This is a genomic window from Agriterribacter humi (assembly GCF_009192765.1).
GTDB classification, from domain to species: Bacteria; Bacteroidota; Bacteroidia; order Chitinophagales; family Chitinophagaceae; genus Agriterribacter; species Agriterribacter humi.
Genome location: NZ_VOHQ01000014.1, coordinates 1 through 115343 on the forward strand (window position 1 = coordinate 1; position 115343 = coordinate 115343).

82 protein-coding genes and 1 pseudogene (1 of these 83 running past the window's edge) are annotated in these 115343 nt (G+C 43.2%); 41 read left to right on the forward strand and 42 right to left on the reverse strand.

The window, feature by feature from the left end:
• Both FRX45_RS23645 and FRX45_RS19280 read left to right on the forward strand, forming a co-directional pair.
• Nucleotides 1-193, forward strand: a pseudogene (locus tag FRX45_RS23645) (hypothetical protein); the annotation flags it as partial.
• 192 nt (nucleotides 194-385) lie between these two features.
• Entirely contained in the window at nucleotides 386-982 is a 597-nt protein-coding gene (locus FRX45_RS19280; RefSeq protein WP_152270118.1) for a 3-keto-disaccharide hydrolase, read from the forward strand.
• An 88-nt stretch (nucleotides 983-1070) separates the two neighbouring features.
• Here the strand turns inward: FRX45_RS19280 and FRX45_RS19285 are convergent, their stop codons facing one another.
• Entirely contained in the window at nucleotides 1071-2096 is a 1026-nt protein-coding gene (locus FRX45_RS19285) for a mandelate racemase/muconate lactonizing enzyme family protein (protein WP_193311778.1), read from the reverse strand.
• A gap of 110 nt (nucleotides 2097-2206) precedes the next feature.
• Nucleotides 2207-4927: a 4-alpha-glucanotransferase gene (locus FRX45_RS19290; RefSeq protein ID WP_152270119.1), complete on the reverse strand. Its 2721-nt coding sequence runs from the start codon at nucleotides 4925-4927 to the stop codon at nucleotides 2207-2209.
• A 325-nt stretch (nucleotides 4928-5252) separates the two neighbouring features.
• Between FRX45_RS19290 and FRX45_RS19295 the strand changes: the two genes are divergently transcribed.
• From FRX45_RS19295 to FRX45_RS19310, 4 genes are all read left to right on the forward strand, one after another.
• The gene (locus FRX45_RS19295) at nucleotides 5253-7040 is read left to right on the forward strand and encodes a MutS-related protein (protein WP_152270120.1); all 1788 of its coding nucleotides are present in this window, start codon (nucleotides 5253-5255) and stop codon (nucleotides 7038-7040) included.
• A gap of 108 nt (nucleotides 7041-7148) precedes the next feature.
• Entirely contained in the window at nucleotides 7149-8003 is an 855-nt protein-coding gene (locus tag FRX45_RS19300) for an MBL fold metallo-hydrolase (RefSeq protein WP_152270121.1), read from the forward strand.
• A 121-nt stretch (nucleotides 8004-8124) separates the two neighbouring features.
• Nucleotides 8125-9696: an N-acyl-D-amino-acid deacylase family protein gene (locus FRX45_RS19305; RefSeq protein WP_152270122.1), complete on the forward strand. Its 1572-nt coding sequence runs from the start codon at nucleotides 8125-8127 to the stop codon at nucleotides 9694-9696.
• Between the two features lie 154 nt (nucleotides 9697-9850).
• Nucleotides 9851-10717 carry a 3-keto-disaccharide hydrolase gene (locus tag FRX45_RS19310; RefSeq protein ID WP_152270123.1) on the forward strand — a complete coding sequence of 289 codons (867 nt, stop codon included), beginning with the start codon at nucleotides 9851-9853 and terminating at the stop codon, nucleotides 10715-10717.
• Between the two features lie 119 nt (nucleotides 10718-10836).
• On the opposite strand, the gene FRX45_RS19315 is transcribed toward FRX45_RS19310, so the two are convergent.
• Entirely contained in the window at nucleotides 10837-11631 is a 795-nt protein-coding gene (locus tag FRX45_RS19315) for a DUF3108 domain-containing protein (RefSeq protein ID WP_152270124.1), read from the reverse strand.
• Nucleotides 11628-12596 carry a lysylphosphatidylglycerol synthase domain-containing protein gene (locus tag FRX45_RS19320; protein ID WP_193311779.1) on the reverse strand — a complete coding sequence of 323 codons (969 nt, stop codon included), beginning with the start codon at nucleotides 12594-12596 and terminating at the stop codon, nucleotides 11628-11630. The genes FRX45_RS19315 and FRX45_RS19320 overlap by 4 nt, the downstream gene beginning before the upstream one ends.
• 19 nt (nucleotides 12597-12615) lie before the next feature.
• Between FRX45_RS19320 and ruvC the strand changes: the two genes are divergently transcribed.
• A complete protein-coding gene (gene ruvC / locus FRX45_RS19325; RefSeq protein ID WP_226805463.1) occupies nucleotides 12616-13191 on the forward strand; it encodes a crossover junction endodeoxyribonuclease RuvC in 576 nt (191 codons plus the stop codon).
• A gap of 34 nt (nucleotides 13192-13225) precedes the next feature.
• Here the strand turns inward: ruvC and FRX45_RS19330 are convergent, their stop codons facing one another.
• The gene (locus FRX45_RS19330; RefSeq protein WP_152270127.1) at nucleotides 13226-13960 is read right to left on the reverse strand and encodes a GNAT family N-acetyltransferase; all 735 of its coding nucleotides are present in this window, start codon (nucleotides 13958-13960) and stop codon (nucleotides 13226-13228) included.
• A gap of 124 nt (nucleotides 13961-14084) precedes the next feature.
• Between FRX45_RS19330 and glpK the strand changes: the two genes are divergently transcribed.
• The 4 genes from glpK (at nucleotide 14085) to FRX45_RS19350 (ending at nucleotide 19824) form a co-directional block, all read left to right on the forward strand.
• Complete coding sequence (glpK, locus tag FRX45_RS19335) at nucleotides 14085-15581, forward strand: glycerol kinase GlpK (RefSeq protein ID WP_152270128.1); 1497 nt, start codon at nucleotides 14085-14087, stop codon at nucleotides 15579-15581.
• Between the two features lie 196 nt (nucleotides 15582-15777).
• On the forward strand, nucleotides 15778-17337 hold the full coding sequence (locus FRX45_RS19340; RefSeq protein ID WP_152270199.1) for a glycerol-3-phosphate dehydrogenase/oxidase: 1560 nt from the start codon (nucleotides 15778-15780) through the stop codon (nucleotides 17335-17337).
• Nucleotides 17338-17699: 362 nt separating this feature from the next.
• Nucleotides 17700-18410, forward strand: coding sequence for an MIP/aquaporin family protein (locus tag FRX45_RS19345; protein ID WP_152270129.1), 711 nt, complete (start codon nucleotides 17700-17702; stop codon nucleotides 18408-18410).
• A 148-nt stretch (nucleotides 18411-18558) separates the two neighbouring features.
• Nucleotides 18559-19824, forward strand: a complete 1266-nt coding sequence (locus tag FRX45_RS19350) for an MBL fold metallo-hydrolase (protein ID WP_152270130.1) — start codon at nucleotides 18559-18561, stop codon at nucleotides 19822-19824.
• On the opposite strand, the gene FRX45_RS19355 is transcribed toward FRX45_RS19350, so the two are convergent.
• The 3 genes from FRX45_RS19355 to FRX45_RS19365 form a co-directional block, all read right to left on the reverse strand.
• Nucleotides 19821-20048: a hypothetical protein gene (locus FRX45_RS19355; protein ID WP_152270131.1), complete on the reverse strand. Its 228-nt coding sequence runs from the start codon at nucleotides 20046-20048 to the stop codon at nucleotides 19821-19823. The genes FRX45_RS19350 and FRX45_RS19355 overlap by 4 nt on opposite strands.
• 438 nt (nucleotides 20049-20486) lie before the next feature.
• On the reverse strand, nucleotides 20487-21353 hold the full coding sequence (locus FRX45_RS19360) for an RnfABCDGE type electron transport complex subunit D (protein ID WP_152270132.1): 867 nt from the start codon (nucleotides 21351-21353) through the stop codon (nucleotides 20487-20489).
• On the reverse strand, nucleotides 21353-23164 hold the full coding sequence (locus FRX45_RS19365) for a CRTAC1 family protein (protein WP_152270133.1): 1812 nt from the start codon (nucleotides 23162-23164) through the stop codon (nucleotides 21353-21355). Before FRX45_RS19365 ends, FRX45_RS19360 begins: the two co-directional genes overlap by 1 nt.
• 203 nt (nucleotides 23165-23367) lie before the next feature.
• On the opposite strand from FRX45_RS19365, the gene FRX45_RS19370 reads away from it, so the two are divergent.
• The 4 genes from FRX45_RS19370 to FRX45_RS19380 all read left to right on the forward strand — a co-directional run bounded on the left by FRX45_RS19370 (nucleotide 23368) and on the right by FRX45_RS19380 (nucleotide 27857).
• Nucleotides 23368-26931 (forward strand): CRTAC1 family protein, encoded by a 3564-nt coding sequence (locus FRX45_RS19370; RefSeq protein WP_193311780.1) that lies wholly within the window; start codon nucleotides 23368-23370, stop codon nucleotides 26929-26931.
• A 46-nt stretch (nucleotides 26932-26977) separates the two neighbouring features.
• Nucleotides 26978-27166, forward strand: a complete 189-nt coding sequence (locus tag FRX45_RS23895; RefSeq protein ID WP_394350041.1) for a transposase — start codon at nucleotides 26978-26980, stop codon at nucleotides 27164-27166.
• A complete protein-coding gene (locus tag FRX45_RS23745; RefSeq protein WP_262884218.1) occupies nucleotides 27150-27440 on the forward strand; it encodes a transposase in 291 nt (96 codons plus the stop codon). Before FRX45_RS23895 ends, FRX45_RS23745 begins: the two co-directional genes overlap by 17 nt.
• Nucleotides 27441-27677: 237 nt before the next feature.
• Entirely contained in the window at nucleotides 27678-27857 is a 180-nt protein-coding gene (locus tag FRX45_RS19380) for a hypothetical protein (RefSeq protein WP_152270135.1), read from the forward strand.
• Nucleotides 27858-27944: 87 nt separating this feature from the next.
• Here FRX45_RS19380 and FRX45_RS19385 read toward each other — a convergent pair whose 3' ends face one another.
• The 3 genes from FRX45_RS19385 to FRX45_RS19395 are packed head-to-tail and all read right to left on the reverse strand — an operon-like array spanning nucleotide 27945 to nucleotide 31711.
• Nucleotides 27945-29459, reverse strand: a complete 1515-nt coding sequence (locus FRX45_RS19385) for an NAD(P)/FAD-dependent oxidoreductase (protein ID WP_152270136.1) — start codon at nucleotides 29457-29459, stop codon at nucleotides 27945-27947.
• A complete protein-coding gene (locus FRX45_RS19390; RefSeq protein ID WP_193311781.1) occupies nucleotides 29434-30435 on the reverse strand; it encodes a radical SAM protein in 1002 nt (333 codons plus the stop codon). Before FRX45_RS19390 ends, FRX45_RS19385 begins: the two co-directional genes overlap by 26 nt.
• Nucleotides 30392-31711 carry an asparagine synthase-related protein gene (locus tag FRX45_RS19395; RefSeq protein ID WP_152270137.1) on the reverse strand — a complete coding sequence of 440 codons (1320 nt, stop codon included), beginning with the start codon at nucleotides 31709-31711 and terminating at the stop codon, nucleotides 30392-30394. The genes FRX45_RS19390 and FRX45_RS19395 overlap by 44 nt, the downstream gene beginning before the upstream one ends.
• 146 nt (nucleotides 31712-31857) lie before the next feature.
• On the opposite strand from FRX45_RS19395, the gene atpD reads away from it, so the two are divergent.
• The 6 genes from atpD (at nucleotide 31858) to FRX45_RS19425 (ending at nucleotide 37129) form a co-directional block, all read left to right on the forward strand.
• Nucleotides 31858-33357, forward strand: a complete 1500-nt coding sequence (gene atpD, locus FRX45_RS19400; protein ID WP_152270138.1) for a F0F1 ATP synthase subunit beta — start codon at nucleotides 31858-31860, stop codon at nucleotides 33355-33357.
• A 17-nt stretch (nucleotides 33358-33374) separates the two neighbouring features.
• On the forward strand, nucleotides 33375-33629 hold the full coding sequence (gene atpC, locus FRX45_RS19405; RefSeq protein WP_152270139.1) for an ATP synthase F1 subunit epsilon: 255 nt from the start codon (nucleotides 33375-33377) through the stop codon (nucleotides 33627-33629).
• Nucleotides 33630-33727: 98 nt separating this feature from the next.
• The gene (locus FRX45_RS19410; protein WP_152270140.1) at nucleotides 33728-34255 is read left to right on the forward strand and encodes an OsmC family protein; all 528 of its coding nucleotides are present in this window, start codon (nucleotides 33728-33730) and stop codon (nucleotides 34253-34255) included.
• A gap of 339 nt (nucleotides 34256-34594) precedes the next feature.
• Nucleotides 34595-34843, forward strand: coding sequence for a DUF3098 domain-containing protein (locus FRX45_RS19415; RefSeq protein WP_152270141.1), 249 nt, complete (start codon nucleotides 34595-34597; stop codon nucleotides 34841-34843).
• A 126-nt stretch (nucleotides 34844-34969) separates the two neighbouring features.
• Nucleotides 34970-35791: an undecaprenyl-diphosphate phosphatase gene (locus tag FRX45_RS19420; RefSeq protein WP_152270142.1), complete on the forward strand. Its 822-nt coding sequence runs from the start codon at nucleotides 34970-34972 to the stop codon at nucleotides 35789-35791.
• 27 nt (nucleotides 35792-35818) lie between these two features.
• Complete coding sequence (locus FRX45_RS19425) at nucleotides 35819-37129, forward strand: MFS transporter (protein ID WP_152270143.1); 1311 nt, start codon at nucleotides 35819-35821, stop codon at nucleotides 37127-37129.
• A gap of 12 nt (nucleotides 37130-37141) precedes the next feature.
• Here the strand turns inward: FRX45_RS19425 and FRX45_RS19430 are convergent, their stop codons facing one another.
• The 7 genes from FRX45_RS19430 to nhaA all read right to left on the reverse strand — a co-directional run bounded on the left by FRX45_RS19430 (nucleotide 37142) and on the right by nhaA (nucleotide 44185).
• Nucleotides 37142-38281, reverse strand: a complete 1140-nt coding sequence (locus FRX45_RS19430; RefSeq protein ID WP_152270144.1) for an NAD(P)/FAD-dependent oxidoreductase — start codon at nucleotides 38279-38281, stop codon at nucleotides 37142-37144.
• A complete protein-coding gene (locus FRX45_RS19435) occupies nucleotides 38278-38973 on the reverse strand; it encodes a methyltransferase domain-containing protein (RefSeq protein ID WP_226805464.1) in 696 nt (231 codons plus the stop codon). Before FRX45_RS19435 ends, FRX45_RS19430 begins: the two co-directional genes overlap by 4 nt.
• Before the next feature lie 17 nt (nucleotides 38974-38990).
• Nucleotides 38991-40079 carry a type III polyketide synthase gene (locus FRX45_RS19440; protein WP_152270146.1) on the reverse strand — a complete coding sequence of 363 codons (1089 nt, stop codon included), beginning with the start codon at nucleotides 40077-40079 and terminating at the stop codon, nucleotides 38991-38993.
• Complete coding sequence (locus FRX45_RS19445) at nucleotides 40072-40956, reverse strand: UbiA family prenyltransferase (RefSeq protein WP_226805465.1); 885 nt, start codon at nucleotides 40954-40956, stop codon at nucleotides 40072-40074. Before FRX45_RS19445 ends, FRX45_RS19440 begins: the two co-directional genes overlap by 8 nt.
• Before the next feature lie 217 nt (nucleotides 40957-41173).
• On the reverse strand, nucleotides 41174-41692 hold the full coding sequence (locus FRX45_RS19450) for a DinB family protein (RefSeq protein ID WP_152270147.1): 519 nt from the start codon (nucleotides 41690-41692) through the stop codon (nucleotides 41174-41176).
• 144 nt (nucleotides 41693-41836) lie between these two features.
• On the reverse strand, nucleotides 41837-42793 hold the full coding sequence (locus FRX45_RS19455) for a hypothetical protein (protein ID WP_152270148.1): 957 nt from the start codon (nucleotides 42791-42793) through the stop codon (nucleotides 41837-41839).
• A 222-nt stretch (nucleotides 42794-43015) separates the two neighbouring features.
• Nucleotides 43016-44185: a Na+/H+ antiporter NhaA gene (nhaA, locus tag FRX45_RS19460; RefSeq protein ID WP_152270149.1), complete on the reverse strand. Its 1170-nt coding sequence runs from the start codon at nucleotides 44183-44185 to the stop codon at nucleotides 43016-43018.
• Between the two features lie 201 nt (nucleotides 44186-44386).
• Between nhaA and FRX45_RS19465 the strand changes: the two genes are divergently transcribed.
• The 5 genes from FRX45_RS19465 to FRX45_RS19485 all read left to right on the forward strand — a co-directional run bounded on the left by FRX45_RS19465 (nucleotide 44387) and on the right by FRX45_RS19485 (nucleotide 53335).
• On the forward strand, nucleotides 44387-46084 hold the full coding sequence (locus tag FRX45_RS19465; protein WP_152270150.1) for an AsmA family protein: 1698 nt from the start codon (nucleotides 44387-44389) through the stop codon (nucleotides 46082-46084).
• A 166-nt stretch (nucleotides 46085-46250) separates the two neighbouring features.
• Nucleotides 46251-46811: an RNA polymerase sigma factor gene (locus FRX45_RS19470; protein ID WP_152270151.1), complete on the forward strand. Its 561-nt coding sequence runs from the start codon at nucleotides 46251-46253 to the stop codon at nucleotides 46809-46811.
• 74 nt (nucleotides 46812-46885) lie between these two features.
• Entirely contained in the window at nucleotides 46886-47983 is a 1098-nt protein-coding gene (locus FRX45_RS19475) for a FecR family protein (RefSeq protein WP_152270152.1), read from the forward strand.
• Nucleotides 47984-48284: 301 nt separating this feature from the next.
• A complete protein-coding gene (locus FRX45_RS19480; protein WP_193311782.1) occupies nucleotides 48285-51779 on the forward strand; it encodes a SusC/RagA family TonB-linked outer membrane protein in 3495 nt (1164 codons plus the stop codon).
• A gap of 20 nt (nucleotides 51780-51799) precedes the next feature.
• Complete coding sequence (locus tag FRX45_RS19485) at nucleotides 51800-53335, forward strand: SusD/RagB family nutrient-binding outer membrane lipoprotein (RefSeq protein WP_152270154.1); 1536 nt, start codon at nucleotides 51800-51802, stop codon at nucleotides 53333-53335.
• Between the two features lie 233 nt (nucleotides 53336-53568).
• Here the strand turns inward: FRX45_RS19485 and FRX45_RS23370 are convergent, their stop codons facing one another.
• From FRX45_RS23370 to FRX45_RS19495, 3 genes are all read right to left on the reverse strand, one after another.
• Nucleotides 53569-53718, reverse strand: coding sequence for a hypothetical protein (locus FRX45_RS23370; protein WP_193311783.1), 150 nt, complete (start codon nucleotides 53716-53718; stop codon nucleotides 53569-53571).
• 332 nt (nucleotides 53719-54050) lie between these two features.
• Nucleotides 54051-54728: a lysoplasmalogenase gene (locus tag FRX45_RS19490; protein ID WP_152270155.1), complete on the reverse strand. Its 678-nt coding sequence runs from the start codon at nucleotides 54726-54728 to the stop codon at nucleotides 54051-54053.
• A gap of 4 nt (nucleotides 54729-54732) precedes the next feature.
• Nucleotides 54733-55665: a hypothetical protein gene (locus FRX45_RS19495; RefSeq protein ID WP_152270156.1), complete on the reverse strand. Its 933-nt coding sequence runs from the start codon at nucleotides 55663-55665 to the stop codon at nucleotides 54733-54735.
• A 178-nt stretch (nucleotides 55666-55843) separates the two neighbouring features.
• Between FRX45_RS19495 and FRX45_RS19500 the strand changes: the two genes are divergently transcribed.
• The 3 genes from FRX45_RS19500 to FRX45_RS19510 all read left to right on the forward strand — a co-directional run bounded on the left by FRX45_RS19500 (nucleotide 55844) and on the right by FRX45_RS19510 (nucleotide 58226).
• The gene (locus FRX45_RS19500) at nucleotides 55844-56167 is read left to right on the forward strand and encodes a hypothetical protein (RefSeq protein WP_152270157.1); all 324 of its coding nucleotides are present in this window, start codon (nucleotides 55844-55846) and stop codon (nucleotides 56165-56167) included.
• A gap of 52 nt (nucleotides 56168-56219) precedes the next feature.
• The gene (locus FRX45_RS19505; RefSeq protein ID WP_152270158.1) at nucleotides 56220-56723 is read left to right on the forward strand and encodes an FKBP-type peptidyl-prolyl cis-trans isomerase; all 504 of its coding nucleotides are present in this window, start codon (nucleotides 56220-56222) and stop codon (nucleotides 56721-56723) included.
• Nucleotides 56724-56801: 78 nt separating this feature from the next.
• Complete coding sequence (locus FRX45_RS19510; protein WP_152270159.1) at nucleotides 56802-58226, forward strand: L-serine ammonia-lyase; 1425 nt, start codon at nucleotides 56802-56804, stop codon at nucleotides 58224-58226.
• A gap of 200 nt (nucleotides 58227-58426) precedes the next feature.
• On the opposite strand, the gene FRX45_RS19515 is transcribed toward FRX45_RS19510, so the two are convergent.
• The 3 genes from FRX45_RS19515 to FRX45_RS19525 all read right to left on the reverse strand — a co-directional run bounded on the left by FRX45_RS19515 (nucleotide 58427) and on the right by FRX45_RS19525 (nucleotide 64306).
• Nucleotides 58427-59836, reverse strand: coding sequence for a tetratricopeptide repeat protein (locus FRX45_RS19515; protein ID WP_152270160.1), 1410 nt, complete (start codon nucleotides 59834-59836; stop codon nucleotides 58427-58429).
• A 361-nt stretch (nucleotides 59837-60197) separates the two neighbouring features.
• Nucleotides 60198-61004 carry a glycerophosphodiester phosphodiesterase gene (locus FRX45_RS19520; RefSeq protein WP_152270161.1) on the reverse strand — a complete coding sequence of 269 codons (807 nt, stop codon included), beginning with the start codon at nucleotides 61002-61004 and terminating at the stop codon, nucleotides 60198-60200.
• Nucleotides 61005-61045: 41 nt separating this feature from the next.
• Entirely contained in the window at nucleotides 61046-64306 is a 3261-nt protein-coding gene (locus FRX45_RS19525; RefSeq protein WP_193311784.1) for a VCBS repeat-containing protein, read from the reverse strand.
• A 614-nt stretch (nucleotides 64307-64920) separates the two neighbouring features.
• Here FRX45_RS19525 and FRX45_RS19530 point away from each other — a divergent pair.
• Both FRX45_RS19530 and FRX45_RS19535 read left to right on the forward strand, forming a co-directional pair.
• Nucleotides 64921-68103, forward strand: a complete 3183-nt coding sequence (locus tag FRX45_RS19530) for a SusC/RagA family TonB-linked outer membrane protein (RefSeq protein ID WP_152270163.1) — start codon at nucleotides 64921-64923, stop codon at nucleotides 68101-68103.
• A gap of 11 nt (nucleotides 68104-68114) precedes the next feature.
• Nucleotides 68115-69596, forward strand: a complete 1482-nt coding sequence (locus tag FRX45_RS19535) for a RagB/SusD family nutrient uptake outer membrane protein (RefSeq protein ID WP_152270164.1) — start codon at nucleotides 68115-68117, stop codon at nucleotides 69594-69596.
• A 142-nt stretch (nucleotides 69597-69738) separates the two neighbouring features.
• On the opposite strand, the gene FRX45_RS19540 is transcribed toward FRX45_RS19535, so the two are convergent.
• The 12 genes from FRX45_RS19540 to FRX45_RS19595 form a co-directional block, all read right to left on the reverse strand.
• Entirely contained in the window at nucleotides 69739-71298 is a 1560-nt protein-coding gene (locus FRX45_RS19540; protein ID WP_152270165.1) for a RagB/SusD family nutrient uptake outer membrane protein, read from the reverse strand.
• A gap of 30 nt (nucleotides 71299-71328) precedes the next feature.
• Complete coding sequence (locus FRX45_RS19545) at nucleotides 71329-74484, reverse strand: SusC/RagA family TonB-linked outer membrane protein (protein ID WP_152270166.1); 3156 nt, start codon at nucleotides 74482-74484, stop codon at nucleotides 71329-71331.
• A gap of 541 nt (nucleotides 74485-75025) precedes the next feature.
• Entirely contained in the window at nucleotides 75026-75883 is an 858-nt protein-coding gene (locus tag FRX45_RS19550) for a fumarylacetoacetate hydrolase family protein (protein WP_152270167.1), read from the reverse strand.
• Between the two features lie 29 nt (nucleotides 75884-75912).
• Nucleotides 75913-77139, reverse strand: coding sequence for a DUF6786 family protein (locus FRX45_RS19555; protein ID WP_152270168.1), 1227 nt, complete (start codon nucleotides 77137-77139; stop codon nucleotides 75913-75915).
• Nucleotides 77140-77262: 123 nt separating this feature from the next.
• A complete protein-coding gene (locus tag FRX45_RS19560; protein ID WP_152270169.1) occupies nucleotides 77263-78021 on the reverse strand; it encodes a hypothetical protein in 759 nt (252 codons plus the stop codon).
• A gap of 91 nt (nucleotides 78022-78112) precedes the next feature.
• On the reverse strand, nucleotides 78113-79876 hold the full coding sequence (locus FRX45_RS19565; RefSeq protein WP_152270170.1) for a glycoside hydrolase family 9 protein: 1764 nt from the start codon (nucleotides 79874-79876) through the stop codon (nucleotides 78113-78115).
• Between the two features lie 8 nt (nucleotides 79877-79884).
• Complete coding sequence (locus FRX45_RS19570) at nucleotides 79885-81630, reverse strand: alpha-L-arabinofuranosidase (protein WP_152270171.1); 1746 nt, start codon at nucleotides 81628-81630, stop codon at nucleotides 79885-79887.
• A 101-nt stretch (nucleotides 81631-81731) separates the two neighbouring features.
• Nucleotides 81732-82793, reverse strand: a complete 1062-nt coding sequence (locus FRX45_RS19575; protein WP_152270172.1) for an IPT/TIG domain-containing protein — start codon at nucleotides 82791-82793, stop codon at nucleotides 81732-81734.
• Nucleotides 82794-82812: 19 nt separating this feature from the next.
• A complete protein-coding gene (locus FRX45_RS19580) occupies nucleotides 82813-84387 on the reverse strand; it encodes a RagB/SusD family nutrient uptake outer membrane protein (protein WP_152270173.1) in 1575 nt (524 codons plus the stop codon).
• 28 nt (nucleotides 84388-84415) lie between these two features.
• The gene (locus tag FRX45_RS19585) at nucleotides 84416-87589 is read right to left on the reverse strand and encodes a SusC/RagA family TonB-linked outer membrane protein (RefSeq protein ID WP_226805466.1); all 3174 of its coding nucleotides are present in this window, start codon (nucleotides 87587-87589) and stop codon (nucleotides 84416-84418) included.
• A gap of 30 nt (nucleotides 87590-87619) precedes the next feature.
• Nucleotides 87620-90508 carry a TIM-barrel domain-containing protein gene (locus FRX45_RS19590; protein ID WP_226805467.1) on the reverse strand — a complete coding sequence of 963 codons (2889 nt, stop codon included), beginning with the start codon at nucleotides 90506-90508 and terminating at the stop codon, nucleotides 87620-87622.
• Nucleotides 90509-90787: 279 nt separating this feature from the next.
• Nucleotides 90788-91600: a polysaccharide deacetylase family protein gene (locus FRX45_RS19595; protein WP_152270174.1), complete on the reverse strand. Its 813-nt coding sequence runs from the start codon at nucleotides 91598-91600 to the stop codon at nucleotides 90788-90790.
• A 228-nt stretch (nucleotides 91601-91828) separates the two neighbouring features.
• Here FRX45_RS19595 and FRX45_RS19600 point away from each other — a divergent pair, with 228 nt between their 5' ends.
• The 9 genes from FRX45_RS19600 (at nucleotide 91829) to FRX45_RS19640 (ending at nucleotide 106300) form a co-directional block, all read left to right on the forward strand.
• Entirely contained in the window at nucleotides 91829-93802 is a 1974-nt protein-coding gene (locus tag FRX45_RS19600) for a sialate O-acetylesterase (RefSeq protein WP_152270175.1), read from the forward strand.
• A gap of 184 nt (nucleotides 93803-93986) precedes the next feature.
• On the forward strand, nucleotides 93987-95471 hold the full coding sequence (locus tag FRX45_RS19605) for a hypothetical protein (protein WP_152270176.1): 1485 nt from the start codon (nucleotides 93987-93989) through the stop codon (nucleotides 95469-95471).
• 5 nt (nucleotides 95472-95476) lie between these two features.
• Nucleotides 95477-96949 (forward strand): neutral/alkaline non-lysosomal ceramidase N-terminal domain-containing protein, encoded by a 1473-nt coding sequence (locus tag FRX45_RS19610; protein WP_226805468.1) that lies wholly within the window; start codon nucleotides 95477-95479, stop codon nucleotides 96947-96949.
• A gap of 13 nt (nucleotides 96950-96962) precedes the next feature.
• Nucleotides 96963-100010, forward strand: a complete 3048-nt coding sequence (locus tag FRX45_RS19615) for a PVC-type heme-binding CxxCH protein (protein WP_152270177.1) — start codon at nucleotides 96963-96965, stop codon at nucleotides 100008-100010.
• Between the two features lie 76 nt (nucleotides 100011-100086).
• Nucleotides 100087-103368: a PVC-type heme-binding CxxCH protein gene (locus FRX45_RS19620; protein WP_152270178.1), complete on the forward strand. Its 3282-nt coding sequence runs from the start codon at nucleotides 100087-100089 to the stop codon at nucleotides 103366-103368.
• 65 nt (nucleotides 103369-103433) lie between these two features.
• The gene (locus FRX45_RS19625) at nucleotides 103434-104357 is read left to right on the forward strand and encodes a hydroxypyruvate isomerase family protein (protein WP_152270179.1); all 924 of its coding nucleotides are present in this window, start codon (nucleotides 103434-103436) and stop codon (nucleotides 104355-104357) included.
• Nucleotides 104358-104411: 54 nt separating this feature from the next.
• The gene (locus FRX45_RS19630; protein WP_152270180.1) at nucleotides 104412-104942 is read left to right on the forward strand and encodes a hypothetical protein; all 531 of its coding nucleotides are present in this window, start codon (nucleotides 104412-104414) and stop codon (nucleotides 104940-104942) included.
• A gap of 14 nt (nucleotides 104943-104956) precedes the next feature.
• Complete coding sequence (locus FRX45_RS19635; RefSeq protein ID WP_152270181.1) at nucleotides 104957-105226, forward strand: helix-turn-helix domain-containing protein; 270 nt, start codon at nucleotides 104957-104959, stop codon at nucleotides 105224-105226.
• A 288-nt stretch (nucleotides 105227-105514) separates the two neighbouring features.
• On the forward strand, nucleotides 105515-106300 hold the full coding sequence (locus FRX45_RS19640) for a M90 family metallopeptidase (protein WP_152270182.1): 786 nt from the start codon (nucleotides 105515-105517) through the stop codon (nucleotides 106298-106300).
• Between the two features lie 419 nt (nucleotides 106301-106719).
• Here the strand turns inward: FRX45_RS19640 and FRX45_RS19645 are convergent, their stop codons facing one another.
• From FRX45_RS19645 to FRX45_RS19670, 6 genes are all read right to left on the reverse strand, one after another.
• Nucleotides 106720-107028 (reverse strand): hypothetical protein, encoded by a 309-nt coding sequence (locus FRX45_RS19645; RefSeq protein ID WP_152270183.1) that lies wholly within the window; start codon nucleotides 107026-107028, stop codon nucleotides 106720-106722.
• 81 nt (nucleotides 107029-107109) lie between these two features.
• Nucleotides 107110-107805 carry a hypothetical protein gene (locus tag FRX45_RS19650; RefSeq protein ID WP_152270184.1) on the reverse strand — a complete coding sequence of 232 codons (696 nt, stop codon included), beginning with the start codon at nucleotides 107803-107805 and terminating at the stop codon, nucleotides 107110-107112.
• 342 nt (nucleotides 107806-108147) lie between these two features.
• Nucleotides 108148-111183: a PVC-type heme-binding CxxCH protein gene (locus tag FRX45_RS19655; RefSeq protein WP_226805469.1), complete on the reverse strand. Its 3036-nt coding sequence runs from the start codon at nucleotides 111181-111183 to the stop codon at nucleotides 108148-108150.
• A 280-nt stretch (nucleotides 111184-111463) separates the two neighbouring features.
• Nucleotides 111464-112300, reverse strand: a complete 837-nt coding sequence (locus FRX45_RS19660) for a zinc-dependent peptidase (protein WP_152270185.1) — start codon at nucleotides 112298-112300, stop codon at nucleotides 111464-111466.
• A gap of 72 nt (nucleotides 112301-112372) precedes the next feature.
• Nucleotides 112373-113716, reverse strand: a complete 1344-nt coding sequence (locus tag FRX45_RS19665) for an FAD-binding protein (protein WP_152270186.1) — start codon at nucleotides 113714-113716, stop codon at nucleotides 112373-112375.
• A 57-nt stretch (nucleotides 113717-113773) separates the two neighbouring features.
• The gene (locus tag FRX45_RS19670) at nucleotides 113774-115093 is read right to left on the reverse strand and encodes a glycerate kinase type-2 family protein (RefSeq protein ID WP_193311785.1); all 1320 of its coding nucleotides are present in this window, start codon (nucleotides 115091-115093) and stop codon (nucleotides 113774-113776) included.
• A 129-nt stretch (nucleotides 115094-115222) separates the two neighbouring features.
• Between FRX45_RS19670 and FRX45_RS19675 the strand changes: the two genes are divergently transcribed.
• On the forward strand, nucleotides 115223-115343 hold the start of the coding sequence (locus FRX45_RS19675) for a 3-hydroxyacyl-CoA dehydrogenase/enoyl-CoA hydratase family protein (RefSeq protein WP_152270188.1). Its footprint extends 2291 nt past the window's final position; 121 of the gene's 2412 nt are visible here — the first part of the coding sequence; its start codon is at nucleotides 115223-115225; its stop codon lies beyond the right edge, outside the window.

Sequence of the window (115343 nt, forward strand, 5' to 3'; positions counted from 1 at the left end):
AACAGCCAAAGCTATTACGGCAACAGCAAGAAAAATCGCTGTAATATTTTATATGATGCTGAAGAATAGAACCGAATTCAATCCTATACCAATTGAAAAATATACTGATAGCTTCAAAGAACAACAGCTTAAGAAAATAAGAAAGCAAGTAAAGCGGATGGGATTTAAGCTGGTTCCTGAATCTGTTACTTAAGAGAGAAAAAGTAAAAAGAATATTTTATTAAAGAGATAAAAAGTAAAGGGTACGCTCTTTTTTATAAGGATTTGCGATTTACGTATTTAATCCTAATTTCAGATTTGAGATGATCGGTAGTAACAGAATGGGATAAAAGAAGTATTGATTTATTTTTGGCATTATATTCATCATTATAAATTATAAATTAATTTGAAAAAGATTTTTTTATTGCTGACTGCGGGTATATTCAGCACTGCATTATTTGCACAAAAAGCCGTATCTATTTTTAATGGCAAAGATCTTACGGGATGGACAATCAATGGTACCGAAAAATGGTATGTAGAAAAAGGAGAGCTGATCTGTGAAAGCGGCCCGGATAAGGCCTATGGTTACTTGTCTACCGATAAAAATTACAAGGATTTTGATCTTACCCTGCAATTCAAACAGGATGCCGAAGGAAACAGCGGTATATTCTTTCGCTCAACTATTGATGGTGTGAAGATCAGCGGCTGGCAGGCGGAAGTAGCGCCTCCGGGCAGCAATACAGGCGGTATTTATGAATCGTACGGACGCGGCTGGCTGATTAAGCCTGAGGCAGAAAAGGATAAATTCCTTAAGTATGGCAAATGGAATACCTACCGTTTAAAAGTGGTGGGTGATGAAGTAACCACCTGGGTGAACGGCCATGAAATGATCCATCTGAAAGATGAAAAGATTGGTAAAGGCGTGGGCTTTATTGCCCTGCAGATACATGATGGCGGCGGAATAAAAGTAAGGTGGAAGAATATAAAGATTAAAGAACTGTAAAGTTAGTGAGTGGTGAGTAGTGAATGCCCGCCCGGCTGAACACCGTTCGGACGGGGTCAATGGTGAGAGGTGAGAAGTGAAACGTTTCCTATTCCCTATTCACCACATTTATTCCCAGTCCCGGGTTTTCTGTTGGCGTTATTTTTCCAAAATCATAATGCAAACCTTCGGCTATATCTTCTTCGAGGAGTAAAGGTCCATCGGCATCCACGTAATCTGCCTGTGGTGACAAATGAACAATAGCCGCGGCGCCAACCGTACTTTCATTCATGCATCCCAGCATGATCTTCATATCCAGTTGCCTGGCTTCCTCAATCATTCGCAATGCAGGCGTAATGCCACTGCATTTGGTGAGCTTGATATTGATACCATGAAAATACCCGTTGCATTTTTTTACATCGGCCTCGGCTACACAACTCTCATCGGCAAACAGGGGCAGCGGCGATTGCTCGTATAATATCTTCATGCCTTCCCAATTTTCTTTAGCAAGCGGTTGCTCTACCAGCTCCACATTCAGTTGCTGCAAAACAGGTAATATTTCCAAAGCTTCTTCTACAGTCCATCCCGCATTGGCATCTACCCTGAACACCGCGCTGGAATGTTTGCGCAGGGCTTCCATGATAGCGATATCTTCTTTTGTACCCAATTTTATTTTGTATACCGGCCAGGGCCTTTCCTGCATTTTTTCAATCATCTTTTCAATAGCATCAATGCCAATGGTATAATCCGTTAATGGAGCATTGGCAATAACGGTATGCCACAACTGGTAAAGGGGCTGCTTCTTTAATTTACCATATATATCCCATGCGGCTATATCCAATGCCGCCACCAGAAAAGGGTTGCCCGGAAAAAGATGGTGCAGGTAATGCCAGTATCGTTCAGGATGCGTAAAAGAAAACTTTTCAATGAAAGGTTTTTTCCGCTCAATATCTTCTATCATTTTTTCAACCGGTATATTATAATAGGCTATAGCCGGCGCCTCGCCGTAACCTTTAATGCCGTTGAAATCTAGTTCAACCAGTAAAGAAGGCTGATGTGTTTTTGTTCCTTTGGAAATGGTAAAAGGATACCTGAATTTTAAATTACTCTGCCAGTATTTTATTTTGATGGCCATAGAAGGGAAGTTTGGAAGTTTGTGGTTTATGAGTTTATCGTTCCAAATGCAAAATATATCCAACACAGAACCACGGAGACACAGCGGCACAAAGACACACATAGAAAGCTTTATACTTTATCATTAATGGCCCTGCCGCTTGAATGGATATAACTGATCAGCTCATTATTGAAATCCTTCTCCTTTAAAAGTTGTTCCAGGGTAATATGCATGCGGTAGCGCCAGTAGTACCGAGGTATGGCAGGAATATTAATCCTTTCTTTTGCCGGGTCTTCCCTCCGTATCTTTCCATCTATACCCATCAGGTCCTGCAATAAAAAAACGCTCCACATGGCTGGCGAATATAGGTGCTGGATAACAATGGCTTTGTTTATCCATGGTTCGCAATAATACGGAGCCAGCCCGGGATGCAGCATTTCATTATTGAAAAAATGCTGTGTTTTCTCCCGGTTCTCTTCCCACCAGGCGCGGATGGTGCTCATATCGTGCGTAGATGGCGTGATAACAGACATATATGGAGCGTTGGCCGGATTAAAAAATTCCGCCCCCGCCTGTTTGGGCATTCTTTGAATTTCGAGACTTAATATGCCCAACTGCCGCATAATTTCAGGTACGCAATGTGGTACCATACCCAGGTCTTCGCCGCAGATCAGCATATTGGTTGATCTCTTAAGGGCTGGTAGTTTATACATGGCATGCGTTGCCCAAACCTCGTCCTGCCTGCGGAAAAAATAATCTATATACAATGCTCTTAATTGCTGCTGCAGGTGACCGTCGAGATACCTGAAGGAACTTGTATTTTCAATGGCTATCCTGAAATGAAATTGCTGCCGCTGCGATCCTTCTTCCTCAAAAAGAATAACATTGGAAATCAGATCATACAATACGGATTGAAGCAATATATTTTCTTCATTTATCTCTAACGCCGCAAAATAGGTTTCTACCTTACGCTGTGTTGAAAATGATGCTTTAAGATTATAGGAGCCATCCTCGTTTAGTTCCAAAAAATCTTTAACCAGGTTCCTGTTCTCTCCCAGCAACTCATACAATACCGCATCGGTAATATAGGGTTCACAAAAACGCCTGTAATCAAAATGTATCCCTCTCTTTAAAAAAACTTCTGTGTCAACCGGAATAGCAGGCACAAAATGTCCCATTACCCCTTCTACCGCATGCGCGGGAATACTCCATATCCTGAAAAAGCCGAGTATATGATCTACACGAAAAGCATCAAAGTAATTGCTCATCTGTTTAAAGCGCCTGTGCCACCATTCGAATCCGTCCTGCTTCATGCGCTCCCAGTTGTAGGTAGGGAATCCCCAGTTCTGGCCTTTTACAGCAAAGTCATCGGGTGGAGCGCCTGCCTGCATATCCATATGAAACAGTTCCGGCTCCATCCAGGCATCGCAACTATAACGGTTTACTCCAATGGGTATATCTCCCTTTACAATTATACCGTTCGCATGTGCGTAATCGGTAGCGGCCTTTAACTGGGCATGCAGGTGGAATTGTATAAAATAATATATACCAACTTCATCAAAATGTTTTTGACCTACGCCGGTCAATTTTTCTATTGCCTCCTTATTGTAGGTGCTGTATTGCTTCCATGCCGTGTATTTCGATGTACTGTATTTATCCCGCAGGTAACTGTATGCGGCATAAGGAACCAGCCAGTGCTGATTGGCTTCCTGGAACTGCCGGTACGTTTCATCCTGTAAAAAAATATCCTTCTGCGCGTGGTACAGTTGTTTAATGATCTTCCATTTATAGCGCATCACCTCTTCATAATCTATTTCTACCAGGTCATTCAGTTGTTTCCTTTTTCTGCCCAGCGATTTTATGATCTGGTCATCTTCTTTCCGCGCTATGCTTTCCACATTCAGGTATAAAGGATGTAATGCAAATGCAGAAATGGCGTTGTATGGATATGAGTCCTTCCAGGTATGCGTATCCGTTGTATCATTTACCGGCAACAACTGTATGAGCCGGATGCCTGTTTTTTTGCTCCAGTCAACCAGCAGCATAATATCGGTAAATTCTCCCGTACCCAGGCTTTTAGTGCTGCGTAAACCAAATACCGGGATAGTTACACCGGCGCCCCGCCAGGTGGTATCAACAAAATGCACAAAGCCATCATGCAGTATGATAAGCTTTTTTTCACCCGCGCTGTCATGCAGCAGGCGGTTGTCGCCATCTTCATACCGGATAAATTGTTTATGCTTATTGTTATAAACAGCATACTTATAAGCAACAGGAAATGTGTCTGTAAGGAGATTGATCTTTGTTGTCCACCAGTTGTTTTCCATGCTCATGCATACCGGCCGGGCAGTATTCCATTCTCCCAGGAGCGCACTGCCGCCTAACAAACAAATCACCTCGTCTTTTTGAAGCAGGGGCGCTTTTACTTTAAAAATATGTGTATTACCTTGGTAAGGCAGGGGTTTCACCGGCGATTTGGCACGGGGTAATAAAACTTCCCTGAATGGTGCAGTAAAAAAAACATTGTCGTATTGCCCGGCAAAATTCCAGGTGTCCTGCAGGTGAATTTCAGTGGCGTCAATCTTTTTAATATCTATTAGCTTGCCATCATTCCATTCTTCGGTAATCCTGCCGCTTTTATCTTTAAAAAGGTATTTATATTGAATTTTATCAGGCAAATCTGCAGGGGCCGTATATAGTTCCAGGTCATAGCTCCAGTATTCTTCATTAAGGTAGTTCATGGTAACAGCAGCATCGGAAACCATATCGCCTAACTGCGGAATATTGCCCGAAAGCAGCAATGACTCCCCGAATTGAGTATTAAAACGTATATAAAAATGAATCTTTACCATATGTATGTATTTGCCCCGAGTGGCAATTCTTTTGTTTTAAGCAACATTGTAAATGTAATAAGACAAAAATACAGACAGGGTATAAATTTTCCCATTCTTCCGCTAAACAAAGCAAATCCTCGTTATATTTGCCACAAATTAATGATCAGATATGGATACTGTTAACAAGAAATCCCGTGTCGTGTACTGGCTCCTTTTCTTACTTTCCGTGGTTGTTTTTTTCTTGGTATACGCATTCGCCGGCAACTTTATTACGGTTACACTCCCTTTTGTTGTTTACTTTTTTGCCAAGTCACTTGATATCATATAACCTGCAGTCTTCAAAATGACTGCGCATTCACTTTACCAGGAGAAGATTGGATCGTATACCGGAGCCGTTCAATCTTTTAAAAGAAAAATAGCGGTGTCGGCCCTGTTGCGGCTCATGACTTTCACAGCTTTCGCTGTAGCGGTATATTTCTTCTTTAAACACTGGTCAACCGGTTTACTGCTTCTTTCCCTGTTATTATTTGCAATATTCCTGCTGCTGGTACTGTACGCTTTAAGATTAAAGGAAAAGAAAGCGCTTCTTGAAAAATTATTATTGATCAATACCAATGAGCTGGGCATCCTCAGCAATGAACCTAACCGGCTGGATGATGGAAGCTCCTTTTCAAACAGCAAAGGATATGCGGAAGATCTTGATATTTTCGGACCCCGCTCGCTGTTTCATTTGCTTAACCGCTGTACTACAGCGCATGGCAAGGAATATTTAGCAACGCTGTTACAGCAACCTTTATTAGATCCTGCGAACATTACTGCAAGACAACAAGCCGTTCAGTTCCTTTCAAACCAGACCGATAAAAGGCAACTTATTACTGCCCATGGCTTGTTACATGCCGAAGCGGAAGGCAACCTGCACAGCATTGCGGAATGGCTGCAACCGGCAACGGACCTGCACAAAAAAAAATGGCTGCAGATAGTGCGGTGGATACTGCCTTTATATACTATTCCCTGTTTTTTGTACTATATCGCCACCGGCAATATATTGTATGTAGCGATAGGTGTAATAGCCACATGGCTTATAACAGCCCGTTATGCAAAATATATACACGGGCAGCACCAGCTCATCAGCAAAAAGCAATCCATCCTGGAACAGTATGCCGGTATTTTAAAAACATTTGTAACAATTGAAACCGGCTCATCGGCTGTATTGAAACAATTACAGCAAACAGCAGGCAATGCCCACAGTGCCATGGGCAAACTGGCAAAACTTTCTTCCTTTTTTGACCAGCGCCTGAACCTGCTGGTGAATATTTTCCTGAACAGTCTTGCAATGTATGATATGCAATGCATTCTGGCACTGGAGCAGTGGAAAGACCGGCACAAAAACGATTTTAATCACTGGCTTCATGCGGTTGGCGATATAGAATGTTTGAATGCGCTGGCGTGCTTTGCATTTAATAACCCTCATTTTGCTTATCCGCAGGTTAATCAAAACGAAACATTGTATGTTAAGGCTGAGCAAATGGCTCATCCTCTTATTCCTGCCACTGAATGTGTGGCCAATGATTTTGAAGCAGGGAAAAACAACAGGCTTTTATTGGTTACCGGTTCCAACATGTCGGGCAAAACCACTTTTTTGAGAACCCTGGGAGCTAACCTTATTCTTGCGCAATGTGGCGCACCTGTTTGTGCCACGGCTTTTATATTTACACCTATGGAAATACTTACTTCCATAAGGGTGAATGATTCCCTGCAGGAACATACTTCCTATTTTATGGCGGAGCTGAAACGCCTGCAGCAGATCATACTGCAGCTGCAACAAAACAAACCCGCATTAGTGCTGATTGATGAAATATTGCGCGGAACCAATTCCGAAGACAAAACCCATGGATCGGAACAATTTATTAAACAACTGCTTGAATACAATTGTATTACCCTCTTTGCCACACACGACCTTACATTGGCCTCGCTTGAAAACGAATATAAAAGCGTGATCAGCAATTACTGCTTTGAAAGTATTATACAAAATAGCACATTGTATTTCGATTACAAATTACAACCCGGTGTGGCCAAGAATAAGAATGCTTCTTTTTTAATGAAGAAGATGGGGATTATTGGTGAGAAGTGAGAAGTCAGGGGTGAGAAGTGAGAGTCTGTCCTGATAGCCGATAGCTCATAGCTTCTGATCAGAAAAAGCATATACTTTTGCATTTCAAAAATTAACTATCGTTGCGGTATGAAACTTTACTCCATCAACACAGGTTATTTTAAATTAGATGGTGGCGCTATGTTTGGCGTGGTGCCCAAAAGTATATGGAATAAACTTAACCCTGCCGATGATAACAATCTATGTACCTGGGCCATGCGCTCCCTGCTCATTGAAGATGGCAACCGCCTTATCCTGGTAGATACAGGTATAGGAAATAAGCAGGACGCTAAATTTTTCAGTCATTATTATTTACACGGCGAGGACACGCTGGATAAGTCGCTTGCCAAACACGGCTTTCATCGCAATGATATTACGGATGTGCTGCTCACCCATTTGCATTTTGATCATGTGGGTGGCGCTATTGTAATCGAAAAAAACAAAATGGTGCCTGCATTTAAAAACGCTACTTACTGGAGCAATGAACAGCACTGGCAATGGGCCACCAAACCCAACGACAGGGAAAAAGCATCTTTTCTGAAAGAAAATATACAACCCATACAGGACAGCGGCAAACTGAAATTCATAGAAGTAAAAGAAGACATCGCATTCTCCGGCAATGTCACTATCCGCTTTGTTAATGGCCATACCCACGCCATGATGCTGCCGCAGATCAATAATTACATGGGCAGAACCCTGGTGTATATGGCCGACCTGCTGCCTTCGGTGGGACATATACCCATACCTTACGTGATGGCTTATGATATGTTTCCATTAACCACCCTCCAGGAAAAAAAAGCATTTCTGCAGGAAGCGCTGCAAAATAACTTCATCCTGTTTTTTGAGCACGACCATTTAAACGAGTGTTGTACGCTAAGCATGACGGAAAAAGGAATTAGAACAAAGGATACGTTTAAGCTGGAGGAAGCGGGGAGCGGGAAGTAAGTGGTAGGCAGTGAATGGTGAATAGTGAAAAGTGAGGAGTGAGTGGTGAGGTGAGACGTGAGGTGAGAGTGCGATTCCTTAACCGTATCTTTCTTATCTTCAGCTATCTAACGTTAAGCCCATGTATAAGTGGTTTTTACTCCTTCTGCCATTATCAGCATTTTCGCAACAACCGGCATATGATATACTTATCCGCAATGGTAAAATTATTGATGGCGCTGGCAATAACTGGTACTACGGAAACGTGGCGGTTAAAGACGGAAAGATCGTTAAAGCCGGAAGGGCTATTTTGGACAGCGCGGCTTCCGTTATTATTGACGCCACGGGATTGATTGTGGCGCCGGGCTTTATTGACGTGCATACCCATATTGAAGGTGATGAAACCAAAGATCCCACCGCCGCCAGTTTTATTTACGATGGTGTAACTACTGTTGTTGCCGGTAACTGCGGCGCATCTCATACCGATATAGGAAAATATTTAAGCTGGCTCGATTCGCTGCACCTGTCCGTTAACGTGGCCACGCTTATCGGCCATAACGATGTGCGTAAAGCCGTAATGGGGCGTGCTAACCGCGATGCAACGCCACCGGAAATGTTGCAGATGGAAGCAATGGTGGACAAAGCCATGCAGGATGGCGCGGTGGGTTTATCAACCGGGCTTATTTATATACCCGGTACGTATACCAAAACACCTGAAATTATTGCGTTGGCAAAAATAGCTTCAAAATACAGGGGCGTATATGCCACACATATGCGCGATGAGGGCGACAGCGTAGTTAGCGCCATTAACGAAGCCATCACGATCGGCAGGGAAGCCGGTATACCTGTAGAAATATCGCACTTTAAACTGAGCGGACAACAAAATTGGGGGCGCAGTAAAGAAACGGTGCAAATGGTAAAAGCCGCGAGAGAAAAAGGGGTGGATGTAACCATTGACCAGTATCCCTACACCGCCAGTAGTACTTCTATCAGTACGCTGCTGCCCGATGAAATATTGGCCGATGGACAGGACTCCATCAAAGCCAGGCTGCAAAATGAGGCTATAAAAAAAGATGTTATTTCTTATATGCTGAAACGGCTGAAGAAAAGAAAGCTCAAACATTTTAGTTACGCAGTGGTTACCAGCCATAAGGCAGACAGCAGCTATAACGGCAAAAGCATTGAAGCCATCAACCTTATGAAAGGAAGAAAGCACAAAGCGAAATATGAAGCGGAAACCGTAATTGACATCATGCTCAATGGCGGCGCAGGAGCGGTATTTCATGGTATGGGAGAGGAGGATGTGCAGCGTATTATGCAATACCCTTTCGGTATGTTCGCCAGTGATGCTTCTATCCGCATTTGGGGTGAAGGCATGCCGCATCCCCGCGGTTATGGTACTAACGCAAGGGTATTGGCGAAATACGTGCGGGAAGAAAAAATTATTTCTCTGGAGGAAGCCATACGCCGGATGACATCATTACCCGCTCAAAAATTTCAACTGCAGGGGAGAGGGCTGATTAAAGAAGGTATGTTTGCCGATATTGTTATTTTTGATGAGCAGGCGGTGCAGGATATGGCCACGTTTGAGAAGCCGCATGCCTATTCTAAAGGATTTAAGTATGTATTGGTAAATGGTAAGATAACGGTTGACCAGGAAAAACATACGGGCATAAGAAACGGCAAAGCATTGTATGGGCCGGGAAAGAGATAGGATTTATGTATATGGATTGTCATTGTATAAAACCAAAGATGCCATTTGCACAGCAGATGAAGTGATTGCGACGCAACGAAGTTAGTATAAGAATATATAGCTGGTATCCACATAAATCGTTTTAAAACAACTTCTGATCTTCATAAAAATCAATATGAAAAAAATTATTTACGGGCTGATCTTAGCAACCATCTTATTGTATAGTTCCTGTGCCGTTCAAAAAAATACAGGCAATGCGGCTAAAGAAGAATGGATATCGCTGTTCAATGGCAAAGACCTTAATGACTGGATCGTAAAGATCCATCACCATGAAACGGGTGATAATTATGGCAATACTTTTCGCGTGGAAGAGGGTTTGATTAAAGTGCGTTACGACCAGTACGACAGCTTTAATAACCGCTACGGTCATTTGTATTTTAAACAACCTTTCTCCTACTATCACCTGGTAGTGGAATACCGGTTTACGGGTATATGGCGTAAAGATGCGCCGGAATATACTTTAAAAAACAGTGGTGTAATGCTTCACTCGCAGGATCCGCGAACCATGCCGCGCGAACAGGACTGGCCCATATCGGTTGAAATGCAGTTCCTGGCGGGGCTGGGCGATGGGAAGCCGCGTCCTACGGGTAACATGTGTTCGCCGGGAACAGATGTTGTGTACAATGGCAAAATAGATCCGAGGCATTGCATCAATTCTTCATCCCAAACCTATGAAGGGGAGCAATGGATTAGGGCGGAGGCGATTGTATTGGGCGATTCACTGATCACGCATATTATTAATGGCGATACCGTTTTGCAATATACCCAACCACAGATTGGTGGCGGGGTTGCCAATAACTATGATCCCAAAATTAAAATAGACGGGAAATTATTATCATCCGGATTTATAGCGCTGCAAAGTGAAGGACAGGAAATTGATTTCCGTAAAGTGGAATTACTGAACCTGGAAGGGTGCATGGATCCCAGATCGAAGCATTATAAAAGCTATTTTGTTAAGGATGATCCATCTGCGTGTGAATGAGTAAACGGAGGGAAAGTTTATAGTTTGGAAGCTTATGGTGTGTAGTTAAGGGTGTTGCAGGTTTCAGGTTACAAGGTGCAGGGGTGTTCCCTCTCACCTTTCCCTATTCACCTTTCACCCTATCTAAACTTAATCATTGAGGTTAAAGGATAACGCAAATTGCGGTAGCCCATCATGTCGGCCTTTACATTACCTACAACAATCGGGCTTTCAATCCGCAGGGGAAGATGGTTGGCATCATCGCTTACCCACACCGTCATTTTTTCGCCACCTTCAAATACAGTTCCTTTAATCAAAAAAGGTTTGAATTTAATAGCCCTGAACTTTCCGTAACGGGTCTTGATGGTTTCCTTCCCAATATACCGTATGTAAATATCATGCATTTCATCATCAAGGAATACGCTCAGGTTAATTTTATCGTTTGGCTTGTATTTTGAGAAGTCAATATTACGGGCATAGTACACCGCGCTGATGATGTCCTGAATGCAATCGGGCGCCTTAAAAACACCTCTTGTGGTAACCACACTTTTTGCTTCGTGATTAAAACTGGCGTTCTCATATTTTTTATAGTTTCCTTCCTGTACGTTTCGTATAAAACGGTAAGGTTTGAGCGTTGCCGTATCCATATAGGTTTCGTACCGGTCGCGCACTTTAAATATCCAGTCGTAAGAGGAGTTAGATCTCCCTTCGCCCACGGCATGATAAACGGTTTTACCGTTATAATTTTCCAGTTTTGCATTAAAAGTAGCCGTGCCTGCATCAACATATAAGCCTACCACATTATAAAACACTTTAAGCGTTATACTTTCGCCGGAAGAAAAACTCGTGTTCCTTATCCCGCAAAAATCACTATCAGCGTTAAGCTGTACGCTGATCAATACCGATAAAAAGGTACCAATGACTTTTCGCCTCATTGCTTAATATTAAAAAATTTATGTCTTATGGCAAGCAAACCACCTGCCAAAGCCGGTAATACCAGGTTGACAAGCCAAATACCAGTAGACGCTGCATAGATTCCCACTGTGTTTGCACTGAAAGTTTGAAAGAGCAAAATGCCTGCTTTACCTCTTATACCCAGTTCAAGTAATGCCATAGTAGGAACAAACGCTAATATAAGATATAATACACTTATTAACCAGAAAGCGTTCCACCATCCCGCATGCACATGCATCACCTCCAGCAGTAATATATACTGGCAAAGGAATACAAGATAACGCAATGCGGACAGGGATAACACTCTTAACAAAATTGTAACACTCACCGTATGTAAAATCACAAAATGCTGCGACCATTTCTCGGGCAATTTTATTTTCTGTGCCGCACTCACTATCCAGCCTAACCGAAAATACAGGCAGGCGCAAAGCAGGGTTATCGCACACATGCCGGCCTGCGCTGCTCCATACCAGCCGGCAACATCCTGCTCAATGAATAAAAGACCCAGGCTGCCAAAAAACAAAGTAACGAGCAACTGGCTAAAACTGCAAACAACAGCCAGGGATACCGAACGCATCCGCTTTCCTTCGCTAACATACAGTGCCCGTCCGCTATACTCACCTATGCGGTTGGGTGTGTTGATGCCAATAGCCAGTCCGCCCAAAACAGATTTTAAAGCATGCTTTAGTGAAACCGCTTCCAAAGGGCGCAAAAGCAGTTTCCATTTGCCCGCTTCAATGAGCCAGTTAAAGAACATCAGCGCAACAGCCAGCCAGCATTTCCATGCCTGCGAACCATATATGGCTTCTTTAATATGTTGCAAAGACCGGTGAAGATCGGGCTGCTGTAACAATTGCAGGTAAATGCTATAGCTTAGTACTATAAACAATAGCGGTCCTATTACCCGGTTGAAGAATATTTTGATACTTTTGTTTGGTACAATCATTTTTTTAAAGCGGTTCATTTTGCAAAACAACAGCCAGATCATTTTAGGCATTGACCCCGGCACCCTTGTAATGGGGTACGGGGTTATTGCTGTAAACGGCAGAGCCATTCAATTATTGGAAATGGATGCCATAAAACTATCGGCTAAAAAAGATCATTACGAAAGATTGCACATTATACAACAAAGAATAGTAACCATCATCAGTACTTTTCAACCCCATCACTTTGCTATTGAAGCTCCTTTTTTCGGTAAAAATGTGCAAAGCATGCTTAAGCTGGGAAGGGCGCAGGGCGTTGCCATTGCTGTGGCTATGCAGGCGGGCATTCCCGTAACAGAGTATTCTCCCAGGAAGATAAAGCAAGCTATTACCGGAAATGGCAATGCAGATAAAGAGCAGGTATGGAAAATGCTGCAACGGATCGCCAACCTGCCATCCGCTTCACCTGCTTTTGATGCTTCGGATGCATTGGCCGTAGCGGTTTGCCACCAGTTTCAAATGACTTCTCCGCTCCAGGATAAACAGTCCAAAGCAGAACGGAAAACGAAAAGCAGTTGGGAAAATTTTGTAATCAATAATCCGGGTCGTGTAAAATAACCAGGAGTTAAAAATAACACCCTCAACGCCCCACTTATTGAATGGCTCCTTTTAATATGCAGCCGCAAACGGTAAAGCCGGTCTTTAATAAAGTATATTTTGATATGATATTCCTGGTATTACAACGGGCTGCGGGCACTCTGCCCATTTCATAAGCCGCTTTCTTCAATTCCTGCACCATCAATGTTCCCAATCCTTTTTGCCGGTAACTTTCGTTCACTTCATAATATATATCCGCATAAGGCATATTGTAATTCAGCATGAGTCCGCCGGTGGCGGCCACTTCATTATGGTATTGCAAAACATATGCGCAATCATCGGACCGGTCATGCGCTTCCGTTTCTTTCTTCTGAAAAATTACACCGGGGATACTAAAATCAGTCCGGAAATGATCTTCAAAGAGTATGGCCTCCGCATTTATATTTTGTGCATATTGGTATAACATGGAAGAGAGCAGTGGTTCATTGCTCTGGCATTCAATATAAACAGCGCCCGATACTGTATGCAATTGTTTAAAAAAAGCATCGGCTAATTTTCTGTATGGTTGAATGATATAAAATTCAAAAATGGCATCCCTGTCTTCTCTTTTACTTTGTCCCCATACCGCCCCGTAACCCACCAGTATATCATCCACTTTACAGGCGTAGCAATCTGCCCATCCATACAAATGACATTTGTTGTGCACAAACTGAAAATGATTTTCCTGCAGAAATAAAATGCGCAGGGCTTCGATATCCTTTAAACCGGTTGGTATCACTTTTGTTTCCATAACCTTTTTTAATTGATGCAAAAAAGTGAGTGGTCAGTAGTGAGTAACGCATTACAAACTATAAACAACAAACAACAAATCCAAATGTCTATTTTTCTTTACCTTCAAACCAAAAGTTTGCTTTATGTCAAAATATGTTCTTGCATTAGACCAGGGCACTACCAGTTCCCGCGCTATTATTTTCGACCATAATGGTTCTGTAGTTTCAGTAGCGCAAAAAGAATTCAAACAAATATTTCCCCAGCCAGGCTGGGTAGAGCACGACCCTAATGAAATATGGAGCACCCAGTTGGGCGTAGCAGCAGAAGCCATCAGCAAAGCCGGGTTAACAACGGAAAGTATAGCCGCAATAGGCATCACCAATCAAAGAGAAACAACGGTAGTTTGGGAAAGGGCTACCGGCAAACCGGTATACAATGCGATAGTATGGCAGGACAGGCGCACCGCGGCCTTTTGTGATGAACTGAAAGCCAAAGGAACCGATAAGCTGATTAAGGAAAAAACCGGGCTCATATTGGATGCCTACTTTTCGGCTACCAAAGTAAAATGGATATTGGATCATGTGGAAGGTGCAAGGGAAAAAGCCAGTAAAGGGGAACTTTGTTTTGGTACCATTGATACCTGGCTCATTTGGAATCTCACCAAAGGACAGGTACATGCAACCGATGTATCCAACGCATCACGTACCATGCTCCTTAATATACATACCCTGCAATGGGATGGTGAATTGGAAAAAATATTTGATGTGCCCGGCAACATGCTCCCCCAGGTAAGAAGCAGCAGCGAAATATATGGAGAAACACAAAATATTTTAACAGCGCATAAAATACCCATAGCAGGAATAGCGGGAGATCAGCAATCGGCATTGTTCGGACAAATGTGCACGCAACCCGGCATGGTTAAAAATACATATGGTACGGGTTGTTTTATGCTGATGAACACTGGTGAAAAAGCCGTTCCTTCGCAAAACAATTTACTCACCACCGTAGCATGGAAAGTAAATGGTGTTACCCAATATGCATTGGAAGGAAGTGTGTTTATTGCGGGCGCCGTAGTACAATGGCTGCGCGATGGATTGGGTATTATTAAATCTTCCGCGGAAGTGGAACCACTGGCACTGAAAGTGGATAACAACGATGGGGTGTTCGTGGTTCCGGCATTTGCAGGACTGGGCGCTCCGCACTGGAACCAGCATGCAAGAGGAACAATAGTGGGCATGACAAGAGGAACCACCTCCGCACATTTAGCCCGTGCGGCTATAGAAAGCATCGCCTATCAAACCATGGATGTATTGAAAGCCATGGAGGCCGATTCGGGCATTGCCATTAAAGAATTGCGTGTGGATGGCGGCGCCACCGCCAATGATTTATTGATGCAATTTCAAAGCGATATGCTCAACACCAAAGTTATTCGTCCTGAAATTATTGAAACAACCGCATTGGGTGCTGCATATCTGGCGGGGCTGGCAGTGGGGTACTGGAAAGACATGGATGAAATACAAAAGCAATGGCAGGTAGACAGGGTTTTTGAACCCGATATGAAAGAAGACGACAGAAGCAAATTATCAAAAGGGTGGCAAAGAGCAGTAAGGGCTGCGAAGGTATGGGCGGAGGGGGAGTAAATTTGAAAATGTGAGTAGTGAATAGTGAGTTGTGATTGTCTTCTGCAGGGGTTGAAATAACTTCGAAATCAACTTTTTTATTTTTCATCATAATATTTGATTTTGCGATCTTTTAAAACACTAACAGGAATGATTAATCGTACTTCCTGATGCTCACCATGGATCATTGACTATTGACCACTCACTACTCACTACTATGCAAAGAGGCGAAATGCTTAACAGGCTGGATACGGAAACCGAATGGGACATCATCATCATTGGCGGGGGCGCCACGGGTTTAGGCACTGCAGCAGATGCCGCATCACGGGGATATAAAACATTATTGCTGGAACGTTTTGATTTTGCCAAAGGTACTTCCAGCAGGGCCACCAAATTGGTGCACGGCGGTGTGCGTTACCTGGCGCAGGGTAATATTAAATTGGTAATGGAAGCCCTGCGCGAAAGAGGCATCTTATTAAGGAACGCCCCGCATCTTACCCGCATCCAGCCTTTTATATTGCCTTCTTATTCGTGGTGGCAAAAATGGTTTTACGGCATTGGTTTAAAGATATACGACCTGATGTCGGGCAAATTAAGTATTGGCAAAACCCGTGTCTTGTCTTCAAAAACGATCTTGCAATATTCGCCTGCGGTAGCGCACACAAAATTAAGCGGTGGTATATTGTATTACGATGGGCAGTTTGATGATGCCCGCCTGGCGCTTAACCTGGCACAAACGGTAGTGGAACAGGGTGGTGTGGTATTGAATTATATGGAAGTATTTGATGTGCGCAAAGAAAATGGAAAGAGTAAAGGCATATATGCAGAAGATATGCTTACAGGAAAAGAATACGAATTAAAAAGTAAAGTGGTAATAAATGCAACCGGTGTATTTACAGATGATGTTTTGCAGATGGATGACGATATGCAGCACAGCATCATTTCTCCGTCGCAGGGTATACACCTGGTGGTAGATAAGAAATTCTTCCCCGGCGATTATGCTATGATGATACCCAAAACAGATGACGGCCGTGTATTATTTGCCGTGCCCTGGCACGGTAAAGTAATTATAGGTACTACAGATACACCCGTTGCGGAAGCTTTATTTGAACCGCGTGCTTTGGAGGAGGAGATTGAGTTTGTTTTCAGAAACGTGAACCGTTATCTTAATTCCGGCATTACAAGAGCCGATGTAAAAGCAGTATTTGCGGGCCTGCGTCCGCTGGTAAAAGCGCCGGGACAAAAAAAAACGGCGCTTATGCCCAGGGATCATACCATTATTGTGTCGAAGAGCGGGCTGGTTACCATTACGGGCGGCAAATGGACCACCTACCGCAAGATGGCCAAGGAGGCAGTAGATAATGCACTGTTTGTAGGCAAACTGGAGCGCAGACTTTCTGTAACAGAATCCTTGCACATACATGGTTGGTGCGAGCAGGTGAACAGTGCTGATCCTTTGCATTATTATGGCGCCGATGCAGCGGCGGTAAAAAAACTGGCGGAGGAAAATGAAGCATGGAAGGAGCAGTTGCATCCCGGGTTTCCGTACATTAAAGCACAGGTAATATGGGCGGTGCGCAATGAAATGGCAATGACGGTTGAAGATGTGCTGTCAAGAAGAATACGCATGCTTTTTTTGGATGCCCGCGCAGCAATGCAGGCAGCCCCGGAAGTGGCCAGGCTGATGGCGGAGGAGATGGGCAAAGATGAAAACTGGCTGCAGGATCAGTTACAAAATTTTACTGCGCTGGCGGAAGGGTATTTGCTGGGAATGTGAGAATGTGGGAATTTGAAAATTTGAAAATGAAGAAGGCTTCAGAATTTCTAATTTGTGGTTTATCATTGCATCCGAAGGGGTTTGAGATTTGAGATTGATTCCGCTTCGGATTTCGGGTTTTGGTCTTCGGATTTAGCATTTGAAATTTATTTGGCTTTTGTTATTTGATTTTTGGTACTTTATATTCCCTTCGGATTTCTAAATTTAGCATTCGTGCTTTGTCTCCGCCACGGCAGACAGGTTTTATTTGGTCCTTCTTATTTGTTTTTTAGTGCTTTTTTTCAGATTTCGTATTTCTACGCCGGGACTTTATTAAAATTTATTTATTTTCCCTGAATTATTATTAATAAAATTGCTTGCATATGTCTCCCTTTTTGGCTGAAATTACCGGAACGGCTTTACTCATGATTTTAGGCGGTGGCGTGGTTGCAAACGTGGTATTAGATAAAACAAAAGGCAATAACGGCGGGTTGATCGCCATCACCTTTGGATGGGCAGTGGGGGTGTTTACTGGTGTATATGCAGCGGCGGCGGCCAGTGGCGGGCATTTAAACCCGGCCGTAACGATTGGACTTGCAGTGGAAGGCAGCTTCGACTGGGCGCTGGTGCCTTCCTATATACTGGCACAATTCATAGGTGCTATGCTTGGAGCGGTAATCGTATGGGCATCCTATCGCCAGCATTTTAATGCTACGCAGGACGCCAATGCCAAGCTGGCTGTATTTTGTACAGCTCCGGCTATCAGGAGTGCAGAACACAATTTTATTACAGAACTGGTTGGCACTTTCATACTGGTATTAGGAGCCTTGTTGCTGTCCAAACCGGAGATGAAGCTGGGTGCGCTGGATGCTTTGCCTATCGCATTACTGGTATTGGGTATCGGATTAAGCTTAGGCGGACCTACAGGCTATGCCATTAACCCGGCCCGCGATTTGGGTCCCCGCATTATTCATGCTTTACTGCCTATCAAAAATAAACGCGATAGCGACTGGAACTATGCCTGGATACCGGTAGTGGCACCTATTGCGGGGGGGGTGCTGGCAGCTTTGTTTTTTAGATTCATACTAAAGTAGTCAGGAAAAAGCGAAATTGAAAGAGTTACTGACAGATAACACGGATATTCACAGGCAAATAAAATTGTTTTAAAGCAGTTATTATTTACATAGATCATAAAATATCGCTAACACCTTAATCTGTTAAAGCCTGTGAACCAAAAATACCATGCTTCCCCCATTCCTTTATGCTACTGCCAATGAAGCGCCTGTTTATGAAAGCATCCTCAATAACAGGGCTTCAAAACTCATCAACAAAATCCAATCGGGTACTTACGTAACCATTACAGCCGAAGAAGGCGACTTTTATAAAGTAATAACTGCAGGTCCAAACGGGTGGATGCGCAAGACCGACCTGGCCGATACCATGGGCATTAAAATATTTTACTTAGATGTAGGCCAGGGAGATGGCGTTCTAATAGAAGTGGGCAATCTTCGAATATTAGTTGACAGCGGACCTTCGGTTAATATGCACAACTATCTTACCAAATGGCAGTATACCTACCTGCTCAACAAGGGGCAGCAGGTCCATATTGATTATGTATTTGTGAGCCATTTTGATGCGGATCATTATAAAGGGCTCATTGCCGTATTGAACGACAAACGGTTTACATTCGGCACTGTTTATCATGCAGGCATATTAAAATTCGCGGAGAAGAACAATCCGTATAACACGGGTTTGGGAGATACCATACAGCACGATGGCGTTGAGTACTTAACCAAAATATTCGATAACCTGCTACGAACCAATGAAGCGGCCGCTTTTAACAGGGATATTGCCAACTTTATGGATGTGGTTAAAAAAGCCGCTGTGGAAAACAGGCTCGGTAAAACGAAGCGATTGGCTGCCGGTGATACAGCTATCAGCAAAACCATCGAAAATAAAAAATTTACAATAGATATACTGGGACCGTTTACAGAAAAGATCGGCGGCAGGCATAGGTTTATATACTGGCACGATGAAGGCAAAACCATCAACGGGCATAGCTTAGTGCTCAAAATTACTTTTGGTGCAAGAACTTTTTTATTTGGGGGTGATTTGAATACCGCTTCGGAGCTTTACCTGCTGCAGCAATATGGAAATGCCAATCCTTTTATGGTGGATGTGGCAAAATCCTGCCATCATGGTTCTTCCGATTTTACGGAAGTATTCATGCAGCAGGTTAACCCGTTTGCCACTGTTATATCTTCGGGCGATAATGAAAGCTTTTCGCATCCCCGTGCCGATGCTATAGGATGTGCAGGCAAATACGCCAGGGGCAACCGGCCTTTGGTATATTCCACCGAGCTTGCCCGTTCGGTAAGTAAAAGTAAAATTTTGTTTGGCATGATCAACCTGCGCTGCAACGGGAACGATATTTATATGAACCAGATGAAGGAAACCAACCGGCCGGCCGATATGTGGGATGCGTATACTTTGCCACGTACGGTTTAATAATTATCGCTGATTATTTTATGTGCAGTTCTCATAGAAATGATTCCGCTTTTACGGCTGTCTTCGATTAGCTGCTTTAATTGTTTAGGGGTGAGCGGTTTACCGGGAAGATGATTATTATGCTCACTTTCATCCACCAGAGATAACTTTAGATTGTTTTCTTTGGTAAATGTTAATAGGCTGTTTAAGCCTTCACGGTTTGTTTCATCTAATTGTAATAGCATAACTAAAATTACAAAAAAAGTAACAATTTGAAATTGTTTAAAAAGTTAGCCGCCAATTTATACCAACTGTGCTTTTGAATAGTTGAATTGCTCTATCCCTTTTTGGTTAATCGAAGTTATTGTTCCAAAAATCGAAGCATATCCGCCTGCCGGCGAATAAACTTTCACCGCCGTATGATGTTTACCATCTTTGTATTGTCAAAGTGATGCTAACCCTTTGAAAACCCAATCATCCATCATCCGCTGAAAAATCAGCCACCCTTTAGAAAAGCCCAACCCCGGGAGAGTACATTCCAATTCCTGTAAAACCAAACAAATCCAATAGCCTAAAGAAGCCATAACCAATTTCCTCATCCTTTGAAAATCCTGAGCCTCTGAAAATGCCACGAAACCATGTCAGTATCTTTCTAAAAACCTAACCATTCCTCTCACAAAATTTCAAATGACTGAACCAGGCCCCGGGCCTGGTTTTTCCTGTTTCCTTTTGTGGAGTGCATTCCATCTTAAATCGAGAAACTTGGCTAACGGACCTACAAGGAAAAGCGCAAAGAAAGGCGCATATATAAGATTGTTAAGGCGCAAAACAAACTCTGCAATGGCCACCAGGATGGCAACGATAATTCTTCCCTTCCTGGAGGATACAGAGGTGGGAGGATCTGTGATCATAAAGAAGATAAAAAGCTGGTACATTGGCCCGGTCAGGGGAGACAGTTCCGCAAGAAAAGCATCACCCGTAATCAAACAACGAACATAAGCAAGGATAATAAAACTTATTACATATGTAACGGTTACGTGTAACCGTTTTGCCCTGTTCACAATGAGCAGCCCCAAAATCCATATTACGGACATGGCAAGAAGATTACTTCCCCACTGAATACTAAGACCTGCTACATTCGCGCTATACAAAGCAAGCATCCACGAAATACCAAAGTTTGAAGGATTCCATAAGTGCCTGTCTTTATAGCGAAATACATATTTGGAGAGAATGGAAAGTAAAGACGTAACAACATAAGGCCAAATTACATTTGAGCGGATGAGTATGCCTACGCTTATACCGGTTATATATGCGCTGGCAAGATTTTTCCATGTACCCAATACTATTCTGGCCAATATGATCTCGGCTATCATGGCCGTGGCTATTGCAGCTACCAGGGTTGTATAGCTGTCTAATATGCCAAACGTAAACTGTCCAACCAGCAGGATAAGCGTGATAAAGGCCGGGGGGATGTACTGAAAGTTATCTTTTAGCCACTGAGAGCGGGAAGTTGTTGCGGGTATGTTTTCAAGCTTATATTCCTGCTGCATTAGTTATTGGGTTTGCTTTCTTTTATAATATGCAGTTTATTGATTTCCGGGTTTTCAATTTTGTCTGCATGCCCGGACGGCCAATAAATAACTACCCTGTCAATTTTATCGCTTTTGCCTATTCCAAAATGGAGCCTGTGCTGGTTTTGGGACGAAAACCCCATACCCCCGGTAACGATCTGCGCCTGTTTCTTTCCATCCCATTCCACCTCCACTCTTGCCCCAATGGCATCGGCATTGGAAATCGTTCCCTGCAGGTCAAAAGCTATCCAGTGATTATCATTTCCTGCATAATTTTTATAAACTAAAGGGATGTTGTTTTGATTGGCAACAACAACATCCAGTACGCCTCTGTTCCACAGATCCGCAATGGCAACAGCGCGCCCATCGTACGTTATTGCAGGACAAACCTTGTCTGATACATCTTCAAATAAGCCATCGCTGTTATTCAACCATATTTTGTCCTGCTCATATCCCGACTGGCTTTTGCCTTCCATGTCAGGCCAGTTTTTGGCATCGCCGATAATGGCGCTGTTGCCGCCTGTAACTTTAGAATAATCGTACCAGTAGGAAGTATTTTCTTTTGCAGAAATAAAACCATTTGCTACGTATAAATCCATGAAACCGTCATTATTCAGATCGCCGAATTGCGCACCATAGCTCCAGCCTGCATTTTCAATTCCTGAAATTTGTGCAAGATCTACAAACGAAGGCTGTTCTGCAGAGCGGTCACTCCTGGGTTGCCAATAATTATTTCCCTGGATCAATATTCCCTTTTCCGTAATATTTGTAGTATAAACACCTATATTTCCGTCATTGGCAATATCGCCGAAAGATGCGTTCATGCCACTTTTGGGGATATGTCCAACGCCTGCCTCTCTGCCTTTTTCTTCAAATCTTTGTCCGTTTTTATTCAAATAAAACTCGTCTACATTATAATCGTTGGCAATGTATAATTCAGGGTAACCGTCCCCGTTAAAGTCTGCTGCCGCTGCGGCAAGCGTCCATTTGGTTGAAGTTAATCCATACTCATTGGTTACATCTTCAAATTTGCCATTACCTTTATTCTTTAAAAGAAAGTTCCTGCCGCCATTGTTGGCATACCGGAAGCTTTCAGGCATTATTTTAGTTGTATTCAGACTGTCTAAGTGAAAAATTTCTTTATAATAGCCTCCTATAAAAATATCAGGCAACCCGTCATTATTAAAGTCGAACCAGATGGCGGAATTGGCGTTTACCCATGCGGGAAGTCCGCTGCCTTCTGTAACCCGTTCAAATCTTTTTCCCTCTATGTTTTTAAACAACTCCGGTTTCCCCCACTTATACAGGAGCAGGTCTTTAAAACCATCGTTATCATAATCGCACCAAACGGCGCCCATTGAAACACCGGAGCCTTTCCTGTTTACGTGTGCCAGTTGCATTTTACCGGCCACGTCTTCAAATTCGCCATTGTGCAAATTGCGGTATAAGGCATTCTTACTTCCAATTGCGCTGTTGGTAAAATAAATATCATTCCAGCCGTCATTATCAAAATCGCAAATGGAGACAGCCGCTCCCATAGAGGCAATTTGCATTTTAATATTATTGAGCTTAGGATCAACTTCAGGAGCAATATGCCTGAATGATATTTTCGCTTCTTTATTTACCGGCTCAAGATAAAATCCAAATGCTTTTTCTGCTGCTGCTTTCTGCCTGCTGTTGCGCTTAATCGAAAAAAAATCATTATTGCGGGAGGCAACAAATGTTATTGCAAGCAGGCAGATAAATATTGCGGTAATAATTATTTTGGTATATTTTTTTGAAGGACTCATTGAACAGCTATCATTTGTGCGGACTAAAGATAGTAATAATGATACTTGGTATTTCAAATCTTAGCATCATTTCTCCTCCTTACCACGAAAATTCAATGAAGTGAAAGATACCGGCCATAGAAAGGTTTGGGATGCATTCTTCTGAATATAAGGGGATAATAATAATTGTTATCTTCGGTATATATAAAATACTCTCACCGGTAATGACACATGCATTTCCCCACTTTACAATACGCTTATTGATCAGCGCTGTTTTATTTTTGATAATCACCCTGTTTACCCAATGTAAAACAAAAGATGAGGAGGCAAAAAATTACTATAATGACCCCCGCATACTGGCCATTTCTTTTCTCCAGAAAAATAAATTTGATGAAGCGGAAGCTGCGTTTAAAAAAGCAATAAAAACCGATCCGGGAAATTTCCTGAACTATGCCGATTTAGCCCTGCTTTACCTGGCAAAAAAGGATTATGATGAAGCGGAGAAACAGGTACAGGCGGGCTTAAAAATTCAACCCAACCATACCGGCCTAAAACTCACTTTAGCGGAAGTGTATATACGGGAAGGAAATAAAGAAAATGCAGTAAAAGAGTTAAAAAGCGTATTGGCTATTGACTCCGGAAATGCTCCTGCCTGGTATAAACTGGCTTTGCTGTCGGCTGCAGAAAAAAATTATCCGGATCAAAAATCCAGCTTATTGCAATTGCTGGATATTACCCCGTCCAATATTGTGCCCCGGCTTCAGCTATCCGAATTGCTTGCACAGGAAGGAAAATCAGACTCCGCTTTGTTCTTTATGCAAAGCATAAAAAAAATAGTTCCGGAATTTAACCTGGCAACAGACAGCATTTACCGGAAGGCTGTAGCGTTGATCACCGCTAACAATCAAACCGCTGATGTTATTCAGTATATACAGAAGTTTCAAAATTTAATGCAGCTTACCAAAGCCTATGCAAGCGGGCTTGATGAAATAGATCAGCCGAGATTGCTAACAGGCTATGCAGCCTTTAACGACAGCAGGTTTAGCCGGGTTTACGACAAAAACAGAATAGTTTCTTTAAACGATATAAAGTTTGAAGATGCTTCACCGATTGCCGGACTAATGATTCCAGGCATTTCCAATATAAAGTCTTCAACATTAGCGCTTGCAGACGATGACGGGAAGGGTACCGCATATGTTTTTGCAAGTTTTTTACCTGAAGGCGCTTCGCTCTCAAAGCGTTATTTGTTTGAAGCAGAAATGTCGAACTTTAAAGACATTACGTCTTCCGTTGATCTTAATTATGAGGCTATTGATTTAGACGCCACGTTTGCAGATTATGATAACGATGGTTACCGGGATCTTTTTATTTCTACCAGTAAAGGAGTCTTTATTTATAAAAATAATGGCGATGGCACATTTTCCAGAATAAAACAAAAAACGGGCTTAGACGATATTACCAATGGCAATAAAATACTGGTTGCGGATTTTGACCAGGATGGAGATCTTGACTTATATATCGCCTGTAAAAGCGACAATAAATTCTTTCGCAATAACAATGATGGAACGTTCACCGAAAACGCCAGGATGATGAACCTCTCTGCAGGCACATCAGGAACTATGGATATGGATTATGGAGATTGGGATGCTGATGGAGATTTGGATATAGCGGCTTTAACCGGAGAAGGACGGATACAATTATTTAATAATGAGCGGCATTCTAAATTTAAAGATTTTACCGAGGCCTTGCAGCTTCAAAATCCTTCATATAAAGGTAGCGCCATTGCTTTTGGTGATTACAATAATGACGGTATGCCGGATTTGTTTATTGCCGGGAGTAAAAATGAAAATTCATTTTTACTAAAAAATACCGGAGATCATGGGTTTAAGGTTGACACAGCATCGCGTGAGTTTACTACCTCATTAAAAGGCACAAAAGCCCATGCTGCCATTTTTTTTGATTTTGATAACGATGGTTACCAGGATATCCTCGTAACAGGAGTAAATGACGATACATCCAAAAGCGGGGTGCAGCTATTCCATAATAATCTTGCAAAAGGATTTGCCAATGTTTCGTACCTGCTTCCGCAAACATTAACCCAGGGCAATAAGATAGATATTGCCGACTTTAACTTAGATGGAGATGATGATGTTTTTATATCAGGGTCTTCAGGGATATCTTTAATGAGGAATGATGGAGGTCATCTCAATCATTATATGCAGGTACAGTTAACAGGACTTTCCTATGGCAATAATAAAAACAACAGGTTTGGTATCGGCGCGCAGGTAGAGCTAAAGGCTGGTGACCTGTATCAAACTAAAACGATTAAACGCACACTTGTCAATTTTGGTGTGGGTATGCAGGATTCACTTGATGTTGTTCGTATCATTTGGCCCAATGGAACACCGCAACTGATCAATGACCCATCCCGCTGGCAAAGAACACTTGAACAAGAGAAACTCAAAGGATCCTGCCCGTTTTTATTTACCTGGGATGGGGAGAAATATACTTTTTTAAAGGATATGATGTGGAGAAGCGCCCTGGGGATGCCTTTGGCGGTAAACGGAAAAGATACGACCTACGCCTTCAGCGATGCTTCGAAAGAATATTTGCTTATTCCGGGCGAAAAGCTGAAGCCAAAAAACAATACCTATTCTATCAAAATAACCGAAGAGCTGTGGGAAGCGGTTTATTTTGATAAGGCTGCCCTGGTGGCGGTAGATCATCCCGATTCGGTTGATGTGTTTGCGGATGAACGTTTTGTTGCGCCGCCTTTCCCCGGTAAGCAATTGTATGGGGTAGGGAAGAAGCATTTACCGGTTACGGCCTTCGATGGAAATGGCAATGACCTGCTGCCCAAAATTAAATCATACGATTTCGAACACATCTCCAACTTTGGTATGGGTAAATACCAGGGGCTTGCTGAAGATCATGATTTGATCCTTGATCTTGGAGACAAAGCGGTGAGTGACAGTCTTTACCTGTTTTTGCGGGGATGGACCTTCCCTGCAGACGCCAGCATCAACACAGCAATGACCCAGTCGGCATCCTACAAAAGCAAGCCTCCGGCCCTGCAGGTGATGAACAAAAAAGGAGAATGGCAAACCATTATAGCAAATATTGGTTTCCCGATGGGAAAAGACAAAATGGTTATCGTTAACCTTTCGGGTAAATTTCTTATCCCGGGCAACAGGAAAGTAAGAATACGCACCAATATGCAGATTTACTGGGACGAGATATTCTTTTCAAACCGTTTATCGAAAGCCCCGGTAAATATGCATGATCTTACCATGACAGGCGCGCATCTTGCTTACAGGGGTTATTCGGCTTCCTATAGAAAGGGCGGGCCTTTTGGTCCGCACTGGTTCGACTATTATAATACCACCGGCGGGCAGAAATGGAGAGACCTTACAGGATATTATACCCGTTACGGAGATGTGTTGCCGCTGTTGCAGCAGGCAGATGACGCGTATGTTATTGCCAACTCAGGCGATGAAATAACGATTGATTTTGATGCGGCCCGTTTACCTGTATTGCCGCGGGGGTGGAAGCGCGACTTCCTCATTTACAGTGAAGGATGGGTAAAGGATGGTGATTTGAATACCGCCCATGGGCAAACGGTTGAACCGCTGCCTTTTCATAATATGCCTGCCTATCCTTATCGCGGTAATGTAAAATATCCTGCAGATGCGAAGCACAACCAGTACCGGCAGCAATACAATACCCGGTTAATAAACACCGATGATTTTAAGAATGCGCTAAAGCCGAAGGGAGGGATAAAACATTGATAACAACTTAAAACGTAAAAAAGGAAATCCTGCAGGGATGTAACATATGGCTAACACTTACACACAAGTTCATCTTCAATTTGTATTTGCCCCCAAATACAGAGCATCTCTCATAAGTAGTAGTTGGGAGAACGACCTGCATAAATACATTACGGGTATCGTGCAAACCAATAAACATAAGCTGGTTGTTATAAAATGGAATGCCCGACCATGTACACATGCTTGTTGGTTTTAGAGCTACTCAATCTATGGCTGATTTTATGCAGGACGTAAAAGCAGGCTCATCCAAATGGATAAATGATAACAAGTACTGCAAAGAGCGGTTTGAGTGGCAAGCCGGATATGGAGCATTTTCATATTCAAAATCCCAACTGCCTGATGTGATAAGCTATATCAAAAATCAAAAAGAGCATCACCGTAAGAAAACCTTTTTGGAAGAATATAAGTTGTTTTTGGAAAAATTTGAAGTGGAGTATGATGAAAGGTATGTTTTTCAAGAGCCGGAATAAGTATCATGCCTACGGCATTGGTGGGGGTGTGGGTTTGGTGAGTTACCGATGTGATATGCCTATCGGCATATAGGTGAGGTGTAAACGTGTGGTGCAAAAATCTTGTTATGGTAATATCCAAAAATCCCGTAGGGATATAATATAGGTAAGATGTAAATAAGAAAGTCTGATAATCCCGTAGGGATGTAACAGATAAGAATCTGCTTTCACGGCAAATACGAATAGACAAAGTATCGAATGAATTGTTTAACACGGCTCACCATTATATTAAAGAGTATTATTAATGACCAATCCACCAAGTCAGGCACATTTGCAGGGCATATAGCCGACACACAAAAGCTAACCCTGGAAAAGAGCCTGCCTTGTTCTATACTTCCGGAACACACCCTGCTTCATTGGACACGGTATGAAGTTTGACCGAGCAAGATGAAGGGTGAACGTGCAACATGGGATCGAAGGGAATTCTATTGGCCCACTTCGGAAAGCCCTGTCCGGTAAGCTATATCACAATGCGGCCACGGTATGATAATACATGTTTTTCGACAGCGGGTCTAACAACCCTGCTGTATTAAAAGGTTTTATCCTTTCTCTTACCATGCTGGTAAACTGATCTGCATCTTTTGCTGAGATGGTTCTTTGTGCGGTTAATTTCAGCAGATCCTTATATGTTGTTTGTACTATCTTTTGTACTTCCTGGTTATCAGCTTCAAGAAAATATTTAACTGGCTGATTCTTCAAGCGGCGTTGCTCATACAAAATGGTAAAAGTGAAATACAACATGGACCAGGCATTGAAAAGTTGAAAATGCTGCATGGTTGCGTAACATCCGGCAACAAGTATATCAATAAGCTTAAGCTCTTCAAAAGTAATATGCTCATATTCCTTCAACTGTTCAAATAAGCGTTCATCAAAGTTGCTGTTCTCAGAAAGCATCTGTACGATCCGTTCAATGCCGGCCAGGGAATAGGCTATGCCTGTGCTGAAAAGCGGATCTACAAACCCAATGGTATGCGGCATTGCGAGCCATCCATCGCCAAAACATTTTTCCAGCTTTCGCTGAAGTCTTCCCGTTTGTATAATGCGCCCCGGTTGTGGTGATAAAGAACCACTTTTGAGTATATGATCTATATCAGGATACGTGGCCCTCATTCTATCCCATATCTCCGTTGTCTTCATTTTTTGAAATGAAGCATCATTGCCATTCAAAGCAAATCCCCAGCTTGTCCGGTTATTGTTAAAACGAAGCGCCCAAACCCATCCTTCATCCAGCACGTGATGTAATGCGGAATCATCAGGATCATAAGGATAATCCTGCGTTGGAATATTGTTTTGTTCCAGGAGCGTTGTCCATCGTGGAAGATGATCAAAATGAGAGAACAGTGCAAAGGAGTTGGTAAGAAAACCGGCTGCGGATGACTTCGCAGCAAACAGTTTATCAGCCAGTATACCGCTACCCGTTGCATCTATAAAAAAAGAGGAATGAATGGATGGTATATTCCCCGGCCCATTTATATTGAACAGCCATTGCCTGTTGCTTCTTCTTGCAGAAGTGATCTCAGTACAATCGAAATACTCTATATTGTATGCTTTAACCTTGCTGACTAAAAAAGCATCAAAATCTGCACGCAGCCAGTTGGTGTCGGACATGATATCATCTGCGCTTGCCGCAACAAGCAGCTCATTGGTATGCCCGGCATCCGTTGAAAATTGCTTCCCGGGATGATGCTTAAAATAACTAAACCCTCTTTTAATACCGCAAACAATTTCGGGATGGGATTGTTGCCAGCTACCATATCTCGAAAAATCATATAACCAGGGCAAGTCATATTGTACGGAAAGAGAACGTAATATAATATCCGCGACAGGAGTTGAAGATTCGCCAATTGCAAAACGCGGATGCTTTCCCTTTTCAATTAAACAAACGGTAAGCCCGCAGTTGTGTAAGGCAAGAGCGGTGATAGCGCCCGTAAAACCGGAGCCGGCAATTACAATATCATATTGGTTGGAATGGGTACTCATATTTGATTTTGCAGGTGCACGGTATGGTATCTTCAATCTGCTGGCTGAGGTTCATGGTTTCTAAGCGTCTTTTTCTCTCATCAAAACAATGAGGGCATTTTGATAAAAAGCCGATATCCCATGTATCTGCAAACACCTGTCCCTGTTGCAACAACAGCGCTTTTTCAAGAACCTCTTCCAGCATAGCCAGGGAAGGTGGTGTGTATTCATTGTTTTTCCACAACAGCTCCATTACACCGTTCCCGGGCCGTACAGGAATAACGGCACAGCGTATTGCTCCGCAGTCAAAGGCAAATTGTATGGTTTTAAGCGCCCATGCTACATTTTCACCGGCATCAGTGATATAAGGAGGATTTAAAAGTACAAAGGACCTTACATCTATACCATGGTGGTTTAAAAATGCAGTTGCTTTTTTAAAATCCTCCGGCGTGATTTGTTTATTGAGTTTCGGCAGCGACTTGGGATGAATCGTTTCCAGCCCCATTGCTATTTCCAGCTTTCCGTTAAGCAGGTTGTTAAATTCAATACAGGAATGATTGCAGAGTTTGGGGTGATTTTCTACAATCACCTTTTTATAATCCCTGAGTCGTTTGGATATTGCCGGGTAGTCCTCAGGAGAAATAGCTTTCGTGTCAAAAAAGTTTCCGTTGTTGTACAGCTTGATAACATCAGCCTTCGGTAATCTTTCCAAAGCATGATCAATCTGCTGCACAATGGTGCCTGCCGGTGCAGGTTCATCCAGCGTATTCTTCCACAAATCACACATCAGGCATTTAAAAGCACATTCTTTGCCGGTAAGAAAGATGGTGTTTACGGTTTCGATGTTACCCGGTAAACCGGGTTCCCGCTCATGCAAAAAATGATAAGGGACAAACGGGTTTAACCTGTTTTTGGGAGGGCGAAGTTCAGCTATAGTGCGACTGTCGTAACCATCATGCATACAGCGAATGGAAATAGGTTCTGTATTCTTTTTCATTGTTGGCAAAAATCCCCGAAAAGGCGTCCGGTGGTACCGCGCCGGCCTGGAATCTTCGCTTTTCAAAAACGGGCATATCAAAACCGGTTACCGCTTTTATACCGCGGCTTACCACTTCGCCCTTTAATGCGTATAGCACTTCTTCATTCCAGTTGGTGAGCGCTATAAAAGGAATACCTTCAGCTACCTCAATTACATTGGGTAAAGCATAAGGACTAAATCCTTTAAATCCATATTTTCTGGCGGGGGCGTAGGTGCGCACATGTCCGCGGCTCTGCCCGCCGGAATAGGTAAGGGAATGTTTTATTTTATCCACGCCCCATCCCTCCTGGTAAAGCATTGTATTACTCAGTACGCTGCGAATAGTTAGCTCGGGGTTTGCCTCTATGGGGTAATCCTTCAGGTTTTCGTCACCGCCCTCTCCATCTGCCAGGTGTTCCCAGTCGGGGTACAATTGCCGTATCTGCCTGCAAAGTGCCAGCGCCATAGTTGCAGATTCAAGGTCAAGCGTTTTATAATCTTCAATAACCCCGATGGCGTCTTTATAGTTAACGGCCGACAAAGGCACATCAATAACCTCAAGAAAAAGAGACAAGCCCAGTTGATCCATAAATGTATGCGCCTGGTCGGCATCCGCGCCGCCGTTTGCGGAAAGCGTAAAGGCTTTTAACCGCTGTGGCGACATCCCCAGCTTTAGCATTAAATGATACAGCACTAAAAAAACCGAACCGCTGTCAATCCCCCCGGAGAATAAAACGCCTACAGGCGCTTCTTCCGGAAGAGACAAAAGCCATTTCTGACATTCGTTGGATAATGTTTCAATGTATTTTTTGCCGATGGCATCAATATCTGCCGGAAGCGTATTTCTTTTGGGTTCAAAAAACCGGGTGTAAACAGGATTGGGATCGGGGCAACCGATAACCTCAAGCCTTACTACAAAATGCGCAGGAACCATCCTGGTGTAGGAAGGATGAAATTGTTTGTGAAGCCCTTTTTGCCTAAGGTATTCATAAATCTCATCCATGCGTTCGGCTACAATAAGCAATGGTCCTGAAGTTTGCTTGGCAAGGAAATAACGCATAGGGCGGCCTATTGAACGGGCCATAAATACCTGCTGCCCTACTTTTTCCACTATAGCAAACTGTCCGTCAATTTTACGTACGGCTGCGGGATCACCTGAAATAATTGCCGCAGACGCTTCTTCGGGGGTCATGTTAAGAATGATATTGCTGCTGTGGTCGAGAAGGCTTATAAAATCGGTTACATACTGGTTCATGACATCATATATTTTCTTCCGGAACAAATGTAGTGATCGCTGCTGAATTCTTTTTTAAAATACTCACTTTTCAAATTGGACAATAATAAGCAGCACCTTACCTTTGCCGCACATTTGACCTAACATACCTTAAAATAATTTAATATATGCCTATCAAAGGTAAAATCAAACAGATCATTGGCGCCGTAATTGACGTGCAATTTAACGGTCAACTGCCCGAAATTTATCATGCCCTGGAACTGAAACGCGAAAATGGAGAAATACTGGTATTGGAAGTGCAGCAGCATCTCGGGGAAGACAGTGTGCGTACGATTGCTATGGATGGTACAGACGGACTTGTTCGGGGAATGGAAGTAGTGGATACCGGGAAGGCGATTGCAATGCCTGTAGGGGAGGATATTAAAGGCCGCTTGTTTAATGTAACAGGCGATGCTATTGACGGGTTACCCCAGGTTGATAAAACCAACGGCCGCCCGATCCATGCCAAACCACCGGCATTTGAAAACCTGAGCGTGGCTACCGAGGTATTGTTTACGGGAATTAAAGTAATTGACCTTATTGAACCTTATGCCAAAGGGGGCAAGATTGGTTTGTTTGGTGGCGCCGGTGTGGGTAAAACCGTATTGATCCAGGAATTGATTAATAATATTGCTAAAGGATATGGCGGTATTTCGGTATTTGCAGGCGTGGGTGAACGTACCCGTGAAGGAAATGACCTGTTGCGCGAAATGATCGAAGCCGGCATCATGAACTACGGCGAGGAGTTTAAACACAGCATGGAAAATGGCGGATGGGATTTGAGTAAAGTGGATATGGAAGCCTTAAAGGAATCTAAGGCCACTTTCGTATTCGGACAAATGAATGAGCCTCCCGGAGCGCGTGCACGTGTGGCCTTAAGTGGATTAACCGTTGCCGAATACTACCGTGATGGTGACGGCAAGGGGCAGGGAAGAGATATTTTGTTCTTTGTAGATAATATCTTCCGTTTTACACAGGCAGGTTCCGAGGTATCCGCCCTGTTGGGTCGTATGCCTTCCGCCGCTGGTTACCAGCCTACGCTGGCTACCGAAATGGGTATTATGCAGGAACGTATTACTTCTACCAAAAATGGTTCCATCACTTCCGTACAGGCGGTATATGTACCCGCGGATGACCTTACCGATCCGGCGCCTGCTACTACCTTCGCGCACTTAGACGCTACCACGGTATTGAGCCGTAAAATAGCTGATCTTGGTATTTATCCCGCTGTGGATCCGTTAGACTCCAGTTCAAGGATTTTGTCTGCGCAAATCGTAGGCAATGCGCACTATGATTGCGCCAACAGGGTAAAGCTTATTTTGCAACGTTATAAAGAACTGCAGGATATCATTAATATCCTGGGTATGGATGAATTGAGTGAAGAAGATAAGATGACGGTATTCCGTGCACGTAAGGTGCAACGTTTCCTGTCGCAGCCATTCCATGTGGCAGAACAGTTTACAGGGTTAAAGGGTGTGTTTGTGAGCATTGAAGATACCATCCGCGGCTTTAATATGATCATGGATGGTGAAGTGGATGAATATCCGGAAGCAGCATTTAACCTGGTAGGTACTATAGAAGATGCGATAGAAAAAGGTAAGAAATTAATAGCTGCCGCTAAAGGATAACATCAAAATACAATTCAATGGAATTAGAAATATTAACCCCCGAGCGTAAATTGTTTAGCGGAGAAGTGTATGGGGTGCAACTGCCCGGTATTACCGGGTCGTTTGAAATTTTAGATAAGCACGCCCCCTTGGTAAGCGCTTTGGGAAGTGGTAAAATAAAAGTGCTCAAAGATAAAACCGGCACAACCATACTGTACAATATCAATGGCGGGTTTGCAGAAGTGCTGAACAATAAAGTAGCCGTACTGGTGGAAGGCGCTGTTGAAATTTGATTTAGATGAATTCATCATATTTAACCCGGTAAGCGCATTTCGTTTACCGGGTTTTTAATTTTGGGGTGTACATTTATTCATCGTTTAGCAAATTCTATATGTCAAAAGCACACCAATATAATACCCAACTGGCATGGACAGGCAATACCGGCGAAGGAACCCGTGCCTACAGTTCCTATGAACGCAGCCATATCATTTCCGTAGAGAACAAACCCGCTATACCCGGCTCGTCTGATCCTCATTTCCGCGGCGACAGTTCAAGATATAACCCCGAAGAATTATTGGTAGCATCCTTATCGTCATGCCATATGCTGTGGTTTTTGCATATGTGTTCTGCACAGGGTATTGTAGTAACAGCTTATGAGGATGCGGCCACAGGTTCAATGCTGGAAGATGCGGATGGCGGCGGGCGGTTTACAGCAGTAGTGCTGCATCCAAAGGTGTGGGTAAAAAATTATGACGGCAATGCTGAAAACATAAATGCATTGCATGCAGCAGCGCATAAAAAATGTTTTATTGCCAACTCCTGCAACTTTCCGGTAAAATGTGAACCGGTTTGTTATGAAGCAGGAGAAAGCATCAAGAACCAAATCACAAAAAACAAACCTGTCCGCCGGGGCGGATAAAACTCAAACCTTTCCGCTGCGGCGGGTATTAAATCCGAAGGCAGAAATCCGAAATCCAAAGAGAATACAAAGCACCAAAAAGCAAATGACAAGAACCAAATAAATACAGATGCTTCCTTAGTTATGACAGTAGGTAACGGTATTGAGCATTTACAATAAAAGCCAAACCGGAAGCCCACTGTTTGAAATGTGTTGGGCAGATGCTTCCGAAGCCGGATCCAACCATAAACATCAACCGATAAACAACATATTAAAAACTCCGAAGCCTGCTTCATTTTCAAACTTCCATATTTCCACATTTCTCACATTTCCCTTATCTTGCAAACTCAATTATGGTATATGTCTGAAAGAAAAGCAACCGGACTGGTATTCAATAAACAAAATTATATGTGGATGGCCATTGGCGCAGTGGTAATGATAATCGCGCTATTGCTGATGGCCGGCGGAAAAAATCCGGATCCCAAAGTCTTTGATTATAAAGAAGTATACAGTACCCGCAGAATTACTGTGGCTCCTATATTGCTTATGGTGGGGCTGATCATTGAAATGTATGCCATCATGCGTAAACCCAAAACAACAGATAAATAATTCCCGGAACAAATTAGTGAGGATACAATGCGATGGAAAACCATCGCATTTTTTTAAAGAACCATGCACACTTATTTAGAGATCAATTCGTTATTACTGCTGCTATTTCCCAAATTATTGTAGTCCATGAGCATTATACAAGCCATTATTATTGCCATTGTTGAAGGCATTACTGAGTTTCTTCCTGTTTCTTCTACAGGGCATATGATCATTGCCAGCTCACTGATGGGGATTTCGGGTAATGACTTTACGAAAATATTTGAAATAGCGGTTCAGTTAGGCGCTATACTTTCCGTAGTGGTACTGTACTGGAAGAAGTTTTTAGACTTTGGCAAGTGGCAGTTTTATGTAAAATTGTTTATCGCTGTTATTCCCGCCCTGCTATTGGGTTTATTATTTTCTGATGCTATAGATGAACTACTCGAAAGCCCCACTACCGTTGCTGTTGCTTTACTGGTGGGCGGCATCCTGTTATTGTATATTGACAGGTTGTTTAAAATGCCTGTTATTGCTGAAGATAAGGATATCAGCTATGGAAAAGCTTTTATTATTGGTATATGGCAATGCGTGGCAATGATACCCGGTGTAAGTCGCAGTGCTTCCAGTATTATTGGCGGAATGCAGCAAAAGCTTACGCGTACACTGGCAGCCGAATTTTCTTTTTACCTCGCCGTGCCCACCATGCTTGCTGCAACGGTGTACAAACTTTTTCTCAAAGATTATCCTGCTGCCGGTGGCAATATAAAAGGGTATGAAATTGTATTCAGCAATTCAGCCAATACTACTGCTTTTGTAGTGGGCAACATTGTTGCTTTTATCGTTGCCGTTTTGGCCATTAAATTCTTTATTGTTTATTTACAAAAGCATGGATTTAAATTGTTCGGCATTTACCGTATTATTGTAGGCGTAATACTGCTGGCAATGATCTATGCAGGTTACCTGAAATAGCTGTTCCAAAAAATCATTTCCATCTTCATGCAAACCGCCCCCCAAAAAGTAATTAACGGATGGGCTATGTACGACTGGGCCAACAGTGTGTACAGCCTTGTTATTACAACAACCATTTTTCCGGCCTATTATGTAGGCATTACCAGTATGGGCAACAGCAATGGCAGGCATTATGTGAACTTTTTCGGAAAGCAATTTATAAATACCTCGTTATTGGATTATGCATTGGCGGTAGTGTTTTTGATTGTGGCACTGTCTTCACCCATTTTATCATCTATAGCCGATTACCGGCGCAATAAAAAAGTATACCTGCGCTGGTTTTGCTTTTTGGGATCGGCCGCCTGCTGCGGATTGTTCTTTTTTACGCCGCAACGTATTGAATATGGTGTTATTTTGTTTTCATTAGCCGCTCTGGGTTACTGGGGAAGCCTTGTATTTTACAATTCTTATTTACCCGATATAGCGGCACCCGAAGACCAGGACCGTATCAGCGCCAAAGGCTATGCATTGGGGTATACCGGAAGTGTGGTGCTGCAAATCATTTGCTTTGCCATCATTGTAATGCCGGGATGGTTTGGACTGGATGGCAGCGATACAACCCTGGGTGTTCGTATATCGTTTTTGCTCACGGGCTTATGGTGGTTTGGCTTTGCCCAGTTTACCCTTCGTGTGCTGCCCCTGCCCAGCCTTAAGGAGCGGCAGGCAAAAAAAAATGTTTTGACCAATGGCTTTCATGAGTTATCCATAGTGTTCAAACAGTTAAAGCAGTTAAGGGTATTGCGCCGGTTTCTGTTGTCATTTTTTTTATACAGCATGGGTGTACAAACCGTGATGCTGGTAGCCGCAGGTTTCAGCAAAAAGGAAATTTTTCCCCGTCCGGAAGATGAGCCCAAATTATTATTTACACTCATCCTGATACAATTGGTGGCAATTATCGGAGCCATTGTTATGAGCAGGCTTTCAAAGCGCATGGGTAACCTCAAAGTGCTCATCATTTCTGTTTGTATCTGGATCGCTATATGCGTATGGGCGTATTTTATACAAACCCAAATGCAGTTCTATGCATTGGCAGCATCGGTAGGATTGGTGATGGGCGGTATACAGTCCCTGAGCCGCAGTACTTATTCTAAATTTTTACCCGAAACAAAAGATACTACTTCCTTCTTCAGCTTTTATGATGTTACTGAAAAAATAGCATTGGTTATCGGCCTGTTTTCGTTTGGATTTTTGGAAGATGTAACCGGCAGCATCCGCAATTCCATTATTGCTTTAATTGTATTTTTTGTGTTTGGCTTGCTTGCGTTGATATATACAAAAAGAGCGGTAAACAGAAGTTAGTTGTGGCGCCTGTTAAAACGGTTCACCATGTGTTTGTTTTATCAGCCGGTCAACTATGGAGGGAAAAGGTTGCAGCGCCTGTATGAAATAATTGGTTACCCATTCCCTGCCAAACAGCCCCTGTATCCGGCGGCCGGCTTTCAACCTTTTTTTAAATGTATTGTTCCAGTTGATTTGATAGGCAATTTCCATTTCCTGGCGGCTTATCTTTCCCTGTAGAAAAGGATGGATTTGCCGGAAGGCTATCTTACTGCCATGCATCGCCATGCTCATACCGTTACCGCATAGCGGGGCAATCATTCCGGCCGCATCGCCCGTCATAAGCATGTGATGCTCCAGTTGTGTTTTTTTATCAAAGCTCACCTGTGCAATGGTAACGGGCGATGTATACAAAAAAGTGGAGTTGCCGAAGATCCTATTCAAATAAGGATTACGCCGCAATATATTTTGCTCTAACTGTGCAATGGAGTTATCGCATTGCTGCAGGTTTTGTGCAGTGGTAAGATAGCAGAGGCAATATTTCTCATCCTCCACCTGCGATATGCCGCAATACCCGTTTTCAAAATTGTGAAGCGCTATAAGATCTGGCGGAAAATCCGTTTTAATATGATATTTGACGGCAATATAGTTATTGAGCTTACCCGGTTTCTTTTGAATGAAATCACGTTTCAGTTTGATATCCAAGTTACTGCGTTTGCCAAATGTGCCGCACACCAATTTGGCTTTGCACATATCCGTTCCGTATTGCACATGAAAATGCGCATCGCTGAACCATACATTATCTACTTTTGTTTCTTCCATTATTTCGGCTCCTGCATTCCGGGCCAGTTCAGCGAGGAAGGCATCTAACTTGTAACGGCTGATACCGAAACCACCCAGGGGCAGGCGCCGCTTAATCGTTTTACCCGAAGGGGAGGATACCATAAGATTCCTGATATGGGGCAGGTTCCAGTCGCTCAATGGCACGCCTGTTTCTTCCAGGAAATTCCAGCATTCAAAGCTTATATATTCGCCACACACTCTGTGAAAAGGATATTTTTCTTTCTCGAATAATATTACACGATGCCCCTCTCTTGCCAATTGAACAGAAAGGCAGAGCCCCGCCAGCCCACCACCCACGATGGCTACATCGTATATGTTATTTGTTGTCATGAAGTTGCTGTTATCAGCCATCGGAAAGCCCATTTCCATTCAACTGAGCAGGATTTGATTCCTGCCCGCTGCATGATCGTTTCCCATTCTTTTCTTTTAAATCCGCGCCGAACGGAAAGCGGGGCGTCATTTTTTACAAGATAACTGTTTGACAACAATTTTGTGAGCCATTTAATCGAATAATACGCAAAAAAATTACGGTGCAGATCATTGACGAAAAAACCCATGCGGCAATTGTCATGCATCCATTGCATCATTAACACCAGCGCATCATCGCTGAAATGATGACAGAAAAGGGAAGAAAAAATAATGTCGGGTTTTTGATGAAAAAAATTCACCTGCTGATAATCCGAAACGATCCAGGTATATCTTGTATCAGCGGTTTTTTCTTTTGCAAAATCAATGCATTCTTTTTTTTTATCAATGCCTGTCAGATGAACGGAGATATTGTTTTTTACACACCACTTGTCAATCGCCAGTAAATTATCGCCGCCGCCGCAGCCCGCTTCACAAATACGGATGGGTTTACCGGTTGTTTTTGATGCGGATAGTATTTTCTGTACTCCCGATAGGGTAATGGAATGCCCGCCCAGCCAGCGATTAATGAAATCCAGTTCTTTCATGTTCTGTTTGATGTCTTCAAACGGAATATCATCATTATCTAATAGTTCTGTTTGGGTTGAACGCGACATAAAAAGTATTGAGCAAATTAGATAAGCTCTCCCACAAATGTTTCCATCGTTAGTCCCGGGCCAAAAGCGGCGCCTAATATTTTATGATTCATGCCCGATGGTTTTTGCATCATACGCTTTAATACAAATAAAATGGTAGGGGAAGACATGTTGCCAAATTGTTCCAGTATATTAAAGCTATCATCCAGTTCGGTATCATCCAGGTGAAGGCATTTTTTAACGGCTTCCAGTATGCGCTTTCCTCCGGGATGTATGCACCATCCTTTGATCTGTTCCTTACGAATGCCTGCTGATTGCATCGCCCTGGCGATCAACAGTTCAAAATCTTCTTCTATCAGTTCAGGTATATAACCGCTTAAGGTCATTAGAAACCCGGAAGAAGACAATTCCCATGCCATATCCTTTTTGCCTTTAGGCATGATCTCCGCATAAAAATGTTGTAGTTCCAGTCCGGGCGAAGGGTATTGATCATGTGTTACCAGTGCCGCAGCGGAGCCGTCTGCAAACAACATGCTGGAAGTAATGTTATCTATAGTAGCTTCCTTTTGGAAATGCAGCGTGCACAGCTCGGTGCAAACAATCATTACTCTGGCGGCGGTATCGTTTTTGCAAATGGCATCCGCTATTTTCAGCGCATGAATAGCGGCATAGCAACCCATAAAATTTATGGAAGTACGGTAAATGGTATTGGGCAGGTCCATGAGGTCTATGATCTGTAAATCAAGCCCGGGGGCACTCATGCCTGTGCAACTTACTGTAATCAAATGCGTGATTTGTTTTGCAGGCAATTTATTTTCTATACAATTTCTTATGGCATCAACCGACAGCGGAGCTGCATATTTGTTGTACAATGCCATGCGTTGTTCCAATGCCGGGAAGGGTTCTAAGTTTTCGCTCCGCGGATAAAATTTCCAGTCTTTTACAGGCCGGTTATAATCTCCAATAACAGAATACCTGTTTTGAATGCCACTTTGATGGTACAGGAACTTCATTTTCCTTTGTTCAGTGGTATTGGTAGCGTATACCTGCTGCATAAAGTCCAAAATGCCTTCCTGCTGGTGTTTATAATGCGGCAGCGCTGTTCCTATATGTATGATTTTACTCAAAGTGGTTGATTATAAAAATAATGATAAAAGCGATGTTTATGCATATGGAAGCGACCATGTTCATGCGCATCGTATTCCTGTAATCAGCATAGATATAATTGTGCCATACTTTACGGGCCCACATTAAAAAGTAAACGATCACCGGCAACATGCACAAACTGAATATATAAAATGCTTTTGTTTGGAGTGTATAAAAAAAATAAAGCGCCAGCACCAGGAATGCTGCTGTATATATAATTCCACAGTACACAAAAGTTCCCCGGTAACCCAGGCGGTAACTAATGGTTTTAACGCCGTCTTTAAGGTCTGCATCGTGCTGGTATACTTGTGTGAGCGGGTAAAATCCTCCAATGAGCAAACTGGATGATATCATTGCCAAAACAGGAACCTGCAATGTTTTATCTGCACTGCAGCCATGATAAATTAATCCGAATGTTACGGCGCCCTGGAACAGGATAACGGTTATATAGCCGGCAAACGGGTATTTTTTTAAACGGATGCCCCTGTAGCTGTACGCTTTAGAAACCAGTATATACAATAATATTCCCAAAGCGAAATACAGGCTGATAAAACAACTCATGATCATAGCAACACTATCCATCAGCACCGTTGTATATAAAAGCTGACGCGAAGGTTGCATCGGGTGCTGAACGCCTCCAATGCTTTCCGTATCCCTGTCCATATAACTGTTATAGCCATTGCTTGCGGGGTACAGCAGCAAATGCAGTATCATAAAAACCAGTACGGTGTGAAATATATTTACTTCAACCACCTGGCTCAGTGCGAACCAGTATACCGGCATCAGGAAAAAAGAAAAAGGAAAACGCAACAATTGAATAGTGGAGGGCAATAGGAATTGTGTTTTCGTTACCGGCATAAAGGAAGCTATAGCCTTATTGTATAATTGTTTTTGTATAAAAGAGTGCTTGTGTAAGATAGGTTTTTTTATGTATATACGCTTTTTCAGGAATGTGGGTTGCGTTACCTCACCCCTGCGGTGGCGCTGTAAGGCAATATCTCCGTTAGCTGCTCCGATAAACTTATCTGACCGGCATGGATTGCGGGATTGATCAAATTTTATTGTTCTTTTGATTTTATGCCTGTTTATTTTTTAATATGCTTACGGTTACCAAAAGCTGTCCCAGGTGGCGCTGCGTATGTTCGGCTGCATGCGTTAATAATCCCAGTACAGTAGAAGGCAATTGGGCACGGCCTACGCCACGGGCTGAAGTTAGGGTTGCTTCATCTGTAGCAGATAACTCAGCCAGTGCTTTATCTACCTGCCGGTTAAATTGTTCCACCAGCTCAACAACTTTACAGGATGGGGAAGGAGATTGTTCTTCCTGCTTCAGGTATTGCAACTGGTCAGCATTAAGCATTTCACCTTTCGCATAGGTAAGCAGCCTGTCTATTACGCCTTTCATGTGCTGCAGGTGAAACCCGGGTGAAGCAACTCCCGCCGGTTTTTCCCAAAGCAGGGTTTCCGGAAAATCTTCCATTAATGTATTTACTTCTTCCCTTGCCTGTAAAAGGGAATGTGCTATGGGTTGCAGCAGGGCTGGAATATGATCCAGGGGTCCACGCAGCCAAACTTCATATTTTTTTTCTGCCATGATTAATAGATATGTTTGAAGATACTGGTAATCTGTGCAACAGCAAAGAGCATCATGCAATAAAAAATCCGCCAAACAAGCAACGCTTTATTGGCGGATATAAAATTTTATTTCAGGTAATTATACCTGTATGCAGCCATTTATTTAAAACTGTCTTCTGAATATTCCTGCTTTTCGTTCATCTATGCCAGGTTTTTCTGCCGTATTTAAAAATCTGCTGCGTAACGCAGTTCCCGAATGTCTTGGGCTTACCTGGTTAGCCGGTATAAGCACATATTTGGCAGTGACAGTAAAAGTATCTGTTGAAGTAATGTTTCCTTCTCCATCATAATGATATTCATAGTCTGTGTGCGATTCCTGCATTTTAAGGGAAGAACTGCTTAATTCCGTAATGGTTACGTAGTTATCATTAGCTGGTTCCTCATCAAACCACCAGAAAACAAAAGTATCAGACAGGGTGGGGTGCCACTTCCAGTTAGCAATTTCTGCGGAATGAAGGGTATCGTCACTGGAAAACTGAACCAGGTATGTGCCGGCGGCGGAAAATAAAATGGTTACTTTATCTGATGCAACCGGACCTTCCCCATAAACTGCTTCTCCCGATTCTGCCTGGGTTAGATACCAGTTCCTGCACAACAGCCGGGTATTATCTGTTAGTGGAATCGTTTCTGCCTTATTGGCGCTGATGACAATAACAGTGCCATTGGAAGATAACTTGAAATCCATTGCATTGCCGGCAATTTTTATTTCAGACAAATGGCCAAAACCTGAAAGATCTATAACAGCACTGTCCGAAACATTGTATTTCCCGGTCAGTACTTCGTTACCGCTCATTACTACAATGTAGGTACTGTCGCTTAAAAATTCGAGGGAAAGCACCTGGGAAGGTTCCTGTATTTTATGTGAAACGGGGCTGTTGTTTGAATTTTGTTTAAGCCTTGCCGCTACCGGATGAATTTCCCATTTACCAACTATGGCTTCCTGCAGGGAAACAGGTACAGGTGGGGGCTGGTTGCTGCCCGTATCATCTTTTTTACAGGCGACAAATACTGAAATTCCAAAAAATAAAAACAGGGGACGGAAGTTTAATTTGATTTTCATTAGATATGGGTTTGTTAAAAATATACTTTGTTCCTTATGTATTGATTTATGCTAACAGGAAACAATACCCTAAAGATGCAAAGCAGCTATATCGGCTGTAGAACGGCCGATGACTTCCGTAATTGTGAATGTGCAAATGGTTTTAGACCAACAGGGGTGTAACAGGGATAAGTGCATACGATACCTGCTGAAGGGTTATCCCAAATCAATAAAGTGTAAGCATTATTGCCGTGATTTTTTCCCGGGAGAAAAATACAGCCAGATATAGCCTGTTATCATTGCCATCACGGAAGCGATCAATACCCCCGATTTGGCTATATCCTGTGTTGCCGTATCTTCAAAAGCCAGCATGGTTATGAATATAGACATGGTGAAACCAATGCCTGCTAATATGCCAATACCGGTAAGCTGCATCCAGCTTATACCGCGGGGAAGTTCGCCCCATTTGAGCTTTACCAATAACCAGCAGGCTGCTATAATGCCCAATGGCTTCCCAATGAATAAGCCACCAATGATCCCATAGTTTAAGGAACTGTTGAGAGCAGCAATAAATTCAGGTGGTATAATGATAGCGGTATTTGCCAATGCAAAAAGCGGAAGCATAATAAAATAAACGGGTATATGCAGGCGGTGTTCCAACTTTTCTAACCAGGATAGTGGAATGGTCAATGCAAATAGCACACCTGCTATGGTTGCATGTATACCGGAATTGAAAAAGCAATACCACAGTACTATACCCAGCGCAAAATTCCACCAGCCAAATTTAATTTTCAGCCGCGGAAATAAAAACAATGCAACAGCAATGCCAATGCCGCATAGCAGGTAGAGCCATTGAATGGAGCCGCCATAAAAAAAGGCGATGATGACAATAGCGCCGAGGTCATCTATAATAGCCAGCGCCATCAAAAAGGTTTTTAAGGAAGCGGGTACTTTTTTCCCCAGCATGGAAGCGATGCCCAGCGAAAATGCAATATCTGTAGCCATGGGGACGCCCCATCCATGCTGAAAAATGGTTTGTTTGTTGAACAATAAATAAATTGCGGCCGGAACGAGCATGCCTCCTATGGCGGCAAATAAAGGCAGTAATGATTTTTTGAGCGAAGAAAGTTCGCCAATAAGCAATTCTCTTTTGATTTCCATCCCCACCAAAAAAAAGAAAGCAGCCATCAGTGCATCATTGATCCAATGAAGCAGGGAATGGGGCAGGTGAATGCCGGGAGGGGCAGGAATGGCAGTATTCCAGAAAGCGATATATGCTTCACCGGCAGAAGCGTTGGCAATAACAATGGACAATACACTGCAGACGAAAAGAATAATGCCTACAGAGCGGCTGTCGCTTACCATGCGCTGTAATGGATTAACTATTATCTTTCGCAAAAATGTTTTTGCCATACTTCAAATATATGATCATCTCATTAAGCTGCCGAATCGGAAAGCCACTTTCCAGTCCTTCTTTTCATAGCCAGCGGGATAATGGGAGTTGAAAGCTCTGCCTGGCGTTGGTATATTGGCATAATAGTAGTACCAAAAAGATTATCTTTCATAAAGCTTTGATTTGAGCAGCCAGTATCTTTTCGTATTAATAATTTGTATATGAGGGCGATTCGTAACCGTATCAGGCAATCTACGTCTACACGCAGGGGTAAGGCGATCATGGCTGGTATTTTGCTGATACTGGTTATCGCGGTTACCCTTGCTATAGTATATTGGAATGCGATAAAGAAGCAATTGATCCGCGACCAGGTTAAGTCGAAAGTGAGGGAAAAAACAGAGCGGCTGTATAATATTCATTATGACAACATGGAGTTAAACGAAGTGGGCGGAAATTTATCCATATCCAATCTTACCTTACAGTACGACAGCGCCAGGTATTTGGTGATGAAGGAAAAAAAGGATGAGCCTCCTATGCTTTTCCGGATTGAAATTCCTTCTATAACCGTTACCGGCATACAAACGCCAAAGGCTTTGCTCACTCAGGAAATAGTGGGAGGGAAATTGCAGATCAATCGTCCTGTTATTGAAATCCTTTATACGCATGGTGGAAAAAATGCCAGCAGGCGTGTGCCTCAGGAGGAAGTATATAAACAAATACTGGGAGAGCTGGAAAGGATTAAAATTGATACTTTGCTCATTGTGGGTGCACAAATCATTACCAAAAATATGCAAACCGGGAAGCAGGAACTCCAGCTTATGGATACGCATATGGAATTGCGGGATGTGGCCATTGACAGTGTTGCCAGCCGCGACAGTTCGAGGGTACTCTTTTCGAAACAATTTTCCATTTCGTGCTCAACGTTATTATGGTCATCTCCCGACCAGTTGTATACCTATAAGGTTGATAACATTGCTATGCATTCGGCATACCAGCAAATTAATGCAGAACGTTTTCGCATTATACCCGCTTTGAGTGAAACGAAGTTTGCTGCCAAAAAAGCTAGGCAGGCCGACCGGTTTAATATAGACATAAAACAAATTTCTTTTCACCGGCTCAATTTTCAACGCCTGGTGAAAGAGGAACTTATAGCCGACAGCCTTATGATACAATCCGCGTCATTTAAAATATACAGGGATATGACGATGCCCCCCGATCCCAGAAGTAAGATTGGCACCTACCCGCATCAGAAAGTGGCCGGGTTACCTTTCCCGCTGGAGATTAAAAAAATGATTTTGAGAAACAGCTTCGTGGAGTATAAAGAGAAAGGACGATTGTTGCAAAAAATTGGCAAGGTTACATTCGGGAATGTGAATGCCGTAATCAGTAATGTTACCAACAAAAAATCGGCGTCGCAAAAAACAATAACCGCCGATATACAGGCGCGGTTTTTAAATCAATTTCCTGTTCAAACATTATGGACATTTTATTTGTTCAATACCAAAGGAAGGTTCGATATCAAAGGGCATCTTGGCGCTTTGAATGCAACAGCGCTTAACACTATTACTGAACCGCTCGGCGGCGCCCGTGTAAAAGAAGGCCGCATTCATGATCTGCGGTTCGATTTTAAAGGTTATGATTATGGGATGGATGGAACAGTAAAGTTTTTGTATGATGATTTAAAAGTGGCGCTTTTAAAAAAAGATAAGAATACCAAAGCATTGAAAGAAAAAAAATTGCTGAGTTGGGGAGCCAATATGATCATAAAAAATTCCAATCCTTCAAAAAAGGAAGCGCCAAGAATTGTTGATGTGCATTTTGACAGGGTGATTAACCGCTCTATCTTTCATTTATCCTGGAAAACGCTTTTTGAAGGGGTAAAAGAAACCACAATTCCGCATAAAAAAGAAAAGGAATAGCCACCGGGCACGAAAATAATTACGCGTTATGCTCAGCCGGAAATCTCATCTGTGCCACAGCCGTTTGAATATTTAATGTTTGCCGTTAAATAAAAAAGGCTTATAATTGTTAAGTATTAGTAAACTTATTTTTTCTCTCTTTTGTATAATTCAGTGCTGTAAAACGATGTCGCATGCTATCATCAATATCGCTGGTTTATTTAACCGGATGGCAGCCGGTGCCGATGAATCTGCTTTATGGGCCTTGCACAAAGCATACTTTCATCGCCTCTTTCGTTTTGTATATGCGTTTACAGGGGTAAAGGAATCAACAGAAGAGATTGTTAATGACGTGTTCCTGGCGCTGTGGCAAAAAAGGCATTTGTTGTATAACATCGCTAAACCCGAAATGTATTTGTTTATTTGTGCTAAAAATAAGGCACTCAAGCAATTAAAAAGGGAAAAGCGGTTAACCGAATCGCTGCACACACTTAATGATTTTGAGTGTATTCTCGACAGCACACCGCATGATATAATGATCACCACCGAATTGCACCGGCGCATTAATGAAGCCATCGGGGCTTTGCCTCCCAAATGCAAACTCATATTTAGCCTGGTAAAAGAAAACGATCTGAAATACCGCGAAGTAGCCGAATTACTCGGACTTTCTGAAAAAACCATTGAGAACCAGATGGGCATCGCTTTAAAAAAGCTCAGCCAGTCCATTCCACTTTCCTTTTCTTCCTGAAAAATATATTATTCCCCTTTGGGGGTAAATGCCTGTTAAGGGTATCCTCTATATATAAATGTTAACTGAATAATATGCCCGATTCGAGGATATGGGAGTTATTGGCCCGGAAATATAATAATGAGATTTCTGAGGAAGAACTTTCGGAACTGGGTCGTTTATTACAACAACCCGGCGATGCACATCATTTGAATGAACTGCTGGCCGACCTGCATGCCATACCGCTTAAAAAAATAACTTCCGGTGCCGATGAAGCAAAAAGTAAAGATGCGCTCCGGCTTTTGTTAAGCACCGATAGTGCTCCCGTTGAAAACAAAATTATAATGGTAACCGGGGAAGCTAAAAGAAAAAAGCGATACGCTTTATGGGTTGCCACCTCCCTTGTTATTATGGTATCTGCCTGGTTTATGCTGAACAACAGCCGGCCAACTGCTCCATTAACAGTTCCTCTCAATGAAGTGGTAACCAATGGCGGATCGAAAAGCACCGTTCATCTGCCCGACGGATCTTCTGTTATTCTCAATACCGGCAGCAAACTTTCCTACAACAAAGATTTTGGCGCGGGTACCCGTGAGATTTATTTAAGCGGAGAAGCCTTTTTTGATATAGCAAAAAACGAAAAAATGCCTTTGGTAGTACATGCCGGTGATGTGGATATACTGGTAAAAGGAACCATTTTTAATGTAAAGGCATATACTGAAGATTCAACCGTGGAAACTTCGCTTATACAGGGCGTTATAGAAGTATTTTCAAAAAATGACCGGGAAAGAAAAATAATGCTTCGCCCCAATGAAAAAATAATTATTGGCAAAACCTCAGCCGTTTCATCTTCAGAAGAAACAAAACACATCGTTCAGCCACCCAAAGAAGCTGTTTTCTTTCTGGGAAAGATAAAGCCCAACCCTGTTGACAGCAGCATTAGCGAAATAGCATGGATACAGAACAAGCTGGCTTTTTACAAAGAACCTTTTTCAAGCCTGGCTCAAAAAATGGAACGGTGGTATAATGTGTCTATACAGTTTAATGATGAACGCCTGAAGAAATTCACTTTTACAGGATCATTTGAAAAAGAAGATATAACAGAAGCGCTTAACGCATTGAGGGAAATAGCCGCCTTTGAGTATACGATTGAAAACAGAAAGGTAATTATTGGTAAAGCAAAAAGCCGGTAGGGTAGTTATTATGGAATTATTAAATCGGCATACAAAGAGCGCAAAAATTTTTTATGTAAAGGTAAATCAGCAATATTGCAATTGTTTTACAATTGCTAAAAATAAATTTAGTATTACTAAACAAATATTTATGACTTAAAAATTAAAAAAGGGAGATGCGCCAACATCTCCCCCATTAAGCAAATGGGAACACAGTAATATATGTTCCCTATTATTCAACTCAACAATTAAAGGTATGCATTTTTCCAAAACTAATTGGAACGGGCAAGGCTTGCTCTACTCCCTGAAATGGAAGGTTATTATGAAAGTTTCTTTCATTATTACTACATTATTAAGTTTACAAATCGCTCTTTTGGCCAATGCGCAAAAGGAGATCTCTCTCTCTGTAAAAAAAGAGCCGTTAAGAAATGTGCTTACACTTATTGAAAAGCATTCGGGCTACCGCTTTCTTTATACCGATGATCCTGTTTTTGAAAACAGCAGGGTTACCATTAAGGTACAGAAAGCCGCTTTTGAAGAAGTGATGAACCGGATACTTGCAGGCACCGGCTTAGGTTACACTGTTAATAACAACGAACTGGTAGTGCTGAGCTTTACGCCTTCTGCCAGCCTGGCCATTATTACCGGAAGGGTAACGGATGAAGAAGGTAACCCTTTATCGGGCGTTACTGTGCAGGTAAAAGGCGCCAATACATCCACTGTAACCAATGCTGAAGGCGAATTCAGCATAGATGCCGGAAACAGTGCTACACTGGTTTTTTCTTCTGTTGGATTTATAGCGAGGGAAGTTGCCGCTGATAATAATGCTACCGTAAACGTGCGGCTTGAGACAGACAAAAAAGGATTGTCGGAAGTGGTGGTGACGGCATTGGGTATCTCCCGTGAAAAGAAATCATTAGGTTATTCTACTCAAAAGGTTGACGGCGCCCAGTTGAATGAATCGCCATCATCTAATTTTGTAAATGGAATCGCAGGTAAAGTGGCAGGTGTTCAAATTTCCGGCACCGGGGCGGTAGGCGGTTCATCACGCATTACCATTCGCGGAGAATCTTCATTAAATATGCAGGGCAACCAACCGCTGTTTGTAATTGATGGTGTGCCGGTTGGCAATGATGGCGTAAATAACTGGAGTGCCAACGCTGATTATGGCAACAGTGCGGCAGAAGTAAACCCGGCGGATATTGAATCCATGAACGTACTGAAAGGGCCGGCCGCGGCGGCTTTATATGGCTCGCGTGCGGCCAATGGCGCTATAGTAATCACTACTAAAAAGGGTAGCGCTAAAAAGGGAATGGACGTAAACTTCAATACTTATTATTTTACAGAAGAAGTGGCCTGGCTGCCTAAATTCCAAAACCAGTTTGGACAGGGCAGAGATGGAAATTACGAAGGCTCCAATTTTGGCGCCTCCTGGTCTATTTATCCTGACGGCGTTAGAGATTCCTATGATGAGAGCTGGGGTCCACGCTTAGACAATAATACGCTGGAAAAACAAGTTACTTCTCCCACTACCGGTGGTTTTAGGGGAGGCGATGTAGCGATTAATAACCGGGGTGATGTTATTGAAACACCCTGGGTATCACATCCCAATAATATAAAGGACTTTTTTAATACCGGAAGCAAGTTCTATAACAACCTTGCATTATCGGGTGGTAATGATAAAGGCACTTACAGGCTTTCGCTTTCATCACTTAATGATAAAGGCGTAATACCTAACAATAACCTCGACCGTTACCAGGTAAGCTTCAATGGCAACTATAAATTAACCAATAAGCTTACTTCTTCGATCAACTTCAATTACATGAAGCAAAAAAGCGATAACCGCCCCGATAATGGTTATGGCCGCAATACCTTCATGTACATTTTTACCTGGATGACAAGGCAGGTAGATATAAACGCCCTGCGCAATTACTGGCAGGCTGGTTATGAAGGTCTCAGGCAGTTTCAGTTTAATTACGGGGAAAATCACAATAACCCCTTCTTCCTGATGTATGAAAATACTAAAGGGCAGAATAAAGACAGATTATATGGTAACGTTGCCTTTGAGTATGCATTTACAGATAAACTGAAATTGAAATTGCGTACTGCGGAAGATCTCTATTACGATTTTCGCCCTATGAAGACCGCAGTTAGTACTGCTGATCAGCCAAAGGGTGCTTATCAGGAAACAATGATAAAATATGAAGAAAGAAATACCGATCTGCTTTTAACTTATAATGGAGAGGCGGCAGACGGTGATTTTGGCTATGTGCTGTCTGCAGGTTCTAATCGTTTCGATCAAAATGGAAGTAACCTTGGAGGCTATAATAATGGACTATTAGTACCCGGCGTATATAATTTAGCCAATACTTCTGAGCTGTTAGGGGCAGGCAATAGCAGTTCCAGAAAAAGAATCAATAGTGTATACGGCATGGCAAACCTTAATTACAAGGGTCTTGTATATTTAGATTTAACTGCGCGTAACGACTGGTCGAGTACGTTGCCTTCCAATAATAATTCCTATTTCTACCCTTCCGTGGGCTTAAATACCAACATCAAAGATATATTAGGTCTTCCTGCCGCTATTAGCCAGGCGCAACTGAGGTTTAGCTGGGCGCAGGTGGGTAACGATGCTGGTGCGTATTCTTTGGTAAATACTTACGGTTACGGGGCTCCATGGGGCAGCAATTACTCTTTGATTGGAAACAGTGAATTGAAGAACGCGAATTTGAAGCCGGAAATTACTTCAACTTATGAAGTAGGAACTTCGCTTGGTTTTTTTAATAATCGCTTAGGCTTAGATGTTACTTACTATGATATCCGTTCAAGGAACCAGGTACTTGGTTTGCCAATGGTTCAAAGCTCAGGGCAGGGATCACGTGTAATTAACGCCGGTGAAATTAAGAATACCGGTGTTGAAATAATGTTATCCGCTACCCCTGTAAATACAGCGGGGGGCTTGAAATGGAACTTTACCATCAACTGGTCACACAATACTGGCAAAGTAGTATCATTAACAGAAGATGTGAAGAAGATTGTTCAGGCTGCCCCTGGTGAAGATGCTTCTATACAGGCTCGCGTAGGGGAAAAGATGGGCGCTATATGGGGACCCGGTTATCAAAGAGTACCCGATGGCCCGTTGAAAGGCCAGATCATTATCGGCACTAACGGAAGAGCAATGATCACTCCTGAAGAAATGTATCTTGGAAATGTTAATCCCGACTGGATCGGTGGTTTTTACAGCCAGGTTACCTATAAGAATTTTCATCTTAATTTTCTGTTTGCAGGACAGGTTGGCGGTAAATTCATTTCCCGTTTTTACAATAAAGCGGCAGGCTCGGGCCAGTTAATAGAAAGTGCATGGGGACGCGGCGAAAGGGCGCCCGGTACGGAATACGATGCACCTTACTATGCAAAAGGCGCGGCGCTTATGCCTGACGGTTCTTATCAGCCTAACTCAACCGGTGATGGCGGCAAATTAGATGCCGGTGTATATGGTACAGATATCAGGAGCATGGTTAAAGGGCAACTGGATCATATTTCTGAAGCGCAATTGTTCAGTACTACCTATTTTAAATTACGTGAGCTGTCTGTAGGGTATAGCTTGCCATACAAGCTGATTAGCAGCACTTTTATCAAGAATGCGAAGATTTCTCTAACAGGCAGAAACCTTTTATTATTCAGGCCGAAAAGTAACCATCATTTTGATCCGGAAGTTGCTATAGCTACGACAGGCAATGGCCTGATACCGGGTTTTGAAAACATGAGTGTTCCTTCTATGAGGGAAGTGGGCATTAGTCTTAACCTGAATTTTTAAAACCTACAAAATTAAAAGTCATGACAAAGTATAAACCAATCATATTTTTAGCCTTCCTTTTCCTGGCGGGCTGTACAAAGGATTTTGAAGAAATTAACACCAATCCCAACTCTCCTGATAAAATTACAAGCCCTGGAGTGTTGTTCACCAATGTTATCCGGGGATCTGTTAACGGTAATTTTGGAAGTTCCTACAGGATGGGTGTTATAGCAGGAGATATGAATTATAATGATTTTAGCGGCAATTTCAGCAATTGGACGCGGGCTGATGCGAGTGGACTTTTTTTATGGAACTATTATGATTACATCCGCGATTTAAACGAAGTGATCACAATAGCCGATGCCGATGGACTGAATAATTACAAGGGAGTAGCGCTGGTATTGCGGTCGTGGATGTTTCAGAACCTTACCGACTTATATGGTCCTATTCCTTTCAGGGAAGCCGCCAATGCTAAATTGCAGGGAATTGCCAGCCCAAAGTATGAGCAACAACAAGCGGTGTATGCAGGATTGCTGGCTGATTTGGAAGAAGCCAATACGCTTTTGGGATCTACAAGTGAAAACGTAATAGGCGATATTATTTTTAACAGTGATATCAGCAGGTGGAAAAAGTTTTCTACCGGGCTGATGATTCGCTTATTGATGCGTCAATCCAAACAGGTTGATCCTTCGCCTGCTTTGGCCAATATTTTAAACAACCCTGCCAAATATCCTTTGTTTACATCAAATGCCGACCAGGCGGCCCTGGACTATATTGCTGACAGCGATGGTAATTCCATGCCATTGTTCACCAGAAGCGCCAGTGATTATGTAACCAGTACCCGTGTTTCTAAAAATCTGGTAGATAATTTAAAATTGCTCAACGATCCGCGCCTGCCCGTATATGCACTTCCTACACAGGTTAGTGTTGTTGGAGCAGATCCGGATCCGGCAAATTTTGAATACGTAGGAGGCGTGAATGGAAATGGACCATTGTCTGATCCCCGAAACTATTCCGCGCCAGGCATGCTTTGGGCGCCACGTTCTTTCTCCCCTGATTTGGCATCAAAAGATGCAGCCCAGGGTATTATATTAACCTATTCAGAAGAGCAATTTAATCTGGCAGAAGCGGCAGAAAAAGGATACATATCCGGTGGCTCCACAGCAGCGGCGGATTATTACCTTAATGGTATTGAAGATCAGTTTAACTATTATGCGGAAAGAGTAGGCACCAGATATGCAGCATCTTATCTTAAACTGAATGGCGAGGATGTTATCCCTGATAATAGCTATTATACACAGCCAACCGTTGCCTACACTGGTACACAAGAGGAGAAGCTTGAAAAAATTGCACGCCAGAAATGGCTGTCACTCTATTTTGTAGGCTATGAAGCCTGGTTTGAATGGAGAAGAACAGGTTTTCCTGAAATTGTTATTGGCACGCAGGGGCCGGGATATATTGCCAGAAGAGCCTTATATCCTGCGGATGAAACGCGGATAAATGAAACCAATTATGCACAAGCGGTACAGTGGTTAGGTGCAGATGATTTAAAAACCCGGGTTTGGTGGGATAAATAAAGTAAGTAAACTAATTCAATTGAATTGACCCTGACTCCACTAACCTGATAGCACTATTAATTATAGCGGGATGCGATAAGCATCCCGTTTTTTTATCCCTTTTTAAGACGTATAAAAAGAAGTATAAGCGAAAGCATATAAATTACATTAAAGAGTGTGATTAATAATATTGTAAACCAAAGCGCCGGGTAAACGGCGCTTTGGTTTTTATGACCGATATTTTAACAGCAGATTTATTTTACGCCGCACAGATATAAATATTCCTGCAGGGTAATTTTGCCGTTCATAAGATAGACGTATAATATATCAATATCTACTTTCTTTTTTTCTAAAGTACTCACCATCTCTTTGTCAAAATACAGGTCATTGATCATTGTTTCCATGTTGTAATTGTTTTAACATGAAGCACGCTGCTGAGGCGTACCGGAATTGTGTTTTTACATTTTCAGCAAAATGTATCATTCATATGGAACAATCAAAATATGATCTGGCAATAACGATCGTAATAATGTGTATGGCAGGAAGCGATCTAAGCGGCAATAAGCAAAAAGCCATTTTAAACATGGCTTAGCTGGTACATAGTGTATTATAAACGCAAAGGTAGTCCGTTTTATTGTAAAAGAAACAGTTATTGGTACGCGATACGTTAAGGAATCAACAAATTTTCAACATAAACTTATTATTATACTGATAATAATATTTATATAAATTATTATTATATTGAATTTATTTTACGGAGATGCCTTATGCTGGCTAAAACCAGCAGCAATTGAGCCGAACAGTACGTGAGCATTATTAGTGGAGGTAAAATTTTAAAGGGGTAAATAAACTGGTTTACCGCCAATACAGAATCGGAAAGGACAAACTGGCCGGCTCCGCAAAAAAATAAAGCGGCTGTTTTTTTATCTGTTTTTCCAAACAGGTTAAGTGTCAGCGTCCAAAAGATGCAGATCACGGTGGCATAAATAATTACAGGAATTTTAAGTGTATCCAAAAAGGGAAGAAGCAAACCTGATAATAATATCCCCCATGCCAGGATGGGTATGCCAAACAGGGGCTGAAATTGCAGCACTCCTTTTGCTCCGGGATTGATGCGAAGTGTATAAATAATATAACATACATGTGCTGCCAGGAAAGCCGATAAACCACCAATGAAAAATCCATTGAACATCAAAAGCAGGTCTCCGGACCAGGAAAACAATAATGCGCACAAAAATATTTTTGAAAAGGTTGATCTTACCCCGGTTTCAGCCGCATACATCAGCATCAGCACTATCATCAATAATGGTTTGCTGATTAGCCGTTCCTGTTCATATGTATTGAACACAAAAAAAATATCTGCTATTGCAGCCAGCCCGTATATGCAGCCCAATGCAAACGAGATCCGCTTCATGTATTTATTTTAGTTCAATCCTGGCCTTTCTTCCAAAAAAACGGGTAATTGAATCGCGGCTGCGGCTTGTATCGGATAAAGGGCCTGTAACCACTGTGTATAGTTTAAACGTGATGGAATCTTCCGTGCTGAGTTGTACATCGTACCCCATCTTTTGCAGATCTTTATGCCTGTTCAACGCTCTCTGGCGTTTGGCGGTTTCAATGACCACTTTATAGGTATAATCGCCATTGGTGTTTACCGGTGAAATGGTGGCCAGGCTGTCTTTTCCCGCTGCTAAAGAATCCTGTGCCTGGGCCGGAGAAGGAATGACAGGCTGAATATTTTCCAGTGTGTTTTCCTGCCCGTTTTTTTTATCCTGCCACTGTTGAAAAAAATAATACACTATCCATCCTATTATAGTAAGGCCAAGTACGAGCGCAAATAATATCAATAATTTGCGGAGCGCATTAGCAGAGGTTTTGGCAGGTTTCGGATATCCATCCTCAAACGACATATCATCGGTGTGTTCTTCTCTTTTTACAATGCGTTTTTTGGGATTTATTTCTTCAGGAGCCGTCGCCACCATCACTTCATTTCCCTGGATAAAATCATAGTTACTGCTGTCGTTTAAAATCAAAGTACCTAAGCCCTCAATATAAAACTGCTTGCTTACATTTAATAATTGCTTACCAATATTTAAGAAATCTTCAAGATCAGATGAAGCCAGTGGTCTTATTTTTCCTGTGCGTTGCGAAATAAATTCAATAAGCCCAGTATCTTCCTTTGCTTTTTTATCAGGCGAAAATTGTATAGTATTTCCGGGAAGCCTGACCCTGCCCTTTTCATTTTCAAATGGATTTTCATAAAAATTATCCAATACAAATTCACCAATGCCCTGTAACTGCATTTTTTTATTTTGGAGCAGGTATTGTCCAAGTAAATGTGCTATCTTCAAAATGCCGGCTATTTTTTAGTAAAGGAATAAAAACACAGAATCAGGGGCACAAGTTACAAAAATCTAAAAACTAACCGGTTGCAAGTTTTAATCTCCTTTTGCCTGTAAACGATAAAAAAAAAGAGAAGACAACTCCCCGTTAAAGGCTTACTTATATTTGCATTTCAATCTTATTAGCATGTTAAGTGAAGATGAAAAGGCGTTTTTAGTGTACTGGGAACAAAACCGGGCGAGGCAAAAAAGGTTATTTTACCAGTTACTGGTTGGGCTTCCGTTAGGGTTACTGCTTGCACTGCCTATACTTATCAATTATATGTCGGGATGGGATAAAAGAGCCGTCATGGTAGGCAATACGCAGTCTAATCCGCTGGTATTAATTATAGCGGTATTGGCTATAGCTGTTTTTTTTTCCATATTTAACCGGCGGCATAAATGGGAGATGAATGAACAGCATTATCTTGAATTAAAGGGTAAAGAAGCAGAGGATGTTAAAACCAATTAAAGATGCAACGTTTTGATAAGTGTTTATATCATGGGTATAAAGGAAAATTAGTATGAGAAAGATATCTTTTTATGGTTCTATGGTGTCCCTTGTTCTGGTATTTGGATCATGTTTAAAAAAGGAAACGGGTTGTCCTTACAGTGAGCTCAGTATAAAAGCCCCTGGTAGCGAAGTGCAGCAGGTTGAAATGTACCTGGCAGCTAAAAATATTACCGCCCAAAAAGACTCATCCGGCGTGTATTATGTTATAGAAGCTGCGGGAACGGGCAAAACACCTGAAGTATGTTCAGTGATCAGCGTAAATTATACAGGTTCATTAACCAACGACCAGGTTTTTGATAAAAGCAATGGAACACCGGTATCCTTCCGGCTGGGCGAACTGATTGCCGGCTGGCAAAAAGGGCTTAAACATATTAAAGCCGGTGGAAAAATAAAGTTGTTTGTCCCCCCCAGCCTGGGTTATGGCGATAAAGACGCGAAGGATTCCAATGGCAATGTGATTATACCTGCTAATTCGATCCTTGTATTTAACCTGGAACTGGCAGAAGTACAGTAGTTAAAACGAAGTTTTTTGTTAGAGGCTTTGAGGTATTCGTATGCTTCAAAGCCTTTATCTTTATAGAAACGTATACCCTTGCCACACGAAGCCATTTCTGTATTTGATATGTTTAAAATAGGGGTGGGTCCTTCCAGTTCCCACACGCTGGGTCCATGGCGGGCGGCACAATTGTTTACCGCTAAGCTGGCAAAGCAGCACCTGTTGAATGAAGTTTTATCATTGCAGGTGCTGTTGTATGGTTCTTTAGCTAAAACGGGTAAGGGCCACGGTACCGATATTGCTGTTCAACTGGGCTTATGTGGCGAAGATCCCGAAACCTTTGCCGTGGAAAATATCCTTACCTGCATCAATGATATTGCTATTAATAACAGTTTGCTGTTACAAGGAAAGCAAAGTGTTGTGTTCCATCCTTATGAGGATATTGTTTTCCTGTCGAAAGAAGCGCTTCCCTTTCACCCTAATGCGCTCACCTTTTTAGTAACGCTTAACACCGGGAACAAAATTGCCGAAACCTATTACTCTGTTGGTGGAGGCTTTGTGCAGCAGGAAGGGAAAGAAACGGGAAAAGCCAATGTGGTGCAACTGCCTTTTCCCATCAATACCGCCTCAGACCTGTTGCATTGGTGCATGAAGGGGTTAAGCATATACGAGGTGGTGATGGAAAATGAAAGCGCCTGGCGGCCGGAAGAAGATACTATGAAAGGAATTTTACGGATATACCGGGTAATGCAGGATTGTGTATATAAAGGTTGTCATGAAGGAGGCATATTGCCTGGCGGACTAAATGTAAAACGCCGTGCCGCCGCGCTGAATAAAAAATTATTGCAGGGGAGAACATACAGTGATTACTCTACATGGATACAAGCCATACAGGAAGGCGGAAATGGGTTTAACTATATTTTAGACTGGGTAAGCTGCTTCGCGCTTGCCGTTAATGAGCAAAACGCTTCATTCGGGCGGGTGGTAACTGCGCCTACTAACGGTGCGGCAGGTGTTGTTCCCGCTGTGTTGCTATACTATATTATTTTCTGCAACGGGGATACGGAAGAAAATGTAATCCGGTTTTTATTAACCGCCTCTGAAATAGGAAGCATTTTTAAAAAGGGAGCTACCATCTCGGCGGCAATGGGCGGGTGCCAGGCCGAGATTGGCGTTTCATCGGCAATGGCGGCCGGAGCACTAACAGAAGCGATGGGCGGCACACAAAAGCAGGCCCTTATGGCCGCTGAAATAGCTATGGAACATCACCTGGGTTTAACCTGCGATCCTATTGCCGGGCTGGTGCAGGTGCCTTGCATAGAAAGAAATACCATGGGCGCTATAAAAGCCATCACCGCATCGCAACTGGCCTTGCAGAGCACTCCCGATTTTGCAAAAGTTTCTTTGGATGCCGTAGTAAGAACAATGTGGGATACGGCTGTTGATATGAACCATAAATACAAGGAAACCGCCGAAGGGGGCTTGGCCATTCATATACCTTTGGGTTTGAAAGAATGTTGATTGGGTAATTTGAAAATTTGAAAATGTGAAAATTTGAAAATGTGAAGATGTGAAAACGGTGAGATGTGGAAATGAGGGTAGTCTGAAAGGTCTGCGGGATTGGTTTGTGTTGAACAGGCAGTACAGGTTAATCACTTTAATTTTGCATTTTTTAAATTAAACAATGTCCCACCTCGTTGAATATATTCCCATTTTCTAAATTACCGGGGCTTTTCAGCTTCCAGTTTTGCGATGAGTTTTTGGGCTGCAGCAAGACGCAATATCTTGTTTTTCTCCACTATTTTATGCGTAACCAAATTTTCAGCCCGGTGGTGCAGTGGAACAATAAGGGCTGCTATTACTACCGAAATTAATAAAATTCCTAAAGGCGAATGATGGGTGGCGTAGGATATATAGGGATGGATAAAAAGGTTGATAAATTCAAAAACAAACAACAAGCCAATGATGCCCAGGTACTTTATCCATTTTTCATTTACAATCACAGAATTGCTTAATAAAAAAAACAGAATGGTAAAGCTTACAAGCCCAACGGCTATGAACATATTTTGAATATTAATATTTCGCTCCTCTCTTTTGGAAGTCGCTTCTTCTGATATTTCCTGTTGCCGAAGCATTTCTGTAAAGGAAAGATTCTGAATTTGCTTTGATTTCTCCTGGCTAAAAAGACTGTCTTTTGCAGCAACGGTAAGATTCAGGTATAAATAAGCACTATCAATTTTTTGGATGCTTTTATAATAATCAGCCAGAAAATTACCAGCATTCAGCAACCTTTTTGTGAATCCCCCTTTTTGAGCAGCAGCCGCCGACAAACGCGCATAATACAGACAGGAATCCTGATTCCCTTTTTTCTGGAAAAGGTTTGCCATACCAAGGCTGCACTCACAAATCGCATCGTCATCTCCGGCGAGACGAAGATTTGGCAGGGCCGAACGGTAAAACTCCATCGCAATTTCTGGTTGTTTCATTTTTGAATAAATGTTACCCATATTATTCAGGGTCATCCCAACAAAATCTGTATCCTGTAATTTCACTGCCATATCATGGGCTTGCTGGGTATAGATTCGGGCAGAATCCAATTGATTCGATTTCTCATAATAGTCGCCAAGGTTGAGTAAGGTACTCATAAAAAAATAAGACATATCACCGGACTTCTCAAATAGCACCCTGGCCTGCTGGGTATAATTAATGGCCAATCTGTGATCACCCTGGTAAAAATATACGCTTCCAATATTCAGGAGCGCCGACCCTATCCTTACAGGATTGTTGATACTTTCCCCTTTCTTTAATGCCTCCAGAAAGTATTCCAGGGCTTTGGGATAATTTCCGGTAATGTTAAATACCGAAGCAGTTTGATTTAACCCGATGGCTTCCCCGTTTATATAATGAATCTTTTTGGCCAAAGCCAGTCCCTGAAGGGATAATAAAAGGGCGGTATCCGGGTTCGAAATCATGTATTGTCCGCCTAGTTTGGATAATACGAGGCTCCTGCTGCTGTCCGGCAAGTCTGTTAATAATAGTTTTTTCAAGCTATCTATTGTGCCTGATTGTGCCCTGATCAGAGCGGATTGGATCAATAATACAAGGAGGAAAACGCAAGCTTCTTTTCTCATTTTATAAGTATTAAATGGATGTAAAAAAAGCAATGACAAGTTTTTGCGAAATCTGCTATCCAAATTTACATTTTTCGGGGTTCCTTTCTATGTGGGGTTTGGGCCTGCTTCGAAAAAAAATGCATGAACAGACCGGTGCCTTTTGCGGATGAATGGGTCACCAGAAACCCAGCGTGACCGGCGGGTAATCTATGCAAACAAGGATTTTAAGATGGTGGGATCCATTTTTGTGGTGAGATCCATTTTTATTAACGTCTGGTCACACCTTCGTGGGAAAAATCGTCAGGGAATGTTTCTATGTAGCCGCCTGTTTACAAACAGGCAAATAGGATATTAGCATTGAGCAGGTTTGACAGGCATGTTACCTGAAGAATCGCTCAAATTCACTATCAACCTGGAAGTGATTCAATCCGGTAGCTTTTAAACGCTGCGCATCTTTTTCTGCTTCAGCCGCCGGGTTAGCAAACCGCCTGTATCGCCAGGCATTTATCACGCCCACCGCCAGTATATTGTTGCGCCTGGCCCATTCCACATCATCACGGGTAAGTTCGCTGCCAAACAGGTAATAATGCGAAGGGCGATATCCTGGCTTCAGCATATTTTCTTCTAACTGTTTCCTGGTGCAGCTTAATTTTATCTTACCTGTAAAAAAATCTGTTGATTCGTCCGTGCCAATCATCAATGCCGCTTTATCCAATTTGTATTTTTTTAGTAAGGCAAATACTCTTCCAAATAAAGCAGTATCGTTTCCCTGGATCTTATTATCAATCATTACTTCAATTTTGCCGCTGCAATATTGTAATGCCTCTTCAAATTTCAACACCCTGCTGCCTGTATTGCTTTTTAATTTCCTTATCTCTTCCCAGTTCATCTCTGATACCGGCTTATCCAGTCCGAAGTATCGTTTAAAATTCATATCGTGATGAATGATCAATACACTGTCCTTAGTCAGCCTCATATCAATTTCCACCATTTTGTATCCGCGTTCAATAGCTGCTTTAAGGGCAGGCAAACTGTTTTCGGCACGACTGCTGTCTACCACGCCGCCGCGGTGGGCAATGAGGTAATAATTCGTATGCGTTATGGGCGATGAAAACTGGCAAAAAGAGAATTGCGATGCAGTTGTACAAAAGATAAAAAATACGATTACAGTTTTATATTTCAGCATTTTTGTGTTTTAATAAAAAGGAACAAGTACACTACAGCTATTTAATGAGGTATATATTGTAATACCTGGAGCCTGCTGTTGTTTTTTGCGGCAAAAATGATGATTTTGTTTCGATCTTTTATGCAAATCATATTCCTCACATCTCCATCAATGAATAATCCCGTCTGTTGGTATGGCTGAGCCGCGAAGCCGCCTTTCCCGTCTCCTTTTAATACCATCCCAATAGATGCATCCAATGGACCAACCTGTACGCGGAGCGGATAAAAATTTCCACTCAGTATAATATCTTTATTTCCATCGGCATCAATATCTGCCGATACCATTCCATTCAATGCGCTCACCTGTGCAAAATTGGGCAAAGGATTAATGGTGAATTTATTATTCCCGTTGTTTTGAAGGTATATGGATTGAAGCATTTTGACTTCTATTGTAGAAGCATTTTTTAGTTGTTCTTCCGTAAAGAGATCTGTTATGCCGGCCCGGGCATAATCTTTATATGTTTGAAATTTTTTCCGGATGGTAGGAATCTGATCAGCTATTTCATCTTTCGAATACCAGGGATAATTTTTGCCGCTGTTATAATAGCATAATATGGGAATTGTAACACCCATGGAAAAAAAATCTCCGTAAGTAATGCTCAAGGGCTCTTCGGGAGTAGCTTTAAATGAGCTGTTAAGTCCGAGATTCCCAATCACAAAATCGGTATCGCCATCATTATCAAAATCATCTGCGAGTATCCGGCGCCACCATCCGTTTGTATTGGCTAAACCATAAGTACTTGTTGCATCTTTAAGCTTTCCCTGCTGGTTTTCGAATATGCGAACAGGCATAAACTGTCCCACTACTATAAGGTCTTCCCATCCATCTTTATTGATGTCTGTCCATACGGCATCTGTAACCATGCCCATTTTTTTTATTGAAGCATCGTGTGCAACCGAATCTTTTTCAAAGCGTATTTTGCCGGCCGTGCTTTTATTTTTAAGGATAAAACTTTCGGGCGCAACAGGAAAGCGGCCAGGTGTAAACATTCCGCCAACAAACAAGTCGGGCAACCCGTTTTTATCAATGTCGGCCACCCGGGCACATGATCCGCTGATGGTTTCGCCGGGCAGGGCATTTTCCAACTGTTTGAAATTTCCTTTACCATCGTTTTCAAAAATCCTATCCTGATAATTTTTGCTTGCAGCGTTATATTCTGCCCCCCCGCTTACGAGATATAAGTCAGTGTCTCCATCTCCATCTGCATCAAAAAACAATGCATCTGTATTGGTAATTTCTTTGTGATTGTTCCAGGGCTGATTCACAGACCGGATAAAACTGCCTTTTGCAGTTTGAAGGTACAATCCGCTCTCCTGTCCCGAAGAAGCGCCAATAAAGATATCTTCGAGACTGTCCAGGTTTACATCAGCTTTTCCCAGGCATGGTCCTGTTTTAGACAACTGAAACGGAAGGAGTGGAAAAATTTTAAAATCTACAAATCCTGATTGCCGGTGAGTAAAATCAATTCCTGAAATTTCAGTAATATCGGTAAACATCGGCTTAGGAGCGGGAGACACATCCGTGGAGGACGGTATTGCTGCGCGGCTCTGGTAAACAGTTATAAGCGTATCTGCTTTCACCTGTTCAAATTGCGATACTTTTCCTCCCGGCCATTTTATTAACAGTGTGCTTACCATGCTGTCGCCACCAAGCCCAATATGCATTACCGGATCTATTGTGGATTGGAATCCCCGGGTAAGATATTGTTCCTGCATTTGTGATGTGTGATTCGTTTTGATGAATACTTTAGCCCCTATACCCTGTGTATTATGACCTTCCCCTATAAAACGTATCTTTAAAAAATGCGTATTTTTATCGTTTGAAGCATTATTCCTGTAAACCAGCGCCTCGTCATTGAGCGTATTAATGATCAAATCTAAATCTCCATCATTGTCCAGGTCTGCATAAGCAGCGCCATTGCTTGAAGCAGTTTTGGTGATGCCCCAATTTTGTGTAACATTGGTAAAACTGAGATCGTGATTATTACGAAAAACATGATTATTTAATGGGGGAGTAGGCATTTCCCTGATTTGTTCCCACATCTTCATTTTATCCTGCGTTTGCCTTTTTGATTTAGATGAATATACCAATGCATATTTTACAAAATCCAGATTGGTCATATCCCTTAAAATGCCATTTGAAACAAAAAGATCCTTCCAGCCATCATTGTCAAAATCTGCAAACAAAGGCGCCCAGCTCCAGTCGGTATTGGATATGCCGGCAAGTTGGCCGGTTTCACTAAATATGGGAACACCGTTTTTATCGTTGCCATTGTTTAACTGTAAAGTATTACGCATTTGTTGCCGGTGAAACCCAAGGCTAAGGCGTAGCATATATTTATCGTATTTATCTGGTCCTTTTAGTGTTTTTTGACGGTAATTGTCTTCCGGCAGCATATCCAGTACAATTAAATCAGGGTTACCGTCATTATTGTAATCTGCAATATCCGATCCCATCGAAGATTCTGAAATGTGCCGGGCTGCAGTATGTAATACTTCCCTAAAACTTCCATCCTGTTGATTCAGATATAAAAAATCTCTTTCATCATAATCGTTTGTAACATATATATCGGGCCAACCATCATTATTCAAATCGCTGACAGAAGCATTAAGACCAAAGTTCAGTCCACTGCCGTCTATATTCGCCTGTTCGCTGATGTCTGTAAAAAAACCGTTTTCATTTTTGTATAAGCGGTTTCCAAATTTCGGATGTCTTGTTTTCCGGAGTTTATCCGAATTAAAAAAGGGGTTGTAAAACATGTCTGCATGATTTACCATAAACATGTCCAGGTCGCCATCATTATCCATATCAAAGAAATTCACCATGGTTGTAAATGTACCCGGAGCGTCCAGCCCGTATATTTTTGCTGATTCTTTAAAATGGGGTATTCCATCCGTTATGCCCGTATTGATATACAGTTCATTGCTTCTTTCTTCATCTGTGCCGGGACCTGAATAACAAAGATAAATATCCGGTAAATGGTCGCCGTTTACATCCACAATTGCAACGCCTGTCTTCCATTTCTCCCGGCTTGTGAAACCACTTTGCATCGTAATATCTTCAAATTCTAAATCGCCCCTGTTTAGGTATAATTTATTTGCCGTCATATTGCCGGTAAACAATATGTCCTGAAGTCCGTCCTGGTTAAGATCGCCAATGGCTACACCTCCGCCATTGTAGAGGTACTCGTAGGTGTCAATGTTATTATTCTCATCTTCTTTTATGTCGTTGCGAAAGGTAATATTGGAATGGCCGGAAGGCATACTGGTGAAAAGCGTATTTGAATTTTCTTTTGTGCTACAGGCAGGAGAGAGCAGAAATAGCGAGCACCCAAGAATTGCAAACGTTTGCAATTTGATTTTAGTTAAAAGCCCAAAAGATAATCCTAATTTGAGGGGGTTATTTAATGATTTCAATTGTACCATTAATTTCATAATAAGACAATATTAAAAATAAAATTACTTAACTGGAATAATTACTTTTGGTATACAGCCCTGTTATTTTGCAAAGGGTAATCTTACAAGAACACATCTTATCCACTGAAATAATACAACTAACCTGAGCTGAAATATTTTGTATTACGGCAATCAGCGATTGGCGCTATGGAACAGTAGCAACGGACCTGATTTTGAACAAGCCATATTGAATTATATAATTGTTCGTTTCCCCGATTTCAACCATTTTTTTGAAGAAGTATGAATTATATAGCGATGAAGTTTTGCAGCAGAAGTGTAAATGTGTCGGAACTATTGAGAAAGCCCGGGTTAACGAATGAGGTGCATTTCCGGATTGAAAAAAGGACGATTACCGTTTTGCCTGACAGGGCCGCGAAGTATTGCTTTCAGCTAAGACAATTATATAAACAAAACTAACAATTATGATCCCATTCCGCACTCGTATTCCCGCCGGGCGAGAAAAATTGTCCCGGGCACTCAGGGTTTTGAAGTTTACTGTGTTCCTGATTACCTCCATTTGTGTTAAAGTAAATGGAGAGGTACATGCACAACAGGTAACCCTTTCGCTTAAAAATGTTCCCTTATCAAAAGTATTTAAGGAAACCGTGATATCCAACATAGATGTAACGGGTACCATTAAAGATGAGAATGGCGAGCCTGTTGCCGGCGCCTCTATCTTAGTGAAAGGAAGCACGGTAGGTACAAGTTCAGATGCTGCGGGTAACTTTAAGCTGCAGCTTTCGCAGCAAAAAGTAGTACTGGTGATTTCATCCATTGGATTTGAAACCCGGGAAGTTACCGTATCTGCATCTGGTCCTGTAAATGTTGTGCTCGTTAAGAAAGGCGACACAAATGAAGAAATTGTTGTAGTTGGTTTTGGTACACAGAAAAAAGTAGATGTTACCGGATCTATTGCTACTGTTTCCGGCGATAAACTTACCCAGGGTATCAATCAGTCGGCTGCCCACGCTCTGCAGGGTCGTGCTTCAGGGGTAACGGTTATACAAAACTCAGGCGAGCCCGGTGCAGGTGTTGAAATAAGGATCAGGGGAGCCGGCTCCATCAATGATAATAGTCCGCTGTACGTAGTAGATGGTATTATTTCTGGTGGTATAGGTGGTCTTAACCCTGCGGATATTGAGAGCGTATCTGTATTAAAAGATGCGGCTTCAGCTTCTATATATGGATCAAGAGGCGCCAATGGTGTGGTAATTGTAACTACCAAAAAAGGTAGGCGCGATCAAAAAACAAGCGTATCATTTAATACAAGCCAGGGTATACAGCAGGCATGGAGAATGCCTACTGCCCTGACTGCGGAGGAAAGAAATACGATTCACAAGGAAGCATTAACGAATGATGGTACTCCAACAACTGATCCAATCTGGGATTACTATAATAATCCGGACAATGCAGTAACAAGAACAGACTGGTTTAAAGAAGTGCTGAAGCCTGCTTATATCTCCAATTATGACCTTGCCATCAGGGGAGGTTCCAGCAAATCCAATTATTCTTTTAGCCTTGGCTATCTGAATAATGATGGAATAGTAATGAACAGTAATTTTAAAAGGTATAATATTCGATTCAACAGTCAGCATGAAATTGCTAAAAACCTCACATTGGGAGAAAATATTTCAGTGGTGTTATCAACGCAGAAAACTGCTGAAATCCGTAGCTCTTATACCGGTGTGTTGAGTTCGGCTTTATTTAATATGCGTAACATACCCGTATGGCAGGATGAAGAAGCGGGTATTTACGGCACACCATCCGGAGATTTTCCAAATCCTGTAGCATCTTTAAACGCCAGGGATAATGTAAACAAAGGCGCCAATTTGGGGGGTAATGTTTACTTAGAGTATAAATTCCTGGGTATGTTTACCGCTAAAACTGATTTGGCCTATAACTGGGGCTTTTCAAAAAATAAAGGCTTTACTGCACTGGCGCCAGGTGGCGGACGCGGCCTTACAGAAAACAGTTTATCTGAAGCATACAATACCGGCAGCACATGGATATGGAACAATACCTTAAGCTTCGATAAAACATTTGGCAGACACCATGTCGCTGCTTTGGCTGGGATGTCGGCAGAGGAGGGTATTTCTGAGTGGTTTAATTCAGGAACAGCAAAAAGTTTCAGCAACCAGGAAAAAGCTTTACGCTATTTCAGTAATGCCGGAACTTTCCCCGATCATCCCAACGGAAGCGCCGATGATTATACATTACAGGCATATTTTGGCCGGGTAAGTTATGAGTATGATGGAAAATATTTGTTCGCTGCTAATATCCGCAGAGATGGCTCATCCAAATTTGCACCTTCTAAACGTTGGGGCACTTTCCCTTCTGTTTCTGCCGGTTGGAGAATTTCAAAGGAAAAATTCTTTGATGGGGTAGCTGATCTGATCTCTGATCTTAAAATACGCGGAAGCTGGGGACAGTTAGGAAATGATAAGATCAGCAATTACCAGTTTTTCAGTACAATAAGCGGTGTAGGTTCCCCAACACTTAATGGGGACCAATTTGCAGCAGTGGCACAGAACCGGTTAGCTAATAATACCATTCAATGGGAGTTTACCACGCAAACTGACCTGGGTATTGATATCAGCCTCCTTAACAACAGGCTGTCATTTACCGCTGATTATTATAATAAAGAAACCAGCGATATCCTCGTGCAGGTACCCTTGTTGTCTTCCTATGGCGTGGGTGTTGCTCCCTATCGCAATGCAGGTACGGTATCCAATACAGGTTTTGAGGTAAGCGCCACCTATAGAAGTTCTGGTACGAAAAAGTTTAATTACGAGGTTACTGCCAGTGTTGCCACCGTTAAAAACAAATTGAAATCACTGGGTGTTGCCGGTGCAAAAGAGATATTTGTATCTGATTATAAGAACACTTATGTTGGCAGAACGGCAGAAAGCGAAGCGATAGGTCACTTTTATGTGCTGGATGCATTGAGTCTTTTCCAGTCTCAAAGCGAAATAGACAATTATAAAAATAAAGATGGCGTTGTGATTCAGCCAAATGCCGCACCGGGCGATGTGAAATTTGCAGACCTGGATGGTGACGGTTCTATTAGCGCTAAAGACCGCTTTAACGCAGGCAACAGCTTCCCCCAGTTTACCTATGCACTCAATGTTGCTGCCGGCTACGAGGGGTTCGACTTTAGCATGCTGTGGTCTGGTAGCCAGGGTAATAAAATATTCAATGGACTGAAACTGGGCGGAATGTTCATGCAGGGTACAGGTTACAATAACGGACCTGAAATCCTGGATCGCTGGACACCCTCCAACACCAACACATCCGTACCAAGGGTTACCGTGAAAGATGTGAACAATAACAGAACATACAGTACGCTTTATATTGAAGACGGAAGTTTTCTGCGTATGAAATATTTAACCTTTGGATATACTTTTGGCGATAATCTTATTGGTAAAGGCATATCAAAACTGCGTGCATTTGTAACATTTCAAAACCTTATCACCATCACCAAATACTCCGGTTTCGACCCGGAAGTGGGTGCTGATTTAGGCTCAAGCAGCAATATGTACGGTGTAGATCGTGGTGTGTATCCACAGGCAAAAGCTTATATCATAGGCATAAACTTTAATTTTTAATTGTCAATCAGATGAAAAAGTATATCATATTCATTTTAATAACAGGCTTATTGAACGGTTGTTCGAAAAGTTTTTTGGATAAGGATCCGCACGAACTTACCGACGCGGCATTCTGGAAAACAGCAGAACAGGCAGAAGCTGCCCTGGCTGGTGCATATACCCCGCTGTCGGATGAAGAAGCGTTGGGTGGAGAAGAATGGTGTGGCATGGAAACCTTTAGTGATATCGGTTATATGAATGATAATTATCCCGATTTCATAGCCATGAGCGAATTCAGGGCCAACCAGAATACAGAAAACGATCTTAGTTTGAACAGCTACAAAGAGTATTTCCAGGTAATCAAAAGATCAAGTGATGTATTGGCACATGTACCTGATATTGATATGGACGAAGCGCAAAAAAAGAGAATTCTGGGAGAGGCGAACTTTTTACGGGCGTACGGTTATTTTACTGAAGTTATCCGTTATGGCGGCGTTCCATTATATGATCCGCTCAACGCTGAGGCTGCAGCAATCCGGGCAACAGAGGAAGAAATCTGGGCTACCATTGAAAGCAGCCTGGTAGCTGCAACATCACAGCTTTCTTTCGATCATGAGGAAGGTCGTCCGGGTGCAGGTGCGGTATGGGGTTTACTGGCTAAAGTATATGCCTATCAAAAGAAATGGCCGGAATCAAAAAGCGCGGCTGAAATGGTCATTAATTCGGGCAGGCATAGCCTTTATCCCGTTTATGCTGACCTGTTTACCATTGAACATGAAATGAACGATGAAACGTTGTGGGCGCTTGGCGCAAGGGAAGGCTCAAACCCTATTACCAGTATGATCATGCTTCCTAATGATGTATGGGGCGGTACGCATGATGAGCAAACAGGAGCAGGCTGGAGATTGGTGAGCGCTACCGAAAATTTTTATGATTCTTATGAAGCGGATGATGCAAGAAAAGCCGCAACGGTAGCTAAACGTAACGTGGATATGGTTACCTATAATGGCGTTACCGACATATTAAAAGCGCCTAACAACCAGTCTCCGGTTGTTTGCATCAAATTCCAGCAACCGTTTAAAAATGTTGTGGTTAATTTTAGTCCCGGGCTGGATATACCGGCTATTCGCTTTGCAGATGTATTGCTGATACATGCCGAAGCCATTATGAACCTTAATGGAGGCGGACCTGCAAACAGAACAGTGGGTGTTGCAGCCGCTGCGGAATCGTTTAACCTGGTACGTGAGAGAGCGGGTCTGGACCCTATTGCAGCACCCACATTTAATGATTTGATGTATGAGCGTAAAGCAGAATTGGCATTTGAAGGTGGCGACCGTCATTTTGACCTTGTACGCTGGGGGCTTGCAGAAGAAGTATATAATGCGCTTCCTGCGGAAGGAACGTATAAACCAAAACGGACTTTTTTGCCTGATAAACACAGGTTACTGCCTTACCCTCAAAGGGAAATAGATAACAGCAGTGGAACAATTACTCAAAATCCAGGGTATAATTAATAATTGTCTATAGCAATATGCTTCTTCTGGTTATTAGTAGGAGCACGGTTATTTATAAATGCTTTCAATGATGGCATTACAAAAAGGGCGGCAGATGATCAGTTCATCTGCCGCCTTCTTTTAAAGATATCTTAACCACAATTTATTGCGGATAGCCCGGGTTCTGAGGTTTCAGATTCGGGTTATTCAGCATTTCCTGTACGCCCAGCGGGAATAGCAGGTGTTTTTCCTGCAAAGGCTGGTTGGAGCTTTTATTGATATGCCCAACAAAGTTGTCGAAGCCATTCGTGGTTTCGTTGTAAACTTTTCTTAAGCGTACCATATCAAACCAGGTAATGCCTTCATAACAGAGTTCATGCCAGCGTTCTCTCCATACGGCTTCACGGAAACTATCCTGGGTGTATGTGCCAATAGCCGGAGTTACGAGTTCTGCCCTGTCCCTGATCCTTTTAAACGCATCATATGCACTTTGATCGCCGGCTGCTACTTCATTCTGCGCTTCTGCGTAAATGAGCAATACCTCGGCATAGCGGATCTGAGGTACATTGAGATCATTCCTCCTTGTGCCTTCCACGCCAGGACTTCCAAATGCAACCACGTTAAAGTGTTTAAAAATATAGGGAGCACCGAGGTCAAAGGGAGCGCCGCTACCATTATGATAATAGCTGGTATAAAAATAACCTTCCTGGTCCTTTGCCCTCAGATCGCCGGGTTCATACGATTGGTAGAAAGACAAAGTGGGTACAGTGCTTCCTGTGCCGTTTGCACCGTAAGCGCTCACAGGCTTAAAGTTGGGGAACATATTTTCCATGGGGTTACCCGCAACATCAGCAAGATACTGGAGTTCAAAAAGGTGTTCAATTTTGTTTTCTGTATCTACATGATGTACTTCTCCATAAGTGTCAAAAAGGTTGATGACACCAGGGTTTGCATTGGCGTAATCAATTACTTCTTTGGCCTTATCTGCTGCCAATTTATAATAAGCCGCTCCTTTATTAAGGGGTTGTCCCGCCATGGTAAGGTATACCCTGGCTAACTCTGCCTTTACAGCAGCCAGTGAAACGCGACCGGTGGCATCCATCCATGGTAAACCCGCGGCTTCTGCTGCTAGAAGGTCTTCTACAATCAGGGTATACACATCTTCCTGTGCCGCACGGCCGGGAAAGAAATCTTCCGAAGTGGCCGCTTGAGGTGTGGTGATCAAAGGAATATCACCCCACAACCTTACCGCGTAAAAATAGGCCCAGGCACGAAGGAATTTTGCTTCACCCAGGATCTTTGCCTTTTGTGCTTCATCCATCGGTGTTATGCCCGGAATTTTATCAAGCGCAAGATTGGCATTTGCAATTACCTTGTACAGTCCGTTCCACCAGTTGATAACATGCCCGGTATTACCATCGTATACCAATGAGTACAGGTTATTCAGATCAGAGTTCTGTGCTGTTTCCGTGGTAGAAGTTCCGGTAACGGCTTCCAGCAATTGCCAGTTGGAAGAAAAGATACCGGCGCCATCGCCGAAAAAGCGGGTATCGGCGTAAATGGCAGCAATGGCCGCTTCCGCATGTTCGGGAATGGTGTAAAAATTATCGGGGGTTAAATTGGAAGGATCCTGCTCCTCCAGGAATTTTTTACAGCCCGATGCCAGCAGCATCATTCCGCAAAGGATAAGAGCGCCTGCCTTTTTTATTATATTAAAATTCATAGTCAATATCTTTTAAAATTGTTTAATGAGTTAGAGTCCGATGTTTACGCCCAAAAGATAAATGGTTGGTTTAGGATAGCTGTGCCAGTGCTGTCCCTGTGAGAATGCATTCCTGGCATCATCGGCATAACCGCCTGTAGGTGTTGTTTCCGGATCGGTGGTGAGGTCTTTGCTGGCGATAATGAAGGCGTTTTGAGCAGAAGCATAAATTCTGAGCTTGCTTAATCTTAGTTTTTCAGTAACGTTATTCGAAAAATCATAACTCAGTAAAAGGTTTCTGCCACGTATAAACGAACCATCTTTAATCCAACGTGTATCCACGTTGGTTACATAGCCGGCTCTTGTATCGCGCAATTCAGCAATAGGTGTGTTCTGGTTTTCAGGTGTCCATGCATTTAACACGGTCCTGTAGCTGTTAGCCAGTGAAACGCGGTCTTCGCTGGAGTGGGAGGTCATATCTAATATATCATTGCCATAGGAATACTGAAGATCAATCAGTAAGCCAAAGTTCTTGTAACGGAAATTGTTCGTAAATGAACCCCAGCCTTTAGGGCTGCCATTGCCGATGATCATACGATCGGCATCCGTAATAGCGTAGTCGCCGTTTACGTCTAAGTATTTGATATCGCCGGGCAATATGGTTAGGCCGTTACGATAGCTCACAAACTTGGCTGCTTCCGCTCTTTCGGCTTCGCTCCATGTTCCCAGTCGCACCAGGCCCCAGAAAGAACCAGCCGCTTCACCTATACGGATAATATTGGTTGGGTTGGTGAAATTAGCGCCGCCTACGTTAAAAATGTCGGAGGGAGTTGCCAATGAAAGCACTTTATTCCTGTTCAGGGAAATATTGAAAGTAGAGGTCCAGTTGAAGTTTTCTTTGTCTATCACAACAGCAGTCAGCCCCAGTTCTATTCCTTTGTTCTCCATAGAGCCAATATTCTTGCGGATGCTGGCATAACCGCTGGTACGTGGTACCGGGGCATCCAGCAGCATATCCGTGGTTTTCCTGTAATAGTAGTCGGCTTCTAAGGTGATCCGGTTGTTCAATAAGCCTAACTCTAACCCAAAATCCATTTGGGCTGTTTTTTCCCATCTTAAATCGGGGTTGGCCAGCCTGTTTATGCCTGTTCCGCCTACCCGTGCGTTATTAATGATAGCAGCATAGTTAGAGCTTAACAGCGACAGGGATGAATAAGGAGGTATTTCTGAGTTACCCGTTACCCCGTAGCTGGTGCGCAGCTTTAAGTTTGAGATGGTTTCATTATCCCGTAAAAAATTTTCTTCCGACACTCTCCACGCCAGTGCGGCAGAAGGGAAGAAAGAATATTTCTGGGTTTCGCCAAATTTGGAAGATCCGTCTGCACGTCCTGTAAATGTTATTAAATACTTGTCCTTTAAACTATAGTTGATCCTTCCAAAATAAGAGTTAAAGGCGAACCTTGTCCTGTTGGAACTAAACCCGGGGCTGGTGCTGCCTGCTCCCAGGTTATTGTACATGAAATAATCGGTTGAAAAGTTCTGGATACTGGCCCCGCTCCTGTAAAAATTGGTTTCCTGCCATGAGATACCCAATAACCCGGTAATAGAATGTATTTCATTGAACCGTTTATTATAGGTTAGATAATTTTCCAGCGACCAGAAAATCTCTCTCCTGTTGTCTGCATTGGCTGTTCCTTTTTGGTTTCTGGCCAGCGTACGGCTCTGCGATTGCAGGTTTTCCTGTGCCAGAACATTTGTACCCAGTACGGTACGCATTTCCAGGCCTTTGGCCAGGCTGATATTAGAATAAACACTACCTATGGTGGTTTGCGTATTTAATATATACCGGGTATCCGTTAAGCGGTGTACTACGTTATCGCGACCTTCAGCATTGGGGTAATTCCGGTTATCGGCCCAGGTGCCATCCTCATACTTTACAGGCAAAAAAGGAAAGTCTTCCACAATGCTGCGTGGAACCTGGTCGCTCTGGTCTACTATATTTTCCTGCTGGTTGTTATAGGTTAAGGTACCGCCTACCCTTAACCAGGGTTTGATCTCGCTGTCGAACGAAAACCTTGCCGAATAGCGTTTCAGGTAAGAGGTCAGCAACAACCCCTGGTCATCGCGGTAACCCAGTGAAGCTGAAAAAGTGCTATGGTCACTACCGCCGGAAAAACCCAACTGGTGATTTTGTGAAAGCTTGTTTTGAGTGGCTTCTTCTAACCAGTTGGTATCATACTTTGGGTTGCCATTGCTGTCGAAAAGCCTGGGGTCTGTTCTGGCCAAGGCAGGATTTCTGCCCACATACTTTCCGGCAGCCCATCCAACAGGGTCATATTTTGCCATGTTCTGGTAAGCCAGGTCTTCCACCGCCAGGAATTCTTTCGCGTTTAATACCTTGGTCCTGATCGGTCCGATGGTTGGAACACTAACATCCGCATCATAAGTAACTTTTCCGGGGCCTGATTTTCCGCGTTTGGTAGTAATTAAAATAACGCCATTTGCACCTCTTGCGCCATAAATGGCTGTAGAAGACGCGTCTTTCAATATTTCAACGGATACAATATCATTGGGGTTGATATAATCAATGGCCTGGCTGGCCTGTGTTTGATTATTGATCGGCATCATTACCCCGTCAATTACATACAAAGGGTTATTGGAAGAGTTGATGGAACTGAAACCACGAATGCGGATATTGGTTCTTCCACCCGGACGTCCGGAATTAGAGTTTACCTGTACGCCCGTAACCTTTCCTGCCAGCGACTGGCTGAGGGAAGATACGGAGCGTTCCTTTAGCTTGGCTTCAGAAACAGTTCCTACTGCACCGGTAAGATCAGATTTTCGCGCTGTGCCGTACCCGATCACCACCACGTCTTCCAGCGCTTTTGTATCTGCTGCCAGTTCTACATTAATGGTGCTGCGGTTGTTTACTTTAATGGTTTGTGTGGTGAAACCAACGAATGTAAAAACCAGCTCGGCGTTGGATGATGCGCTGATGCTGTAGTTTCCCTGGTCATCCGTAGTGGTTCCGGCAGAGGCGCCTTTTACGGTAACCGATACGCCATACAATGGTTGTGCTTCAGATGTAACTTTTCCTTTCACAGTTATGGTTTGCTGTGCAAAGGAAAATAAGCTACATAAACTGAGAAGGGTGAAAAGAAATAATCCTTTTTCCCATCCCATAAAAGAGGGCTTTTTTTTAATCATAAAAGGTAGTTTGAATTGGTTTTAGTATGTAAAAAGAAAAATACTCAGGTAGGTATGGAAAGTTCGCCGGAAAAGCGGCTGTATCAGCGTGGCTCTATGCGCTTAATGTGTTGCAATAAATAAAATAAGGATTGGGAAGGCAAAGCATGTCTCATGATGGTAGAAGTTAAGCTCGTTAGTAATTTTGGTTTGCGTTCAAAAACAAACTTCCTTAATAGTCTTGTTATGGCGTATTAAGTTTGTATTAAACGGTTTGCATCAGGTATTTGGTAAACTTACGATGATTCGATTGATAAAAAGCAATAATGTCATACGCAAACGTTTGCAATTTTTGCGGGTAAGTGCCGTTTTGGGTTTGCATACATGAACGAATCAATGATTACCATTACATTCTCGCATATAATAGCATGCTAACACAGAGGAAACCAAAGTATTAATATAGAAGCAGCATTTAAACCCCGCAAAAAAAGGCAGGACATATTTATTGTTTTGTAGTTATAACATTTGCTGGGCGTCCGGGTTGGGATAATGGCGAAAAGTTTTATACGGAAATCGGTTTATGGATGATCCTGTTCGATAAGGTGCCGATCTCATCAATGCTGATATTTACAATATCATTTCCAAGCAGAGTAAAGTCATTATCGGGCACCAGGCAGGTGCCTGTCATTAAAAAGCAACCCGAAGGAAAATCGGTTTCCCTGAACAGAAATTCAGCCAGTTCAGGAAGCGACCTTTTCATCATGCTGAGTTTAATGGCGCCTTCAAATATAGGTTGGTTATTGCGGAGAATGTTCATGCTGATGGTAGTACCCGGATCAATGGGGTATTGAGGTATATAAAGACAGGGTCCAAGCGCAGCGCTTCTTTCATAGGTTTTGGCCTGCGGCAGGTACAAAGGGTTTTCACCTTCAATGCTGCGTGAGCTCATATCATTTCCTATAGTGTAGGCCTCTATATTGCCCGCGCTGTTAATAAATAAGGTCAGTTCCGGTTCCGGTACGTTCCATGTAGAATCCCTGCGGATATGCACATCCTCAAAATGCCCGGCAACACGGTGGGGCAGCGATTTGAAAAATAACTCCGGCCGCTCTGCTTCATACACTTTATCATAAAAAGTAGCGCCTCCCGATTCCTTTGATTCTTCCATGCGTGCATCGCGGCTACGCAAATACGTTACTCCCGCGGCCCATACTTCCTGGGTTCCTATGGGTGCTAAAAGGGGACGTGTTAAAAACACCGCTATTTCTTCCTGCGATAGTTTGGGAAACTTTGCCAATGAATGCAGCAGGTATTCATAAAGGTTATTTCTGTTGATCAATGTGTCAAAAGCCGCTCCCGATATATAATATTCGCTATTGTGCTCCAGTACAGTTCCGTTCTGCGTTTTATACAATTTCATATAGGTGATTTTTTAAATAATTTAGAATCCTATGGCATTTTAGCTTTGTCTAAGTCTGCGCCAAGCAGGTTCGCCGCCAGTGCTTTTAAAGTTGCATAATCGCCTTCAAAGTGACAGGTAGTTTGCCGGTAGGTTTGCGTTTCACCGGGTTGTAAGGCCCTGGCTGCAGAAGAAGATTCCAGTTCATAAAACGGGCCCAATTGTGAGCCATCTTCCAACGGTCCATCATTATAAGCATTTACCACATCTCCTTTGTAGGGTTGTTTTTGCAATTCCCATTTGGAGTTTACATAATCGCCATTTGGATCAATATCAAAAAAGATAATGGTTAACATATTCTTTTTAAAATCGAAACTGCCGGCGAACGGTTTGGCAATAGCGGGAGATAAGCCCAGTTTGCTGCGGTGTTTTCCATCACATTTTAATAACAGCACACTGTCTTTTGTAATGAGCCGGTCTGCAGGTATTTGCCCGAAGTAATTATCAGTAATAAAACTTTTAACGTCCTTGCGGTTGTGGAAAGGAACGATGGTCACTGTTTCTTCGGAAGGAGTAAACATGCCCAGCAGCCAAATGGAGAGCAGACCGCTTTCTTTTTTCCAGGCATTTTCACCCATATTTTTTATTGTATTTTCCGTTTCATAGGCCACCCATGTAAGTCCGGCAGGAACGATAGTTTGCAGGCGGGTATGTAATGCTGCTTTATCCAGCAGGCGAACATTCCTGTTGATGAAAATATTGAATTCGGTTCCGCTGTAATTGGTAACAACGGCTTTCTGCGAAAACTCAACACTGGTACTGTCTGAATGCGTTACCTGGTAAGCCACCGTATCAATTATGGTTGGTACCTGCCAGTTATTTATATTGAAAGAATCTCCTTTTTTAAAATAAAAGGAATACTGGCCACCTTCCGGGCCAATCCATAACCGCTCTTCTCCGCCAACAGGGTTAAACTGATCCCTGAACTTTCCGGTAGCGATGAGGTCGTAATTGATCCAGCCGGCGCTATTGCCCGAATCGCCGTTTGCAGTGCTTGTCATCACCCTTCCCTGGTAGTCGGCCGTAAGCAATACCCTGGCGCCATCTTCATTCCATAATTCTATAGTATTATCCAGGTGTTTTTTTAAAAAAGCGGCATCATAGCCATAGCTGCCTTTTGCATATTCAACTGCTTTTCCTGGTTGGGGTTCATTACAAGCCATCCATACAATAATTAAAAAAGATATTCCCCATAGAGAAGAAAAATATTTGTTCATACTGTTGCCGTTTAAAAATACGGGACGTTAAGGTAATAAGTTTATAAGGACGGAGCGCACTGAAGCAGATTTTTTATCGTGTATTGATCACACTCATACCTCATACCTCACACCTGAAACCTCTCACCTTTCTCTTCTTTTCTTTCCGCCAGCATTATCAGTTGTGCTTTCCCTGTGCATGAATGCCCGGTAACTGTCGTTTATATACAATAGCATATCTGCTTTACTGCTTCGCCTGCAAAAAGCATAGTCCGGACGGTATTGCAGCATAAAGCTGCGCAATGAATCGCCCTGCAATCCTGTTAGTTTGGATACATAGTCAAATGGAAATTTAAAGTCTATGTACAATTCTTCTTCCTGCCGTTCAAACATTTTTTTAAACCTGCGTTCATTTCTTTCTTTTTTAGAAAAAAAGGTTAAAGGGCTAAAAGTAATGCCCACACCATCTGTTGGTGTATTGCCTTTACCGCCCGCCAGTTTAGTGTTTCGTTTTGTGAGCACATCATTAAACTCCTCCCGCCTGCTGATTGAATCTGCCTGGTAACGGTTCAAATCGCCAATTTCTACAATGCTTAATTCAATTACATGCCGTGCAAGAAAAACATCAAAAGATGCAGTAAGCATATTTGCTGTAACTACTATAGTGTCTGTTGTATAGCCAGCAGAAGAAAAAGAAACAATATCTCCGGGGGCTGCAGGTATTTTATAATTTCCGCCCATATCGCTTTGTGCCATTCTATCCTTCGATATATTTTTTATTGTGGCGGCCATGATCACCCTGTCGTACCATTTATCTGATACTTTACCTCTTAAACGGGTCTGTGTAAAAGCAGCATGACTCCAGAAAAGAACACAGGCAAAAGATAATACAACCTTTATCATTATACCTGCAAGATATGCAGGATGATATATTATTGTAATGTGGACTCCGTATGTTTCAATATTATTAACAATATGTATTAAGTAGCCGTTGTTAATGTACAGCAAATCCCGCCTCATATTGCAATGCTTCCAGCGCCCCGGAAACATATACCAGTGGCGCGTTCCAGTTAATGGCTATTTCATTGGAAGCATAGGAACAATCTGCATCCGTATAGGCCGTTTCGGGTTCTGTAAAAAGGTATTTGCATTTGTCCTGCATGCCGGGGTTGGGCCCGCCGGCCAGTAGTCCCGGCACTGGTTCCGTTATACCGTCTGCTATAGAAATTCTATGGTGTATATGCAAGGGCGAACGGCTACCCATACCCGTTACAAAACAAAAACCGGCGGCATTTCTACCCAAAATATAATCTGCATTGGTTAAGGCAGCATCCATATAGCGTTTATCTTTTGTAAGCAGGTAAGCATTAATTAGAGCTATGCTTTGGTTCATCGCTACGGCGTTACTGCCCCATATAAAATCTTTTTTGCTTTGTCCCATAATGGTGCGGAATGCTTTGTTGCCTCCATTGCTGATCAGTGATGCGGCAAAATTAATTACCTGTTCTTGTATTGAAGACAAGGTAAGCTGCTGGTATTTTGATAATACGTCTTTGTGCCGAAGGAGCGTATAAGAGCCGAGTATAGCGACATTACTCCATGAAGGAACCGTGGCGGTGGCAGGCTGGTAACGCCGTATTTCCTGTATGTATTCTTCTTTCCTTGTGGTTGCCAGCAATTCACATGCCGCCCAGAACCACTCGTCGGTTACATTTCTGTCGCCATATGCACCTGTAGTTACGGCAGGCTGATACAATTTGTTCATCGTAGCCTGGTTATATAACAGATGCGGATTTTTCCCGGACCACTGCCAGGCATATTGTGCGGCATGCACGCAACTGTCGCTTAAGCCAGGCAGTTGTTTTTTAAATTTGGAGAATATCCTCGATGCCTGTGCCATTACCGCTGTAAAATCAAGTGTTGCCGCTGTAGACTTTTGCACCACGTATCTTGTGTTGTGACAATCTGCGGGCATCACCATTTTATCGAAAGCGGCATTGGTGCATTTGTGGTATACGCCGCCATCATTGGGATCCTGCATGGTAAGCATCCAGCGCAGGTTGTAAAGGATCTCATTAATAATATCCGGCAGGCCGTTACCGGTTTCGGGAATATTCGTTTGCAGGGTATCAAAATAAAACGGGAAATCTTCATAAGCTGACAGCAGCGTACCCATGGTAATGCCTGAGTTAACGATATACTTATTATAATCACCCGCATCGTACCAGCCGCCGGGCGATGATATAACGGTGTTGGCTGGCCGCTTTTCGGAAGCTGCAGAAGGATGAATGAATACTTCCGTATCCGGATGCCCGGCCGGCCTTGCCCATTTGCCTGCATATTGCGGCAGTATAGGCATTGATATCCGCTGGTAATAATAACTTTTTAAAGATGTCAGACTTAGTGCATGGAGAACATTATTCTGGATGCTGAAAGGGTAGGAGTAGCCTGTACCCTGTACAAACAGTATGTATTTTCCTACAGCAGTGAACGCTGAAAAATTTGCTATGCGTGTTGTAGTGGAAGAGTAAGCCGAAGTTTCTGGAGTTGACAGCATCCCTTTATATAAGGTATCTTTTTTATTGACAGACAACAGGTAGAACATATTGGATTCAACGGGGCTTGTAACCACTGCTATTTTAGATGCATGCGTGTAAAATCCATCCTGGTTAAGCTGTATGCCGGTTAATGGCTGGGACTGTAAAATGCAGCTCCACGATATAAATACAATGAATAGAAATACCGCTGTAATTTTCATAAACGTTTTTATTTTTTATCCGCTACTATACATACCGCGCCTAATGGAGGCACTGTAATTTTAATACCATTCAATGTTGTTGCGGAATAGGCTTTTAACAACGCATAATCGGCTGGTCCGCCTGCAGCCTGTTCAGGTCCGCTTCCGTTAACCAAAACTTTTCTTGAAAATTCACCATTGTCATTACTGCCTTCTAAGCTATACCAGTAAAAACGATGGCCGGTATTGAAATTATTTATTTTCACTTCTGTTGTCACCGGCGAGGCGGAGGTATTGATCAAAGTGATATTTACCTGCCCGGAACTATAGGTGGATGCGTATGGTACAATAGCTGTAGTATTTTTTACGCTTACCGGTATGAACCGGTCGCCCAGCATTTTTTGAAAGAAATACATATAATAGAACGAAGGGCGTGGCGTCCATTTTGGAATACCGGGTTCGTTGCCATCGCTAAAGAGTCCATGATCATCGCCATTGCTCCATCCGTTAAGCAGATCCCAGCGGGCTGCCATACCATATTTATTTTTCAAGGCTTCCCCCATGATCAGTAAAGCAAAAACACCGCTGGTATTGGACACCTGCTGTTTGGAATTTTTGGCCCACATATTCCATTCGGTTAATGCAATGGGCTTCACAGGGGCCCCTGTCGCTTGCAGTGTTTGCAATACAAAATCCATCATTTTAGCAGGAACGGTATATGCTGCACCAACTACTTCAGCCGCATTGGAATTGGCGTTATAGGTTGTAAAATAATTGTGCACCACATAAAAATCGTGCTGATCGCCCAACTCAGGGAGCATGCTGCTGTTCCAGGTTTTTACCGTATTGGTTTGCCATGTTTCGGCGGGCGATTCCACCAATGTTGCCCCTATATAAATTTTTTTGCCAATTTCCGTTGCGGCTTTTTGCATAGAATCTGCAAACACCTTAAAATGCTGCGCGTATAATTTACCGGTTAAATATTCAGGCTGCCCGTCTTTATTTTTAGCGCGGTGTATACGATACCCCCATTCCCAGTCACCGTAATTTTCGTTACCAATTTCCCAGTATTGCGTACGACCGTTATCGTAGCGCACCCAGTCGGCGGCAAGGTGAGCGGCTGCCGCAACGGGGTCGTTGCTGGTTCCATACCGGGCATAGCCGTAGTTAACGGTAATCATTCCCTCGTTGCCGCTTTGCTGCAGCATGGCGTAATACTGGTCGAGGTTGGCGCTCCAGTTGTTGTTGTTTTTGCCATACCAGTATCCCGGTTCTTTCAGCACACCGTCTTTATCCATTATCTGCTGAGGAACATCCGGGGGAAGTACACCCTGAGGCTGATTCCAGAAATACACATCGCTGCCGCTGCCGGCGGGCCAGCGAATAATATGCGGGTGCAGATTGGTGATATGATTCATGAACAGCGGCTCCGTTACCATGGGCGTCATCCAGGTGTTGGCGTTATGCCCGAACATAGAAAGTGGTATTTTGGTAATAACGGCGGATGCGTCTACCGTTATAATATTGTTCGTAACTGCTGTAACGGGCGTAACTTCTGTATAGGCTGGTGCTGTAAATGTTTTAGCCTGCCAGTCGTCTAAAAAAAATCCCATAGTAGTAGCGGCAGGCGGATCCGTCACCGGTTTAACCACTACCAGTGTATCGATTGGTGGAACAGGATCGGCGGAAGGTGATTTGTTTTTTTTGCAGGAAAATATACCTGTGCCTGCAAGAAGGAGCAGCAGGGGAGTAAAAATGATAACGGCTTTACTCATTCGTTTATTTGTAAGGATGATGCAATACTTTATAAAGCAGCGACAACTTTTCAGGGTTACCGCTGCTTATTGTACAGGCGTAGTGTCAAATGATTTTGTTACTATTTAATAAACATAATATTGTCGAAATACAATGTTTTACCCTCATCGTTAATCTGGAAAAGAATAACGCTTATTGAATTCATTCCAGGGATTAAAGTGGCGGTTTCTTCTTTAAAGTAAGTCCATTTACCGGCCGGTATAGTTAATGTTTTTGCCGGTGCGGTAAGTGCCCAGTTATTGCCTTTAATTTCAAGCTTTACCTTTTTTTCCACATCAGCTCCCTTAACCCAAAAAGTAAAATATTTGGTTCCTGCCGGGAGAGGTAGCTCCGAGCCCATGCCTATTTGCAAACCACCCCATGTTCCTGCGGGATCGTATGCTGCTTTCAGGCTTTTTCCTCCGGTTACAAAATCATCAGCAGAAGCTGAATAGGTTCCACCCCATGACCAGCTTTGCGCCGGGTTAACAAAGTCGTTGGTAAATATCTGCGTTGCTTTATCTACATTCACAAACACGATATCTGTGGCTTTGTCGCCCCCGCTAGTGGTTAAAACCAGCTTTGCTTTTTCTGTTTCGGAAGCAGGCATCCGGATAATCATCTCATTTAATGATTGTGAAATGATGGTTGCTTCCTCAGTAGTGCCTTCTAAAACCACTTTGGTAACAAGGTCAAAATTATTGCCTGTAAGTTTAATGGTGGAGCCGGATTCGAATTCTGCAGGAAAGGCATTATTAACAAGCGCAAGCGGTATTACATCAAACGGAATAGTTAAGGATTTGCCCTGGCTATTGGTGAGTACAATGTTTTGCGTACCTCTTGTAGCTGTATCCGGCACCCTGAATAAAATAGCAGTTTCAGTATTTAGCGTTGACTGAAACAATGAAGGTGCACTGTTTTTATCGAAGATAATGCTGCGCATATCACCCAGACCGCTGCCTTTAAGGGTTAAAAGCGTGCCTGGGGCTCCACTGGCAGGTGTAATATTTTCTAATTGCGGGTTACCCGGCTTTACATCCGGGCTGCCATCTTTCATGTCTTCTTTTGTACATGCATTCATTGCCCAGGCCATTGTGAAAATAACAGCAAGCGCCCGGATCTTGTGAATAAATATTTTTTTCATATCAGTATTTTTATGTTTTTTAATAATATGGTACAGGATCTTTACTTAATTCCGGATCCTGCAGCACTTCTACAGCGGGTATGGGCAGGTGCATCATGCTTTCCGTGAATGTGGTGATGTAAGAAGGGTAATCGGCTGTGCCCCTGTTTTGCGCGCTTATAATAGCTTTAGCCTTAGCAAACCCCTGTCGCTGAATATCAAACCAGTAATCGCCTTCAAAAGCGAATTCAACACGGCGTTCCTGCAATATATCATCTGCGGTAATAGAAGATTTAACAGGCACATGTGCACGCTCACGTACTTTGTTAAACGCGGCAAGCGCTTCTGTATCGGTTGTAGATGCGTTGTCTCCCAGCACCGCTTCGGCGTAGATCAATAATACATCTGCATACCGCAATATCATGGTATTGATACCGGTATTCATTCCCAGTACCGTCTCTCCCCCGTATTTAGCGCCGGGGCCTACAACGTATTTTGCAATATTGGAACGGGTGTCATTTTTCTGTCCGCCATCACCTACGGTTTGCGTGGTGTCATATTTATAGCCGCCAGCCATAAATGCATTATAGGTAGCATTTGAGTTTTGCGGTTTCCATGCGGGTTTGCTCCAGCCATGTTCCATCATAGAGCCCTGGCGGCGAATGTCGCCTGTTTCATACGCTTCTCGCATGTCCATTGTTGGAAGATATAATTCCCACATGCTGGCTTCATCCGTTTGTAGATTCCCGGGCCCCCTGTCTGGATTCTTTTGATTACCCGAACCCCACGGATTACCCGTAAGCTGGTGCTGTACGGCAAAAATGGATTCTTTGTTGTTGTTATTAGCGCTGGAATTAAACATACCGGCATAATCTTCCACCAGGTCGTATTTATTGGATTGAATGACTTCGAGCGCTTTTGTTTTTGCACTGTCATAATCTTTACGGTATAAATATAGTTTAGCCATCATGCCTTTGGCTGCATATTTATTCAGCCTTCCGGGAACAGGATCTGTTTCGGGTAAACCTGCTTCGGCCAGCTTTAATTCTTCGAGTGCAAATTGTAAAACATCTTTTTTCAAATATCGGGGAACATTAAATTGCCCGCCTAAAGCGGTTTCCCCGGGGTTGTTGATAATAGGCGCATCACCCCATATGCGTGCAATAAAAAAATAAACGGTTCCTTTAAAAAAATGGCATTCGGCAATAGCCGGATCAATAAAGGAGGCATCACCACCCATAGCTTTCTTTTGCTCTAAGGCCTTCATGTACTCGCTTGTCCAACCTCCGATTTTATAAAATACTTTCCATGCGTCTGCAACTCGAACAGCCGTAGAAGCAAGGGTGAAATTTAAAAAGGGCGCATCATCGGCATTGCCCCCACCCGTATATTCATTGCCGGCCATTACATCGCCAATTACATCCATGGCGCGGTTTTCATAGCCCGACCAGGGGAGTCCATACAGCGTACTGGTTAAACTTCTCACTTCTTCGGCTGTATTGTAATAATTGGTGAGCGTTGTTCCATCAAGGGACGAACGTTCAATAAATGTTTTTTTACACGATGCCGTTATTATCACGATGGCTAATAAGGCATACAATTTTTTATTTTTCATCTTAAAAAATTTAATCTTAAAATTCACTTTACAGTTCAATATTAGCACCCACCGTAATGGTGCGCGGATTGGGATAATGACCCGCATCCACGTTCATTAAGCGGATATTATTATTGAAGGCTCCTACTTCAGGATCATACCCGCTGTATTTTGAAAATGTCCAGAGATTTTGCACAGACAGGTAGAGCCGGATATTATTTATTTTAGCACGGTTCGTAAGTGCCTTAGGTATCCTGTACCCCAGCGTAATATTTTGTATGCGCAGGTAAGATCCATCTTCCACATAGCGGTCAGACATAGCCACATTGTTAACCTGTCCGCTCACAAACCGCGGCAGCTTGCCCTCGGTATTTGCATCTGTATACCTGTCCATTACGGTACGTAGCTGATTGTGATAGATATTGTCCATTTTTTCCAACTGCCACCGCAGGAAATTGAATATTTTAGCACCATAGCTTCCCTGTATAAATACAGTAGCGTCAAAATCTTTGTACTGGAAAGTATTGGTTAATCCATAAGTGAATTTGGGAAGTGGGCTTCCTATATAAGTGATGTCTTTTTCATTTATCACATTGTCAGGCTTACCATCTGTACCGCTTACATCCTTAAACCGTATATCACCCAGCCAGGTATGGCTTTCATCTACCGAATAACCAAATTGCGGAAGGCTGTTATCCAGGTCCTGCTGCGTACGGAACAACCCGTCTGTTACCAGTCCAAAGTAAGAACCCACTGCATAGCCAGGGTTAGTGTAGGAAATGATATAATTATCATAATACACTTTCCCGGTTAAGCCTGCTGTTGAATTGGCCATTTTATCCAGCTTGTTTTTAAACTGTGAATAGACCAGGTTGGTTTTCCAGGAAAAATTATTGGTTTTAATATTGGTGCTGGTAATGCTCAGGTCAACACCTGTATTCGACATTTGACCGACATTGCCTACAGGTGCTTTCAGATCATCCCACTGGTCACCAACGCCTATAAGCCTTGGACCGGTAAGGAACAACAGCATATCGGTAGTTGTTTTTTTATACACGTCTACTGTAGCGTCAATTCTTCCATTTAAAAATGAAATATCTATACCCGCATTTTTAGTTACTACGGACTCCCAGCTTAAATCAGGATTGGCAATACCGTTCAGGTAGCTTGAATTTCCAAAGCCAACAGGGCCGGGCCAAAAACCAATAGCAGAAGTATAAGGAGGGTTTTGAGCGCCGGAGGGAAGATTCTGATTGCCCACAGCGCCGTAGCCCAGCCTCAGTTTGAGGAAATTAATAGCGGGACTTAAACCGTCAGCAAACCCTTCATTGCTGATGGTCCAGCCAATGGAAGCGCCCGGGAAATAACCCCATTTATTGTTGGGGCCGAAATTGGAAGATCCGTCTGTTCTGAAGCTCACCGATAATGAATAACGGTCATCGAAAGAATAAGTACCTCTTGCAAAATACGATTCCATGGCCCACTGGCTTTTTCCCCCGTTCAGTTCCCAGGTTGTTTTATCGCTGCTGCCTGCATTAATATCTAAAATATTATTTTGCAGATTCACTCTTTTGCCGGCAAGTCCTTCATAATACGAGTATTGAGCTTCGTGCCCTGCCGTGGCTGTTATGCTGTGTTTGCCTATATATTTATTATAGTTCAGATAATTCCTGATAGCGTAATAATAGCTGTTGCCCCTGCTATCAAATAACTGGCTCTGTAAACTGGTGGTGCCTACATTGCCGGCTAACTGGTAAGCCAGGTTATTGTTCATGCCCAATGAGTAGGAGATTTCATTTCTCAGGTTTAATCCTTCTATGAATTGAACATCTGCATAAATATTTCCGAACACCTGTGAGTTGGTAGATTTATTGCCCCGCATATTGCTTCTGGCTATGGGGTTGTCCTGCCCGTATCTTACACCGCTGATGGTGTTGCCGCCACCCCATGTACCGTCAATATTTTTTACGGGGATCAAAGGATTTTGAATGGCGCCCCACCAAATGGTTCCTTCCGCGGCATCGGCTAATGTTACATTTTGTATGCTTCTTGAGGCGTTGGCGCTTACACCTATCTTTATCCAGTTCTTTAACTGATGATCTAAGCTGAACCGGGTAGAATAACGTTTAAAATCGGAGCCGATCAGTATCCCCGACTGGTCAAAATAATTTAACGACAGGTAATAATTGGTTTTGTCTTTTCCACCGGAAAAGCTCAACTGGTGGTTTTGTACTTCCCCTGTTCTAAACATGGCTTCCTGCCAGTCTGTTCCCGTTCCTAATAAAGTTGGATCCTGAAATTCTTCCGTAGGGGTAGCGCCTAAAATGGGCGCCACTTCATTTTGATACTGCGCAAACTCCCTCAGGTTCATTACATCTAATTTTTTAACCACATTGGATTGCCCGTAGTATACATCATAATTTAATTTTCCTTCGCCCGACTTTCCCTTTTTAGTAGTGATCAGTATTACCCCGTTCGCTGCCTGCGAACCATAAATAGATTGTGCGGAGGCATCTTTCAGTACGTCAATGGATTCAATGTCGTTGGGATTTAAAGTGGCCATTACACTATTACCTGTTTGCCCGTCTGAACCACCCAGTCCTGCATATCCCGAGTTTGATTTGGTATTGCTGATAAAGGGAACGCCATCAATTACAATCAAAGGGTCATTGCTGTTAATGGTGGTAACGCCACGTACTTTAATAGATACGCCTCCTCCCGGCTGACCGCTGTTGTTGGTAACCGTTACGCCGGCTACTTTCCCCTGCAATGCCTGGTCAATACCGGCAACCGGCAGATCTTTAATGTCTTTTGCGCTAACTGACGAAATAGAAGAAGTTACATTGGTTCTTTTGGCAGTTCCATAGCCAATAACCACCACCTCATTCAGGTTTTGCGACACAGGCTCCAGCACTACTGACATGATACCGGAGGTATTAATGGTTACCTCTTTCCGGAGCATGCCAATGGAACTTAATACAAGCGTTCTGGCATTAGCCGGCACCTGGATGGTGAAAACGCCGGAAGTGTTTGTTACGGTAACCAATTTAGTGTCCTTCACCTCCACGGTTACACCCGGAAGAGGGTTCCCATTATCGTCTTTAACACTTCCGTTGATCTTTCTTGCACCCTCCTGGGCATGCACATGGTTCATCAGCAGTAGTAATGAGAAAACCGTCCATATAAGGACTTTCGTTTTTCTCATCGTTTTGATTCTTTTCATATACTTGCAATTATTGGTTTATAAAAAATTTTAAAATTTACCATTCATTGTTACCGTTTGTTCGTTTCCGTTATAGGCTATGGCGGTATCCGATGGTGATGAAAAATCCAGCGCTGTTGATTTGCTTTTGGTTACCCAAACTATTCTGAACAGCCTGTTCTTCAGCATATCTTTAAAATCTCCTTCTCTTTTCCCAATGGTTAATGTTTTATTAGCTTCATTATAGGTAATGGGTATATTGCTATACTTTCCTTTTTCGTAATTGTAATTAACGCCTTCATCTTCGTACAGGGTAAAGCTGCCATCCTTACCGGTGTAAACATATAGCGTGATGTCATCTGCCGGTTTTTCCCCGGTGAATTCAATCTGCGGCCCAAAAGGAATGATGGAGCCTTCCTTTACAAATACCGGCATTCGTTCATAGGATGCAACGGCTGTTATGTGTTGCCCGCCTGTTGTATATTCACCCGTATATAAATTGTACCAGCCTTGCCCCGCTGGTAAATATACCGGGCGGAAAGTGGCTTTATATGTGTATACAGGGTTTACCAGAAAAGAAGGCCCGAACATATACTGGTCGCCTATATTTTTAACATTGGCATCGGTACCAAAATCCATAATTAACCCCCGCATCATCGTATAGTTGTTATGACAAGTGTTGCCTGCTACCGAATAGATATAGGGCATGAGGCGGTAACGCAACTGGTTATAATACAGCATGCTTTTGTATGCGGGATGATCATCGGGAGCTATATTAAATATTTCGCGGTACGGGTACTGACCATGGGAACGAAACAGTGGACAAAATGCACCGAACTGGTACCAGCGTGTATTTAATTCACGCCATTCTTCCAAAGCATTTCCGTTAGGATGGGGTTTATCGTATTTGTCTTCCACGAAAAAACCGCCAATATCGTTTGTCCAGTAAGGTAAGCCTGATAAAGAGAAGTTAATGCCAGCAGGTATTTGCCGTTCCATTTCATCGAACCGTGCCGCTATATCGCCGCTCCAGGTAGCAGCGGCATAGCGTTGCATGCCTGCATACGCCGAACGGGTAAGGATAAATACCCTTTGGTTCGGGCGCGAAGAACGCTGCCCTTCATAAATTCCTTTTGCGTTTTGCAACGGGTAGCCATTAAAATATTGTGTGGAAGATCCTGATGCGGTGGGCTGCATCAGTTGCTTCCGCTTTTCAATGGTGGCGTTCGACAAAATATCGGGCTCGGTAGCATCTAACCACCATGCGTCAACGCCTTTAATGAAAAGACTGCTGTCCAAAAGTTTCCAGAAGCCCATACGGGCGGTGGGATTAAAAGCATCGTAAAAAGTAGATATATATCCTTTCCCTATCCAGTCGCGCTGCTGATCTTTTATATTTTGTTTGTACAGCCAGTTTTGCTTATCAAAAATTTTATAGTTTTCAATGCCCTCATAAAATTTGGGCCAAACAGAAATCATGAAGCGGGTATTATACCGTTCATGCAATCTGCCGATCATACCTGCCGCGTCCGGAAAGCGTGCCCTGTCAAATTGCTGGCTGCCCCAGGCATCTTCCTTCCAGTAGCTCCAGTCTAATACTATATTATCCAAACCAATTTTCCTTTTCCTGAATTCGGCTACCACATTTTCAATTTCCTGCTCCGTTTTATACCGTTCGCGGCTTTGCCAGAAACCCAGTGCCCATTGAGGAAGCAGGGTAGCCTTACCTGTTAGCTGCCGGTATCCCCCAATCACTTCATCGGCATTAGCGCCGCAAATAAAATAATAGTCAATGTTTTCAGCAGCTTCAGACGACAGTGTCATTTTATTGTGCAGCGCCGGCGGTGTTGGACTTAACCATTGCAGGGATGCAAATGCCTGGGTTGATTCCGGGATCCATTCTACTTTAATAGCATGTTTTTGCCCTTTGCTGAGCATATAGCGGAACTGGGAGGGACCGGGATTCCAGCCTTCACGCCATTTATCTAATAATAATTTACCATCCAGCCAAAATTTAAGGTAGCCGGATGCAGACAAATAAAACTTGTGTTCCCCGGTTGTATCTGCGGTTATAAATCCTTCCCAGGTTACTTTGCCTTTTTCCATAGGGAACCCGGCGGGTATGTTTTTTAAAGAAGGAAGAAAGCTGTAATCTATTTTATCTTCCTGCCGCTGCATATAAATATGCGTGCTGTCTGTTCTGTCGCTATACGTTGCCGTTAATCCTTCGGATGTGCCACCTTTACCGGTTAATTGCAAAGCGGATAGCTGTTGTTTTTCGCGGTTATCTCCAAAATGTGTAATAGAATAATTATCCCATAACAAGCCATAATTACGGTTCGACAGTAAGAAAGGAACTGCCACTATAGAATTGTACTGGGTGAGATCAACATCCTCGTCCTTATAGTTAATTTGGCCGGTCTGGGGCTGTCCCAGGCCATAAAAGGCTTCCCCGGCAGGTGACTCAAATTGCTGGCTGATACGGTATAATGGTTTATCATCAATTATTACCGGGGTGATCTTTTTCCCGCCTCCTGTTTTCTCCTGCAAAATAATATTGCCATTCTTGTCTTTAAAAATCACTTCTCCTGTAGTAAATGATACCGAAGCAACCAGTTCACTGGTTTTGACCAGGGCTTCCTTATCAGTTTGTTCGGCGCTCCATTCTGCAGCAACATGAAAAGTACTGTCTATCATTAAACTTTTGCCAGCAGTAAATTTGTTGTCGTTTGACGCGGTAACCCGTATGATCTTCGGAGAAACAGCCTGTAACCTCACCCATTTTGCAGAACCGGGAGCAGGATCTTTTATTTCAACGGTAATGCCATCGCCCTGGCGTATAAATGTTGTATGCTGAGTACAGGAACAAAATAGTAGTATTAATGCTAATACAGCAAAAGGAAGGAAATTCATCCGTAATTTGATGCGGGCAGTTGTCATGGTCTTCAATCGTTTATTTGCTTCCGCCGTTGGAATGGAATCCGGTGGTAGAAAACATAGCGATCAAAAATATAAATATCAAAGTGAGATGAGGTGACTCATATGTTTATAAAGAGAGGGTGAAATGTTAACTAAGGGGTTCATTTGATAACCTGAGGGGTATGGAATGTTAAGGAGACATAAAAATTGCCAGCAACATTTCTTTCCAGCCTTGTTTTTGGCGGTTGTTTTAAATCCGGGAATTTTTATTGTTAGGGAAGATACCGGGATACCATTATTTTATCTTTTCCTGTGCTCATTCACGTATTTTGCAACCGTTCCTACCGGCGCGATCCATATTTCATTGGCGGGATCCTGTGCATATTCAATCAATTTTTTCAGCATAGCAAGTCGCGTGGTTTGTGGGCCGCTATTCCCCATTTCATGACCGGCAAGTACCACCCATTGACCTGCCTGTTGTGCTGATTTTATCAGGGGCAAAATATCTTCAAAGTCTTTTCCATCCATTTCAATACCGGTGAGTTGAGCCATATCGCAAAATGCAGGGTCGTTCGGACTTTCTGCCAGCCAACCCCTGCCACTGATAAAAATATCGGCTACCAGGGGGATATAGCTTTGAGTATTTTTTCCGCGGCCCACATATGTTTGCCCGCAGGGGTATGCAAAAACCTCTGGTTTTACGCCCAGCAATTCCTCAATCTGCTTGTTGGCTGCTTTCAGTTGCCCCCGCATCTGTTTCAAAGTATAATCTTCCAGTGCATTTTCCCTCGACCACAAAAAATTCCCGGAGCAGGGATGGCTGATAGAATGATTACCGATCTCATGGCCGCCGGCTGCCGCTTTCTTCCAGCCTTCCAGGCGATTTTTTACAGTGGGAGGCTGCACATAAAAAGTAGCTTTTACATTATAGGCATCTAATAAACCCGTTCCGGTATCTACCTGGCTTGCACGGGCATCGTCAAAGCTTAAGCTGATTGCCATCTTTTTGCCTTCGGGCCAAATAAATGCAGATTCCTGCGCAGATGAAATCTTACTACAAATCAAAAAAACAATACAGAAATATAGCAGAGAAGAAATTCTTTTTGTTTGCATGATGTATTCGTTTTATGATTATACAGCGGGTTCGCAAGGGAAGATAAATAATTTGCTGCAACAAATGATAAAAGCGCTGAGGTGGCAGTCAATTTTCAAAGAAACAGGTCCATATGCCACCTCCCGCAATTTAAAACGTTTTAAACAGGTATCGTTTAACCCCGGTATTCTCCTTATGGGGATTGTTTTTATTTGTATTTTTAATTTTTTAGCCTTCAATTATTTGCTATGCCATTCAGAATGATCCTTTCTTTCTTATGCCTGCTTTGTATTAACCAGGCCATTGCAGACGTTCGCTTACCCAAAATTTTTGATTCACACATGGTACTTCAGCGCAACAAACCCATACCCGTTTGGGGCTGGGCCGATGCCGGCGAAAAGGTAACCGTTGAACTAAGCGGCAGTGGAATAACAAAACAAAGCAAAACCATAAAAGCGGGTAAAGACGGGAAATGGATCCTTCGGCTGAATGCCGCTGAAGCGGGCGGCCCTTACCAGTTGGTAGTTAAAGGAAAAAAGAATGTGCTTACGCTCGATGATGTATTGATTGGAGAAGTATGGATATGTTCGGGCCAATCCAATATGCAATGGCCGGTAAGCGCTTCTGATAACGCGGAGGAAGAAATAGCCGCTGCCAGTTACCCGCTGATCCGTCATTTTGAAGTGCCGCGGGAAATAAGCTTAGCACCCAAGGATGATCTGTCAAAAGGGGAATGGAAAACAGCCACACCCGAAAATGTGGGGCAGTTTACCGCGGTGGGTTATTTTTTTGGACGAGAATTGTATAAGAAATTAGGCATACCCATTGGTTTGATCAACACCTCATGGGGCGGCACCATTGTAGAAACATGGATCAGCAAAGAAGCCATGAAAAGTTTTAACGAGTTTTCGGATGTAGTGGATGCAATGCCTGTATCTATGGATGCGCTCGGCGAAAAACGTAAAACAACGCTTACCAATGCCATCAATGAATTGCAGGGTGGCATACCGGCGTCCGGGGATGTTCAATCATGGTCATCTGCTTCTTTTGATGACAGCGAATGGAAAACGATTGAAGTGCCGGGCAATTTCGACCGCAAGGATTTCCAATACCTTGACGGCGTAGTTTGGTTTCGCCGCGAATTTATATTACCCGATTCATTAACCGGTTTAAGTGTGGCACTGTCGCTGGGTACTATTGATGATGTGGATGCTACTTATGTAAATGGCATAAAAGTGGGCGGTACTGCCAGTAAAACGGCAACCGGCCGAATCTATATACTGGAGCCATCACAACTGCATGCGGGAAAAAACAGCATCGCGGTGCGCATTGAGGATTTTGGAGGACGGGGTGGCTTTACCGGTAAGCCTGAAGACGTAAAGATCAGCCGGGGCGCTTATGAACAATCGCTTGCGGGAATATGGAAATACAGGATCGAATCTTACACAAACAATAACCAGTTTGCCGGTCCCAATGACGCGGGTACTTTGCTGTACAATAGTATGATCGCGCCGTTGATTCCCTATGCCATGCAGGGCGCCATCTGGTACCAGGGCGAAAGTAATGCAGGACGCGCCTACCAGTACCGAAAATCCTTTCCACTCATGATCAGCGACTGGCGTAACCGCTGGAAGGAGGAGTTTCCTTTTTTGTTTGTACAGTTGGCCAGTTTTAATGCCAATAATGGCGATAGTAGAAAAGGAAGTAGCTGGGCCGAATTACGCGAAGCACAGGCTTTAACCCTGCAGGCTTTGCCGCGTACAGGCATGGCCGTTATTCATGATATTGGCAATCCAAAAAATATTCATCCTACCAATAAACAGGATGTAGGAAAAAGACTGTCGCTCCAGGCTTTAAAAATAGCATACGGGCAAAATATGCTTTCGCAGGGTCCGCAATTTCAATCCATGCAAAAGGAAGGGAATAAAGCGATACTTACTTTCACTGATACGGGAACTGGTTTAATAGCTTCAGGTAAATATGGTTACCTGCAGGGTTTTGAAATAGCAGGCGCCGATAAGGTATTTCATTGGGCGAAAGCTGAGATCCAAAATGGGAAAGTGGTGGTTTGGAGTGATGAGGTAGCCAACCCGGTTGCTGTGCACTATGGTTGGGCCGATGACAATATGGAAGCTAACCTGTTTAATAAAGAAGGCTTACCTGCCGCGCCCTTCCGTACAGATACCTGGAAAAGCATTACGGAAGAAGTGCGGTTCAAATAATGATTTCGGGGATGCATGGGTGCACATTGTTGTCTATGCCTTACTATGTGCCTACTGTGCCTATGTGTTCATTTTTTTTTACACGTAGTCACATAGATGCATAGGTACAAATAGGTGTTGTGTTAAATTATTAAGTACTTAAGCGCTGGCATCAATTAACCCAAACCAATAAATAAAAGATAAGATGGCTGTATCTTTTCAAAAACGCGCTTTACTTTCTGTATATCTGTTATGTATTTTCAGTGTACAGGCAACGGAATTGTATATTGGGAAAGCAACCGCAGATATTACCCCAAAGTTACCGGTAGCATTAATGGGACAGTTTGAGCTTCGCATTGCAAACAAAGCGGAAACGCCCTTAACCGCCAATATCATTGCGTTAGAATCGAGAAATGGCAGCCAGTCGGTGGGAACAACCATCATGGTTTCCTGCGACCTGGTTTTTATTCCAGCCGATTATTTACAAAAGGTGAGAGCGGAAGTAAGCAAACGCCTGCCTGGCTTTGACGTGAATAATATTATTCTGAATGCTACACACACCCACACGGCGCCCGTACTGGAAGATGATCCGGATAAAGTATCCTTTCAATATAAGATACCAAAAGAAGGCGTTTCGCAGGTATCGGAATATCTTCAATTATTTACGCAGCGGGTATCTGAGGCCATCGTAAAAGCATGGAAAAACCGTAGTGCCGGAAGCGTTACCTGGGGACAGAGCAGGGCGGCGGTCGCTTATAACCGCAGAGCGGTATATGCCGATGGAACTGCCGCTATGTATGGCAAAACCAATACGCCCGAATTTCTGAACCTCGAAGGTTATGAAGATCATGATGTAAATACCCTTTTTTTCTGGGACAACAATAAGAAGCTTATTGCAATGAGTATTAACGTAGCCTGCCCCGCACAGGAAGTAGAGGGGCGTTCTACTGTAAATGCCGATTACTGGCACGTGGTACGCGTTTCCTTACAAAAAAAATATGGCGCCGGTCTTTGTGTACTCGGCTGGATAGGCGCCGCGGGCGATCAGTCGCCACACCCCATGTATCGTAAAAAGGCCGAAGAAAGAATGCGGAAACTGAGTAATACGGATCGTATGGAAGATATAGCCCAGCGTATTGTTTGGGCAGTTGATAAAACCTACGAAGCGGTAAAAAATGAAGCGCGTACAAATGTTCCTTTAGTCCATAAAGTTGAAAAGCTGCTACTGCCTATGCGTATTATTACAGAAGAAGAATCCAAAAATTCAATGCAGGTGCGGGATGATGCTGCCCGGCAAATAGCTAAAGACCCTAAAATGGCAGATCAGTTGCATGCAAAAATGACCTGGTTTGGTGATGTGGTGAAGCGCTATGAGCGGCAAAAGACGAACCCGAATCCGCAATATGAAACGGAAATACATGTGGTGCGCATAGGCGATGCTGTTATATGTACCAACCAGTTTGAATTGTTTACCGATTATGGCATCCGCATGCAGGCACGCAGCAGGGCCCTGCAAACATTTGTGATACAGCTTGCCGGTCCCGGTACTTATTTGCCAACAAGCAAGGCGGTAACGGGTGGCGGATACAGCGCGGTTTGCCAGAGTAGCGCGGTTGGCCCGGAAGGGGGGCAGCTATTGGTGGAACGCACTTTAGCGCTGATTGATGAACTTTGGAAAGAGGCAAAATGACAATATTGAAGATTAAAAACGGCTTCCCAATTACAATCCGTATTGCCGCTGCTGCTGTTGGTATTGCGCTGCTGACGCTGTCAGGTATAGCATCGGCACAAACCGATGCGGGCAGGATATTTCGTGCAGGAGCGTCAACCAGTAATATTACACCCGCGGTCGGAACATCCATCAATGGAAATTTTAGCGATGAAACCGTGCAGCATATTCACGATGAAACGCATGTACGTTGTATAGTGCTTGATGATGGGAATACACAGCTTGCTATTGCCGTAGCTGATCTTTGCATGGTTTCAAGGGCAACATTGGATAAAGCCAAACGCCGCGCAAGCAGTATAACCCATATTCCCGTTGAGCATATGCTGGTCTCTGCCACGCATACGCATTCCGGTGGCACTGCCTGTTCGGTTTTTCAAAGCGATCCGGATTCTGGATATCTTCACTTTCTTGAAAGTCGCATAGCCGATGCCGTTATAAACGCCCATAATAACCTGGCGCCGGCGCGTATAGGCTGGGGCACGGGCAGCGAAGCCGGTCAGGTATTTAACCGCCGCTGGAACATGAAACCCGGTGAACCGCTGATCAATCCTTTTGGAAATACAGATAAGGTAAAGATGAACCCAGGTGTTGGTAACCCCAACCTGCTTGAACCCGCCGGTCCTACGGATCCTGGTATTTCGGTGGTTTCCATTCAGGCTTTGGATGGAACGCCTGTTGCTATACTGGCGAATTATTCCCTGCATTATGTGGGCGGCGTTGGTAAAGGCGAAGTATCCGCTGATTATTATGGTATGTTTGCCGGTCGTATGCAGCAGTTGCTAAATGCGGATAGACAGCACAATCAGTTTGTCGCCATCATGTCTAACGGTACCAGCGGCGATGTGAATAATATTAATTTCGGTGCTGCATCTTCCGTGTCTTCCCCTCCCTATCATCAAATGCAAAAAGTTGCCAATATTATTGCGGCGGAAGTATATAAAGTAGTACAGCAAATAAAGTATCAAAACTGGGTTCCTTTAAGCGTTAAGCAAAAACAAATTGAATTGATGGTACGCAAGCCCGATAAAACGGAACTTACCCGCGCTAAAACAATTCTTTCCAAAGTAAACAAACCCGTACTCACTTCCGTAGAAGCGCTGTACGCCCGTGAAACGGTTTTAATAAATGATTATCCAAATCAGGTATCACTCCTCCTTCAGTCCATGCGCATAGGCGATTTGGCCATAACTGCAATTCCTTGTGAAGTATTTGCGGAAACCGGTTTGGAGATTAAAGCAAAAAGCCCTTTCAAATCCACTTTCACTATTTCATTGGCTAATGGATACAATGGCTATTTGCCCACACCGGCGCAACACCAACTGGGTGGTTATGAAACATGGCGTGCCCGTTCAAGCTATCTCGAAACAGAGGCATCAGTGAAGATCACTCAATCGCTATTTGAAATGTTGGATTTACTTAATAAAGAAAACAACCCGTAAACGCTTTGAAAGAATGAAAAAATTATCCGGCTTATGCGGGCATTGGAGCTACTGCATTTGTTTTTACTTTTTGTTGGTGATCGTATTGCAAGCCTGTGGCAATTCGCCGCTATCTTATACCGGTGGAGCAATAAAACCTGAAGCTGCACTTGCTACATTTGAAATAGAAGAAGGATTTACTATTGAACTGTTGGCTGCTGAACCGCTTATTGCCAGCCCGGTAGATATGGAAATAGATGAATACGGCCGCCTCTATGTGGTGGAGATGCCTGGCTATCCATTAGATAATAGTAGAACAGGCAAAATAAAATTATTGACGGATACCGATGGCGATGGAAAGATGGATAAGAGTATTGTATTTGCCGACCAGCTCATATTTCCTAATGGCATACAACGCTGGAAAGGTGGCGTAATAGTAACCGATGCACCCAATGTACTTTATTTGGAAGATACGAATGGTGATGGCCGCGCTGACTTGAGGGACACTCTGTTAACCGGGTTTTCTTTATCCAACCCCCATGTGAATGTAAATAACCCGGTATATGGTTTGGATAACTGGATTTATCTCTCGCATTTTGGAGCGATAGGCACCCGCAAATATGGAACTGAATTTGGCGACCAGGGAACGGAAATTTATTTTCCTGGTCAGCCTGATCAACCACGCTTACCTAAAAATGCCGAAGCACGTACGGTTCGGTTTCAGCCCGATCATAAAAAACTGGAAATGACTGCCGCAAAAAGCCAGTTTGGACAAACATTCGATCAGTGGGGGCATCATTTTTTAACGCATAACCAAAACCATATTTATGAAGAAATGATAGCGGCGCCTTATCTGAAACGCAATCCCGAACTGTTGCTTTCAAACGCCACCCAATCTATTTCAGATCATGGCGATGCTACGGAGGTTTTTCAGATCACTAAAAATCCAGACCGCCAATTATTTACACCCGTTGGTTTAACTACTTCATCAAGCGGAATAACCATGAGCCTTGGCGGGCTTTTTCCTTCGCCCTTTGATGGCAATGTGGCATTTGTTGCGGAATCGGTAAGTAACCTGGTACATGCGGATATTATAAAAGACAATGGCAGTAGTTTTATAGCAGGCCGGCATCGTAGCGATAAAGAATTTCTGGCTTCAACCGATGCCTGGTCGCGCCCGGTAAATATGTATGTTGGGCCTGATGGCGCTTTGTATGTGTTGGATTATTATCGCCGTATTATTGAGCATCCCGAATGGATGTCGGATGAAGCGGTTGCCGCTGGCGGTTTATATGATGGCTATAATATGGGCCGTATTTACAGAATTACACCGACTGGTACAAAAGCCGCAAACTGGACAAAAGGTCTTGCATTGGGTAGCGCTACCATTGAGCAATTGGTGGGCCATCTGGATGATAAAAATATTTGGTGGAGACTAAATGCGCAACGGTTATTGGTTGACCGGATGGATAAGACCGCGATACCTGCTTTGGTGAAGATGAGTGAAAACCGGGATGCTCCATTAGGAAGGTTGCATGCACTATGGACATTAGAAGGAATGGGTGCACTAAGTTCCGAACTTATAAAAAAGGCGTTACATGATACTGTTGCAGGAGTACGGGAGAATGCTGTTAAACTGACAGAGTTGCATTTAGCAGCTTCTCCGGAATTAGGGACTACGCTGTTGTTATTGCAAAATGATACTGATCCCAAAGTACGGTTTCAACTGTTGTGTACCCTTGGATATATTAATACAGCAGAAGCAGCCACAGCAAGACAAAAACTTTTATTCAGCAACCTCAGCGATGAATGGATGCAGGTAGCCGCTTTATCTGCATCCGCTTCTCAGGCTGGTTCCCTGCTGAAAGAAGTGCTGAACACTTTCAGGAATGATGTTCCGGCTTATGCTTCATTAACACAAAGACTTGCCGCAATGATTGGCGCCGGAAAAACGCAAGAGGCGATTGGTAAGCTGATACAAAAAGCGATTGCTCCGGGTTTTAAAAAAGAAGAAAGCTGGCAGGCACCGGTACTAAAGGGTTTGAGTGAGGGATTAAAGCGAAATGAGCCCGCACGCGCTGTTTTACAAAACCTCCAGCCCCTTTTGGTAAATGGCTTTTTTGAACATCCTGATGCGGAAGTGCGCAAAGCAGCGCTGCAGTTATTAAAGCTTACCGCAACTAAAGGGAATACAATTGAAACCGGAATTGTGAAGGCCGTTTCCATAGCCGGAAATAAAAAACTACAGGAGGAGCGAAGAGAAGAAGCCATTCATTATTTAGCCTTGAGCGATGCCGCCCCCTACGGTAATATATTAAAAGGATTAATCGTTCCGCAGGAACAGCCATCAGTGCAAATTGCGGCCATTAAAATATTAGCTAAACTGCCCGGCACTAACGTTTCTACCTACCTGCTGCAACAATGGGATGTGCTGACGCCAGGCATACGCGATGCGGCGCTGCCTGTTTTTATGCAGGATGAAGAACGGATACGGTTACTGCTGGATGCTGTTGAGAAAAAACAAGTAGCGCCAACCAGCATTAGCTGGAACCGCAGGGTGCAACTCATGAGCAATGAAGATGAAAAACTCAGAAATCGCGCCCGTGCTTTACTCACTAAAAATGATTCCCCAAAAACGAACCTCGAATATCAGAAAGCGCTGGAATTACCAGGTAACAAAGCCAAAGGAAAGATAGTGTATACACAGAACTGCGCTATCTGTCACCGGGTGAGAGGAGCATCGGGCATAGCGTTTGGTCCGGATTTGGGAACCATACACAACTGGCTTGCTAAGGATATTATGGTGAATGTGCTGGATCCTGATTTTTCCATAGCACAGGGTTTTGATCTTTGGGAACTGCAATTGAATGAAGGTGGTACGCTTCAGGGAATGATAAGGAGTGAAACCTCGGCGGCCATCACCTTACACAGTGCGCCAGGCGTTGAAAAAACAATCAATCGCCAGGATATTAAATCTATAAAAGCGCTGAATATGTCGCTCATGCCGGGTTTGGGAGCTCAGATCAATCCGCAGCAAATGGCCGACCTGATTGCTTTTTTACGAAACAGCAGGCAGGAATGAAAAATATACATGGTAAATATTGCGGTATTCGTCCTCTTTATTATAAGAATGAAATTATTATTTGAAAGGTTTGAAAATGAAAAACAATAATCAGTTCAGCAAAGCATTTCCGGTTCTCTGGCTGCCCCGGTTTGTGTCTCCACTAACCGGCGACAAGAAGTCCATCCAATTATTTGGGGTTGCTCTCGTTTCAATCGCCTGGCTGCCCCGGTTCGTGTCTTCACGAACCGGCGACAATTTGAAATGCACTCAATTGTTTTGGGTTGCTCTCGTTTCAACTGTCTTTTTTTGTTCCTCTTGTGGAGAGCAATCTGCCACGCAGGCAAACCTACCGCAGGTACCCGAAGGGTATACGGTAGAAGTAGCGGCAGGGCCCGATCTTTTAGATTATCCTATGTTCGCTACACTCGATGAAACCGGCAGGCTCTTCGTTTTTGAATCTACCGGTAATGTATATCCTAAAACAGATTCCGCATTGAAGAATCCCCAATTCAGGATCAAGCTCATAGAAGATACCAATGGAGATGGCGTATACGATAAAAGCACCATCTTCGCCGATAAGGTTGGATTTCCACAGGGCGGCGTTTTTTATAAAGGAAGTTTGTACGCTACTTCGGCGCCCGACCTGCTGAAATTTACTGATACGGATGGCGATGGTGTAGCCGACAAGCGGGAGGTGCTGCTAAGCGGGTGGACACTTAATGTAAATGCCAACAGCCTTATTGGTCCATTTATGTCGCCCGATGGCTGGCTGTACATGACCAGTGCAATTATGGGCTTTGATGTAACAACAAAAGAAGGAGTGAAGCTGAAGGGTGAGACAGCCCGCATTTGGCGTGTGCGCCCCGATGGCTCGGGACTGGAATGGATATCCGCCGGCGGTATGAATAATCCTGTTGAACTGACATTTACTGCAGCCGGCGAACCTATTGGCACGGAAACATATTTTACGGATCCCAAAGCGGGAGAGCGGGATGCATTGGTGTACTGGACGGAAGGCGGCGTATACCCGAAACCCAATAGCAATATTGACCGCGATAAGCTGGTACGTACGGGCGACCTGATGCCGGTGGTGAGTAAATACTCCCGCGTATCGCCGGCAGGCATTGGCCGTTACAGGAATACCGTACTGGGGGATGATTTTAAAGATAACCTGTTCAGCGCCCAGTTCAATACGCATCGCATTATCAGGCATAAACTATCCAGGGAAGGCGCGTCTTTCCGTACGGAAGATGAACCGTTTTTCTGGTCGGATAATGAAGACTTTCATCCTACAGACGTGCTGGAAGACGCAGATGGAAGTTTACTCGTAGTAGAAACCGGCGGATGGTTCATCAAGGGATGTCCGTTATCGCAGGTATCCAAACCCGAACTAAAAGGATCAATCTACCGGGTACGCCGCAACGGAGTAAAAAAAGCGGATGATCCCTATGGCAATGCTGTGCAGTGGGCAAACCTTCAGCCCAACGATGCGGTGAAGCATCTTGGATCCGCCAACGCTTTTGTAAGCGATCGTGCGGTACAACGGCTGGTGGATGCCGGTGATGCTGCTATTGAATCAATTAGGACTGTACTTCAACAATCTCAGCCGGTGGAAGCAAAAGTAAAAGCGGTTTTTGCACTCTACCGGGTAGGTACACCCGGAGCGATGGCAGCAGTGAGGACTGCATTAAGTGATACAGACCAACAGGTGCGTATAGCCGCGGCACGTGCGGCCGGACTGGCAAAAGATGTTCAGGCAGTGGATAAGCTGATGGAACTGGTGGCCAAAAGCGACCCCGCAGTACGCCGGCAGGCGGCTACGGCACTCGGACAAATCAAAGATAAAAAAGCCGTTGAAGCTTTACTTGCCGCGGCCGGCGATACAGAAGACCGGTTTATCCGCCATGCCATTATTTATGCGCTCATTTCCATTAATGAACCGGCGCTGGTTGCGTCAGGGCTTGCCGATGTTTCCGCCGGAGTGCAGGAAGCAGCGCTTATAGCGCTCGACCAGATGCCTTCATCTACTTTGCAGGCAAAACAGCTCACACCTTTTCTTACCACCAATAATATATCGTTAAAGCATACCGCCTTATGGGTAGCGGCTCATCATCCCGAATGGTCGGCTGATATGGTACAGTTTTTAAGAAGCCGTTTTCAGCGCGCTCCGTTAAGCAAGGAGGAAGAACGACTCTTCGGCAATATACTGGTTTCATTTTGTGGCGATACCCGTATGCAGCAATTTATAGCGGATCAGTTTACAATAGCAACGCCGGCGCATAAGCTTTTCCTCCTCGGTTCAATGGAAGCCTGCAAGGTTGAAAAATTTCCGGATCCATGGACGAACCAGCTTCAAAATCAGTTAGCCCGCGGCATGGACGCACAAGTTAAATCGCAGGTTATGCGATTGATCCGTTTGCGGGGGATTACTACATTGAACAACGGTTTACAACAAGTGGCGGACGATACACAAAATTCAACGGAGCTGAGGGTAGAGGCTATTACCACTATATTAAAATCAGAACCAAAAATCACCAACCACAATTTTGATTACCTGTATCAACAGTTGCAGGTGGGAAAAGAGGCCGCAGTTCGTCAGCAGATTGCTTCAACGTTGGCAGAGGGTGAACTTTCTGAACAGCAGTTACTGCACCTGGCTACCGATTTTCTTCCTAAAGCAGATGCTTTTATTTTGCCCCGGCTTGTTCCTGTATTTCAGGGAAAACATGCTGTTGAAATAGGTAATGCATTGGCTTCAGCATTAACACGGTCTTCAAGCCTCTCCGGTTTTACACCCGAATATCTTCAAAAGGTTTTTGAACAATATCCTAACACAATCAAACCCGCTACAGATCAGCTCATGGCCAAATTGAATGAAGTAAGAGCCGATCGTTTAAAGCGGCTTGAAGCATTGGAAAAGAACATTCCCAACGGCTCACTTGACCGCGGCCGTATACTATTTTTTGGGAAGGCTACCTGTGCTACCTGTCATACCATTGGAGCCGATGGCGGACATTTTGGCCCGGACCTTACTTCTATTCAGCTCGACCGGTCGGCACACGATCTTTTGGAAGCCATTGTGTACCCCAGTGCCAGCTTTGTAAGGGAATTTGAAAGCTATCGGGTGAAAACGAAAGGGGGCGGGCACACAGGCATCATCAAAGAAAGAACCCCCGATGAAATTATTCTTGCTACTTCCGCTCAAACTGCTGTTCGTATTCCACGTGCAGATCTTGTGTCAATGGAGATATTGGATATGTCGCTGATGCCACAGGGTTTTGATCAGTTACTGAATAACCAGGAAATGGCGGATCTAATGGCCTTTATTCTGGGTCAGGACCAGGATCCCGAAACCGACCAGAAGTTATTGAGGTAATGATTAGAATGCAATAGTACCGGTAAACCCGAACACATCAATATAAACGCTTTAAATTTTCGACTATGCAACGACGTCAATTTATCAATGGGCTGCTCACCAGCGTTGCGGCATTAACCGCTACGCAGGTACCGTTGACAATGGTTTCCGCAAAAGAAAAGCGCTTCACAGAGCCACCCTTCAGGATGAAGTTCTCTCCCGATTTTAATATTTTTTCTAATCTGCCTGGAAAGGATGTGGTGGATAAGATTAAATGGGGCTACGACCAGGGGTTCCGGGCATGGGAGAATACTTTTCTGAAAAACAGGAGCCTGGAGGAACAGGAGCGCATCAGCAAAACGATTCAGCAGTTGGGTATGGAGTTCGGGCAATTTGTAGGTACCCATACTTTTGAGCACGTAACTTTTGCAGGGAGGGATGCCGCCTTACGCGAAAAAGTGCTGAGTGATGTTCGTGCGTCGGTGGATGTAGCCAAACGGATGAATACCAAATTTATTCATAATGTGCTGGGTATGGCCGATCCCAAACTTCCCGATGATTTCCAGATGGCCAATGCTATTGAATTACTGAAACGTATAGCCGAAATTTACGAGCCGCACGGTTTGGTGATGGTAATGGAAAGTATGAACCACCGGATTAATCACCCCGGTATGTTTTTGCATACTATCCCCCAGGCCTATGCACTGGCAAAAGCTGTGGGAAGCCCTTCTGTAAAAGTGCTTTTTGATTTTTACCATGTGCAGATTGAAGAAGGAAATATCATTCCTACCCTCGACTACGCCTGGGATGAGATCGCTTATATACAGATTGGCGATACACCGGGGCGTAATGAACCTACCACGGGGGAAATCAATTTTGTTAATGTGCTCCAACATGTTTACAATAAAGGTTACCGTGGGTTTATGGGCATGGAACACAGCATCAGCAAGCCCGGCAGGGAAGGAGAGCTGGCTGTATTAAAGGCTTATCGGTCTATTGATCCGAAGTAAAGGGCTTATAATTCTGTTTTGAAATTTAGCTATTAATTGGAAATTAACTTATAAGTGAATACCTTTGCATTAGAAATATGGGATGATGAAGGTGCTAAATGTACCTTTTATACCGTTAGATGGGAAGATGCCAGGCATAATGAAACCGATAAGTTCTTTACCAAATATGATGCAGTTACTGAGCTGAAAAGTGAAATTCAAAAACTGCTAAGTTTTGTATTGGATAGTATAGGTGATGATCATGGAGCAATAGATATTTTATTTAACAGGTTTGAGCAGGAAGTGGTTGGGTTGCCGAATAAAGGAAAAGTCAATGTAGGAGGCATTATGTTTCTTTATCCCAATTTTCCGTTAAGGCTGTATGCATTAAGGATAAAGAACCGGAAGGATTTGGTTGTATTATTTAATGGCGGCATAAAATCAGCCCAAACAAACCAGGCAAGTAAGGGCCTCAACCTAAAGTGGATTGAAGCGTGTCAATTTGCCAGAAGAATTGAAGAAGCAATAAGAGATAAAGAAATAATAATTGATTCTAAAAACCGAAAACTATTAGCAGCAAACGGAGATGAGGAAATTATCTTATAAAACGAAGATTTTTTATGAGAAGTAAAGTTGCCAAAAAGATACAAAGTGAAACGCCTGAAGAGTTACGCATTTTTGTGCGTCAGTATACCGATATTATTATCAGGATAAATGAGCTTATAAAGGCTAAGGGGTACACACAGAAAGACCTGGCAGAGAAGCTGAATAAACGACCTTCTGAAATCAATAGATGGCTTAAGGGAAATCACAATCTTACGCTTAAAACTATCGCTAAGCTGGAAGCTCAATTGGGCGAGCCAATCATTTATGTTAAGAAGGCTTCTTGATGCTATGCAATCAGCGATCAGCCATCGGCTATCAGTTGAGTATCTGCTAACGATGGGATGAACGCTTCTTTTTAATATTGATTGTGGCTCATAGCTGATTGCCGGCAGCCTCCATCGGATTTTTAGTTTGTGGGTTATCGTTGGATTTTCCTTCGAATTTCGGATTTAGCACTTCGGATTTAGCATTTATAATTTATTGGGTTCTTGTCATTTACTATTTGATTCTTTGTATTGCTAATAAGCATGCTTTTACAGCACCGAAGCAAAGCAACTGCCTAACTTTGGCAAATGGCATCATTAATAGGATCTGTTTTGTTTTTCGCTTTATGCCTCGCTTTATTTTTTGTAATAAGAAAGAGAAAGCGATATGTATATGCAGTACCCGATAATATTCCCCAACTGTTATCAGATCATGTAGCTTATTACCGGGAGCTGGCGCCTGAACAAAAAACGGCATTTGAAAAAAGAGTAAAAGCGTTTCTTTCCTATATCCGCATTCATGGTGTGAACACCGAAGTGGAAGACTTAGATAAGGTGCTGGTGGCCAGCAGCGCGGTAATACCGGTTTTTGGATTTGATGAATGGCGTTATTATAATTTGAAAGACGTGTTATTGTATGGCGATAGGTTTAATACAGAAGATTTTTCCACAACGGGTGATGAACGCCATACACTTGGAATGGTGGGAACAGGCGCCCTGCAGCGCATGATGATCTTATCGAAACCCGCGCTCAGGCAGGGCTTCCTTAATGAAAGCCAGAAAGACAATACCGGTATCCACGAATTCGTGCATTTATTAGATAAGGCCGACGGCGCGACCGATGGTATACCCGAAGCGTTATTACACCAGCAGTATACCATTCCATGGATCAAATATATGAGTGAAGCCATCCATCATATAAAAACCGGCCAGTCGGATATTGATGTGTACGGCGCCACTAATCATGCGGAATTTTTTGCAGTGGCAGCCGAATATTTTTTTAACCGCCCCGACCTGTTTAAGGTAAACCACCCCGAACTCTTTGCATTGATGGAAAAAATATTTAACCAGCGGCGGGGGACTAACGGGCGATAAAGGGGGAAAGACCTGAGTAAATGAAAAGAATAAGAGGGGTTGGCGGTTGAATAGCAATGCTTTTCTGCATTTTTTTTGTTATCCTGTCGCAGATTTAGTAAATATTTGCGATACCACAAGAGAACTTTTAATCCCAACTAATTGCCCCAAAAACCAAAGCCTTTACAAATGAGTAAAAAAAGTAACAATTCTCTTTACTGCTTAGCGTTAGATTGATTTTTTAAAATGTTGAGATAATTTCGCCAGGTTTGTGCAGATAGGGAAATAGAACTGACCGCCAACAATGATAAATGTAACGGAATTTTTAGCTCAAATTTAATTTACATTCGTCAACACGAAACTGCTGTCTAAAACTGGTGTCATTTTTTTCGTCTGTTCACTTGCATCAAGGTTTGTCGTAAGATCGGTTTTTCAATTATCTAGTTATCTGGGATTATATATACAGTATAAACTTTATCTCCTGTTGAATAGACTACTTGAGATTTTGAACCTTTTGTTTCCCAAAAATCGAAATTCGGAATATTACTATTATTAGGAGATATTATCTTTTTTACAACTTCACTCTTTACTTCGATTTCTCCAGCAAGCTCTGTTTGAATAACTGTTTTGGTACCGTAGCAATCCACATAGACTTTATGAGACCCGTTTGGAAGTTTATCTGATTCGCCTTCGCCACAAGAGATAAAACCTGAAATGCCCAGGATGCTAATAATTAATGATTTTAACATGGTTACAACCAAATGAATGCATAAAAAGTAAACCCTTCTTTTTTACAAGAAGGGTTTACAAAACAGTTAATATCATTATCATTATTCAGGGCAGGAGAGATAACCATTATCAATCTTTCCATCCGTATAATTCTCATTGATTTTAGAAGCTGTTTCAAGAACCTGTTCAATGGTATAGCTGGTGCTGCATCCGCCCAATACCTTATTGGCTTCTTCCAGGAAGGCCGATACAGGCTGGTTGGCAAAGCCGCCGGATGTGATTATCATACTGCCAAGACCAGTTCCTGCAGTGCCAAATGCCGGATCGTAATTGTCGAAGCCAACACTTAGTGTTAGAGCAGTTAAATGACTGACAAGTGTATTTTTTAATGCTGTAGTAGATGGGTTTGTATAATTGGCCGACAATGTCGCCGGGGTGCCTCCCGCAGGTAAATAATCAGTAATTGCCTGGGCCGAAGTTAGTTTTACATAATAGTTATCGGGGTAACAGCCAATGTACAGTCCATCAGGAAATGCCGCCGTGAAATTTGAGTGAAGATACACACCGGGATTATTACCCTTAGGTACAGCTCCCCAGCCTCCGGGCGTTTGTGTTCTTAACTGTCCGCAGTCGGCAGGAAGTGTAATCAGGAGAGACATTTGGTCTCCTGCCTTCATTGTGGCACTGGTGTTGCCATTTTTCCCGGAAAGGGTGCTATAACTTGTTTCTTTCTGACAGCCGTAAAAGAATAACAGCATAAGGACTAAGGGTTGTAACCTGAAAATTTTTTGGAGCATAAGGTTTTTTTACATTAACAATTAAATTACCGGTGTTTTTCAGTGTAGAAATTGAGGCGCTGCATGTTAAGATATGAATGCGCTAAATTAGTTAACTGTTACGGAAACCCATAGCCTGCTTGGTTATCATAGGATACTATTTCAAAATCGGGGCCATGCGATGATTATTTCAGACGGGTGAATTTTTTCAATGAAACTGCAATTTATGTTTTCGGCGCCTCCTCAGGGTGTTGTTTTAAGTGAAAATCATTACCCGTATTGACCTTCCTCTTATCGTACTATTAACCCCAGGTTGTTTGAATCTTTAATGCACTATCAAATTGCTCCAATTCATCTATCGTCTTATTTCGCCTGCCGTATAAATGCCAGCAGGTTGGACATTTGCTGTGGCGTGATCTGTTTTTCCAGCCCGGCCGGCATGGCCGACATGCCCAATGCTTTCAGCGACTGTATGTCCTGCCGGGCAATGATTGTTTTTTGTCCGCCATAATTGTTTAAGGTAATTGCAGTGGGTGTTTCCGTTTCAATCAATCCCTGCACGGTTTCGCCCGATGTTAATTGCAGCAGCCATATGTCATAGCCATCGGCAATAGACAAGCCGGGGTTGAGGATATCGTTCATTACCGATTCTGGACGGCGGTTACGGATCGTACCCAGGTCAGGACCAAATGCTACGCCATAAGCGCCGCCCACCTGGTGGCAAACAGCGCAATTTTTCTGGTAAACCATTTTACCACTGTCGGCATTGCTTTTTAAACTAAGTGCCGGAAGATAGGCTTTAATGATGGCTGAGCGTTCACCCTCCTGCTTGCTGAGCAAAGCACGGGAGCGTTTGCGCAATGTTTCGTTGCCCTGCGCCATCAGCGCTACGCTCCGCGGCCATCCAATAACGGAAGGATCAATTTTATCGGCTTCTATCGCGTCTAATAATAATGTGATCCGGTCATCGCCCCGCATAAAGCTATTGATACCTGCATCACGCAGGGCGGGGGTAAGCGAAGTCCAATGCTCCAACAGGTAATGACTGATCATCGTACCGGGTATGGCGCTCAGCGTACGCAATGCCGCCAGTTGAATGGCTGTGGGTTCTGTTGGGGAGATTAAATTTTTTAAAAGGTCAGCGTTATGCGAAGGATCGCCTAAAGAAAGGAATTGGATGGCTTCTAATCTTTCTTCAATGGGACCACGTTGATCTGCCGCCGTTCGGGCCGACCGTTCAAGTCTTGTTTTCGTTTGTTCACCTTTGGGTAGCCCCATTACCTGCAATAATTGCAAACCGGCGTTTCGTATATCCGGAGAAGGGTGAGTAAATGCAGATTGCAGCAACAGTTCCTGTTCTTTTTCAAAGGGAGCGTAATCCTTTTTGTTACGCATACCTCTTGCCAATCCTTTTAAAACGGCTGCCTGCCATCCCGCATTGTTTCCGGCTTTCGTTTGCAATGCTTTCCTCATTAAAGATGAAATGACAGCAGCATCTCCACCGGCCGCTGACATAGCACTTAAGTGTTCCACCAAAGATGTATAGGCGGGAACATCATCTTTAAAGCGGGTTAATACTGTTGTTAATAAATTGGATTGAAAAGCAGGCTTTGCCGAAAGTGCCGCGATCTGTATCCAGGGATCGTTGATATCGCGGAATAAAATATTCTTCCTTGCTTCAGCGGCTTCTGCTGTATTGATATAACCCAGTGAGCAAGCCAACTGGAAACGAACCTTTGCGTTGCTGTCGTTTTGAAGCGGGTACAATTTGTTTACCAGTTCAGGGCTTGTAGTAAGAAAAGGTTCGGACAGGCGGATGGCGTTTTCACGAATGCCTGCTATGGTATCATGCAGCGCTTTTATAATATGCTCCGGGCGGAGCTCATCTAATCCTTCAAGTGTCCACAGCGCATGAAGCCTGCCTGCAGGTGATTGTGTGTTCCCAGTCGTTTGGATGAGTGTTGGTATTGCTTCTTTTGCCTTTCGGTCTGTCAGCAAACGTTGTGCATTCCTTCGCCACCATATATTCGGGTCGGCTAATTTTTCCACAAGTTGTGCGTCAGTGGCATCGCCTAATTTCAGACCGGCAGCCCATGATGCATGTGGGGTACCCTTTGGCGTTATACGGTATATTCTCCCCTGGTCCATGCCATTATACAGCGCTCCTGATTTCACCACTTCATCGGCCATCCATTCGGGATGTTCAATAATTTTCCGGTAATAATCGCATATATACAAAGCGCCATCGGGTCCTGTATACATATTAACAGGTCTGAACCAGGCATCAGTAGAAGCTAAAAATTCTGTATGATCATATAAACGGCTGGCGCTAAAGCTGGCGCCCTTATCCCGCACGATATCCGCATGCACTATATTGCTTACCGGCTCGGCAACAAAACTCACACTATCAAAAGGCGAAGGGAAAAGCCCGCCCTGGTAAAAAGTCAGTCCGCAAGCGGAGGTGAACACGCCAATATCCGTGAGCAACTGGTGATCCGGGTTTTTGGTGATGGGGTAAACATCTGCAGCATCGCCATGGTCGGAAATGGATTGCGTGGCATTCGACACCAGTAGTTCCGGGTTGCGACGCAGGTAAGCATCGGCAATTACTTCATGCATGATATGATTGGCATTGCTCACCAATAAATGTCGGCCCCAGGTGTCGAAGCTATGGCCGAACTGGGTATTGCCGGAGAGTGTTTCTAATTGCATCCTGTCTGGCCGAAAGCGAATGCTGCGGCCCAACGCATTATCAGGCAAACGCGGACTATCTTTTTGCGCGGTATAGTACACATCGGTTCCGCGGTCGCCAAATTCTTTTTCGTATACTTTGGGTGTCACGGCGGGCTCATGTCCTATATATATCCAGTTATCAATTCCCAGTAAGGGATTGTTTACATTATGCTGTGGGTTCGACAATGCGAAACCCGTTAGCAGGGTGTCGCGGATATCGGCTTTTCCATCGCCATCGCTGTCTTCAAAATACATCACATTAGGCGGGTCGGTAACCATCACGCCTTTCTTCCAGCGCATAATGCCGGTGGGCAAAACCAGTCCCTCAGCAAAAACAATACTTTTATCCATCTGCCCATCGCCATCGGTATCGTTGAGCAGCTTTATTTTTCCCGAACCGGTTTTATCCAATGGGTAGCCATGCATTTCCACCACGTACATGCGGCCGTACTCATCAATTTCCATAGCCACCGGGTCGGAGATCAGCGGTTCGCTGGCAACCAGTTCAATCTGAAAGCCAGGCGCCAGCTCAAAAGTGGAAAGTGCTTCTTCCGGCGATAGGCCGTGCTGCGGCGGACGGCTGTTACGGCAGCTAATCATTACCGGTAGGAAAAGTAACAACTGCAGAAACGCATGGCAAAAAGGACGAACAAAAATAAATTTCATGAAATGCGGAGTATTGTTGTTTGAAGGGTATACAAAATGCCTGAACGAATGTATCAATTAATCCGTGCAGTACAAAGCTCTAATGGTGTGCAGGGGTCGAGTTAAGTAGGGTTTTGGAACACAGTGACACGGGAGGCACAAAGACATGGCGGTAGTTGCTGTAGACAGTAATCGGTCGGATAAGTTGCGGTACCATGGTGATTGTAAATATAATTACTTTCCTGACAGTGCTGCAACTTCACTCCATAACTTTTCTGATCAGGCGCTTTTTAGTCTATGCTTATATATTTGGCGGGTGCTGGTTTAATAGCGCAGTCATGCTCTCATACAAATCCGGGTACGTTGCTTTTAGTTGCGCGGGACGTTCAAAAAACAATTCAACGCTCTCTGCCCAAAATTCCTGAAAATTATTCAATGCATATTCCGAATAAAGATCATTGCCCGGAGATTTTTCCTGCTCAAAAACCTTGTTTCCGAAATTGTTGAATTGAGAAAAATGTGTTACAAAATTACTATCCGCATTTTGGTTGGTCTCAAAATTCTGAAAATAATACGCGTGGGCCATTTCATGCAATCCCACATTTTCACCATCATCAGGATATTGATATCCTTCTAAAAAATGTTTCCACGAAATACGAATGCTGCTTCCTGATACGTTGCCGGCCAATACACGCAAAAATGGGCTTACGCCAATAAATTCAGCGGGAAAAATATGTATGAATTTAAAATGCGGTAGTAAATACGTTTCAAGCCCGAAGCTTAGCTTTATTGCTGTGGCACTAACAAGAATCGGCATTTCCCTGAAGCCGCTTTTATCATGAATAATAAATATTTTTCTCCTCATAAATTCTTTAAGGCGGCGTAAAAAAATTTCTTTGTCAGGCGCAAACAGGTTGTTGAAATAAGAAAGATGCTTTGTAATCACTGTTCTTAACGTTTCATCGGAGAAATGCAGCTCACTGCCGCGGTAAATCAAAAACCCGTTTTCATTTTCGTTTTCTGCGGTCTCATTTCCGTTATTGTTTGTAAGCGCATCCCTGCCTTGCCCGCCTATCCGGTTAATAAAAAAGATCAATGCAATAACAGTCACCAGGGCAGCAATAAATTCAAATAACATTCCCGCTGTTTTTATCTATAGAATAATTGAGATTTTACTTCCGTACTATATTTTGAGCAATGCCGCACCTTCTTATGCTTCCAGCCCCAGTCTTGCGGAAAGATCGGAAGCAAATACATTTGAAGGGTCGTACTTTCTTTTAATAGCTAACCACGCTTCGTACTGCGGGTACATGAGCCTGAAGGTTGCTTTATCGAGCATGGCATCTTTACCCAGGTATATCCTTCCGCCGGCCTGTAATACAACCTGGTCTAACTGTTTGGTAAATGCTTTCAGATCTTTGGTAACCGGAAAATCAATTGCCAGCGTATACCCATGAAAAGGGAAGGATAAAATGCCCTGTCCTGCCCCCATTTTTTTAAAGACATTAAGGAATGGGGTGCAGCCGCTGGAAGCAATCATTTCCATGATATGCCTCAGATTAACTATGCCATTTTGTTCGGGGATCACAAACTGGTATTGAATAAAGCCCCTTTTGCCATAACCCCTGTTCCAGTTATTGATCATATCCAGCGGAAAAAAAAACTTTTCATAATGTACATAAGGCCTGGGAGAATTTTGTATAAACCCGATCAGCTTGTTTAGCAATCGTACCGTAACATTATTCAATGCAAAACCAGGTAAGAAAAACGGAACGCCGAGTTTGGATGAAGTATGAATTTTTAAAGGTTCCTTTTTTAATGCTTCCGGTAGTTCTTCTAATGTGGCAGCGTTGCCCACTGTTAACACGCCACTGCCTATGTTTTTTCCGGTAGCAAGTGGGTCAATCCAGGCAACGGAATAATTGTAGTCTTTATACTGCTCCAGCGCATTCAGCATTTCTTCGAGGGAATTAACCTTTATGGATTGCTGCCTGAAATAAGTGGTTTCCGTTTTTCTGAGCCTGATCTGAGCCGTTAGTATAATCCCAAGTAAGCCGAGTCCGCCAAAATTGGCGATAAATAAATCCGGATGTTCTTCTCTTGAAGCAGTAACTATACTTCCATCGGCCAGTAAAATGGTAAAGGAAATTACGCAATTGATGAACGAGCCATCTGCATGATGTGCCTTGCCATGTATATCGTTGGCTATGGATCCGCCTATGGTTACGAACTTGGTTCCGGGACAAATCATAGGCATCCACCCGCGTGGAGCAAATGCGGTTATAATTTCATCAAGGCTTGCGCCGGCTTCACATTCAAGGATACCCTCCTCCTCATTCCACGAAAGAAAATGGTGCATCCTTGTACAAATACAAACTTTTTTATTGGTATGGATGGCCTGGTCGCCGTAACTTCTGCCCAGCCCTCTTGCAATAACGGTTTCCTGCTCTACGGTTTTCTTTAATTCCTGTTCATTTGCCGGGACAATTACATATGAATTGGCTTTTGGATAATTGCCCCAGCCCGCTAATATTTCCTGATGTTCGGTTGCCATAATATAAAAACGCTGCAAACTTATGGTTTAGTAGGTTGAGATAATAATTTTTGATTTTTATTGGTTATTGACTACTCCCACCACTATATCCATTACATTGGTTTGTGTAGGCCCTGTTATAATAAGCCCCCCTGCCTTTTCAAAAAAATGAAATGCATCATTGTTATGAAGGTAAACTTCAGGATCAATGGAAAGCTCATTCAATTTGATAAAAGTATCTGAATCAATCACTGCTCCCGCCGCTTTCGTGGGACCATCTGTTCCATCTGTACCCCCCGAAAGGATAGCGGCGTTGTTATTCTTCAGCCATTCCTCATCTTTCAATGCACATAATGCAGCTAAAGCAAATTGCTGGTTGCGACCGCCTTTGCCCGTTCCTTTTATTGTAACTGTTGTTTCACCACCCCATAAAAAACAGGCGGGAGAACTGTTATTTTCATTTTTAAGCCGGCTGATAAAAGCCTGAGCCTGTAATTCGGCTTCACCTGTAAGCATAGGCGAAAGAATGGTTGTGGTATAACCCAGTGCTTTTGCTTTTTGGTCTGCGGCATCCAACGCTGTTTGATTCGTAGCCACCAGCATATTATACACTTTACCAAATGCAGGATTTCCAGGTTTTGGCGTATCCGGTACGGCTTTCTTAATTCCGTTTTGCAGCCAGTTCCTGATGCCGGCCGGAAGTTTTTCTGAAAGCTGGTATTTTTCTATTATTCCCCATGCGTCCTTAAAAGTTGTTGGGTCTGGTACCGTTAGCCCGCTGGCAATTACGGAAAGATCATCGCCAGGTACATCGCTTAACAGAAGTGCTATCACTTTTGCCGCTGTGTATTGCATCAATTGTCCGCCTTTTATAAGCGACAGATGTTTTCTTACGGTATTTATTTCATCAATAGCTGCGCCGCAATCAAGAAGCAATTGTCCTGTTTGCTGCATGTCTTTTAAGCTGCAACCGGGAGGAGCGTCAACCAGCAGAGCGGAAGCTCCTCCACTAACCAGTAAAAGAATAACATCTTTTTTTTCAGCTTTTTTAAAAAGGTCTGCTATTGCTTTCCCCGCCAGCATGCTACTGTCATCGGGCACCGGATGTCCTGCTTCAATAGTCCGGCTATGAACCAGCTCAAGCGCATGATCGTATTTGGTAACAACAATTCCTTCTGTTATGCAGGAATCTAAAATTTTTTCTGCTTCTAAAGCCATTGCCGCTGCGGCCTTTCCCACTGCAGCAATATAGAGGTTATTAATATCAGTTAATGCAAAGCTTTGGTCCGCTATTTTTATCCTGTCTTTCTCAAATTGAATATGCTGTGGAATGAAATGTTCAGGTTTTACTGCCTCCACACCTGCAAGAAATATCTGTATGGCATCTGCTCTTGACATACCCGAAATTAACATTAGTTTTAAATCCCTGACGCTGTACTTTCCCAATCAATTTTATATTATCTTCGGTGTCAATTAGTTGTTTAACTAACTAATTTGAAATATCTTATAAACGCAAAGGATAGTTGTATGAAACGTATAATAAAAAAAGTTGCGGTATTAGGTTCAGGTGTGATGGGTTCCCGTATTGCATGTCATTTTGCAGGGATAGGGATCCCGGTTTTACTGTTGGATATTGCTCCAAAAGAAT

What these genes read in the sequence shown, in the direction of transcription:
- FRX45_RS19285 (WP_193311778.1), bottom strand. Translation starts at nt 2,096, where the DNA reads ATGGCCATCAAAATAAAATACTGGCAGAGTAATTTAAAATTCAGGTAT.
- FRX45_RS19290 (WP_152270119.1), bottom strand. Translation starts at nt 4,927, where the DNA reads ATGGTAAAGATTCATTTTTATATACGTTTTAATACTCAATTCGGGGAG.
- FRX45_RS19295 (WP_152270120.1), top strand. Translation starts at nt 5,253, where the DNA reads ATGACTGCGCATTCACTTTACCAGGAGAAGATTGGATCGTATACCGGA.
- FRX45_RS19300 (WP_152270121.1), top strand. Translation starts at nt 7,149, where the DNA reads ATGAAACTTTACTCCATCAACACAGGTTATTTTAAATTAGATGGTGGC.
- FRX45_RS19305 (WP_152270122.1), top strand. Translation starts at nt 8,125, where the DNA reads ATGTATAAGTGGTTTTTACTCCTTCTGCCATTATCAGCATTTTCGCAA.
- FRX45_RS19310 (WP_152270123.1), top strand. Translation starts at nt 9,851, where the DNA reads ATGAAAAAAATTATTTACGGGCTGATCTTAGCAACCATCTTATTGTAT.
- FRX45_RS19315 (WP_152270124.1), bottom strand. Translation starts at nt 11,631, where the DNA reads ATGAGGCGAAAAGTCATTGGTACCTTTTTATCGGTATTGATCAGCGTA.
- FRX45_RS19320 (WP_193311779.1), bottom strand. Translation starts at nt 12,596, where the DNA reads ATGATTGTACCAAACAAAAGTATCAAAATATTCTTCAACCGGGTAATA.
- FRX45_RS19330 (WP_152270127.1), bottom strand. Translation starts at nt 13,960, where the DNA reads ATGGAAACAAAAGTGATACCAACCGGTTTAAAGGATATCGAAGCCCTG.
- glpK (WP_152270128.1), top strand. Translation starts at nt 14,085, where the DNA reads ATGTCAAAATATGTTCTTGCATTAGACCAGGGCACTACCAGTTCCCGC.
- FRX45_RS19340 (WP_152270199.1), top strand. Translation starts at nt 15,778, where the DNA reads ATGCAAAGAGGCGAAATGCTTAACAGGCTGGATACGGAAACCGAATGG.
- FRX45_RS19345 (WP_152270129.1), top strand. Translation starts at nt 17,700, where the DNA reads ATGTCTCCCTTTTTGGCTGAAATTACCGGAACGGCTTTACTCATGATT.
- FRX45_RS19350 (WP_152270130.1), top strand. Translation starts at nt 18,559, where the DNA reads ATGCTTCCCCCATTCCTTTATGCTACTGCCAATGAAGCGCCTGTTTAT.
- FRX45_RS19355 (WP_152270131.1), bottom strand. Translation starts at nt 20,048, where the DNA reads ATGCTATTACAATTAGATGAAACAAACCGTGAAGGCTTAAACAGCCTA.
- FRX45_RS19360 (WP_152270132.1), bottom strand. Translation starts at nt 21,353, where the DNA reads ATGCAGCAGGAATATAAGCTTGAAAACATACCCGCAACAACTTCCCGC.
- FRX45_RS19365 (WP_152270133.1), bottom strand. Translation starts at nt 23,164, where the DNA reads ATGAGTCCTTCAAAAAAATATACCAAAATAATTATTACCGCAATATTT.
- FRX45_RS19370 (WP_193311780.1), top strand. Translation starts at nt 23,368, where the DNA reads ATGACACATGCATTTCCCCACTTTACAATACGCTTATTGATCAGCGCT.
- FRX45_RS23895 (WP_394350041.1), top strand. Translation starts at nt 26,978, where the DNA reads ATGGCTAACACTTACACACAAGTTCATCTTCAATTTGTATTTGCCCCC.
- FRX45_RS23745 (WP_262884218.1), top strand. Translation starts at nt 27,150, where the DNA reads ATGCTTGTTGGTTTTAGAGCTACTCAATCTATGGCTGATTTTATGCAG.
- FRX45_RS19380 (WP_152270135.1), top strand. Translation starts at nt 27,678, where the DNA reads ATGAATTGTTTAACACGGCTCACCATTATATTAAAGAGTATTATTAAT.
- FRX45_RS19385 (WP_152270136.1), bottom strand. Translation starts at nt 29,459, where the DNA reads ATGAGTACCCATTCCAACCAATATGATATTGTAATTGCCGGCTCCGGT.
- FRX45_RS19390 (WP_193311781.1), bottom strand. Translation starts at nt 30,435, where the DNA reads ATGAAAAAGAATACAGAACCTATTTCCATTCGCTGTATGCATGATGGT.
- FRX45_RS19395 (WP_152270137.1), bottom strand. Translation starts at nt 31,711, where the DNA reads ATGAACCAGTATGTAACCGATTTTATAAGCCTTCTCGACCACAGCAGC.
- atpD (WP_152270138.1), top strand. Translation starts at nt 31,858, where the DNA reads ATGCCTATCAAAGGTAAAATCAAACAGATCATTGGCGCCGTAATTGAC.
- atpC (WP_152270139.1), top strand. Translation starts at nt 33,375, where the DNA reads ATGGAATTAGAAATATTAACCCCCGAGCGTAAATTGTTTAGCGGAGAA.
- FRX45_RS19410 (WP_152270140.1), top strand. Translation starts at nt 33,728, where the DNA reads ATGTCAAAAGCACACCAATATAATACCCAACTGGCATGGACAGGCAAT.
- FRX45_RS19415 (WP_152270141.1), top strand. Translation starts at nt 34,595, where the DNA reads ATGTCTGAAAGAAAAGCAACCGGACTGGTATTCAATAAACAAAATTAT.
- FRX45_RS19420 (WP_152270142.1), top strand. Translation starts at nt 34,970, where the DNA reads ATGAGCATTATACAAGCCATTATTATTGCCATTGTTGAAGGCATTACT.
- FRX45_RS19425 (WP_152270143.1), top strand. Translation starts at nt 35,819, where the DNA reads ATGCAAACCGCCCCCCAAAAAGTAATTAACGGATGGGCTATGTACGAC.
- FRX45_RS19430 (WP_152270144.1), bottom strand. Translation starts at nt 38,281, where the DNA reads ATGACAACAAATAACATATACGATGTAGCCATCGTGGGTGGTGGGCTG.
- FRX45_RS19435 (WP_226805464.1), bottom strand. Translation starts at nt 38,973, where the DNA reads ATGTCGCGTTCAACCCAAACAGAACTATTAGATAATGATGATATTCCG.
- FRX45_RS19445 (WP_226805465.1), bottom strand. Translation starts at nt 40,956, where the DNA reads ATGCCGGTAACGAAAACACAATTCCTATTGCCCTCCACTATTCAATTG.
- FRX45_RS19450 (WP_152270147.1), bottom strand. Translation starts at nt 41,692, where the DNA reads ATGGCAGAAAAAAAATATGAAGTTTGGCTGCGTGGACCCCTGGATCAT.
- FRX45_RS19455 (WP_152270148.1), bottom strand. Translation starts at nt 42,793, where the DNA reads ATGAAAATCAAATTAAACTTCCGTCCCCTGTTTTTATTTTTTGGAATT.
- nhaA (WP_152270149.1), bottom strand. Translation starts at nt 44,185, where the DNA reads ATGGCAAAAACATTTTTGCGAAAGATAATAGTTAATCCATTACAGCGC.
- FRX45_RS19465 (WP_152270150.1), top strand. Translation starts at nt 44,387, where the DNA reads ATGAGGGCGATTCGTAACCGTATCAGGCAATCTACGTCTACACGCAGG.
- FRX45_RS19470 (WP_152270151.1), top strand. Translation starts at nt 46,251, where the DNA reads ATGTCGCATGCTATCATCAATATCGCTGGTTTATTTAACCGGATGGCA.
- FRX45_RS19475 (WP_152270152.1), top strand. Translation starts at nt 46,886, where the DNA reads ATGCCCGATTCGAGGATATGGGAGTTATTGGCCCGGAAATATAATAAT.
- FRX45_RS19480 (WP_193311782.1), top strand. Translation starts at nt 48,285, where the DNA reads ATGAAAGTTTCTTTCATTATTACTACATTATTAAGTTTACAAATCGCT.
- FRX45_RS19485 (WP_152270154.1), top strand. Translation starts at nt 51,800, where the DNA reads ATGACAAAGTATAAACCAATCATATTTTTAGCCTTCCTTTTCCTGGCG.
- FRX45_RS23370 (WP_193311783.1), bottom strand. Translation starts at nt 53,718, where the DNA reads ATGGAAACAATGATCAATGACCTGTATTTTGACAAAGAGATGGTGAGT.
- FRX45_RS19490 (WP_152270155.1), bottom strand. Translation starts at nt 54,728, where the DNA reads ATGAAGCGGATCTCGTTTGCATTGGGCTGCATATACGGGCTGGCTGCA.
- FRX45_RS19500 (WP_152270157.1), top strand. Translation starts at nt 55,844, where the DNA reads ATGTTAAGTGAAGATGAAAAGGCGTTTTTAGTGTACTGGGAACAAAAC.
- FRX45_RS19505 (WP_152270158.1), top strand. Translation starts at nt 56,220, where the DNA reads ATGAGAAAGATATCTTTTTATGGTTCTATGGTGTCCCTTGTTCTGGTA.
- FRX45_RS19515 (WP_152270160.1), bottom strand. Translation starts at nt 59,836, where the DNA reads ATGAGAAAAGAAGCTTGCGTTTTCCTCCTTGTATTATTGATCCAATCC.
- FRX45_RS19520 (WP_152270161.1), bottom strand. Translation starts at nt 61,004, where the DNA reads ATGCTGAAATATAAAACTGTAATCGTATTTTTTATCTTTTGTACAACT.
- FRX45_RS19525 (WP_193311784.1), bottom strand. Translation starts at nt 64,306, where the DNA reads ATGCCTTCCGGCCATTCCAATATTACCTTTCGCAACGACATAAAAGAA.
- FRX45_RS19530 (WP_152270163.1), top strand. Translation starts at nt 64,921, where the DNA reads ATGATCCCATTCCGCACTCGTATTCCCGCCGGGCGAGAAAAATTGTCC.
- FRX45_RS19535 (WP_152270164.1), top strand. Translation starts at nt 68,115, where the DNA reads ATGAAAAAGTATATCATATTCATTTTAATAACAGGCTTATTGAACGGT.
- FRX45_RS19540 (WP_152270165.1), bottom strand. Translation starts at nt 71,298, where the DNA reads ATGAATTTTAATATAATAAAAAAGGCAGGCGCTCTTATCCTTTGCGGA.
- FRX45_RS19545 (WP_152270166.1), bottom strand. Translation starts at nt 74,484, where the DNA reads ATGATTAAAAAAAAGCCCTCTTTTATGGGATGGGAAAAAGGATTATTT.
- FRX45_RS19550 (WP_152270167.1), bottom strand. Translation starts at nt 75,883, where the DNA reads ATGAAATTGTATAAAACGCAGAACGGAACTGTACTGGAGCACAATAGC.
- FRX45_RS19555 (WP_152270168.1), bottom strand. Translation starts at nt 77,139, where the DNA reads ATGAACAAATATTTTTCTTCTCTATGGGGAATATCTTTTTTAATTATT.
- FRX45_RS19560 (WP_152270169.1), bottom strand. Translation starts at nt 78,021, where the DNA reads ATGATAAAGGTTGTATTATCTTTTGCCTGTGTTCTTTTCTGGAGTCAT.
- FRX45_RS19565 (WP_152270170.1), bottom strand. Translation starts at nt 79,876, where the DNA reads ATGAAAATTACAGCGGTATTTCTATTCATTGTATTTATATCGTGGAGC.
- FRX45_RS19570 (WP_152270171.1), bottom strand. Translation starts at nt 81,630, where the DNA reads ATGAGTAAAGCCGTTATCATTTTTACTCCCCTGCTGCTCCTTCTTGCA.
- FRX45_RS19575 (WP_152270172.1), bottom strand. Translation starts at nt 82,793, where the DNA reads ATGAAAAAAATATTTATTCACAAGATCCGGGCGCTTGCTGTTATTTTC.
- FRX45_RS19580 (WP_152270173.1), bottom strand. Translation starts at nt 84,387, where the DNA reads ATGAAAAATAAAAAATTGTATGCCTTATTAGCCATCGTGATAATAACG.
- FRX45_RS19585 (WP_226805466.1), bottom strand. Translation starts at nt 87,589, where the DNA reads ATGAAAAGAATCAAAACGATGAGAAAAACGAAAGTCCTTATATGGACG.
- FRX45_RS19590 (WP_226805467.1), bottom strand. Translation starts at nt 90,508, where the DNA reads ATGACAACTGCCCGCATCAAATTACGGATGAATTTCCTTCCTTTTGCT.
- FRX45_RS19595 (WP_152270174.1), bottom strand. Translation starts at nt 91,600, where the DNA reads ATGCAAACAAAAAGAATTTCTTCTCTGCTATATTTCTGTATTGTTTTT.
- FRX45_RS19600 (WP_152270175.1), top strand. Translation starts at nt 91,829, where the DNA reads ATGCCATTCAGAATGATCCTTTCTTTCTTATGCCTGCTTTGTATTAAC.
- FRX45_RS19605 (WP_152270176.1), top strand. Translation starts at nt 93,987, where the DNA reads ATGGCTGTATCTTTTCAAAAACGCGCTTTACTTTCTGTATATCTGTTA.
- FRX45_RS19615 (WP_152270177.1), top strand. Translation starts at nt 96,963, where the DNA reads ATGAAAAAATTATCCGGCTTATGCGGGCATTGGAGCTACTGCATTTGT.
- FRX45_RS19620 (WP_152270178.1), top strand. Translation starts at nt 100,087, where the DNA reads ATGAAAAACAATAATCAGTTCAGCAAAGCATTTCCGGTTCTCTGGCTG.
- FRX45_RS19625 (WP_152270179.1), top strand. Translation starts at nt 103,434, where the DNA reads ATGCAACGACGTCAATTTATCAATGGGCTGCTCACCAGCGTTGCGGCA.
- FRX45_RS19635 (WP_152270181.1), top strand. Translation starts at nt 104,957, where the DNA reads ATGAGAAGTAAAGTTGCCAAAAAGATACAAAGTGAAACGCCTGAAGAG.
- FRX45_RS19640 (WP_152270182.1), top strand. Translation starts at nt 105,515, where the DNA reads ATGGCATCATTAATAGGATCTGTTTTGTTTTTCGCTTTATGCCTCGCT.
- FRX45_RS19645 (WP_152270183.1), bottom strand. Translation starts at nt 107,028, where the DNA reads ATGTTAAAATCATTAATTATTAGCATCCTGGGCATTTCAGGTTTTATC.
- FRX45_RS19650 (WP_152270184.1), bottom strand. Translation starts at nt 107,805, where the DNA reads ATGCTCCAAAAAATTTTCAGGTTACAACCCTTAGTCCTTATGCTGTTA.
- FRX45_RS19655 (WP_226805469.1), bottom strand. Translation starts at nt 111,183, where the DNA reads ATGAAATTTATTTTTGTTCGTCCTTTTTGCCATGCGTTTCTGCAGTTG.
- FRX45_RS19660 (WP_152270185.1), bottom strand. Translation starts at nt 112,300, where the DNA reads ATGTTATTTGAATTTATTGCTGCCCTGGTGACTGTTATTGCATTGATC.
- FRX45_RS19665 (WP_152270186.1), bottom strand. Translation starts at nt 113,716, where the DNA reads ATGGCAACCGAACATCAGGAAATATTAGCGGGCTGGGGCAATTATCCA.
- FRX45_RS19670 (WP_193311785.1), bottom strand. Translation starts at nt 115,093, where the DNA reads ATGTCAAGAGCAGATGCCATACAGATATTTCTTGCAGGTGTGGAGGCA.